Origin of the sequence: Mycobacterium sp. (assembly GCF_002863225.1) — a bacterium.
Taxonomy (GTDB): Bacteria; Actinomycetota; Actinomycetes; order Mycobacteriales; family Mycobacteriaceae; genus Mycobacterium.
This window is the reverse complement of sequence record NZ_PKEK01000049.1, coordinates 57,672-169,787: the sequence shown is the minus strand read 5'-3', so window position 1 is coordinate 169,787 and position 112,116 is coordinate 57,672. Positions and strand designations below refer to the sequence as shown.

Below are 112,116 nucleotides of genomic sequence, written 5' to 3'. Positions count from 1 at the left end.
TGAACCGACCCGAGGTCCTCAACGCGATCAACGACGAGATGATCGCCGAACTCGCCACGGTCTATGCCGAAATCGAGCGCGCACAGGAGATCTGGACGGTGATCATCACCGGCGCCGGCCGCGCGCTGTGCGTCGGAGCGGACGTCAACAAGGCGGCCGACCACGACATGGAGAACGCGGCAGGAATCGACAATCAGGGTGAACCCATCCTGAGTTCCATGCGGCAGTGGGACGCCCCCCAGGAGGCGACTCCGCCGTGGCTTCAGATGACGAAGCCGATCATCTGTGCCGTCAATGGAATCGCCTGCGGCGCCGGGATGGATCTGGTGACCACCGCGGACATCACGCTGGCATCCGAGCGCGCCACGCTGATGGATCCGCACGTCAGCATCGGGGTTGCGTCCGGGCGGGAAGCGGTCAGGCTCGCTCGCATCCTCCCGCTTCCGGTCGCGATGCGGTTGGTGCTGATGGGCCGGCACGAACGACTCGACGCCCAACGCGCCTACGAGTTGGGCGTATTCACCGAGGTCGTGTCCCACGATTCGTTGATGGACCGCGCGTGGGAGATCGCCGAGGTGGTGAACTCCAATGCCCCGCTGGCAGTTCGGGGTTCGCGGATGGCGGTGCGCAAAGGCATGACATTGCCCATCTACGAGGCCGAGCTGCTCGCCGAGAACTACCGTATGAAGGTGGCGTTGACCAAGGACGCCGTTGAGGGGCCACGTGCCTTCCTCGAGAAGCGCAAGCCGCAGTGGAAGGCGCTGTAGCGTTTACTATCGCTGGGTTGGCGCAGCCGCGGTGGCCGCACACCTGAGCTGCTCTGTCATTCGAGACCGAAGAAGGTCTTCGCGTTGGTAGACAGCACCTTTCGCTTGGTTTCTTCATCCAGGCCCTCAGTCGCCTTGTTGGCGACCTCGGTGCTGTGCGGCCAGTTGGTGTCGTTGTGAGGATAATCGGTCTCGAACATCAGCTGATCTTCACCGACCAGATCGAGGATGCGGAACGCGACCGGATCGCCGAAGGTGGAGAACCACACCCGTCCGGGTACCTGGCTGCTCGGTGGTTCGGTCAGCAGGGGATGAATGCCACCCCAGGCCCGGCGGTCTTCCCATACTTCGTCGACTCGCTGTAGGTAGTAAGGGATCCATCCCGCCTGCGCCTCGGCGAATGCAAGCTTCAGCCGTGGGAATTGTCTGAGCTTGCCGGAGAACAGCCAATCCACCATCGCGATAGTGCAATTGACCGCCATCAGTGCACTCGTCACGACGTGTGGCGAGTCGGGGGAGGACTTGGTGAGCGAGGAACTCGACCCGATGTGCAGCATGATTCCTACATCATTCTGCTCGCACGCAGCGAAGAACGGATCCCAGTAGCCGCTGTGAATGGACGGCAGGTCGAGGCGGGCGGGCAATTCGGAGAAGCACACCGAGTGCATGCCGCGGGCGGCGACCCGTTCGACTTCTTTCGCCGCGAGCTCGACGTCCCACAGTGGAATGATGCCAAGGGGTATCAGTCGACCATCCGAACTGCCACCCCATTCGTCGATCTGAAAGTCGTTGTACGCCTTGACGCACAACTCCGCGAGCTCTTTGTCCTTGCCGTAGAGAAAGCGCTGGCCGCAAAACCGCACGAGCGTGTTGGGAAAGCACGCCGAGGCTTCGATACCGGCAATGTCCATGTCGGCGAGCCGATCCGCTGGACGGTAGCAGCCCGGTCGCATCTCGTCGTAGGTGATCGGGTCGGTGGTGAGCTCATCGAGGTCGTAACCGGCGGCCGCGCTGATGAGCGGGATCGGGATCACCGCGTCTTCGTAGCGCCAGATGTCCGCGTCGCGGCCCTCGGCGTCCTCGACGAAGGCGACGTCGGACGTGACCGTCGGATCCATCCGCCCGCGAGTGCGGACGATCCGCGGTCCGATGTCTTTGTAGCGACCGGGAAGCCGGCTGGTCCACAGATCGGCCGGCTCGACCAGGTGATCGTCCGGCGACACGATTTTGATGTCCACGCTCAAGGCGCACTCCTTCAACATCGAACTGCGGCTTCATCTCGCGAAACGCTGATTCCGCTGAATGAGAATGGTCGTTTCCGAGCGTACCGCATGGCCTCGACGGCGTTGAAAGGGTCTGTTGCCGGTTGTGCACGAAGCGATGGAGCCGGTGGTGGTGGCTGGGCCCGGCCGGCGCACCGTGCGGTTTCGACAACCTCAGGCCTCGCGGAAATCGCTGATCGCGTATTCGATAATTGCGGTACACGTACGGGTAGATCGCAAATTCTCACTGTCGGGAGGTATTCTTGGGCGGTTATGAACGCCAGAAAGAGTCCCGCGCGGGAACCCGAAGCCGTCTTGGAACTTGTTGACGCCGAAGTCGAGCCGGCAACTACGTGGCAAGAGCGAACCATCGAGCGGCGACTGAGCTCGGCGAGAGCTCGTGCGCTGGCCCGCAGTTCGAGGTTCCTGGCGACCGCGCTCGAATTGGTCGAAGAATCCGGGCGCGCCGACTTCACGATCCAGACACTCATCGACCGCTCGAATCTCAGCCTGCGTGCCTTCTATCAGCATTTCGCGGGTAAGGAAGAACTGCTGTTGGCGCTCTACGAGAACGTCACCAGCCAGTTCACCGAAGGCATTCGCCAGGAGGTTTCGGCCGCCGACGGTCCGATGGAACAGCTGGAAGCATTCTGTCGCGGGTTCCTTTCTCGCGCTGAATCATCGCAAGCCCTCGGCGGCCGCGTGATGACGATTTACAACCTGAGCCTGGAGATCGAGCGGCCGGCGGACTTCGCCAAGATCTGGGAGCCGCAACAGAAGCTGCTGACCAAAATCCTCACGGCGTGCTCGCGTGCGGGGTTGGTACGCAAGGATTTGACGCCGACACAGTTGACCACGCTGCTGAACTCGACGCTGACCGCTCTCGCTCAGATCGGCGTTTTCCACCTCGGCGTCAAGGGTGCGGAGATGACCGAAGACCAACTGTGGGCCTGGTGCCGCGGTGCGCTGATGCCGCCTGCGGACGCCAAGCCGAAGGTGACTCGCGCTAAGGCGGCGCCACGCAGCGCTGCCCCGCGTCGGTCGCGAAAGCTAACGGGGTAGCCCGAGACCGCGCTGGGCGATGATCGTTCGCTGTACTTCACTGGTGCCGGCGTAGATCGTGGTTCCCAGCGCAAACCGCAGCAGGTGCTCGAACCGCCCCTGTTCGGGCGCCGTGGGTTCTAAATAGCTGCGCAGGCTGTCCGGGCCGACCAGCTCAGAGATGTCCTGGCTGGCGCGTTCCAGAGCTTCGGTGCTGAAGAGCTTGGACATCGGGCCTTCGGCGACCGGAATCTGGCCGTTCTCGGTCATCCAGACGCAGCGGCGCTGAAGCAGCATCGACACCTCGACTTCGACCGCGACTCGGGAAAGACGGCGCCGGACATCGGAATCGGTGACGCGGGGTGACCCGTGTGCATCAACTGTGTTCTGTGCCCAATGTTCGGCGTGGTGGAGTAGTCGGACGATGTGCGGGCCCCACCCGGAGGCGTGCTCGTCCTGCAGCGAAAGACCGAGCACCTGCCAGCCGGCGTCGACGTCGCCGATACGCCACTCGTCACCCACCCGGACGTCGGCGTAGAAGGTGATGTTCGTACGTTCCCCGGACAACGTCCAGACCGGTTGAGCCTCGAACCCGGCGCTCTGGGTGGGTACGAGAAACATCGTCAGCCCCTGGTGTTTTGGCTTCTCGGGGCTCGTGCGCGCCAGTAGGAAGATGTAGTCGGCAATGTGGCCGTTGGTGGTGAACATCTTCGAGCCGTTGATGATCCATTCGTTACCCTCGCGTACGGCTCGAGTGGCTGCCGCCGCTACATCGGATCCGCATTCGGGCTCGGTGAAGCCGAGCGCAATCGTGATGTCACCGTTCATCGCGCCGCTCACGATGCGTTCTCGCATCGCCGGGTTGCCGATGTTGCGGATGATCGACACCACCATGCGGGTTGTCTCGGACAGGTAGATCGGGGCGTCGAAACGCATCAACTCTTCGGCAAGCACCTGCTCGTCCCAGGCGGTCCGGTCCTGTCCGCCGAACTCAGCTGGCCAGCTGGGCGCGAAGTAACCCTGGTCGACAAGCCCCTTGGCGAAGCCGTCGTCGTGCGCGACACCGCTGCGATAGAGCCGCTCCTCGAACTCGGGAGTCATCGCCTCCCGGAGATGGCTGACCACGCCCTCGCGAAAGACATCGGTATCGGCGTCGAGATGAAAGTGCATGAACTCTGGACCAATCTGTCGTCGCTGAGGCCGCGGAACGGCGCAAACGGTAATGCTACTCTCAGATTTGAGAGCAGACATATCCGGTTGATGGGATTGACGAACGTGGACCTGAGCTTATCCAGCGAGCAACGGCAGCTCGTCGATTCGTTCGCCGCGTTGTATGCCAAGGAGTCGTCGCCAGAGCGGGTGCGAGCCGCGGAGCCGTCGGGATTCGACAGCCGGCTCTGGAAGTCGTTGCAGGATAACGGCGTGGTCCACATGGCGGTCGACGAGGCGGCCGGGGGTTGGGGCGCATCGGAGCTGGAACTCGCGCTGATCGCCGAGCCATACGGTGGTGCGGTTGCCTCCGCTCCGGTCATCGAGGCGCAAGTCGCCGCGCGTCTGCTGGCGCAGTGCGGCCAGTCGGGTGCGGAGTGGTTGGCGAAAGCACTCACCGCGGATGCGCTGGTGACTTTTCTGCCGCGACGTGGCACCGGGTCGCGGCTGGGCCTGGTGCCCGCAGCGGGGGTCGCAGACGCGGTGGTCGCCCTAGTAGACGAGCGGTTGCTGCTCGTGCCGCTGGACCACGGCAACCGGCGGAGCATCGAGAACCTCGCTTCAATGCCATTGGCGGACATCGAGATCCGGGATGACAGTGCCGTGCTGGCCGAAGGCGCCGAGGCTCTTGCCCTGTTCGGCGGCGCGCTCGACCTGTGGCTCGGCCTGACCGGCATGGCCCTCGTCGGTGCTGCGCAAAAGGCGGTCGAGCTCGGCGTTGACTATGCCAAGCAGCGCCACGCGTTCGGCACCGCCATCGGCACCTTCCAGGCGGTGTCGCATCCTCTGGCCGACAGCGCCACTGCGGCGGACGGCGCGCGGTTGCTTTGTCTCAAGGCGGCATGCTCGTTCGCCGACGATCCAGACCGCACAAGTGAACTCGCGGCAATGGCTTTCGCATTCGCCTACGAAACAGCGCGTGACGCAACCCGCCGAAGTCTGCACATCCATGGCGGATACGGGTTTGGGATGGAACAGGACATTCAGCTCTACTACCGGCGGGCCAGGGGATGGGCGATGGTGTTCGGTGAACCGGTCGCGGCGCTGGACCGAGTCGCCGAAAAGCGTTACGGGACAGTGGGGAACTAGGACGGCCGGGGCTCAGCGCCGCGACAGGACCGCGAAGCTCAGCGTCGCCCGCGCGGCAAGCCGGTCTCGGCCGACGTCGGTGACGTCAACCCCTACGACGATGATACGTTTGCCTGCGCGTACCAGAGTCGCGGTTGCCCGCGCGGGACCGTCGATGATCGGAGCTACGAAGTGAATCGAGATGTCAGCAGTGCTGGCTCCGTCCGCCTCGGCGGCGTGTTTGATGGCGAGCCGCCCCGCAGCGATGTCGATCAGCGTTGCGACGAGACCGCCTTGCAGAGCGCCGCGAATGTTCTGCAGATCGGCCCGATTGTGTAAATCGACGATCACGGTCTCGTCGGTGTCGAGGACATCGAAGAACGGTAGCTGGCCGAAAAGGTGCCCGGGAATCGTCACCTCCATCGGGTGCGGCACCGGCGTGTCCGACGACGACGCGTCAGTCACCTGTCGGCCCGAACTGTGTCCTTCTCGGCCAACACGACAGGCGGCGCGTCACGCCAATCGGGCACGCCCTGCTCGGGCCCGGCGGTGGCGCGTTTGTCGTCACGGACGCCCGCCCAGTGCGAGTGATTGAGCTGGTGCAGGGTGAAGCACGACTGCAGCGAGTTGTAGAAGCCCATGTTGTCGACCGTCTGGTTGACCGATTCCTTGATGAGTAGAGCCGCCATGGTGGGCACCTCGCTGATACGGCGGGCCATCTCCAAGGTGCGGTCTGCCAATTCAGCACGGGTGAACACCTTGCTGACCATGCCGAGGCGGTGAGCCTCGTGAATATCGATCGCGTCACCGGTCAGCATGAGCTCCTTGGCTTTTCGCGGACCGAACTCCCATGGGTGCCCGAAATACTCCATACCGCACATGCCCAGCCGGGTACCGACCACGTCGGCGAACCGTACGTCGTCACTGCCGACGATGAGGTCGCAGGACCACATCAGCATCAGGCCCCGCCGAGACCACGTCGCCGTGAACCTGGGCGATGGTGATCTTGCGCAGGTTGCGCCAGCGCAACGTGTTCTGGAAGAAGTAGTGCCACTCCTGCAGCATGATCTTTTCCGCACCCTCTCGGCTGCCGCCGTTGATCGATGCTGTCGGGTGCTGATCAGGACCCGGCAAATATTCCTTCATGGACTGTTTGGATCCGATGTCGTGACCCGAGGAGAACATCTTGCCCTCACCGGCGAGGATGACCACCCGTACGGAGTCGTCGGCTTCAGCCCGGCCGAACGCCTCATCGAGTTCGACCAGCATTCCCCGGTTCTGGGCGTTGCGCTGATCAGGCCGATTCAGCGAAATGCGCACAATCGCGCCGTCGTCGTAGGTCTCCCACTTGAGGAACTGGTAGCTCATCGTTCTCCTTCGACCAATCCGGCAATACTATTCTCGCTATTTGAGAAGCTATATTCTCACATGGGTTACGAGAGGACTTTCGCAGACATGAGCTCACCCGCAACGCGAATGCGACGCGTCCATGCCCGCTGAAGCCAAGCCGCGGGTGATCCTGTGGGGGCCGGGTCAGGTCGGTGTGGCGGCGTTGCGGGCCCTCATCGCGCACCCCGGCCTCGACCTGGTCGGCGTCGTGGTGCACTCAGAAGCCAAGGAGGGCAGGGACGCGGGCGATCTGTGCGGGATGCCCGAGACCGGAATCATCGCCAGCCGGGACGTCGAAACCTCGCTCGCGGTCGAGGCTGACGTGGTGGCCTACTTCGCTTCGGGGGATTACCGCTACCCCGAGGCGGCCCGTGACATCGCCCGATGTCTTCGAGCAGGCAAGAACGTCGTCTGTACCTCGTTGGTGCCGATGTGCTACCCGCCGGCCGCCGACCGCGAGACCGTCGAGCTGCTTGAAGCGGCATGCGCGGAGGGCCGCACCAGCTTGTTCAACAGTGGCGTCGACCCCGGGTGGGCCAACGACGTGATCGCTCTGACGATGACGGGCTTCAGTAGTCGCGTCGACCACATCACCATGCTCGAAATACTCGACTACGGGCCGATCAATCAGCCCGACATCATGTTCGACTTCATGGGTTTCGCTCACCCGCCCGACCATCCGGCTCCCCTCTTCGACACCGAGCGGCTCGCGGCTCTGTGGGCTCCGACGGTTCATCTGGTCGCCGATGGGGTCGGTCTGCCGCTTGACGGTGTGGACACGACGATCGAGAAGTGGCTCGCCACCGAACGTTACGAGGTCGCGTCGGGGTGGATCGAGCCGGGCACCATGGGCGGCATGCGTTTCAAACTCGCGGGAATGGTCGACGGCGAGGAGCGGGTCGTGCTCGAGCACATCACCCGCATGGGCGAAGGCTCGGCTCCCGATTGGCCCCGCCACCCGTCGCCGCTCGGTGGTTACCGGGTCATCGTCGACGGATTGCCCACCTACACGGTTGATATCGAAATGCACGGCCGGGGAAGCAATATGCGTGGGTTGACCTATGCGACCGTGATGCGGGAACTCAACGCCATACCCGCAGTGCTGGCCGCACCACCGGGGTTGTTGTCGACTCTGGATCTGCCGTTGGTCACCGGTCCGGTGCGGGGCGGGACGTGGCGTGGGGTGCTGCCGACGGCGGTCCGGTCATGACACGTGCTGCGGTGCAGCCTATCTCGACGGACCTGTGGGAAGTCATGCGTACCGCAACGACAGTGCGGCGATACCGCGACGAGCCGGTCGACGATGACGTCCTCGAACGATGCCTGCAAGCGGCGACATGGGCTCCGTCCGGCGGAAACCAGCAGCCGTGGCGATTCGTCGTGTTGCGTTCCGAGCAGGCCCGCGACGTCGTCACCAAAGCAGCGCAGCAGACGTGGAAGACGATGGCCGATTTCTACGGCTTCACCATCCCTCCAGATGATGCGGTCGACACCAAGTCCCGTGTCCTACGGGCAATGTGGGAACACATGCACGTCGGCGGCAACGCGCCCGAGTGTGTGCTGTTCTGCGTCCAGCCCCAGGCCGGCGCGAGCGAGCTGCAGAACGGCGGGTCGATCTTTCCCGCGGTACAGAATTTTCTGCTCGCTGCCCGTGCGCAGGGGTTGGGTGCCGCCATCACGCTGTGGCATGACCAGTGCGCGACCGAGCTACGAGCGCTGATCGGCATACCAGACGACTGGGTCATTGCGACTCTGTTGACGGTCGGCTGGCCGCAGGGCGGGCATCGACCGGTCAGGCGAAAGGCGCTGAGCGAGTTGGCCGTTGTCGACCGGTGGGACCGGTTCTGGGGCACTGCGTGACGGGGCTCCTGCCGGCGGGCTGAGGCTCGGGTCCTGCCACTGCGCCACAGATCAGACCTGCACCTGTCCGCCGTCGACGGCCAGCTCGGCACCGGTCATGAAGCTGCTCTGATCGGAGGCCAGGAACAACACCGCGGCGGCGATTTCCTCGGGACGCCCGACTCGCTTCAGCGGGACCTGAGCGGCCATGCCGTCCAGCAGATCCTGCTGTCCACCGGCCGGCGCCAAGCCGGTGAGGCCAGGCGTTTCGGTCGGTCCCGGAACGATCGTGTTGACCCGGATCTTGCGGTCGGCCAACTCCGCGGCCCAGGTGCGGCCGAGGGAGCGAATCGCCGCCTTCGATGCCGCGTACAGGCCGAAGGACGGCACGCCCTCGGAAGCGGCGGTGGAGCCGGCCAGAATGATCGAGGCACCCTCATTGAGCAGCGGCAGCGTCTTCTGCACGGTGAATACCGTGCCGGCGACGTTGCGGTCGAAGTTGGCGATGTAGTGCTGCGGAGTGACATCGGCGAGCGTGGCGAAGTCGCCACCTCCGGCATTGGCGAAGACCACGTCCAGACCCGTGCCATGATCGGCAATTTCGGCGGCCAGGCGGTCGAGTTCGTCCGGCTTGCTGACGTCGCCCTGAACGCCGTGGGCGCCGGTTGATTCGGCAGCCTCGTCGAGTCGGTTGCGATCTCGTCCGGTGATGAACACGAAGGCGCCTTCTTCGACCAGTCGCTTCGCCGTGGCGAGACCGATGCCTGAGGTTCCTCCGGTGATCAGTGCTGTCTTGCCTTCGAGCTGCCCCATGATCGGTCTCCGTTTCTCAGCGTGCGGTCGCTCGTTGAAACATAGGTGACACGTCACCTATTCCGATGTCATCACCGTCCACAATCGTGCAATCAGGTCATCGGCGATCTCGGCAACGTCGAATCCGGTTGCCACCGTGGCGTCGTCCGAGCTGCGCAGTTCCCACGCCAGGAAGCCCAGGCCGCGGGTCCGGTGCACCGGACTGGCCTTAGCGAAATGCAGCCCCGTCAGCTTGTCCAGTAACTCGGTAGCCTTAGCCTGGAGCGCTTCGCGACCGACAGTGGTGCCCTCGTCGTCGATCCACTCCACATCGGGCGAGTAGATCTTCGCGATGGTCTCGGCGCGACGTTGTGGGTCGCGTTCATCGAAAACGGCCAACAAGTTGGCCTCCATGAGCTTGCTTATGACGTCGCTCATTTCGCTCCTTTAGGTGATGTTTCACCAAACACTACGCCGGTGATGGCGGCAGTGTGCTGTTGTGGTTCAGGTTGACGTGGATGTGCTCGAGTGCGGCGGTGAAGGGGCCGAGCAGGTTGCCGGGAAGGGGATCGAAAAACAGGGTGCGCACGAGTTCGGCGTGACCGGGCGCGGCATCCTCGATAGCCCGTCGTCCACGGGGGGTGAGCACCACGTTGGCCGTGCGGCCGTCCTCAGTGCTGGGTCGGCGTTCGGTCAAACCGCGTTCGTCCATGCGGCGCAGCTGATGTGACAACCGGCTGCGTTCCCAGCCGATCTGTGCGGCCAGATCGCTGACGCGCATGCCTCGGTCTCGAGGGCCGCTGAGCGCTACCAGCACGTCGTAGTCGGACAGCGACAGTTCCGAGTCGGCCTGGAGCTGACGGTTGATCTCGTACTTCATTCGCAGCTGCACGCGCATATAGGCGACCCACGCTCGCTGCTGGGCCGGCGACAGCCATTTTGGTTTCGGTGATGTGTCACGTTTTCTGGGCACGCAATCAGTATGAACCCCCCGCCGCCGACCGCGTTGATCCGGCCGCCGCAGGTGCTGATTCAAATATGCTCGCCCGGGGAGGTGATCATCATCCGAGACATTTCGGCCGATTCGACGAGCTCACTAGTTTCTGCACTTGCCGCCGAGGTTGCAGGCCATGCCGGAGAACGGGTGTTGATCGGTTTGGCCGGACCGCCGGGATCCGGAAAGTCGACGTTGGCCAGGAATCTTGTGGACGAAATGAATGCACGCGGCACCTGCGCAGCGGCGATCATGCCGATGGATGGCTATCACCTGTCGACTTTTCAGCTCGACCGACAAGGCATCGCGTCGATCAGGGGCGCGCCCGAGACATTTGACGTCAACGGATTCGTCGCGGCCCTGGCCCGCCTGCGATCACCCGGTGTCGACACTGTCTACCTGCCGGATTACAGCCGAGTCATCGACGAGCCGATCGCGGCAAGCATCGCCATCGCGGCTGACACGAACGTCGTTGTGGTGGAGGGAAATTACCTCCTGTTGGGATCTGGCGAGTGGACCAAGGTCGAGACCTATCTGACGCACTCGTGGTTCCTCGACGTCGAATGGGAGGTCTGCCGACAACGCCTGATCACCCGACACACGAACACGGGCAAATCGCTTGCCGCCGCAACCGAGTGGGTCGATCGATCCGACAAAGCCAACTATGACCTGATCGTCGGCGGTTCGAGAACACCCGGCGTCCGGTTCATTCGACAAGGCCAAGCGCGAAAGTCTTAGCGCATTCCGGCGATCTTGTCGACGACGAAGCGCGCTATCGCGGTCGGATCGGGATCGGCGGAATCGGTCGCCTCCCCGATCCGGAACACCTCCACATCGACGAGGTAGCGCGACATCGCGGTCAAGGCCCGCCAATTCATGCCCGGCGAAATCAGGCGGTCATCCGTGCTGAGGCCAATCTTTGCGGCCAACGTCGAGTTCGAATCCGTCACCTGGTCGATGGTTTGAATGAAGGACAACCGTGTGATGCGCTCGGTCACGGTCATGCCTTGACACTTGTGCCACTGTTTGACGCTGTTGGCGTACCAGGACCGGGCGTTTCGAGTCGAATCCAGTTCGACGATCGCGACGGCCGCACTGAGATGTGCGCTGCTCCGGTACGGCGTCACCCACAGCCGGCGGCCGGTGTCACGGACCGACCCTCCCTCATATGACTGCCGGTAACCGGCATGGGTGATGCCGATGCATTGATGGGGCGACACAGTGTCTTTGGCGTCGCGCAGGGTTTCCAGCCCGCCCACCTGCGGTGCGGTGTCAGCTTCCACGGGGGAGGAGAGGATCCGCGCGATCTCGCCGGCCGTGGGGAGCGCGCGCTCTACCACGTTGACCGGTCTCGCCGGCCGGCCCGCAACGGAGTTCGTGCAGCCGCCGAGCAGACCGGCAATCGCGATCGCAGCGAACAACAGTGAGCGGCGCATCCCCGCCATGGTAGTTCGATCCTTGCCGCGCTGCCTGAGGGTCGACGACAAGCTCGGCAGCGGGGCAAAACGCGCAGCGTCCGCCACGCGACTTCGTGGTCGCGCTGTTGGGGCTACTCCGGCGGGCCGTCCGGACCCGGCTGACAGGTCGGACACCACCACGTGCGCCGACGCTCCGGATCGTTGGAGACTTCAGCGACCACGTGAACCGTTGTGCCGCAACGTAAACAAGGTCGATCGGCACGGCCGGCCACCCAGTGCTGTTCGTTCTTGCGCCGTACACCCGTCGTCACCTGCATCGCGCCCGGCACGGTGGCCGAATGGCGCAGCGCCCGCGCGCCGAGTTCGAGCAGCGCGGTCACGTCGATGGCCCCGACCTTTGTCCAAGGGTTGTGACCGCGCAGAAAACACAATTCGTTGACCCATAAATTGCCGAAACCCGCCACGCACCGCTGATCGAGCAATGCGGCCACCAGCGGGCGGTCCGGATCCTCGGCCAGCCGCCGAGCGGCCTCGCCGATGTCCCAGTCGGCGCGCAGCGGGTCCGGCCCCAGGTAGCCGACGACGTCGACCTCGTCGCGGGTCCGCAGCAGCTCGACGACCGGGATTTTGACGCCGTAGGCCGCCGGGCCATCCGTCCGCAGCACCACCCGGACGTCGAGCATCACGGGTTTCGGAAGCCAGCGTCCGGTGTCGGAGACGGTCCACGAGCCTGACATCAACAGATGGGTGTGCAGGGTCAGATCGTCGGACAACCGGGTCAGCAGGTGCTTGCCGTGCGTGACGTGCTCGAGCACCGTCAGCCCGGCCAGCTGTGCCGTCGCGTGGGCCGGCACCCTCAGCTCGGCGTGCGTCAGGACCCGACCTCGCAGTGCGCCATCGAGGCGGCGGGCCAGCGCGTAGACGGTGTCACCCTCCGGCATACCTTCCATCGTCCACCTGCGCCTGGTGGTGAAGCACAGGCCATGGCCGCCACCACGCGAATATTCGGTGCCCGGCGCTCCGATGGCTACTTCTCGGTGCGATTGGGTATCTAACTCTCGAGCGCGCCGCTCGGCCCGCGGCGCGAGTGCTCAACCAGGAGGCATTCATGACAGAGCGTTTTACGACCACCGACGGAGGCGCACCCGCGCCCAGCGACAAGCAGTCCCTTACAGTTGGGCCCGACGGCCCGATTCTGCTGCAGGACCACTACTTGATCGAGCAGATGGCCCAGTTCAACCGGGAGCGCATCCCGGAGCGCCAACCACACGCCAAAGGCGGCGGCGCCTTCGGTCATTTCGAGGTGACCCACGACGTCAGCAAGTTCACTAGGGCCGCGGTGTTCCAGCCCGGCACCAAGACCGACACCCTCATCCGGTTTTCCAGCGTCGCCGGTGAGCGTGGCAGCCCAGACACCTGGCGCGACCCGCGCGGCTTCTCGCTGAAGTTCTACACCTCAGAAGGCAACTTCGACATGGTCGGCAACAACACGCCGGTGTTCTTCATGCGCGACCCGATGAAATTCCAGCACTTCATCCGCTCCCAAAAGCGCATGCAGGCAACCAATCTGCGCGACAACAACATGCAATGGGACTTCTGGACCTTGACGCCCGAGTCCGCGCACCAGGTGACTTGGTTGATGGGGGACCGGGGCATCCCCAAGAGCTGGCGAGAGATGAATGGCTACTCCAGCCACACCTACAGCTGGATCAACGACGCCGACGAGATCTTCTGGGTGAAGTACCACTTCATCAGCGATCAGGGCATCGACTTCCTGACCCAGGAAGAGGGGGACCAGCTCGCCGGCGAGGACGGCGACTACCACCAGCGCGATCTGTACGACGCGATCGAGGGCGGCAACTTCCCGAGTTGGACGCTGAAGATGCAGATCATGCCGTTCGAAGAGGCAAAGACCTATCGGTACAACCCCTTCGACCTGACCAAGGTGTGGCCACACAGCGACTATCCGCTGATCGATGTCGGCAAGCTGACGCTGGACCGCAACGTCACCGACTACCACACCGAGATCGAGCAGGCCGCCTTCGAGCCGAACAACACCGTCCCGGGCACTGGTCTGAGCCCGGACAAGATGCTGTTGGCCCGTGGCTTCTCCTACTCCGATGCGCACCGCGCCCGGCTGGGCACCAATTACAAGCAGATCCCGGTCAATTCGCCGCACGTCGAGGTCAACAGCTACTCCAAGGACGGCGCGATGCGGATCAAGAACGTCACCGATCCGGTGTATGCCCCGAATTCCTACGGCGGTCCGCATGCGGATCCGGCCCGCGCCGCCGAAGTGCGCTGGCAGGCTGATGGCGAAATGATCCGCGCCGCATACACGTTGCGCCCGGAGGATGACGACTGGGGCCAAGCGGGAATACTGGTGCGCGAGGTTCTCGACGACGAAGCCCGAGACCGGTTGGTGCACAACATCGTCGGTCACCTGTCCAAGGGCGTCAAAGAGCCGGTTCTGTCGCGGGCCTTCGAATACTGGCGCAACGTGGACGCCGACCTCGGCAAGAAGGTCGAGGAGGAGTTCCGGGCCGGCTGAGCGGAGGGCTTCGAATAGCGCTGCAGTTCAACGCTGTTGACTGGTGGCTGCGGCCAGCTGCTGCGGAGTCGGACTCGGACGGTCGTAGGCGCTGTCGATCAGCGGGCGTTGCTGCGCGTCGAGTTCGTCGGCTGCCGAATCGGACCCCATCATTCGCTTCATCCGGTTGAGCGGCAGGTGTTGGGTCGGGATGAGGATCGCGGTGATGTTGCCGCGCTTCGTCACGACGTTGGCGGAATCTCCCAGACGGGCCTTGACGTAATCGTGGATGGTGGCCGCTCCCATTTGGGCGTTCTGCGTTGCCAGTTGATAGTTGGGCGAGTCCTTGAGGGTCGGTGAGTCGCTCCAACCGTCGTATTGACGCGCCACTAGCGTGACCGGGTTCGCGATGTTTGCCGGGATGCCCTCGCCCTTGGCGACCAGTTCGTCGTTACGCGCGAAAGTGTCACCCAGCAGCACGAACCGCACGCCGGGCGGCGGCGTGTTCTGCGCCAGGTACAGCGAGATGACCTGTGCACCAAGGCTGAATCCCATGACCGTGTCACCCGAATGTAGGGCGGTTCCGGCGATCGCCGAGACTCCCGCATCGTTGTGGAAGCCGTCGGCGGGGTAGGGAACTTTGACGCAGGGGCACATGCTGCCGCTCAACTGCTTCTGCGTGACCGACATCGTCATGGCGCCGATCGAGTCGTAGTCGAACGGCTCGACGGTGTAGGTCACCCCGTCGGCGTGGGCCACGGAGACGCTTGTCATCGCTGCCGCCACGACGCACGCGAGTGCCGCCGGCCGCGTGACTACGCCCCGCACCGGCCTCGACCTGCCCAGAGAAATCCGATCACTGTGCGGGCAAAATACCTTCGTCGCCCGGCGAGCGTGGTAACACGAAAGGACTCGGTCGCGACGTAGGAGGATTCATGGCAGCTCGGTTGGCGGGCAAGGTCGCCGTCGTCAGTGGTGGTGCGCGCGGGATGGGTGCCTCCCACGTCCGGGCGCTGGTCGACGAGGGCGCCAAGGTGGTCTTCGGCGACATCCTCGACGCCGACGGCGAAGCAGTCGCCAAAGACGTTGGCGGCGCGGCGGGTTACGTTCATCTCGACGTCACTCGACCCGACGATTGGCAGCGCGTGATCGCCGCTGCGGTCGAGGACTTCGGCGGTGTCGACATTCTGGTGAACAACGCCGGCATCATCAACGTGGGCATGATCGAAGACTACGAGCTCTCGGAGTGGCAGCGCATCCTCGACATCAACCTGACCGGTGTGTTTCTCGGCATCCAAGCTGTCGTCCCGACGATGAAGGCGGCCGCCCGGGGTTCGATCATCAACATCTCGTCGATCGAAGGGATGGCCGGCACCGTCGCCTGCCATGGCTATACCGCCACCAAATTCGCCGTGCGGGGGCTGACCAAGTCCACCGCAATGGAACTGGGGCCCAGTGGAATTCGGGTCAACTCGATCCATCCGGGGCTGATCAAGACGCCGATGACCGAATGGGTGCCGGAGGACATCTTCCAGACCGCGCTCGGCCGGGCCGCCGAGCCCAGAGAGGTTTCCAGCCTGGTGGTGTACCTGGCCAGCGACGAGTCGAGTTATTCGACAGGCTCGGAATTCGTCGTCGACGGCGGTTGTACGGCGGGCCTGGGGCACAAGGACTTCTCCACCGTCGACACCGAACAGCAGCCCGCCTGGGTCACCTAGGGCGCGACTGCTCCAAATAAGTTGCCAGCGCATTGGTCAACCCGCGGCGGGCCTCGTCGAGATCGGCGTAGGAGCCGAGTTGTCGCTCGGACACCAGGCCGCGCATCGCTCCCGGAATGAGTGCCGCCACCTCGCGGACGCGCTGCGGATCCACGCCGAGATCCGCGAACGCCCGCTGACAGGTTTCCTGCCAGCTCTTGCCCCACGAGAACAACTCGGCTGCGGTACGCGGAAAGAGCCGCTCCAGCTCGTCGGGCTCGCGGGGCAGCGCGGCTCGAAGACTCTCGATCGCGCGCGAATCCTCGGACGCCAGCCCGTGATACAGCGTGTCGATGATCGCCGCGACTCGCTCCTGCAGCGGCGCGTCGGGCTCGGCGCTGGTGAACGACGACATCGTTGCGTCCCGCCGCTCGGCGGTGCGATGCAGGACTGCGGCCCAGAACCCGTCGACGTCGCCGAACTGGTACTGCACCGCACCCCAGGTGGCGCCGCTCTCTTTGGCGATGCGACTGGCCGAGACGGCTCCTGGATCGCCGGAGGCCAGCGATCGAACGGCCGCGTCCAGCATCGTCTCGCGAGTCGCCAGGCCACGCCTGTTACTGCGCCGCTGCTGCACGTCCGCGGGGGCCACGCCTGAATAGTAACCGCTCCCGAACATTTTCATAGCACCCACTATGAATTCGTTACAAGAGTGGTTATAGTCTCCTGACATGGCCAAACCGCCACTGTCGATGAAGCCAACCGGCTGGTTTCAGGTTGCCTGGTCCGACGAGATCGAAGTAGGCGACGTCCACAAGATGACCTACTTCGGCCAGGAGATGGTCGCCTGGCGGGCCGAATCGGGCGCGCTCACCGTGATGAACGCCTACTGCGAACACCTCGGTGCGCACCTGGGTTTCGGCGGAACGGTGGTGGGCGAAATCCTGCAGTGCCCGTTTCACGGTTGGCAGTGGAATCAGCAGGGCCGCAACGTCTGCATTCCCTATCAGGATCGGCCCAACCGCGGACGGCGGATCAAGACCTATCCGGTCGTCGAACGCAACGAGTCGGTGTACATCTGGCACGACGTCGAAGGCCGCGAACCCTACTTCGACGCACCGGACATCTTCGCCGCCTTCAAGGACGGCAGCAGCGCGGCGGACTACTACCCGCAGCAGCGGTTGTACCGGCAACGCCTGGAGATGCATCCGCAGTACGTACTCGAAAACGGCGTCGACTTCGCGCATTTCAAATACGTGCACAAGACACCGATCGTTCCGGTGTTCACCCGCCACGACTTCACCGCACCGGTCTCGTTCGTCGATTTCACCATCACCTTCGAAGGCGACGACAACCAGAAGATCGAGGATGTCGAGAGCCGGGTGGAAGCCATCAACGGCGGATTGGGCATCGCGGTGACCAAGAGCTACGGCATGATCGACAACCGCACGATCTCGACGATCACCCCGGTGGACGACTCCACCTCCGACATCCGGTTCATGGTCCACATCGGCAGAACCCCGGGCAAGACGTCCGAGCGCGCCGAAACCAGGGCCCGCGAATTCGGCCAGGAAGTAATCCGGCAGTTCGAGCAGGACGTCGAAATCTGGCGGCATCAACGCTATTCGGATCCACCGGCGTTGGCGACCGCCGAGTACGAGGGGTTCACCGCGATCCGCGGCTGGGCCAAACAGTTCTATCCCGACGGCGTCGGCGGCAGCGCCGCCGAGGTCTACGCCGCATCCCAGAAAGGCTGAACCCCGAATGACTGCTCCGCTGCGCGTGTTCCAAGTGGCAACCGGCAACGTCGGTTCGGAGATGATCAGGCGAATCGCTTTGCGGCCGGATCTGGAACTGATTGGCGTGCACTGCTATTCGCCGGACAAGGTCGGTAAGGACGTCGGCGAGCTGGCCGGCATCGCCCCGAACGGTGTCAAGGCGACCGGCAGCATCGAGGAGATCATCGCGGCCAAGCCGGACGTTCTGACATTTCACGGCGTCTTCCCCGACGAGGATTTGTACGTCAAAGTCCTCGAGGCAGGTATCAATATCGTCACCACCGCTGACTGGATCACCGGCTGGCACCGCGACACAAACCACCCGCACCCCTCCGGCAAGCCGGTGAGCCGGCTGCTGGCCGAGGCCTGCGAGAAGGGCGGCTCCACGTTCTACGGCACCGGCATGAATCCCGGGCTGAATCAGATTCTGGGCGTGGTGTGTTCAGCCGACGTCGCCGAGATCGAGAATGTCACCACCATCGAGTCGGTGGACGTGTCCTGTCACCACTCCAAAGACACCTGGATCGAGGTCGGCTACGGCCTGCCCATAGAGGACCCGTCGATCCCGTCCAAATTGGAGAAATACACGCGGGTGTTCGCCGACAGCGTGCTGATGATGGCGGACTGCTTCGACCTGACTCTCGACGAAGTCAAGTTCAGTTACGAACTGGGCGCCTGCACCAAAGACGTGGACCTCGGCTGGTACACCTTGCCCAAGGGGTCGCTGGGCGGCAACTACATCAAGTACCAGGGCATGGTCGACGGCGTGCCTCGCGTCGAGACACACCTGGAATGGCAGATGACTCCGCACACCGACCCGAGTTGGCACATCAAGGGGTGCTACATCACCCAGATCATGGGTGACCCGTGTGTTTACAACAAGCACATGATCTTTCCCAAGCCCGGCGTCGACCTGTCCGATCCGGCGAACTTCGCGTCCATCGGCATGACCGTCACCGGGATGCCCGCACTGGCCGCCATCGCGGGTGTGGTCGCGGCGCCACCGGGTCTGATGACCAGCGCTGACCTGCCACTACGTGGGTTCGCCGGCCGGTTCACGTTGTAACCGATCGGCGGCGGTGCGCCGTCGGCCCTGAACATCGTTGCCGCCACGAGAGTTTGACAGCGACGTAACATCCCCGGAATCAATCGTCCCTAATGTCAGCCGCACATCAAGCTGACATACGTGGCGATAGGGAATCAATTTGAGCGGCAATGCTGTGCGCCTGCAGGCAATTACCAATGTCGAGGCGTACGTGCCTCCTGCGATCAGCTTCGACCCGGGTGAAGAACCCGGTGAGATCTTCGGGGCGAACGTCTTCACCAAGGCGGAGATGCAGGCGCGGCTGCCCAAGGCCACCTACAAGTCGGTGATCGCGACGATCGACAAGGGCGCCAAGCTCGACCCCGCGGTGGCCGACGCGGTCGCGGTGGCCATGAAGGACTGGGCCCTGGAAAAGGGTGCCACCCACTACGCGCACGTCTTCTACCCGATGACCGGTTTCACCGCCGAGAAGCACGACAGCTTCCTCGACCCGGTGGGCGACGGCACCACGCTCGCCGAGTTCGCCGGCAAGACCCTGATCCAGGGCGAGCCCGATGCGTCCAGCTTCCCGTCCGGCGGGCTGCGCAGCACCTTCGAGGCTCGCGGTTACACCGGTTGGGACGCCACCAGCCCGGCGTACATCCTGGAGAACCCGAACGGCAACACCCTTTGTATCCCAACGGTATTCGTCTCGATGACCGGTGAGGCGCTGGACTACAAGACGCCGCTGCTGCGCAGCCAGCAGGCGATGGGCGTACACGCCGAGCGCATCCTGAAGATGTTCGGGCACAAGGACCTCAACCACGTCGTGTCGTTCTGCGGACCCGAGCAGGAGTACTTCCTGGTCGATCGGCACTTCTTCCTCGCCCGCCCGGACCTCGTCAACGCGGGCCGCACCCTGTTCGGCGCCAAGCCGCCCAAGGGCCAGGAGTTCGACGACCACTACTTCGGCGCCGTGCCCGAGCGGGTGCTGGGCTTCATGATGGACACCGAGCGCGAGCTGTTCAAGCTCGGCATCCCGGCCAAGACCCGGCACAACGAGGTAGCCCCCGGTCAGTTCGAGATCGCGCCGATGTTCGAGCGGGCCAACATCGCCTCCGACCACCAGCAGCTGCTGATGACGGTGTTCAAGAACATCGCCAAGAAGCACGGTATGGAGTGTCTCTTCCACGAGAAGCCGTTCGCCGGTGTCAACGGCTCGGGCAAGCACGTCAACTTCTCGCTGGGCAACTCCGAGCTCGGTTCGTTGCTGGTGCCCGGGGACACCCCGCACGAGAACGCGCAGTTCCTGGTGTTCTGCGCGGCGGTGATTCGCGCCGTGCACAAGTTCGCCGGACTGCTGCGGGTGTCGGTCGCCTCGGCCACCAACGACCACCGGCTCGGCGCGAACGAGGCACCGCCCGCGATCATCTCGATCTTCCTCGGCGAACAACTCGCCGACGTCTTCGAGCAGATCGCCAAGGGCGCGGCGACGTCGTCAAAGGGCAAGGGCACCATGATCATCGGCGTCGACACCCTGCCTCCGCTGCCCACCGACCCGGGCGACCGCAACCGCACCAGCCCGTTTGCGTTCACCGGCAACAGGTTTGAGTTCCGCGCACCTGGCTCCGGTCAAACGGTCGCGGTGCCGCTGATCGTGCTCAACACGATCATGGCCGACTCGCTGGACTACCTCGCGACCGAGCTGGAGAAGGCCGTCGCGGACGGCACGGATTTCGACGCCGCTGTGCAGGCTTTGCTCACCGAGGTCATCACCGAGCACGGAGCGGTGGTGTTCAACGGCGACGGCTACTCGGACAACTGGCAGATCGAGGCGGCCGAGCGGGGACTGCCGAACCTCAAGACCACGTTGGATGCCATTCCCGAGTTGGTCAAGCCGGAGGCCGTCGAGCTGTTCGAGAAGTACGGCGTGTTCAACGACCGCGAGCTGCACAGCCGCTACGAGGTCCGACTGGAGCAGTACGCGCTGACCGTCGGGGTAGAGGCCAAGCTGGTGCTGGAGATGGGCTCAACGGTGATCCTGCCCGCGGCGATCCGCTACCAGACCGAACTCGCGCAGAACGTCGCGGCGTTGAAGGCGGTCGGCATCGAGCCGAGCACCGCTGCTCTGGAAGCCGTGACGGGACCGATCGGCGAGCTGGAGGTCGGCCTGTCGACGCTGAAGGCGGCGTTGGCCGACCACTCCGCGGAATCGGCACTCGACGAGGCCAAGCACGCGCAGGATCAGCTGCTGCCCGCCATGGCCGCGATCCGCACCGCTGCCGATGCGCTGGAAGCCGTTGTGGCCGACGACCTCTGGCCGTTGCCGACCTATCAGGAGATGTTGTACATCCTCTGAGGCAGAGAGAATCGGGTCGCCCTATACTCTGGACTCGAACTCTGTGCCCTGGTTGAGTCCGCAGCCGATGGCGTATTGCGAAAAATTTCGCGGGACATCGGTCGACGGCAGCCCCTTGTCTCGGCGCGCGAATGTTGCGACAAAGAAAGGGCGGTACAACCATGCCCTCATGGCAGGACCACAACGACAGCGGTGACTCGACGGCGACGACCGTCGCCAATCGTGAGGTCGGTGCGCAGATCGACGTCGAGGTCACTGCTCCCACGACGCTGGAATTCCAGGTGGCCGTCGCCCGGCTGCCGGGGCTCGATGTCCGCGAACAGCTCGTCATCACGTTCAACGGCAAGCAACTTCAGCCCCGCGAGATCATCGGGCCGCACGACACCCGGATCCATGCGATCGACGTCAGCGAGGGAACGGTCAGACTGTCGTATCAAGCGACAGTGTCCGGCGAAGCGGCACCCATCCCGGTTCGCGACATCGACGTGATCACCTATCTGCGGCCGAGCCGCTACGCCGAGGCCGACAAGTTCTACGGCTTCGCCGCCACCGAATTCGGGCAGTACACCGACTCGGCGACGCTGCTGGAGAAAGTCGCCGCCTGGGTTGGCGCGCGGCTGGATTACGTGCCGGGATCAAGTGATCCGATCGACGGCGCCGCCGACACGCTGCTCGCCGGTGCGGGAGTCTGCCGCGACTACGCCCATCTCGTGGTCGCGTTGCTGCGGGCGGTGAACGTGCCGGCCCGCCTGGTCGCGGTGTACGCGCCCGGATGCGATCCTATGGACTTCCACGCCGTGGCCGAAGCCCTGGTCGAAGGCGAGTGGCGGGTGGTCGACGCGACGTGCCTGGCCCCTCGACAGTCCATGGTGCGGATCGCGACCGGACGCGACGCCGCCGACACCGCGTTCCTGGACAATCACTCCGGCTCGATCAACTTGAGCAACATGATGGTTACCGCGTACGTCGACGGCGAACTGCCCATCGATTCGATCGACCATCTGGTGAGCCTGGGCTAGCCGAGGCCGAGCCTTTCGCGGATCGTGTCGGCCAGAAAGCGCTTTGCCGACACCGGCCGGAAGTTTCGGGCCGCATCGGTCAACGCCGCATTGGCGTCCGCGCTTAGCTCGATTTCCGCTGCAGCGACGTTGAATTCGAGCTGCTCCACGCTCGACGCTCCCGGAATCGCGACCACTCCGGGCAGATTGATCAACCAGGCCAGCGCCACCTGAGCCGGCTTGGCGTCGACCTCTTTGGCAACGTCGCGCAGCGTCTGCAGCAGCGGCTCGATGCGGCGCAGGTTCTCGGTGCCGAACAACCTGTTGGCCGCGCGCACGCCGCCGGGACGGTTGTGCACGCCGTACTTGCCGCCCAACAGTCCCTGCGCGAGCGGGCTGTAGGCGATCACGACGCGGTTCTCCTGCTGGGCGAACGGCACCAGACCCTCGAGTGCTTGCGGATGAGCCAACGAGAAGTGCACCTGGTTGCTGATCACCGGCCGGCCGAGCGCGGCGTCGGCCTGCTTCCACCGGGACAGCGAGTAGTTCGAGACACCGGCCGCGCCGATCGCGCCACTGTCCAGCAGGGCGCGCATGCCCGGCATGATCACCGAGTCGGGAACCACCGGATTGGGCTGGTGGATCTGATAGAGCGGGATGTGCTTCAACTGGAGTCGGCGGGCACTGGCGCGTTCGCGCTGCTTCACCACCGCGGGAAACGGCGCCACCGGGAAAATCTTGCTGGCCACCGCGACCTGATCGCGCTCGTCGCCGAGTGCCTCGCCGAGGATCCGCTCGCTTTTCCCGAGCCCGTACACCTCGGCGGTGTCGAAGAAGGTGACGCCCAGAGCCCTTGCGCGACGGACGATGTCGCCCGCCGGCCCGGAGGCGTAGCCGTCGCCGTAGCCCCACTCGCGGGAACCGAACTGCCAGGTTCCCAACCCGATCCGGCTGACTTTGCCGATGCCGTCGACGTCTAGGTACTTCACCTAACTCACGGTACTGACCGCAGCCAGCGGGCGCTCAGGCGACGGCGTGGTGCTTTTGCAGGACAGCCATGACGTCACTGCTGCGGACGACCTCGTCGTGCGCGCACAATTCGCGCAATTCGTCGACCACGGTCTGCAGGTCGTCGAGGCGCTCCGAGGCCTGCGACAACGTGGCAAGCCAGTTGTCGTAGTCGCGTTCGTCCCTGGTGATTTCGGAAACCGTCAAAGTGGTCATGTCGCTGACCTTCCCGCGTGCGCTCCAGGCGCCTCGCTAGTGATTGACTGCTGCTTAGCCCTACCCGAACGTGTCTAAACTCACAATCTACGCCCGTCCAACTATCCGGACGGCCGTGCCTCGGCCTCGAATTCGGCACGAATGCACAACGGTCAGGTGCCGGCCGATACGCTGTGGCAGCAGCGGGCACGTTACAAGAAAGGGCAAAAATGTCACGGACAGTGGTCGTCGGGGCGTCGAGCGGTCTCGGGCGGTGTATCGCGATCGGACTGGCTCAGCGCGGCGGGCAGATCGCGCTGCTGGCGCGACGCCGGGCGCGCATCGACACGGCGGCCGAGGAGGCGGGCTCGGGTGCGGTCGCCATCGAGTGCGACGTCACCGACGAGCAATCCTGCCGGTCGGCTTTCGACCAGGCGGCCGAGTCCATGGGCGGCATCGACAATCTCATCTACACACCGGCGATCAGCCCGCTCGTCCGCATGGTCGACACCGGGGCCGACACCTGGCGCCGCATTTTCGACACCAACGTCATCGGGGCGTCGCTGGCGACCGCGGCGGCGATCCCGCACCTGACCGCCTCGGCGGGCAAGGCGGTCTACCTGTCGTCGGACGCCGGCAGCTTCGGGCCGCCGTGGCCCGGGCTCGGCGCCTACGGCGTCAGCAAGGCCGCGCTGGAACGACTGGTCGAGGCGTGGCGGGCCGAACACCCGGACGTCGGCTTCACCTCGCTCATCGTCGGCGAGTGCGCCGGCGGCGAGGGCGACGCCGCGACCGGAATGAACGCCGGCTGGGACATGGACCTGGCGATGAAGGCCTATCCGCTGTGGGTGTCGGGTGGTTGCATGCCGGGCAAGTTGATGCCCGTCGAAGACCTCATCGAGGTGGTGCAGACCATCCTGCAGACGAACTCCTCGACGTCGATGCCGGTGGTGGTGGCGCGCGGGGCGCCGGCGGCCCAGGTGGCCTTCCCGGACACCAATTAGCCCAAGCCGCAATGCCAATCGGCACTGCTGCCATCGCGCGTCCTCTACAGTTGCGCTGACAATCACAAGCGAAGGAGACGCGGATGGCGTGGTACATGGCCCTCCAGGGCCCACACCACACGCCCCACCAGTCGTTGGTCTACGAACTCCAAGACGGGGTGGATGTGGACAAGATCGCCCAGGAACTGGTCAGCTCGGCGACTCTGGACCGGGTGGTGGCGGTGCCCGCGGTACTGACGGCGAACAAGCGCCGGCATCAGAAGGTGACCGTCTACGTCCGCCCCTCCGCATGGGGCCTGTGGTCCTTCTATGAGCTGTCCGAAGAGGACCGCCGCGAGCTGGCGAAGAACAACCCGGTGGTCAACGCCCTTGCGCAGGCGGCGCAGCAGCGTGCGGCGCAGGGGAAACAGGCGCCCGGCGGACCGATGACCGTCCAGGTCAACCCGCTGACCGGCCAGATCGGACCCACCACCTCGGGATAGCGGTCGTCAGGCGGTGTGCTGCGAGCCGCCGGGACCGTCGTCCACCGCGGGCGCCCCGAGCGTGCTCAGCATGCCGACCGCGGCCCGTTTCCAGGTGAACATCTCCGCACGCTGACGCGCGCAGGCGCGACGATGCCCCTCGGGGCGGCTGACCACCGCGGTGACCGCATCGGCGATGGCCGACGGATTGTTGTCCGCCAGTGCGCCGCTGTCGGCGGTGATGATTTCGCCCAGGGCCGACGTACGGGACACCACCGCCGGCGTCCCGCATGCCAACGACTCCAGGGCGGCCAGTCCGAACGTCTCGTGCGGCCCGGGCGCGAGCGCGACGTCGGCCGTCGCCAGTAGCTCGGCGACACTGCGCCGGTCGGAGACGAATCCGGTGAAATCGACCGGCAGCCTGGCGGCTTGGCGCTGCAGCCTAGCCCGCAGCGGTCCGTCGCCGACAACGACCAGTCGCGCCGCGACCCCGGCGTCACGCAGCGCAGCCACCGCGTCGATGCTGCGATCGGCCCGCTTTTCGACCGACAGCCGGCCGCAGTGCACCAGCAGGATTTCGCCGGGGGAGGCCCAACGTTGACGCATCAACGCCGAACGACGCGACGGGTGGAAGGTCTCGAGGTCGACGCCGAGCGGAATGGTGACGGTGTTCTTCGCCCCGATGCGGTCGAATTCCTCGCGGGCAAACCCGGTCGTGCACACAACGGTGTCGTAGTCGGCGGCCGTGCGCCGGTTGGCGAAGTCGGCGAACCGGCGTGCAGTGCGACGCGGAAGCACTTGTCCGGCAAGCCGATCCAGACGCTCGTGGGAGATCATCACGGTGGTGGCGTGGTGCTCGCGGCCCCACCGCCCCAGCGATCTCAGCGTGAGTCGGTCGGACACCTCCAACGTGTCCGGCCGCAGCGATTCGAGCAGGGTGCGTACCGGCCCGGGTAGCACCGCGCGGTACCCCCCGGTGAGCGGAATCAGCCTGGCGGGCACGGTGATTCGTTCGACACCCGTGGGCATGCGCGTGTGCTCGGCGTGACGGCCCGGGACGATCAGGACAACGTCGTGGCCGGCGGCGCAGTACTCCGCGCCCAGCCGATCGACAGCCGTACGCAGACCGCCGGAACGAGGCCCGTAGAAGTTGGCGACCTGAACGACACGCATGGCTCCCAGCACAACCGGCGCTTGTGTGCGGTCAACGATCTGACACTGACTTCTCGCTGAACAAGCCGTGAACACCGCAGTTCAGCTATCGAAGCGCCCTCAGACTGCGACGGGGAGAAGGCGGAAGATCCTGATCTCCCGGGGAGCGCAGCGGGCGCGGTAACGCTCATAACCGGCGTAGAAATCCGTCGCCGTGGCCCACGCCGACGCACGGTCGGCGCCGGTCAGCATCTCTGCTCGGTATTGCGCGGGCGCAGATTTGAATGTGACCGTGCATTCGGGGTGCGCCCGCAGGTTGGTGCTCCACGACGGGTGGGATGGCCGACCGTAATTCGACCCGATCGCGAGAAGTCCACCGCCGTCCTCGATCAGCACCAGCGGCTGAGTTCGCAGCAGACCGGATTTCGCGCCGGTCGTCGCGACCAGTCCAACGCGGTCGATTCCGGCCGAACTCAGCCGGCCGTTGGTCCGGGGGATCAGGACCTTGTCGATCCGCGGTGCGAGGTGCGCGATGAATTGATAGCCCACCGGGCTCATCAGGGCGCGCTCGAGCACCACCTCGTGCGGCCGCAACCGGCGCCCGCGGTAAGGGCTCTCGCGGCGTAATGCCATCGGTCGACCGTACTCAGGTCGAGCCGTGGCCGTCAGACTTTCGCGATAGGGCACTGATCGGGGGATTCCGCAAATCCTTCAGGGGGTATTGGGATTCACTGAACGGAGCCTAAAAATGGCCTATTTCCCTGGTATCACTGGCTACAACGCACGGTAGGGTTGTCGCGCGGGTTCTGACCGGCAACGCCCACCAGTGTCATACCGCGGGGCAGGTCGGGACTACGAGGGGATGGGAACAGAGCAGATGCGCCATTTGGCGGCCACGTTCGGTGTGGCCGGTGTCGGGGTGCTCGTCGCCGGGTGCGGCGGCAGTGAGCACGCCAGCCAGACGTCGACGACGATCACGTCATTGATTCCGCGGCCGGTGGTCGAGCGTGAACTCGAGTCGTTGCTGCTGACCCCCGCCCAGGTCAATCCGCTGATGGGCGCGACGGGGATGGCGGTGATCCGCAGGCACGACGCGATGTCCGACGACAGTGCCACGATGCGGCCCGCCGAGTGTCTGGCCATCGACGGTTCGGCGCAGGCACAGACCTATGCGAGCAGCGGATTCACCGGTTTGCGCGATGTGGAGCTCAACGACGGCGACAGCTTCACCCATTACGCCGAACAGGCGGTGGTGTTGTTCCCGACCGTCAAACAGGCACACGTGTTCTTCGTCGGCTCGGCGCTGCGGTGGCCGTCCTGCCATCACTACACACACACCCAGACCCGGACGCAGTGGGACGTCGGACCGATCTCCAACGACAACGACGTGCTGAGCGCGACTTCCACGCAGCAGGAAGCGAAAACCGGCGGGTGGGCCTGTGGCCGGGCGCTGGCGGTGCGGAACAACGTCGTCGTCGACGTCAACACCTGCAGCGCGAACCCGGCGGGCTCGGCTGTGGACATCGCCAATCAGATCGTCGCGAAAGTCGTTTCGCGATAACGGCGCCGGCTAGTCCGGACCGGAAGGTCCGAGGAGTCGCGCTTCTTCGAGGTCCATCGAGGCCTGCAGTTCGAGCAGGACGATGTCGTCGATGCGGCGCTGGTCGCGAAGCTCGGTGATGGCACGGCGTTTGTAGTCGAGAACGCCCAGGCGCACCTGCCGGATCAAGTCGCTTTTGGCTTCGGCGTCATCTCTTGTCGCGCCGTCATCGCTGGCCCGGACCAGCGCGGCGTGCTGTTCGAATTCGGCGTGCAGGCGGTCTTGCAGCGCGTCGCTGACCCCGAGTTCCTGGGCGACCAGTGGCAGCGCGTCGAGCGCGGCCTGCGCGCCGGCACACCGCGCCAGCCGCAGCTCGTCGGCGTGGGCGATGTCTTCGGGAATCCTGGCCCACCGCACGATCGCCGGCAGGGTGCTGCCCTGCACCAGCACGGTGGTCAGAATCACGAACGACACCACGAAGATGATCAGGCTGCGATCGGGGAAAGGCGAGCCGCTGTGGGTGGTCAGCGGGACGGCCAGCGCGGCGGCAAGGGAAACCGCCCCGCGGAACCCGGCCCAGCCGGACACCACCCGTTGTCGCCAATCGATCCGGCGCTCGCGTTGTACCTCGCGGCGGTCCACCGCCCGAATGAACACCGTCGTGGTTTCGCCCCAGATGATTCGGGTCGCGACGACGACCAGCGTCACGGCCGCGGCCATCACGACGGCGCGGTGGATACCGCCGTCGATGCGCGAGACACCGCGCACCGCACTGGGCAGCTGCACTCCGACGAAAACCCAGAGCGAGCCGTTGATCAGGAACGTCACGATGTCCCAGAACGCGAAGCTCACCAGTCGCGAGCGCGCCCGGATCACCCGCGGCGAGACGTACGCGAGCATCAGCGCGGACACCAGGACGGCGACCACACCGCTGCAGTCGAATGCGTTGGCGAGCAGGAACGCGGCGAACGGCGTCAGCAGGCTCAGCGCCGCCTCCTCCTGCGGCGCGTCAAGACGTTGCCGGGTGAGCGTCACCACGCCACCGACGACGAGGCCGGCCGCAATGCCGCCGAGATAAGACAGGATGAACCGAAGGGTCAGGTCCAGCGGACCGACGGGCGCACCACCCATCGCGACCGACACGGCGACTCCGAACAGCACGAGCGCCGTTCCGTCGTTGATGATGCTTTCGGCCCGCAACACCGTCAGCGTGCGGCGCGGCAGCCGCTTGGCCAAACCGGCGACGGCAGCGGCGTCAGTGGGGGAGAGCACCGCGCCGAGGACCGAGGCGGCGTGCGACTCCATCCCGAAGGCCCGTGCGGTCCATGCCACCACGATCGCGTTGGCGACCACCAGACCGACGCTGAGCAGGACGATGACGCGCATGTTCGCGCGTATTTCGCGGAAGCTGGTGTTCAGGCTTTCCCAGTACAAAATCGCAGGCAGGAACAGCAGAAGTACGATTTCGCCGTCCAGCCGGACGTGGCCGATCCGCGGAATCAGGCCCAGCAGCGCGCCGAGACCGATCAGCAACAGCGGAGGGCCCACCCGGTAGCGCCGGCCCAGCACCGTCCCGGCGATCACGGTGGCGAAGAGCGTCACGATGACGACGAGCCCGAACATCAGGACATGGTATTCGCCCGCGGGCGTCGAGCTGCCGAGCCGGGTGCGTGATCACCCGCCGCGACAAGCACATTCAGTCGCCACGCGCGACGAGCCGGGTCAGGTCGAGCAGACGGTGCGGGCCGGCGCTCCGTTGGCGGTGGCCTGGTTGACGACCTTGCCGTCGACGCGGATCGTGCAGGTGATCGAGCCGGGGCTTTGGGCGCTGATCACGAACACTCTGCTGCCGACGACGGAGAACTGGGTCTTCCACGGCAGCGGCACGTGCGTCTGCTGCGTCTGGCGGCTCTCGGTTTCGTAGGAGACATAGTCGGCGATCGGAGCGCTGCCGCTCAGCTCGTAGGTCACCTTGGTCGGCGGGTCGGCCTGCGCCGGAGCCCCGACGCCTACCGTGGCCGCGAACGCGGTCAGGGCCGCGACAAAGAACGCCTTGCTGGTCATTCCGGGATCGTGTCACTCGTGCCGATCGGATGGGTCGGTTTTCGGGGTTCTTTTCTCAAATGCCGACTTCCGATGTGCCGCCGTCGAACCGATGCCCAAGAATCGTCGTGAAGCTACCGGAGGGAGCGTGCAATGGCTCAATCACCCGCGCGGCGTGACGTACTGCGCGGCGCCGCCGCGGTCGGCGCGTTTCTGGCACTCGACCTCGCCGCGTTCCTGGCAGCCAACAACTGGCTGGGGCCGGCGCGGTTGAGTCCGCAGACATTTCTCGACGGATTCGCGAAAGTCTTCGGCCGCCAACCCGGTTTCCGGAAGAACCATGCCAAGGGCGTCAGCGTGACCGGATGGTTCGACAGCACCGGTGACGCAGGCGCGTTGTCCGTCGCGCCGGTCTTCGCGCCGGGCCGAACGCCGGTGGTGGGTCGTTTCTCGCTGGCCGGCGGAAATCCGCACATCGCCGACACAGCGGCGGCGGTCCGCGGCCTCGGACTGGCCTTCGGTTTCCCGGGCAGCCGGCAGTGGCGAATCGCGACCATCAATCTGCCTGTGTTCCTGGACAATTCGCCGCAGGGTTTTTACGACCGGCTGATCGCCTCGGCCACCGTGCCCGGTACCGGCAAGCCTGACCCGCAAACGATGTCGACGTTCCTCGCGGCTCATCCAGAAACCGTGCGGGCCATGGCGATTGTCCGGCAGCATCCTCCGACGGCCGGCTTCGCCGACAGCGTGTTCAACGGCCTCAATGCCTTCTACCTCGTCGACGACGCCGGCACGCGCCGACCGGTCCGGTGGTCGCTGACCCCGCTGCAATCCGCCCTGCCGCCGGCGTCCGGGCCGGACGCCGTCTTCGAACCTCTGACCCGGCAACTGCGTTCCGGACCGTTGCGCTGGCGGTTGATCCTCATCCTCGGCGCGCCCGACGATCCGACCCACGACGCGACCGTTGCGTGGCCCGCGGACCGGCGCACGGTCGATGCGGGAGTGCTGACGCTCGACTCGGTCCAACCCGAAGCCAGGGGCAACGCCCGCGACATCAACTTCGATCCGCTGGTGCTGCCGCCGGGCATCGAGGCGTCCGACGATCCGCTGCTGAGTGCACGTTCCGCGGTGTACGCCGCGTCCTACCGCCGCCGAACCGGGGAGAACACGCTGTGACCGAACCGAACCGATTCACCTGGCTGAGCCGGGTTCTGCACTGGCTGACCGCGGCTCTGGTTTTCGCCGCCCTGTTCATCGGCTTCGTGATGGTCAATTCGGTGGGCTCGCACGCCCAGTTGGTCCTGGTCCACAAGACGCTGGGCGCGCTGATCCTGGTGGTCATGGTCGCGCGGGTGATCAACCGGGTGACCCATCACCCGCCGGCCTGGCCGCCGACGATCGGAGCGTTGGAAGGCAGACTCGTGGGGCTCTCCGAAAAGCTGCTGTACGCGCTGCTGCTGCTCCAGCCCCTGGTCGGGTGGGCGATGGTCTCGGCAGCCGGGGGACCGGTCGCCGTCTTCGGCTCGCTGTACCTGCCCAGGATCGCACCGTTCGATGCGCAGGTGTATTGGTTTCTGCGCCAAGCACATTCGCTGATCGCGTACACGCTGACCGCGGTGATCGCCGCGCACATCTCCGCGGTGCTGCTGCACACGCTGACCCTGCGCGACCGACTGCTCGAGCGGATGACTTTCCGGTTTCGGAAGAAGGTCGACCGCAGCCGCGCCTAGGGTGAACCCGGGCTCGTCGATCGAAAGGTGACGCATGGCTAAGCGCGTGGTGGTGTGGGGTACCGGCTTCGTCGGCAAGATGGTGATCGCCGAAATCGTGAAACACCCCGAATTCGACCTCGTCGGTGTCGGCGTCAGCAGCCCGCAAAAGGTGGGCCACGACGTCGGCGATATCTGCGGCCTCCCCGGACCGATCGGGGTGACCGCCACCGACGATGTCGACGCGCTGATCGCACTCAAGCCTGACGCGCTGGTGCATTACGGCCCGACCGCCGCGCACGCCGACGCCAACATCGCGCTGATGACGCGGTTCCTGCGGGCCGGTATCGACGTCTGTTCGACGGCGATGACGCCGTGGGTGTGGCCGACGATGCATCTCAACCCGCCGAACTGGATCCAGCCGATCACCGAGGCGTGCGAGCTAGGCGAGTCGTCGTGCTTCACCACCGGCATCGACCCGGGGTTCGCCAACGACCTGTTCCCGATGACGCTGATGGGACTGTGTTCGGAGGTCCGGACGGTCCGAGCGTCCGAGCTGCTGGACTACACCAACTACGAGGGCGACTACGAAGTCGAGATGGGCATCGGTCGCGAACCCGAATTCCGCCCCATGCTGGAGAACCAGGAGGTGCTGATCTTCGCGTGGGGCGGAACCGTCCCGATGATCGCCCACGCCGCCGGGATCATGCTCGACGAGATCACCACGACCTGGGACAAGTGGGTGACTCCCGACGAGCGCAAGACGGCCAAGGGCGTCATACCGGCGGGCCACGTCGCCGCGGTGCGGTTCACCATCAACGGCGTGTACCAGGGTCAGACCCGGATTCAGCTCGAACACGTCAACCGCATCGGACTCGACGCGGCGCCGGATTGGCCGGCCGGCACCAAAGACGATGTCTACCGCGTCGACATCGACGGCACCCCGAGCATCTCGCAGGAAACCGCATTCCGGTTCACCGACGGATCCGGCCGAGATGCGGCTGCAGCCGGCTGCCTGGCCACCGGATTGCGGGCGCTCAACGCGGTTCCGGCCGTCAACGACCTCCCGCCGGGCTGGGTCACGGCGCTGGATCTGCCGCTGATCCCGGGTGTCGGCACCATCCGCTAGACGGCGGGGCTGCCGGGCCTTGCCGGGACAGCCGATAAGTTGGTGACTGATGCTTGCGAAGAGACGACATGGCTGACGGTGAACGTTCGGCCCTAGGCCTGTCGGTGGGGGCCACCAACCTGGCGGCGGTCACCGCCGACCGGGCCCTGACCCGCAGACCGGTGCTGACGCTGTACCGGCAGCGCCCGCCCGAGGTGGGTGTGCCATCGGAGAACCCGAAGCTCAACGAGCCCGGGCTGGTCATCACCGACTTCGTCGACCGGGTGGGTGATCCGGCCGGTATCGCCGCCGCCGACAACACCACCCATCGCAGTGAAACGTTGATCGCCGACGCCCTGCGCGCGTTGGCCAACACCGCCACCGACGGACGTCCCGCGCCGGACGCCGTCGCCGTCACCCACCCCGCGCACTGGGAGGCGGCCACGGTGAACGCGGTGCGAGTGGCGCTCAGTCGGGTTTCGGAGTGGTCGCGCGGCCGGCTCGTGGTGATGCCCGATTCCTCGGCCGCGTTGTTCGCGCTGCACGCCAACCCGGGAATCCCCAGCGGCGGGATCGTCGCGGTATGCGACTTCGGCGGCTCCGGCACCACGCTGAGCCTGCTGGAAGCCGCGGACGGCTACCAGGCCATAACGCCGGCTGTGCGCTACACCGAGTTCTCCGGGGACCGGCTGGACCAGGCCCTGCTGACCCACGTCATCGACGATCTCTCCGCCGCCGGCTCCTTCGACACGTCGGCCACCTCGGCGGTCGGTTCGCTGCAGCAGTTGCGGAGCGCATGCCGGTACGCCAAAGAGCAACTGTCCTCGGCGAATGACACCGAGTTGGACGCTGAGGTGCCCGGCTATCGAGGCGAAATCCGGCTGACCCGAACTGAACTCGAGGGCGCGATCCGGCAGCCGTTGGACGGCTTCATCGGCTTCTTCCACGAAGTCTTGGAGCGCAACGGAATTCGATTGGGTGAGCTGGCGGCGGTGGCGTCGGTGGGCGGCGGCGCCAACATTCCGTTGGTGACCAGGACGCTGTCGGAGCAGTCAGGTGCGTTGGTGATATCCGCACCGCGACCGCACCTGACCGCCGCGGTGGGCGCGGCACTGCGCGCGGCGCACGGCGGGGACGAGGAATCCACATCGCTGGCGCCGACGGCCCTGGGATCGGTCGGCGACGCCACGATGATCTCTGCGATGCCGGTGGAGCCTTCGGCCGCACCGGCACTGGCGTGGTCTGAGGCCGACGACGATTCCGGCATCATGCCGATTCGTCCCGGGGAATACGACGACGAGCCGCGCGACGACGGCCGAGCTTCGTTGCGCGCCCGAGCCAGGACGGCTCCGGCCGACGCCCCTGATGAGTACGACACGAGCCCCGTCGCCTGGTATCGACGTCCGCTGGTGGTGGCCATCGGCACCGCCCTGGCCGTGTTGGCCGTCGGGGCGGGAGTAATGATCACGCTGCGCCATACGTCCAACTCCCCGTCGACCCCGTCGACGAGCGTGAGTACGACGCCCGCTTCGTCGGTGCCGTCCCCGTCGCAGAGCGCTGTCACCGAGGAGCCGACGTCCGCCGCTCCGCCGCCGTCACAATCCGACACCAGTACATCGACATCGAGCCAACCGCCGACGACCACGACGGAGAGTTCGACGGCGACGACGACAACCACCACAACGACGACCACAACGCCGTCTCCGCCGGGCCCGGAGCGGCCGGATCGTCCTCGATTCCCGAGGCGTCCCGGCGACCGGCTTTTCCCGGAGCCCGGTCCAGGGCGCTAGCCCGCGTCGTCCTGCTTCTCGTCGGTGTCGCTGCCGGCGGTGTCCCCGTCAGCGTCCTTTTCGGAGTCTTTGTTCTCGTCCTTGCCGAACTTCGGGTTTCCGTCGTCGTCGAGCCATTCGTTGACCGCGACGCCGGTGATCGTGCCGTCGGTGCCGGGCAGCACGGCCGTCTCCCGGTCGTCGTTGTAGGCCTCTTGCATCTCCTCGACCTGTTTCTTGCCGTCGTCGCTCAAATCATCAGCACTGGGCGCCTTCTGCTGGTCGTCGGCAGAATCCTGCTCTTGGTCGTCGCTGGTTTCCTGATCTGTCTTTTCCGCGCTCATGACTCTCCGTCCTCGATGCGACCCTTACCGTGGTGCTTGGCGAGGGCTACCCGATGCGACGCTGCCCAAACTGCGCGTGGCCGCATCGGGCTCTGCCAGACTGCGTGAGTGAGCAGCAGGAGGGTCGCCAAGGTCTTGCTGGCTGCCGGCATCGCGCTGATGATCGCGTCGGGCATCGGCTTCATCGTGACCCTGGTCCTGGGCGCGTTCGTCCTGGACAAATACAACGCGTACGGCGAGGTGCCGATCCCGGGCACCGGCAAGGTGCATCTGCCCGCGGGTGAGGCCACCGTCAGCTTCCACACCGTGACACTCGGCAGTTCGTCCGGCGGTGGACTGCCGGTGCCGCACCTCATCCTGGACATCGACCCGCCCGCATCGGTCGCCGACCCGAAAGTCACCGAAAACGTCGGCGCCTCAACATCGGTCAACAACGACATCCACCGTCGGGTATGGGTGGTGCAGATTCCCGCCGACGGCGATTACATCGTCACGACCAGCGGAGACGTCAACGGATACATCAATCCGCGAATGGCTTTCGGACACGACAGCGATTCCGACGGGGCTTGGCTGGGTATTGCGGCCGGCGTGTTCGTCGTCGGACTGGCCGACACCGTCATGTCCTCGGTGTGGTTGTCGCGCGCCAAACGGGCCGATCCGACGCCCTGGCAGGTGATCGGGCCGGCTTCCGACGGGCCCGTCGTCGTTCCCTCCGATCAGGGCGTGAAGATCGAGCAGCTGAAAACGCTTGCCGCGCTTCGTGATTCCGGGGCGTTGACGGAGAAGGAATTCCAGGCCGAGAAGCGCCGGGTGCTCGACGGCTAGTGGCCGCGGGCCACCCATTCGTCGTAGTTCACGATTTCGTCGCCGATGTTGGTGGTGTCGCCGTGGCCGGTGTAGACGACGGTGTCGCCGGGCAGGCTGCCGAGTCGGCCGGAGATCGAGGCGAGGATCGTGGGGAAGTCGGAGAACGATCGTCCGGTGGCGCCGGGGCCGCCGGAGAACAGGGTGTCGCCGCTGAACACCGCGCCCAGTTCGGGGGCGTACCAGCAGACTGATCCGGGCGAGTGCCCCGGTGTGTGCAGCGCGTGTAGCTCGAGTCCGGCGACGGTGAGCCGCTCGTCGTCGGACACTGTGCGAAAGCTTTTGTCCGGGTGGGTCATCTGCCAGAGCACATCGTCGGCGGGGTGCAGCAGGACCGGCGCATCGAGGGCCTCACCGAGCTGCGGGGCGACTGTCACATGGTCGTTGTGGCCGTGCGTGCAGACGACCGCGACGACGTTACGGTTGCCGACCGCGTCGAGGATCGGCTGGGCGGTGTGTGCGGCGTCGAACACCACGACGTCGGAGTCGTCGCCGACCAGCCAGATGTTGTTGTCGACTTCCCAACTGCCACCGTCGAGTTCGAAGGTGCCGTGGGTGACGATGCGTTCGATGTTGCCCATTTAGAGGATCACCACCGAGCGCAGCACCGTGCCGGCGTGCATCTTGTGGAATGCCTCTTCGACGTCGTCGAGGCCGATGCGTTCGGAGACGAACTTCTCCAGCGGCAGGCGGCCCTGTAGGTAGAGGTCGACCAGGGTGGGGAAGTCGCGTTCGGGCAGGCAGTCGCCGTACCACGAGGACTTCAGCGAGCCGCCGTGGGAGAAGAAGTCGACCAGCGGCATTTCGAGTGTCATCTCCGGTGTCGGGACGCCGACCAGCACAACGGTTCCGGCCAGGTCGCGGGCGTAGAAGGCCTGCTTCCAGGTTTCCGGTCGACCGACGGCGTCGATCACCACGTTGGCGCCGAAGCCGTCGGTGAGGTCCTGAACGGTTTCGACGACGTCGACCTCTTTGGCGTTGATCGTGTGGGTGGCGCCGAATGTACGGGCCCACTCCAGCTTGGTGTCGTCGGTGTCGATCGCGATGATGCGCCGCGCGCCGACCAGCGCCGCTCCGGCGATCGCCGCGTCGCCGACCCCGCCGCAACCGATCACCGCCACGGTGTCGTCGCGGGTGAGCGCTGCGGTATTGATCGCCGCGCCCAGACCGGCCATCACGCCACACCCCAGCAGGCCGGCCACCGCAGGATCGGCATCAGGGTTGACCTTGGTGGCCTGTCCGGCAGCCACCAGCGTCTTGTCGGCGAACGCACCGATACCCAGTGCCGGGGTGAGTTCGGTGCCGTCGGTCAGCGTCATCTTCTGCTCGGCGTTGAAGGTGTCGAAGCACAAATGCGGGCGGCCGCGCTTGCACGCCCGGCATTGCCCGCAGACCGCGCGCCAGTTCAACACCACGAAATCGCCCGGCTCGACAGCGGTTACACCGTCGCCGACCGCTTCGACGGTGCCGCTGGCCTCGTGGCCGAGCAGGAACGGGAACTCGTCGTTGATGCCACCCTCGCGATAGGTCAGGTCGGTATGGCACACCCCGCACGCGGTGATGTCGACGACGACCTCACCCGGGCCGGGGTCGGGAACGACGATGTCGACCACTTCAACGGGCTCGCCCTTTTTCCGCGAGATCACTCCACGCACTGTCTGACTCATGGGCTTCAACCTAGCGCTTGGTCGGTAGCCGCATCGGGCTAGGCTCGGCGCGATGGCCGGACTTCCCGCACTCCATGCACTCGACGACTGGCCGGTGTCGAATGCGGCCGCCGCAGTGATCGGCCGGTCGGGGGTGCTGGCTACCTATGGCGACACCGCGCGGGAGTTCGTGCTCGCATCGGTGACCAAGCCGCTTGTCGCGCGCGCCGTCCAGGTCGCTGTCGAAGAAGGCGCGGTGGAGTTGGACACCGCGGCCGGGCCGCCCGGTTCGACTGTGCGACATTTGTTGGCCCATGCTTCCGGGCTGGCGATGCTCGACAACAAGACGCTCGCCCGGCCCGGCGCCCGCCGAATCTATTCCAACTATGGCTTCGCGGTGCTGGCCGACACCGTCGAGAATGCTTCGGGAATCGAGTTCGGCCGCTACCTGGCCGAGGCTGTACTGCAGCCGCTGGGAATGAGCGCCACCCGACTGCCCGGCGGCGCACAGACGGCCGGCTACGGCGCCACCTCGACGGTCGACGATCTCGCGGCCTTTGCCGCCGACCTGTTGTCACCCACGACGGTGTCGCCGGACATGCATGCGCAGGCGACCAGCGTGCAGTTTCCCGGTCTCGGCGGCGTTCTGCCCGGCTATGGAGTGCAGCGGCCCAACGATTGGGGGCTGGGCTTCGAGATCCGCGACGCGAAGTCGCCGCACTGGACCGGCACGCTCAACTCACCGGGAAGTTACGGCCATTTCGGCCAATCAGGCACCCTGATCTGGGCAGATCCCGTCGCGGAGTTGGCCCTGGTGGTGCTCACCGACCGTGATTTCGGCGATTGGGCGCTGCCGCTGTGGCCGGCCATTTCTGACAGTGTGCTGAGCACCTACAACTCGGACTAGCGCAACACAGGCCTCACGAGGCACAATAGACACGCAAGGCACATAAATCGTTATAACGCTCGTTCGGAATCACCAGGTCGTTGGGGAAGACGTCCCTCGTGGAGCCGAAGGAGCAACAAGATGCGTGCGTCGAACCAGTTCGCCGACGTGACCACAGGTGTGGTGTACGTCCACGCCTCGCCCGCCGCGGTGTGTCCGCATGTCGAGTGGGCGTTGTCGTCGACTCTGGGATCCAAAGCCAACCTCAAGTGGACGCCGCAGCCCGCGATGCCGGGACAACTGCGCGCGGTCACCAACTGGGTCGGGCCGGTGGGCACCGGCGCCCGGTTGGCCAGCGCCCTTCGGTCCTGGTCGGTGCTGCGCTTCGAGGTCACCGAGGATCCGAGTGCCGGTGTCGACGGGCATCGGTACTGCCACACCCCGCAGCTGGGTCTGTGGAACGGGCCGATGAGCGCTAACGGCGACGTGATGATCGGTGAGATGCGGTTGCGCTCGATGATGGCGGCCGGCGCCGACGCGCTCGCCGCCGAGTTGGATTCGGCGCTCGGCACTGCCTGGGACGAGGCGCTCGAGGCTTACCGCGACGGCGGCGACGGTGCCGAGGTGTCGTGGCTCAACCGCGGGGTCGGCTAGGCCGGCGCAAGATCTGCAGCGCGCCCGGATCCGCGGAGATCTGAGCAGGCAGCGCACACGCGTAATCGCCGTCGGCATAGGCGTTGATGCCCGGTGACTCGACGTCCACGGTGGTCACCCGTGCGGTGGTCACCTCGTCGAGATTGACATGGGTGCCTTTGTAGACGGTCGGGAAGAGTCGAATCAGCCTGGTCCGCGAGGCGGAATTGACCATGGTGATGTCGAGTAGCCCGTCGGCCGGATCGGCGTTGGGGCACACCAGCATTCCGCCGCCGTAGCTGCGGGTGTTGCCGAATGCGGCCAGCGTCAGATCGGTGGTGATCTCTTCGCGGCCGTCGAGGACCAGCCGGAACGGCAGCAGCCGCAACTGCGACAGTTCGGCGAGCATGGCGAGGTTGTAGCGCATCCTGCCGCGCGGCCACCGCATCCGGTTGGCCCGATCGGTGACCAGCGAATCGAATCCGGCCGCGGCCACCGTGCCGAAATACTTGGTGTGACCGCTTCGGTCTTGGATCTTGCCCAGGTCGGTGGTTTCGGTCCAGCCATCGGCGACGATGTCTGCGGCGGCCACCGGATCCTTTGTCGGCAAGCCGAATTCGCGGGCGTGGTCGTTGCCGGTGCCGGCCGGGACGATGCCCAGCGGAATGCCGGTGTGCGCGAGCACTTGCAGTGCGTCGGCGATCACCCCGTCGCCGCCGACGACCACCAGTGCGTCGGGCCCGTCGTCGACCGCGGTGCGCAACAGGCGGCGAGCGTGGTCGGCGTCGCTGCCCACGATGGCCACTACGTCGACGCCACGCTGTTGCAGTCGCGCGACGGCCTTTTCTGCGGCGTGCGGCGCATTGCCGTGGCCGGACGCCGGATTGGTCAGTACGGTCACCCGACCGATCTGGCGACGCTGCTTCTGACCGCGCCCTCGGTTGCGCTCTGCATCGTCACCGCCGGGTTGGTTGCGGCGCTCCTCCTCATCGCTGCGCTCTGCATCGTCGCCGCCGGGTTGGTTGCGGCGCTCCTCCTCATCGCTGAGCTCTGCATCGTCGCCGCCGGCACTCACGGGATCAGCTTGCCCGGGTTGAGGATTCCCGCGGGGTCGAGCGTCGCCTTGACCGCCCGCAACACCTGGACGCCGAGGTCGCCGACCTCGTCGGCCATCCAGGGACGGTGGTCGGCGCCGACAGCGTGATGGTGGGTGATCGTCGCGCCGGCTGCCACGATGGCGTTGCTCGCAGCCGTCTTGGCCGTCCGCCACTGCTCGATCGGGTTGCCGCGTTGCCCGGCCACAACGGTGAAGTACAGCGAGGCGCCGGTGGCATACACATGCGAAATGTGGCACAGCACCAACGCGGGGGTGCCGGTTTCGGCCAGTGCGGTCGTCAGCGCTTCGGTGACAGCGAATTTCAGGGTAGGCACGTTCGACCAGTCGGTGGCCGTCTCGAGGGTCTCGCAGAGTGCGCCGTTGGCCAACAGGGCGTCGCGCAGGTAGGGCGCGCCGAATCTTCCGCGCTCCCAGGCCCTGGCGGGCTCCTCGCCGAGCGAGGTGCCTCCCGCGGCGGCCATCAGGGCACGGGTTTCGGCGTGCCGGCTGTCGGCGTGCGCCTCGGTGCCTTCGAACACGGTGATCGCCAGGCAGCCGCCGGTGACCTGGGTGTCGCCGATGGCTTCGGTGGTGGCCAGGTTGACCCCGGTCTCCGCCTCGTCGGACAGCCGGATCACCGTGGGGCCGGCGCCGGTCTGCGTGACGGCGCGCAAAGCCGCAGTGCCAGTGGCGAAGTCGGGAAACGACCAGGCCTCGTAGCGGGTGGCCTGCGGTGCCGGATGGACGGCGACTCGCACCCGGGTGATGACCCCGAAGACGCCTTCCGAGCCGACGACCAGTTGCCGCAGATCCGGGCCCGCCGCCGACTGCGGAGCGCGTCCGAGGTCGAGAACTCCGGCGGGCGTGATCACCCGCAACCCGCGGATCATGTCGTCAAACCGGCCGTAGCCCGCCGAGTCCTGACCCGAGGAGCGGGTCGCGGCGAAGCCGCCGAGACTGGCGAATTCGAAGCTCTGCGGAAAATGTCCCAGCGAAAAGCCATGTGCGGCAAGCAGTTTCTCGGCCTGCGGCCCGGTGACGCCGGCACCGAACTCTGCCTCGCCGGATACGTCGTCGAAGGACACCAGTTGGTCGAAGCGCCGCAGATCCAGCGACAGCGCCGCGGCGAACTCACCACGGATCGGGTCGAGTCCACCGACCACGCTGGTTCCACCGCCGAACGGGACCACCGCGATGCCGTGCTGCGAGCAGTACCCCAGGATCGCGGCGACCTCGTCGTCGGAGCCGGGCAGCAGAACCGCATCGGGAGCGTCCTGGACGCCGGAGTCCTTGCGCCGCAACAAATCCAGCGTGGACTTTCCGCCCGCGCGAAGCAGGCGATCCCGGTCGCCGACGCGGCAGTGATCCGCACCGACGATCGCCGCCAGCGCCTCGCGGTGCTCAGGCGCCAACTCCGAGGGCCGCAGTTGCACCTGGTCGGCGTCGAGTTCTCCCTCCGACGAACCGGTTACGCCCAGTGCCTGGGCCAATAGCGTGCGGATTCCGTCCGACAACGGTTTGGCGTGGTCGGGATCGCCCCAGGCATTCCACTTCATCGGGGGTAGCAATTCGACTGACATGCGTTACAGTATTACACATGCTGTCAATCAGTAATGAGTCCGTCGACGATCGCATCTTGACGTCCGCCGCGAGCTGCGTCGTCGACTTCGGCGTCGAGCGCGTGACGCTGGCCGAGATCGCCCGCCGCGCCGGGGTGAGCCGCCCCACGGTGTATCGCCGGTGGCCGGACACCCGCTCCGTGCTGGCCGCCCTGCTGACCAGCCACATCACCGAGGCGGTCGCCGAGGTTACGGTGCGGGGCAGCGGACGCGAGGCGATCGTCGAGCGCGTAGTCGCGGTGGCCGAGCGACTGCGCGGTGACGAGCTGGTGATGGCGGTGCTGCGCTCGGAGTTGGCACTGGTCTACATCTCGCAGCGGCTGGGCAGCAGCCAGCACATGCTGATCGACGCACTGGCGAAGGATCTGCGGACGGCGCAGTCCGAAGGCGGTGTGCGGGCCGGTGATCCGCGTCGGATGGCTGCGATGGTTCTGCTGATCACCCAGTCCACCATCCAGTCGGCGCAGATCGTCAAGCCGATCCTGGACGCCGACGCGCTGGCCGCCGAACTCGCCCACTCGCTGAACGGATACCTGGCCTGATGTCGAGCGCCCTGAACGCCGCGCGACGCAGCGCCGACCTGTCCGCGCTCGCCGACGGCGCTCCCACAGACGTCGTCGTGATCGGCGGCGGAATCACCGGCGTCGGCATCGCGCTCGACGCGGCGTCGCGCGGCCTGCGGGTGACGCTGGTGGAAAAGCACGACCTGGCCTTCGGGACCAGCCGATGGAGTTCCAAGCTGGTACACGGTGGCCTGCGCTACCTGGCGACCGGGAATGTCGGCATCGCCCGGCGCAGCGCGGTCGAACGCGGAATCCTGATGACCCGCAACGCCCCTCATCTGGTTCGGGCGATGCCACAGCTGGTGCCGCTGCTGCCGTCGATGAGCCGGGCCAACCGGGCTCTGGTCCGGGTCGGATTCCTGGCCGGTGACGTGCTGCGCAGGACCGCGGGCACACCTGGATCCGTATTGCCGGGCTCGCAACGTGTTTCGCCGCAGCGGGCCATCGACCTGGCGCCGGCAGTTCGCCGCGACGGTCTGGACGGCGGCCTGCTGGCCTACGACGGCCAGCTGATCGACGACGCCCGTCTGGTGACCGCCGTCGCGCGAACCGCGGCGCAATTCGGTGCTCGAATCTTGACGTACGTCACGGCATCTCAGGCCACCGGCTCGTCGGTCCGCCTGACCGACGAGCGGACGGGCGAATCGTTCGACATCGCCGCGGGCGCCGTCATCAACGCCACCGGAGTGTGGGCGGGCGAGGTGGATGCGGCGCTCAAGCTGCGGCCGAGTCGCGGCACCCACCTCGTCTTCGACGCCGCGACGTTCGGAAATCCCGCCGCCGCACTCACCATTCCGATACCCGGCGAACTCAACCGATTCGTCTTCGCGATGCCCGAACAGCTCGGGCGGATCTACCTCGGCCTGACTGACGAGGAGTCGCCCGGACCCATTCCCGATGTGCCGCAACCGACCTCGGAGGAGATCAGCTTCCTACTGGACGTGGTGAACACCGCGCTGGACATCACGCTGACCACCGACGACGTCATCGGGTCCTACGCCGGTCTGCGGCCGCTGATCGACACGGGCACCGGCCACACCGCCGACGTGTCGCGTGACCATGCCGTCATCGAGTCGGCCTCCGGCGTGATCAGCGTGATCGGCGGCAAGCTCACCGAATACCGGCACATGGCCGAGGATGTGCTCGACCGCGCGATCGACCTGCGCAGTCTCGAGGCGGGTAAATGCCAGACCCGAGATCTGCCGTTGGTGGGCGCGCCGCGCAATCCTGGTTCCGAGACTGCGCCGATGGCCGGGCTGCCCGAGTCGCTGGTGCTGCGGTATGGCGCGGAGGCGGCGAACGTGATGGCCACCGCGACCTGCGAGCGGCCCGCCGATCCGGTTGCCGACGACATCGACGTGACACGAGCCGAATTCGATTACGCGATCACCCACGAGGGCGCGCTGACCGTCGACGACATCGTCGACCGTCGCACCCGGATCGGACTGGTGGCCGCCGATCGCGAGCGCGTGGTCGCCACGGCTGAAGAATTACTGCGAGCGTAACGCCACAGCGAAAATCCACGCGGAAAGTCGCCGTGGCGTTACGCTCGCGCGGAAATTCCGGACGCTCGCGGGGAAATAGCCGCCCGCGCGGAGGCTTACAGCGGGATGTTCTTGTGCCGTCCGCGCCGGGCCGGTGCTTCGGCCAGCGCCTCGGTGATCCGGCTGCGGGTGTGGGCGGGGTCGATCTTCTCGTCGACCACGCCGATCTCGATGGCGTTGTCCACCCCACCGGCGATCCGCTCGTGCTCGGCGGCCAGCTCCTCGTGCAGCGCGTCGCGCTCGTGATCGGCCACGGCGGCCAGCTTCTTCTTGTGCAGGATGCCGACGGCAGCCTTGGCGCCCATCACGGCGACTTCGGCGTCCGGCCAGGCGAACACTTTGGTGGCGCCCAGCGAGCGCGAGTTCATCGCGATGTATGCCCCGCCGTAGATCTTCCGGGTGACCAGCGTGACGCGGGGGACGGTGGCCTCACCGAACGCGTGCAGCAGCTTGGCGCCACGGCGGACGACGCCGCCCCATTCCTGATCCACGCCCGGCAGGTAACCCGGCACATCGACGATCACGATCAGCGGAATACCGAACGCATCGCACAGCCGCACGAAACGTGCTGCCTTCTCGGCGCTTTCGGAGTTCAGGCAGCCACCCAGCCGAAGCGGGTTGTTGGCCAACACACCGACCGAACGTCCGGACAGCCGGCCCAGGCCGACCACCATCGACGGCGCCCACTTGGCCTGAAACTCGTCAAACGGCGCGTCGTCGTCGAGCAATGCGTTGACCAGTGGGTGCACGTCGTAGGCGCGGCGCGGCGAATCCGGCAGCAGCGCGTGCAGGTCAGTCTCATTCGCCTCGGCCTTGCCGCGGTCGAAATGCCCTTGCTGGCAGAACAATCCGACCAGCCGGCGACCGCGCTCGTAGGCGTCGTCCTCGCCGTCGGCGACGATGTGGCACACGCCGGACTTCTTGTGGTGGGTGTCCGGCCCGCCGAGCGAAGCCATGTCGACGTCTTCACCGGTGACACTGCGGACCACGTCGGGTCCGGTGACGAACACCCGGCCCTCGGGCGCCATGATGACGACGTCGGTCAGGGCCGGCCCGTAGGCGGCGCCGCCGGCCGCGAAGCCGACCACGACCGAGATCTGCGGGACGTAGCCGGACGCGCGAATCATCGCTTCGAACACCAATCCGACTGCGTGCAGGGCTTTCACGCCCTCGGCAAGTCGCGCCCCGCCGGAGTGCCAGATGCCCACGATCGGGCTCTGTTCTTCGATCGCGGTGTCATAGGCGTTGACGATGTGGGTGCAGCCCTCGAGACCCATCGCGCCGCCCATCACGGTGCCGTCGGTGGCGAAGGCGATGGTGCGCACGCCGTTGACGGTTCCGCCCGCGGCGAGCACGCCGGAGCGGTCGCGCTCGTGCAGCAGTCGGATGCTGCCGTCGTCGAAGAACCTGCTCAGTCGCAGCAACGGGTCGCGTGGGTCGAGCGACTCGTCGATTGCCTCGGGGGCCAGGGTCGTCATCGCAGGTCTCCTCGTCTCATTGCTGTTCGCGGATCCGGGGTTAGTAGCGGCCAAAAGCCAACGCCACGTTGTGTCCGCCGAACCCGAACGAATTGTTGATCGCGTACTGGTAGTTGCCTTCTCGCGGCTTGCCCGCGACCACGTCCAGGTCGACCTCCGGATCGAGGTTCACCAGGTTGAGGGTGGGCGGGATGATCTGGTCGCGGAGCGCCATCACGGTCAGGATCGACTCCACGGCGCCGACCGCTCCGACGGAATGGCCGAGCGCGGACTTCGGCGCGTAGACCGCGGCGTTACCGCCGTGCTCGCCCAGCGCCCGGTTGATGGCCTTGCTCTCCGCCAGGTCGCCCACCGAGGTGCCGGTGGCGTGGGCATTCACGTGGCTGATGTCACCCGGCGTCAGGCCGGCCAGCTGGACCGCCCGCGTGATCGCATGCCCGGCGCGTTCGCCGTTGGGATCAGGGGCCACCATATGGAAGCCGTCGGAGGTGACGCTCGCCCCCATGATCCTGGCCAGGATGTTGGCGCCGCGCGCTTTTGCGTGCTCTTCGGTCTCGATCACCATCAACGCGCCGGCCTCGCCGAAGACGAAGCCGTTGCGGTCTTTGTCGAACGGTCGACAGGCTCCGGGCGGGTCGTCGTTGTTCTTCGACAACACGATGCGCATCGCGGCGAACGAGGCGATCGGCACCGCCTCGATCTTGGTCTCGACACCGCCGCAGACCGCGATGTCAGCCTCGCCGAGCACGATCTGCTGCCAGGCCCGCGCGATGCCCTCCGACCCGGAGGCGCAGGCCGAAACCGGTGTCATCACCCCGGCTTTGGCGTGGCGTTCCAGACCCACTGCCGCGGACGCGCCGTTGGGCATGTACATCTGCACGCCCAGCGGGTTGACCCCGCGCATGCCGCGCTCGCGCATACCGTCATATCCGAAGATCAGCTCCTCGCTCGAGCCCATCCCGGTGCCGATCGAGACCATCAGCCGGTCGGTGTCCACCTCGGGCGAACCGGCGTTCTCCCACACCCGGCGGTTCAGCACGGTGGCCATCCGCTGCAGATAACCGAGTCGTCGGTTTTCGATCCGGGTCAGCTGGCTGTCGAATTCCTCGACCAGGTGACCGCCGATGCGGACCGGCAGGTCGAATTGCTCCACGAACGGGTCGTCGAGCAAGCGGATCCCACTCTGCCCGTCCAGCAGCATCTTCCAGGTGGTCTCGGCGTCAGATGCGAGCGCAGTCGTCATGGCGAACCCGGTGACGACCACATTCGGGAAACCGTTCCCGGTGGACAAAGACGATGTTGTCATGCGAGCTACTTACGCATCCTTCCCTGCTGGTGCTGTGGTCCGGCACCGGCGCCAGACGTCGTGCTCAGTACCGCCCGAACGCCAAGGCGACGTTGTGTCCGCCGAAACCGAACGAGTTGTTGATGGCGTACTGGTACTCGCCATAACGGGGCTCGCCCGCGACGACGTCGAGGTCGATCTCTGGATCGGGCGTCGTGTAATTAAGTGTCGGCGGAATGACGCCGTCCCGCAGTGCAAGTACGGTGAGGATCGACTCGAGCGCTCCCACGGCACCGATGGAGTGACCCAACGCCCCCTTGGGTGCGTAGACCGCGGCTTCCGGGCATCCGGCGACCCGAATGGCGTTGGCCTCGGCGGTGTCACCGATCGGCGTGGCGGTGGCGTGCGCGTTGATGTGGTCGACGTCCTTGGGGGACAAGCCCGCCAACTCCAGCGACCGCGCCATCGCCCGTCCGGCGCGCACACCGTCGGCGGCCGGGGCCACCATGTGGAACGCGTCCGACGTGATGCCGGCACCCATCAAGCGGGCCAGCGGCTTGGCGCCGCGGGCCTTGGCGTGCTCTTCGGTTTCGATGATCATCATCGCGCCGGCCTCACCGAACACAAAGCCGTCGCGGTTCTTGTCGAACGGACGGGACGCTCCCTCGGGGTCGTCGTTCTTGGTCGACATCGCGCGCATCATCGAGAACGCCGCGATCGGCAGTGCCTCGATGTTGCCCTCGACGCCACCACAGACCGCGAAGTCCGCGTCGCCCATGACGATCTGCCGCCATGCGTGCGCAATGGCCTCCGAGCCCGACGAACAGGCCGACACCGGGGTCACCACTCCGGCGCGGGCGCCGAGCTGGAGACCGACGACAGCCGCAGCGCCGTTGGGCATGATCATCTGCACGGCGAGCGGGGATACCTTGCGGGGCCCGCCCTCGTTCATCAAGTCGTAGGTCTCGACGATCTTCTCGGCGCCACCCAGGCCGGTGCCGACCACGACCGCGAACCGGTCCGGGTCGACCTCGGGGCTGCCGGCCGACTCCCACAGCTGCCCGCTGAGGTGCTTGGCCAGCCGCTGGACGTACGACATCCGTCGCAGGTCCAGCCGGCCCATGTGGTCGTCGACGGCCTCTTTGAGGTGTCCACCGATCTTGACCGGCAGGTCCCACTTCGTGACGAAGTCGTCCTCGAGCACGCGGATGCCGGATTCCCCGGCCAACAATCCCTTCCACGTGCCTTCGATGTCTGGCGCGATTGAAGTCGTCGCCTCGACGGCGGTTACCACAACATTGGGGTAACCGCCGTTAGCAGTGGAAGGTTTCGTCACTTGCTCTCAGCCTCGGTCTCGAACTTGGCACGCAGCGCCTGCGCGGCTTCGGGGTTCTCTTCTTCCAGCTTCTGGATGTAGTTCACGACGTCACCGACGGTGCGCAGACCGGCGAGGTCCTCGTCGGGGATCTTCACGCCGTACTTGTCTTCGGTCTGCACGGCGATCTCCACCATCGACAGCGAGTCGATGTCCAGGTCGTCGACGAACGACTTCTCCGGGGTGATCTCCGAAGGCTCGATACCGGTGACCTCTTCGATGATCTCGGCGATACCGGCGATGATTTCTTCCTGGCTGACGGACACGTTGTGTTTCCCTTCGTAATGTGTTGTGTACTGCTGATTTACGTGATTCGTGCGGTTGTAGAAGCGAACAGATCCGGGGGGCTCAGAGTTCTGCCAAACCATCCAGGTCTGCGGGGGTCTTGACGGCGTGTATCGGCGTCCCGCGTAGTTCACGTTTGGCGATGCCGGACAGAGCCCCCGCCGGTGGGAACTCGACAATCGCCGTCACGCTGCGTTGACGCAACGTCTCGGAGCACAGATCCCAGCGCACCGGCCGGGTCAGTTGTGCGACAAGCTTTTCCATCGCGTCGGCGGCCGAGCTCACCGGCTGGCCGTCGCGGTTGGACAGCAGTACGGCCGTCGGCTCGGAGGTCACTTCGACCTGCCGCACCGCTTCGGCGTAGCCCTCGAGCGCCGAGGCCATGAACTCGGTGTGGAACGCCCCGGCAACGCCGAGGGCGCGGACCCGGGCCTTCTCCGGCGGGTCCTCGGCGAGCTTGTCCAGCGCGCTCAGCCGGCCGGCGGCCACGATCTGGCCGGCGGCGTTGCGGTTCGCCGCGACCAGGTCGAGTTGTTCGAGGCGGGCGAGCACAGCGGCTTCGTCACCGCCGAGCACCGCCGACATCCCGGTGGGCTCGTTGGCGCAGGCCTTGGCCATCTCGGCACCGCGGGTGGCGGCCAGCGCCACCGCGTCGTCCGCGGAGAGCACCCCGGCGATCGCGTAAGCGGCGATCTCGCCGACCGAGTGGCCGGCAACGACGAACTCCTGGTCCGCGAGCAGTCCGCGGCTGGTCAGCTCCTGGTGGGCGAGCAGCGTGGCCGCGACGATCAGCGGCTGCGCGATCGCGGTGTTGGTGATTTCTTCCGTCGAGGCGGTGGTGCCCAGGCGTGCCAGGTCCAGGCCGCTGGCCGTGGACCATGACGAGAGGCGGTCTGCGGCGCCGGGCAATTCCAGCCACGGCGACAGCATCCCCTCGGTCTGCGACCCTTGTCCGGGCGCCAGTAACGCGATCACGTTATTAAGGGAACACTGTGAAGACGACTTTGTGCCGTGTAAAGGATTATGAACCTTGTCTTATGTTTTTGTGGAAACCCGACAAAAACGCCCGTGATGCGACGTGTTCGATATCTGGCCGCAATCTGTCAGCCGGTGTTGACGCTGCTCGACGGCGCAACCAGGTCCTTCTCGATCGGCCGCGTGACGGGCGTCACGATGTTGCTCGAGGCGCTGGACTGCTGCGCCTGGTAGGCGAGGTGACCCACCGTCGCGGCCACCCGGAGCACATACGCGTCGCGCGGCAGGGTCGGATCACGGCCGGTGAAGTCGGCGATGCGGCGCAGCCGGTACCGAACGGTGTTTGGATGAACGAACAACTTGCGGGCGCAGGCCTCGATTGCGCCGCCGCAGTCCAGATAGGCGTCCAGGGTCTCGGTGAGGGTCGGACCGGCGTCGGCGAGCGGTCGCATCACGTCGGTGTGCAGCGCGGCGACGGCCGCCGCGTCGCCCATCAGCGCCCGCTCGGGCAGCAGTTCGCGGGCCAGCACGGGCCGCGGCGCACCCCGCCAGCCGGTCACCGCGTTCATGCCGGAGATGGCCTCACTGGCGCTGTGGTAGGCCGCCGTGAGCATCGGCGCCGTCGGCCCGATCACCACCGGGCCGTCGGAGAAGGCATCCAATAGGGCGCCGAAGACCTTTTCGGTCGGTGTCAGCTGGCCGGAGACGATCGCCACCAGATACGTGCCGTGCACGTCGGTGAGCGCGGCCCGGCCGTGACGTGCCGCGATGTCCCGAACGTCCTGGCTGGCGTGGTTTTCCCGGCCCGGTGCCGGTGTCCCCACCACCACGGTCGCGGGGGCGGTGGTGTCCCAGTTCAGCGTCGCGGCACGAGACAGCAATTCGGGTCCGGTGTCGCCGCGCACCACCGCGTCGACCACGGTGGCCTCCATCCGGCTGTCCCAGTTCCCGCGCGCCTCGGCCGCATCGGCGTAGGCGGTCGCGGCGCTGAAGGCGAGGTCGCGGCTGTATTTGAGGATCCCGACCGTCAACGCGGTCAGCTGTTCGTCGGACCGGGCCAGCAGCGGCGCGACCTCCTCGAAGAACTCCAGCGTTACCCGGATCATGTCCACCGAGTGGCGCAACGGCATTCGCTGGGTCAGATCCTGCGGCATCAGCTCGAAAGCCCGGGCGGTGTAGTTGACGTTGCTGCTCGGGTCGGTCATCCACTCGACGAAGTTCGCGACGGCGGTTTGCACGACCAGCGACAGGCTGGCCCGCTGGGAGGCTTCCAGCTCGGCGAAGAACGGCAACCGCTCCTGCATAGCGCTGACGGCTTCGGTGGAAAACCGGCCGGAATACTGCTTCAACCGGCGCAGTAGCGAGTCCGGGACGGTGTCGAGAAGGTCCAGCGTCGTCCGGGGCGTCGGGAACTGCTTGTCGGGCATTCCTAAAAGCTACCCCCGTTTTATGGAAGATCCCGCCAATTCAGCGGCCGACGAACGTGACGTCACCTTCACGTTCGCGGTTCAACGTGAGCCCAGCTTCACGTTCGAGCCGAAGCTGCTCAGGCGCCTGGGCCGGGGTCCGACGTCTGCGCCGGCGCGGCCTGGACGTCGTCGATTCGGTACTGACGCGCGGCTGCGACCGGCACCGATGGATCGATCTCGCCGTCGCGGGCGAGCGCCTCCAGCACCGCGACGACCTGGGACTCGGCGTCGGTGTTGAAGTACCGGCGGGCCGCCGGCCTGGTGTCGGAGAAGCCGAAGCCGTCGGTGCCCAGCGTGACGTAGGTTCCCGGAACCCACGGCCTGATCTGCTCGGGCACGGCGCGCATCCAGTCCGAGACAGCGATGAACGGTCCGGTCGCTTTGGCCAGCGCCCGGGTCACGTACGCCTCGCCGGCGGGCCGGTCCGGGTGCCGGAGTCGCTCCTTCTGGATCGCGACGCCGTCGCGATTGAGCTCACTCCAGCTGGTCACCGACCACACGTCCGCCGCCACATCCCAGTCGGCGGCCAGCAGCTCGGCGGCCCGCAGCGTCTCGGGCATTGCGACGCCCGAGGCCAGGATGTTGGCTGCGTTGGTCCGGCTTTCGGCGGCCGGCTGATACCGGTAGATGCCACGCAGCACCCCGTCGGGGTCGAAGTGCTCCGGCTCCGGCGGCTGCACGTAGGGCTCGTTGTAGATGGTCAGGTAATAGAAGACGTTCTCCGCGCGCTCGCCGTACATGCGGGCGAGCCCGCCCTCGATGATGTGCGCGATCTCGAAGGCGAATGCCGGGTCATACGACAGCACCGCGGGGTTGGTGGCGGCCAGCAGCAGCGACTGCCCGTCGGCATGCTGCAGGCCCTCGCCGGTCAGGGTGGTGCGGCCGGCGGTGGCGCCCAACAGGAATCCGCGGGTCATCTGGTCGGCGGCCGCCCACAGCCCGTCGCCGGTGCGCTGGAAACCGAACATCGAGTAGAAGATGTAGATCGGGATCATCGGCTCGTTGTGCGTCGCGTACGACGTGCCGGCGGCGGTGAACGACGCGACCGAGCCGGCTTCGTTGATGCCCTCGTGCAGGATCTGGCCTCGTTCACTTTCCTTGTAGGCCAGCATGAGTTCGGCGTCGACGGCGGTGTACAGCTGGCCGTTGCGGTTGTAGATCTTCAGCGACGGGAACCACGAGTCCATCCCGAACGTGCGGGCTTCGTCGGGGATGATCGGGACGATGCGCGGCCCGATCTCCTTGTCGCGCAACAGTTCTTTGAACGTACGGACCGTCGCCATGGTGGTGGCGACTTCCTGGTGGCCCGACCCCTTTTTCAGCGGTGCGTAGATGTCGCGTCCAGGCAGCCGCAGGGTCTTGGTCTTGGTGCGGCGCTCGGGCACGAAACCGCCCAGCGCGTGCCTGCGCTCGAGCAGGTAGCGGATCTCCGGGGCTTCGGCGCCGGGGTGGTAGTACGGCGGCAGGTAGGGGTCCTGATCGAGTTGCTCGTCGCTGATCGGGATGCGAATCGCGTCGCGAAAGTCCTTGAGGTCTTGCAGCGCAAGCTTTTTCATCTGGTGGGTGGCGTTGCGGCCCTGGAAGTGGGCGCCCAGCGAATAGCCCTTGATGGTCTTGGCCAGGATCACCGTCGGCTGGCCGTGGTGGTCGACGGCGGCCCGGTAGGCGGCGTAGACCTTGCGGTAGTCGTGGCCACCGCGTTTGAGGTTCCAGATTTCGGCGTCGGACATCGGTTCGACCAGCGCCTTGGTGCGTGGGTCACGGCCGAAGAAGTGGTCGCGGACGTAGGCGCCGTCGTTGGCCTTGTAGGTCTGGTAGTCACCGTCGGGCGTGGTGTTCATCAGGTTCACCAGCGCGCCGTCGCGGTCGGCGTGCAGCAGCGCATCCCACTCGCGGCCCCACACCACCTTGATGACGTTCCAGCCGGCGCCGCGGAAGAACGACTCCAGCTCCTGGATGATCTTGCCGTTGCCCCGCACCGGCCCGTCGAGCCGCTGCAGGTTGCAGTTGATCACGAAGGTCAGGTTGTCCAAAGCCTCGTTGGCGGCCACCTGGATCAGCCCGCGGCTCTCCGGCTCGTCCATCTCGCCATCGCCGAGGAACGCCCACACATGCTGATCGGAGGTGTCCTTGATGCCGCGGTCATGCAGGTAGTGGTTGAACCGGGCCTGATAGATGGCGTTCATCGGGCCCAGGCCCATCGACACCGTCGGGAACTCCCAGAAGTCGGGCATCAGGCGCGGGTGCGGATAGGACGGCAGCCCGCCGCCGGGATGACTGTGTTCCTGCCGGAAGCCGTCGAGCTGGTCGGCGCTGAGCCGGCCCTCGAGGAACGCCCGGGCGTAGATGCCGGGGGAGGCGTGACCCTGAATGAAGACCTGGTCGCCGCCACCGGGATGCGCCTTGCCCCGGAAGAAGTGGTTGAACCCGACCTCGTAGAGCGCCGCCGACGATGCGTACGTCGAAATATGGCCGCCCACACCGACTCCCGGACGCTGGGCGCGGTGCACCATGATCGCGGCGTTCCACCGGATCCAGGCCCGGAAGCGACGCTCGACGTCCTCGTCGCCCGGGAACCACGGTTCCAGCTCGGTCGGGATCGTGTTGACGTAATCGGTCGACGTCAGCGACGGCAGGGCCACCCGCTGCTCGCCGGCCCGCTCCAGCAGTCGCAGCATCAGGTAGCGCGCGCGTGCCGGGCCCTGGCGCTCCAACAGTGCGTCGAAGGATTCCAGCCACTCGCTGGTCTCCTCGGGATCGATGTCGGGCAGATACGACGCGACGCCCTCGCGGATCACCCGTACGCGATCGGGTTCGCTTGTGCCGGTTGGATTCTTCGCCAGATCGTGGCGGACGAACTCGGTGGTCAACGCACTACTCCTTTGTAGGCGGCTGACCGGCTTGTGGCTGATCGAGCCGTCGCGGATTGACGTCTTCGGTTGTGTCTGGGTGCTGCGACCCCTGTGGGGGTCACCACCTATCGTGCCGCACCCGGTGACGCGCCGCGCAGTGCCTGGCCAAGCGGGTACCGGACGCCCCGATGACGGCGGCAGACGACACCCGTCGACCGCACCCGGTAACGTCAGAACCTGTGCGGATCGGATGGCTCGGCTGGCCCGGATGGCCCGCTGCTGCGCGGGCGGCGGGATGTGTCGCCGCGGTCCTGATCGCCGTCGTCGGGTGCACCACCGTCACGGACGGCTCCCCGGGCGCGGACGTCGCGATCGCACCGGCTTACCGGGCATCGGTGTCGGCGTCGGTGTCGGCCTCAGCGGTCACCTCCAGCATCAGGGAGTCGCGGCATCAGCAGTCGCTGACCACCCAGGCCGTCGTCAAGGTGTGCGAGGGTTTCGTCACCAGTAGCAAAGAGGCTGTCGACCGGGTCAACGACTTCGTCGCGGCCTACAACCGCGGCGGGGATACCTCCGGTGCCGAGCAACCCGCGATCGACGCGCTGACGCGCAGCGCCGACACGGTCGAGGGCGACAGCAACGGTCCGCTGTCCCAGCAGCTTCGTGAGGCCCTGAACTCATACAACGACGCGGCCCGCGACGTCGCCAACGCGATCCGGTCGCATTTCGGGACCGACCAATTCAACCAGCGCGTCAATCGTCTCAACGACGCCAAGACCGCGGCGGTCAAGCGCTGCCGGGCGTCCCTTTGACTCGACTGATGTGCAACGCTTCGTGCTATGCGACGATAAATCGCATCGCGCGGCGTACTTTGACGCTCGCTCGAATTTGACAAGGAGGTCGCACGTTGGTGGCCGCGGATGACGCCCCGAGCTTTGCCAGCAAGCTGGGCATTCAATCAGGGCAGGCTGTCCAGGAGTGGGGTTGGGACGAGGACGTCGACGACGACATCCGCGCCGATGTCGAAGATGGCTGCGGCGGCGAGTTACTCGACGAGGACACCGATGAGGTTGTCGACGTCGTGTTGCTGTGGTGGCGCGACGACGACGGCGACCTGGTCGACACGTTGATGGACGCCATCGCCGCACTGGCCGACGACGGAGTGATCTGGGTGCTGACGCCCAAGACCGGCAAGCCCGGCCACGTGCAGCCCGCCGAAATCGCGGAGTCCGCCCCGACCGCCGGCCTGATGCCGACCTCGTCGGTCAACCTCGGCGACTGGGCCGCGAGCCGCTTGGTGCAACCGAAGTCGAAAGCAGCCGGGCGGCGCTGATGCTGGCGGCCGGCAGCACCGCGCCGGACTTCACGCTGCACGACCAGAACCGGCAGCCGGTCACGCTCAGCGACTTTCGCGGCGTCAAAGACGTGCTGCTGGTCTTTTTCCCGCTGGCCTTCACCGGCATCTGTCAAGGCGAACTCGACCAGATCCGCGATCATCTACCCGACTTCGAGAACGACGCCCGCGCTGTGCTGGCGATCTCGGTCGGTCCGGCGCCCACCCACAAGGTGTGGGCCAATCAGAGTGGCTTCCTGTTCCCGGTGCTGTCGGATTTCTGGCCGCACGGGGCGGTCAGTCAGGCCTACGGCGTCTTCAACGACGATGCCGGGGTGTCCAACCGCGGCACCTTCGTCATCGACCGGTCCGGGACGGTCCGGTTCGCCGAGATGAAGCAGCCCGGTGAGGCTCGTGACCAGCGGCTGTGGGTCGACGCGCTGGCGGCGCTGAACGCCTGAGCGTTTTTCCGGCGGTTTGGGCGCCAAGTGGTCAGAACGGTATCTTTGCCCGGCACGGGCGCGTAGCTCAGTGGTAGAGCTCTGGTTTTACACACCAGCGGTCGGCGGTTCGATACCGTCCGCGCCCACCAACGTGAGGAGAACGTCGTCATGCCTTCCCTCGCGCCGACCCCCTTCTTTACGTCCGACCACGACTCCTTCGTTCCCAACCCGATCGCCCACGGCGGGTGGGGCCCAACCCTGGGCGGGCATGTGGTGGGCGGGTTGTTGGCCAGAAGCGTCGAGTCCAAGCGAGCCGATCCGGACTTGGTGCCGGCCCGCTTCACCGTCGACATCCTGCGCCGGGTGGCCGCCGAGCCCGTCGAGGTCCGCTCGCACGTGCTCCGAACCGGTCGGCGAAATCAGTCGATCGACGCGACCATGACACAGCACGGAGAGGTGGTCGCCCGCGCCTCGACACTGTTCCTTCGCCGTAGTGCCCAGCCCGCGGTGCTCCCGTGGACGACGCAGATCACCATGCCGCCGGTGCCCGCGGAGCCCGCGGAATTCGACGATGCTGCACCGCTTTTCATCAAGCCGTATGGCCGCGACTCAGACGACAGCGCCAATCCCTGGCAGTGGATGGGCCCGCGCTACGCATGGATTCGGCACATCCATCCGTTGGTCGACGACGAGGAACCGTCGCCCTTCGTGGTGGTGGCGATGGCGGTCGACGTGACCGCATCCATGACCGGTTTCTCCGAGGCGGGGCTGGGATTCATCAACGCCGATTACACGTTGACGCTGTGCCGGCTGCCCGACGGCCCGTTCATCGGGCTGGCGGCGTTGACGCACTACAGCGACGCCGGAATCGCGACGGGCAGCGCCAGCCTGTTCGACGCCCGCGGGCCGATCGGCACCGGCGTGACGACGGCCGCGGCCAATCCGCACTTCCTCGGGGCGAGCGACTAACGCGGCGACGGGCGCTGCCAGCGCAGCCGGCTGTGCGTCGTCACGCCGGCGTCGTCGGTGCGGCTGGCCGACAGGGTGAGTCTGTCGCCGTCGACCTCGGCGTGGCGAAACTGCGGCTGCGCCAACAGCTCCGGCATCATCGAGATGGTGACTTCGTGATGCAGCGTCGAGGTCTCCTCGTCGACCGAGAATCGTCCACCGTAGGAGATGAAGCCGTTCATCTCCGAGTCGGCGAGCTGAGCCGACATATGACCGTCGGCGGTGTAGAGGATCAAGCCGCGCGGCGCGCTGCCGAGCGGTTGACGATCCTCTCCGGTGGCGGTGTTCCGGGCAACGAAGGACACCAATTCCCAGGCGCCGAGCACCGATTCTCGTAGCGTCACGATGTCCATCCTTGCCGTCGGCGGTGCCGGGCCGTCATTCGGGCGGGCCACGTGAACCCGAGATGGCCCCTGCGTGACGGTTCAGCGTGCGCCGGGGCCGGTGGGGTCGGCGCAGGCTATGAATCTACGGTGAGCAACCACCACGTGAATCTGACCCCGCAGGAAAGTTCTTTGATCGACGAGAGCCATCCCGACGCTCTCGACCGGATGGACGAACAGCAGCTGAAGGATTTGCAACACCGGCTCAGGACCGCGCGCGAGAAGAACTTCAGCCTGCTGCGGCGCCAAGGCGCGGTCCGCGTAGCGGCCGAGGGATCTCGCGGTGCGGCACAGCCGGCCAACGAGCGTCGCGGCGAGAAAGTCGAGGTCATCGACGAGGCACTGGCCCGGGTGGCCCAGCGCCTCGATTCTGAGTAGCGCGCCGGGGGATGGTGGCGTTCGCCGACGCCGGGTGACCAGCACGACCTAGAGTCGAACGGCGCACATTCGGTTGGCCGCCGAACCGTTCGAGGGAGAGCTGCTCATGAGTTCGTGGATGGTGAGCCATATCCCTTCCGGGGCATTGCTTGTCGGCCTCATCGTGGTCATCGCGGGCGGAGCGGCGTCGGTTCAGCGGTACGTCCGCCGGCGCTTCCCGTCGCTCAAGGGTGACGCGCACAACGAAGGAACCAAGTTCCTGTACGGCTTCATCGGGTTCTTCTACGCGTTCTTCATCGGATTCGTCGTCAACTCGCTGTGGGGACAGAACAACGTCGCAGATGGCTACGCACGCGCTGAAGGCGCTGCGGCAGTGCAAATGGCAAGGGACGCGGGCGTGTTCGATGCGCCCGACCGAGACCGCATCCGGCAGAGTCTGCTGGCCTACGAACGGGCCGCGATTGCCGAGTGGCCCCACGCCGAGAGTGGACGTTCGACGGACACCGACGCCGCCCTGACGCGTCTCGGCAAGGCCTACGACGGGATAGCCACGAAGACCGACGCCCAGAAGACCCTGCTCTCGACGTCGTTCTCCAACCTCGACAAGATCAGCCAGGCGCGCACCGTGCGACTGCTCACCGCCCGCGAAGACGCCGGAGTGCCGTGGTCGCTCTGGTTTGTCATCTTCCTGACAAGCACGATGGTCCTCGGCATCGCGATCGTCTACGGCGTCGAGAATCCGATCCTGCATTACCCGATGGTGGCGATCGTCGCCGTCATCGTCGCCACCAACCTCGCGCTGATCCTCCAACTGGCACAACCGTATGCGGGTGAAGTGTCAACGACCCCGGACCCGTTGCAGCAGGTGGTCGCCGTGCTGTCCCAGCCGGTTTCGTGACCCCAGGTTTCAGGGCACCAGGACGACCTTGCCGACGTTCTCGCGCGCGGTCAGGATGCGGTGTGCCTCAGGCGCATCGGCGAAGGGCACCGCAGCGTGCACGACCGGCGACGCGGTGCCGTCGGTCAGTGCCGCCGACAGCGGTCCGATCCAGGGTTCCAGCGTGCCGCGGTCGTCCCACAGCCGCAGCATGTTGATGCCGACGACGGTCTTGGAGTCGCTGATCTGTGAGATCAGGCTGAGCCCGCGCAACATCGCCAGCGCCTGCGGCGCCGCGCGCAGCAGCGAGCGTTTCTCGCCCTGCTGCAGCGCCGAAAGGCCGTACGCCACAAGGCGTCCACCCGGGCGCAGCAGCCCGAACGACCGCTTCAGCGACGTACCACCCAGCCCGTCGAGCACCATGTCGTACGGACCGAGGCCGTTCCACCAGCCGTCGCGGCGGTAGTCGATGGCTTTGTCGATGCCCAGGGCGGCCAGCTGCGCGTGTTTGCCGGGCGACGCGGTGCCGTGCACGATCGCACCGGAGGCCTTGGCCAGCTGGATCGCCGCGATGCCGACGCCGCCGGCGGCGGCGTGCACCAGCACCTGTTCACCGGCCCGCAGCGAGCCGTAGCCGAGCAGCGCCGCCCACGCGGTCGCGTAGTTGACCGGGACCGCGGCGCCCTGCTCGAAGCTCATCGAATCCGGCAGTGGGACAGTGTCTTTGGCGTCAGCATTGACAATTTCGGCGTATCCGCCGAAGCGGGTCCCGGCCAGCACCCGCCGGCCCACCCGCGCCGCGTCGACGCCGTCACCGACCGCCTCGATGGTCCCGGCAACCTCGTAGCCGACGACGCACGGCACCTTGGGCGCATCCGGATACAGGCCGACCCGCGCCAGGTGGTCGGCGAAGTTCACACCCGACGCGCGCACCGCGATCCGCACCTGACCGGCCGCGGGCGGCGGCGGATCCGGCCGGTCCTGCACCTGGAGCACCGACGGGGGACCGTGCTTGGTGATGACGACCGCGCGCACGTCACTCACCTTCCGGGAGTGCGAAGAACTCCAGCGCGATGCCGTCGGGATCGCGGAAGCTCAAGCCGGAACCGTAGGGGGCGTCGACGATTCCCCCGTGCTGGATGCGGAGTTCGCCGAGTCGGTCCATCCAGGTCTCGAGTTCGGCCCGGCTGGCGCAGCCGAAGCCGACATGGTCGAGTCCGAGGCGAAATTCGCTGAAGCGTCCGTCGGGCGCCGGGTGTTCGTGTTGGTGCAGCCCGAGCAAGGTGCCGCCGTCGAGCATCCACACCTGGTGCCGGAATCCGGCGGCCGTGTGTTCGTCGATCACCGGATCGGCGCCGAACAGTTGGCGGTACCAGGGACCGCTGACGGCCATGTCGCGGACGGTCAGCGCGATGTGGTTGAGTGCCGGGAAAGCCATCACGCGCTCCTTTCTGTCGAGGTTCTGTCCAGCCGTGATTCTGGGTGTGACGTAGGTCTCACCGTAAATCCCGGAGTGGCGAGCGCCACATTTACTTCGTCTGCCTAATTAGTCATGCTTGGTACATGACTTCGCAGCTGACTCCCGACCGGGCCGACTCGGACGTTCTGCCCAAGGATTTCGACGCCAACACCGGACCCGTCTGGTCGCAGCCGTGGTTCTGGTTGGCCATCGTGGGCCTCATCGGCATGGTGGCCCTCACCATCACCATCTAGGGCTCACACCACCCGCCAACCCAGGCGGGCGCGCAAGCGCATGTCCCACAGGTAGAGCCGATAGCCGATGATCCACGTCTGATGTGGAATCAGGCGGTCGGCCACCCGGAGGGCCGACAGCAACCATTCGAATCGTCGCTGCTGGGATTCTGACCACCCCAACCGCATCAAGGTGCGGAACTCCGGAGGCAGAAAACCCGTCGTCGCGAAGAGATTGAAGGGTCCGGCCAGCGTGGCCAGCGGCCAGGGCAGGAAAATCAACGCCGCGACCCCGTGCAGGTGGTCGCGAACCGGGGGATCGATGTTCAGGTCTTCCAACGATCGTTTCCAATAATCGGCGAACGCCACCCGGTCCGGCGGCCACATCGACTCGCGGACCTGCAACGTGGTGCCCAGCTTCTTGGCGTCCTGATACACCGCGTCCGCGGTCTCCTCGTCGAGCGGCCCGTGCAGGAACTCGTGCTGGTCGACGAAATAGCGATACAGGCAGGCGGCCACCCACAACTGCAATCCCGGGTCGAATGCGTTGTAGGACACCGGGCTTGACGCTGTCGAGCGAACCTGGCGGTGCGCGGTGTCGACGGCAGCGCGGATCAGTGCGCGGTCGGAGTCGGTGCCGATGGTCGCGACGGCCAGGTACGTCCCCGTGGTCCGGGCCCGCTTGAAGGGGTGCTTGTAGACGTTGCCGCTGTCGACGGGGCTTTCCAGGACGCCGTAGCCGACCCCGGGCAGCGACAGTTGCATGATCACGTTCGCGGCCGGCAGCAACGTGGCTGCGGGATTGAGCAGGTCGGCGACCCGGGTGACGTGGCGCTTCATCGAGCACGTTCCTTGCCGCGAGGCCGCATCAGCCGAGTAGACCACGTGTGAGACGCTGCCGGAGTGTTTGGCACCACGCGGCGTACCCGGGTCGCGGGAGTGCTGGTGGGGTATCTGGCCGACGCCCTGTTGGCCGATCCGCGGGTGGCTCACCCGGTGGCGGGATTCGGCACTGCGGCGGGATCGCTGGAGCGGATCACCTATCGCGACAGCCGGGTTGCGGGCAGCGTTCATGCCACCACGCTGATCGCCACGGTGGTCGTGGCCGGCGCCGCGTTGCAGCGGCGACTCGGCCGCGGTGGCGTCAGGGCGGTCGCGGCCACCGCGGTGGCGACCTGGGTGGCGCTGGGCGGAACCTCGCTGGCGCGCGTCGGATCGGCCATGGGCGCTGTGCTGCGCCGCGACGACCTCGACGGCGCCCGCCGGCTGCTGCCGTCGCTGTGCGGGCGGGATCCGGCAACGCTGGACGCTGCGGGCCTGGCCCGGGCGACGGTCGAGTCGGTGGCCGAGAACACCTCGGACGCACAGGTTGCGCCGCTGCTGTGGGCCGCCGTCGCCGGAGTGCCCGGGGTCCTGGGGTACCGGGCCGTCAACACCCTGGACGCGATGATCGGCCACCGCTCGCCGCGCTATGCCCGGTTCGGTTGGGCGGCAGCGCGAACCGATGATGCGGCCAACTACCCGGCCGCGCGTGCGACGGCGGCGCTGACGGTTTTGTGTGCGCCGCTCGTCGGCGGTTCGCCGTTGGGTGCGGTGACGGCGTGGCGCCGCGACGCGGGGCGCCATCCCAGCCCGAATGCCGGCGTGGTCGAGGCTGCGTTCGCCGGGGCGCTGGGCGTGCAGCTCGGGGGGCCCACGCAGTATCACTACCAGCTGCAGATTCGGCCCGCTCTCGGCGTGGGCCGGACGCCGACGGTCGTCGATGTGGAACGCGCCGTACGGCTTTCGCGTGCGGTGCAGACGGCCGCGTTGGTAGTGGCCTGCGTCGGCCTCAGCGTCGGCGGCCGTAGCGGTCGGTGAGTTTGTCCTCGACGGTCTGCGGTGCCGGCGTTTCGGTGGGCTGAGCGGTCCGCACCTTGTCGGCGCGGCGGGCCTGGACCTCGGCATAGACGAAGTAGCCCAGCAGGATCGGCGCGATGACGCCGAACGTGATCCACTGGATGCCGTAGGACAGGAACGGTCCCGAGTCCAGGTGGGGTAGGGCGACCACCCCGAGCCCGCCGGGCTGACCGTCGACGAGTTGCAGGTAGGGCCCGGCCAGTGGAGTGGCGACCAGCGTCGCGATCTCGCTGGTGTCGATCGAATACACCTGGCGCACACCGTCGCTGACGAAGGACTTCTTGTCCGCCAGCGGACCTTCGGAGTCGCGCAGGCGAGCCGTGATGCTCACCGTTCCGCGCGGTGGCGTGGCGACCGGCGGCACCCGCGAACCGGGTAGTGGCCGAACGTAACCGCGGTCGACCAGCACGGTGGGCCCGCCGTCGACGACGAACGGCAGCAGCACTTCCATCGCCTGATCGCCCTCGGCGACCCGCAGCCTGGCCACCACCTGCTTGTCCACCAGGTAATGTCCGGTCGCCGACACTCTGCGCCACTCACTGTCGGCGGCGGTCGAATCCTGTTGCGGCAGGATTGTTTTCAGTGGCACCGGGTCGGTCGCCAGCGAATGCTGGATCTGGTCGTTGGCCCGCGACGTCCTGGTGTTCTTGCCGAGCTGCCACGGCGCCAGCACGCTGAAGCACAGGTAGGTGAACGCGATCACCACGACGGCCAGCGCGATCCAGCCCGGCCGCAGCAGAAAGGCCAAGCGGCGCATCAGCCACCGCCGTCCGGGGCCAGTTGCTCGTCGACCCAGGTGTGCAGGCCGGGCAGCGCCGCCTCGATCGCTGCAAAGGTGATCTCGAAATCGCGGTTGTCGCCGTAGTAGGGGTCGTCGACGTCGAGAACGTAAGCGCCGGAGCGGGGATCGAACGACCGCAGCATCCGGATCCGGTCGGAGTCGACACCCAACTGCTGAAGCAGCGGGACGTGGTTACGTGCCAGCGCAATCACCAGGTCGGCGTTGATGTGCTCGTCGTCGACCTGCGCGGCGCTGTGATCTGTCGGGTAACCGTGCGCGCGCAGCACCCGATTGGCCCGGTCGTCGGCCGGGTTGCCGATGTGCCAGCCGGCCGTTCCGGCGCTGCTGACCCGCACCGCGTCGGCCAGACCGCGTTCGCTGATCTGATGGGCGAACATCTTCTCCGCCATCGGCGATCGGCAGATGTTGCCGGTGCAGACAAACGTGACGTGCAGCTGTTCAGACACCCAAGGCCCTCCGCAGTTCGTCGACCGTCTCGACATGGACGGCGCCGCTGGGGGCGTCGGCGAAGTCGGCCCGGCCGTACCCCCAGCCGACCACCACCGCGTCGATGCCGTGGGCGGCCGCGCCCTCGACGTCATGGCGACGGTCGCCGACCATCAAGACCCGTTCGGGCAGCGGACGCAGTTGCGCCAGCGCGTGCGCCAGCACATCCGCTTTGGCGGCTCGGGCGCCGTCGACGCTGGCGCCGGCGATGACGTCGAAGTGTCCGTCGAGGCCGAAGTGCTCCAGGATGCGTTTCGCGGTGGGCTCGGCCTTGGAGGTGGCCACCGCGAGGCGCACGCCGGCGGTGCGCAGATCAGCGAGCAGCGGTGCGATCCCCTCGAAGAGGCTGTTGATGGCCCAACCCCGGGTGGTGTAGTCGGCGCGGTACGCGGCGATGGCCGCGTCGGCGTGGCGGCCCAGGCCCATGGCTTCGAAGGTGTGGTGCATCGGCGGCCCGACGATCTTGCTGGCCAGATCGCCCTCGGGGACCTCGGCCCCGATCTCGCCGAGCGCGTGGCGGAAGCTGGAGACGATGCCGTCCGCGGAGTCCGTGAGGGTGCCGTCGAGATCGAAGATCACCAATGCCGCCGGGGCCGCGCCTGTCACGTTGCCATTGTCCTCGATGCCGGCGCGCACCGGCGATCGTGTCCGGATACCCGGCTGCGCGGCGCGGTCGTTACTGTTTCAGATGTGGCGAGTCTGGGTTCGAGCGCGTCGATTCCGCTCGCGGCGGCGCGCTATCACGGCGATCAGGCCGCCGAACCCGGCATGCTGGATTTCGCCGTCAACGTCCGCCACGCGCAACCGCCCGCCTGGCTGATGGACCGGTTGGCGGCTCGGCTTTGCGACCTGGGGCGATACCCAGCTGCCGACGACGAGCAGGCGGCGCGCGAGGCCGTCGCGGCCCGGCACGGCCGTCCCGTCGACGAGGTCGCGTTGCTTGCCGGCGCCGCCGAGGGATTCGCCCTGCTGGCGAACTTGCGCCCGGCGCTCGCCGCGCTGATCGCTCCGTCGTTCACCGAACCGGACGCAGCCCTGCAGGCGGCCGGGGTGCCGGTGCAGCACGTGGTGCTGGCTCCGCCGTTCAGGCTGGACGGCGCGCGGGTGCCCGACTCGGCCGATCTCGCGGTGGTTGGCAACCCGACCAACCCGACGTCGGTCCTGCACGGTCGCGAGCAGGTCCTCGCCCTTAGGCGGTCCGGTCGCATCGTGGTGGTGGACGAGGCGTTCGCCGACGCCGTCCCCGGCGAGCCGGAATCGCTGGCCGCCATGCGTCTGCCCGACGTCGTGGTGCTGCGCAGCCTGACCAAGACCTGGTCGCTGGCGGGGCTGCGGGTGGGTTACGCGCTGGGTGCGCCGGAGGTGCTGGCCCGGCTGACCGCCACCCGTCCGCACTGGCCGCTGGGAACGTTGCAGCTGACCGCCATCGCCGCGTGCTGCGCGCCTGCGGCGATCGCCGAAGCCGAAGCCGGCGCCCGCGAGCTGGCCGCGATGCGCGCCGAGATGGTGGCCGGCTTGCGATCCGTCGGGATCGACACCGTCGATGGCGACGCACCGTTCGTGATGTTCGCCGTCGACGACGCGGCGTTGCTGCGAAAACATCTGCACAGCAAAGGAATTGCAGTACGGCGTTGCGACACGTTCGTGGGTCTGGACGGACAGTATCTGCGCGCCGCGGTGCGGCCGGAGTGGCCGGTGCTGGTTGCTGCGATCGCCGAGAGCGGGTTGGGTCGATGACGGTTCGGTTGGGCACGGTCATCGAGGCGCTCGACGCGGCCTACCCGCCCGGGCTGGCGCAGTCGTGGGATTCGGTCGGCCTGGTCTGCGGCGATCCCGACGACGCACTGAGCTCGGTGACCATCGCGGTCGACGCGACCGCAGCGGTGGTCGACGCGGTTCCCGACGGCGGTCTGCTGCTGGCGCACCACCCGCTGCTGTTGCGCGGGGTCGACACCGTGGCCGCCGACACCGCCAAAGGGGCGCTGATCCACCGGCTGATCCGTACTGGGCGTTCGCTGTTCACCGCACACACCAACGCCGATTCGGCGTCACCGGGCGTCTCCGATGCGTTGGCGCACGCGCTCGGGTTGACCGTCGACGGTGTCCTGGAGCCCGCTCCGTCGCGGCAAGCTCTGGACAAGTGGGTCGTTTTCGTACCGCCGGAGCAGGCGGATGCGCTGCGCTCGGCGGTCTTTGCGGCCGGCGCCGGGCGCATCGGCAATTATTCGCACTGCGACTGGAGCGTGACCGGCACCGGTCAGTTCTTGCCCGAGAGCGGCGCCCAGCCGGCGGTCGGCAGCGTCGGCGCGGTGGAACGGGTGGTCGAGGACCGGGTCGAGTTCGTCGCGTCCACCGGGGTGCGGCAACAGGTGCTGGCGGCGATGCGTGCGGCACACCCGTATGAGGAGCCGGCGTTCGACGTTGTCGCACTGGAGCCGCTGCCCACCGGCGTCGGGCTGGGCCGGGTCGGTGCGCTGCCGCAGCCAGAACCGTTGAGCGCGTTCGTCGCCCGGGTCAGGAAGGGCTTACCGCAGACGTCGTGGGGAGTGCGTGCGGCGGGCGATCCGACGGCGATCGTCTCACGTGTCGCGGTGTGTGGCGGTGCCGGTGATTCACTGCTGGGTGCTGCGGCGGCCGCCGACGTGCAGGCCTATGTGACGGCGGACCTGCGTCACCACCCTGCCGACGAGCATCGCCGCGCCTCCGATGTCGCGCTGATCGACGTCGCGCACTGGGCCAGCGAATTCCCCTGGTGCGAACAGGCTGCCGATGTGCTGCGGTCGGCATTCGGCGCCGCGCTCGCTGTCGAAACATGCCCGATCCGCACCGACCCCTGGAACGTCGACCACGCTGACGGGCGAGAGGACGCATGAAAGCCGAAGTTGCACAGCAGCGCTCACTGCTCGAGGTCGTGGAGCTCGACGCGGAACTGGCCAAGATGAAACATCGCGCCGCTCACCTGCCCGAGCGCGCCGACATCGAGCGGATCCACGGCGAACAGATCGCCGCCGACGATCGGCTGGGGGCACTGCAGATTACGTTGGGAGACTTGGATATTCAGGTCTCGCGCTTCGAGTCGGAGATCGACGGGGTGCGCCAGCGCGAGGATCGGGACCGGTCGCTGCTGCAGACCGTGGCCGATTCCAAACAGCTCTCGGAACTACAGCACGAGTTGGAGACGCTGGAGCGCCGCCAATCCAGCCTGGAGGACTCCCTGATCGAGGTGATGGAACACCGCGAGCAGCTGCAGAACCAGCGGGACGCGGAGTTGGCCGTCATCGACGGGCTGAAGGCCGAATTGGCCGGCAAGCAGCAGGCGTTGGACACCACCATCGCCGACATCGACCACCATCGCCGGGTGCACGCCTCGCGGCGCGCGGAAATCACCGCCGAGCTGGCTCCGGACCTGCTGGCGCTCTACGAGCGGCAGCGCTCCGGCGGTGGCCCCGGGGCGGGGCTGCTGCAGGGCGGCCGCTGCGGGGCGTGCCGTATCGAGATCGACCGCGGCGAGCTGGCCCGGATCTCGGCCGCCGCTGACGACGAGGTGTTGCGCTGCCCGGAATGCGGCGCAATCCTGTTGCGGATCAAGGGCGTCAACCGGTGAAGGTCGTTGTCGAGGCCGACGGTGGATCGCGGGGCAACCCGGGGCCGGCCGGTTACGGGTCGGTGGTGTGGAGCGCTGACCGGTCGGTCGTGCTGGCCGAGAGCAAACAGGCGATCGGGGTGGCCACTAACAACGTCGCCGAATACCGCGGTCTGATAGCTGGTTTGGAAGAGGCCGCGAAGCTGAACGCCGGCGAGGTCGCGGTGGCAATGGACTCCAAGCTGGTGGTCGAGCAGATGTCCGGACGCTGGAAGGTCAAGCATCCCGACCTGGCCGAGCTGCACGCGCAGGCTCGCGGGCTGGCCTCGGCATTCGATCGCGTTACCTACCAGTGGATTCCGCGGGCCGAGAACGCGCACGCCGACCGGCTGGCGAACGAGGCGATGGATGCTGCGGCCGAACTCCCGTCACGATCGGACGCATCCGCGACGCCCGTCGCCGGCGAGACGGCCGCACCGCCCGGGTGGACCGGTGCGACCGGCGCGGCCACCCGGCTGCTGTTGCTCCGCCACGGCCAGACCGAATCGTCGGTGCAGCGACGCTATTCGGGCCGCGGCAATCCGCCACTGACCACGTTGGGCCGGCAGCAGGCCGAGGCGGCCGCCGCCTTCCTGGGCTCGCGCGGGGGAGTCGCGGCAGTGGTCAGCTCACCCCTGCAACGCTGCCAGGACACCGCGGCCGCGGCCGCCAAGCGGCTGGGTCTGGACGTGACGGTCGATGACGATCTGATCGAGACCGACTTCGGCGAGTGGGAAGGTCTGACGTTTTCGGAGGCGGCCGACCGTGATCCCGAGCTGCATCGCCGGTGGTTGCGCGACACCAGCACCAAACCCCCCGATGGCGAGAGCTTCGATGACGTCAATCGACGGGTCATGGGCGCACGGGACCGCATCGTCGGCGACCACGCCGGCAGCACGGTGTTGCTGGTTTCGCACGTGACACCGATCAAGATGCTGCTGCGCGAGGCACTCGACGCCGGACCGGGCATTCTCTACCGGCTGCATCTGGACCTGGCGTCGCTGAGCATCGCCGAGTTCTATCCCGACGGCGCGTCGTCGGTTCGGCTGGTCAACCAGACCGGGTATTTAGGTTGAGATCGCCGTCATCCGGGTAGTTGGCCAATCGTGCAGTGGTTAGCGTCGCACGTCCTGGCCATCGTATCCGCAATGCTGGCAGCGCTTTTCGCGGCAATCGGGATTGTCGTGCGGCAACGGGCCATCCAGATGGGAGCCGACGCCGAAGCGGCCGGGGGTCCGATCGTCACGTCGTGGGTGCGCCAGCCGGCGTGGTGGTTGGGAACCGTCGGCGCGATCGGCGGGTACGTGTTCCAGGCGGTGGCGTTGGCCCACGGCTCGCTGCTGCTGGTGCAGCCACTGCTGGTGTCGTCGCTGCTGTTCGTCTTGCCACTGAGCGCACGGTTCTCCAATCAACGTGTGCCGCTTCGTGATTGGGGCTGGGCGCTGCTGCTGACGGCAGCGCTCACGATTTTCGTTCTGGTGGGCCAGCCCCGCGAGGGCCACTACCGGGCACCGGTGCCGGCGTGGAGCGTGGCGCTCGGCACCTCGGTGCCGGTCGTGCTCGTCTGCGTGCTGGCCGCCCGCCGCGCGACCGGTCGGCGTCGCGCGATGTTGTTGGCCAGCGCCGTCGCGGTGCTGCTGGGCATGGTCGCGGTCTTGACGAAGGTCAGTACACACCGGCTCGCCGTGCACGGCTGGCACGGGTTGCTGACGGTGCCGGCGCCGTATCTGTTGGTGGCGCTTGCCGTGACGGTGACTGTCTTGCAGCAGTCGGCATTTCATGCCGGCGCACTGCAGGCATCGGTGCCGATCATGTTGGTCGGCGAGCCCGTCGTGGCGGTGTTGCTGGGTGTGGTGATCCTGGGCGAGCATCTGGTGGTGCGAGGTGCCGGTGCCGTTGTCCTGGCGGTCGCGGTCGCCGCCATGACCGCGGCGACGATCGCGCTCGGCCGCGACTCGGCTTCTCCCGGTGGGGCGGCCGACACGTCTGTTCCGTAAGCGAGAAATGCCCTTACGAGACCACAATCCATGGGTATGCTCAGGCCCCGGAGTCCTCCTTCGCGTCAGAAAGTGGCCAAGGATGATGTTGAGAAGTATGACCGAGGTGCGCCGCGGTGTCGTCGTTCTACGCCTGGCCGGGACGCTGAACGACCGGACCTATCAGCAGGTGCGGGACGCGGTGATCAACGTCGCCGTCGACGCAGCCGCGCCGGTGATCGTCGACGTCAACGGTCTCGACGGCGGCGATGACGGCGCCTGGGTGGTGTTCACCAGCGCCCGCTGGCACGTCAAGCAGTGGCCCGAAGTACCCATCGCCCTCGTCTCCGGTGACCGCCGTGCGCGCCCGACTGGCGGATCTTTCGGATTATGTCCCCGTCTACGCCGATGTTCCCGCAGCGGCCGCGGCAATCGGAGACGGAACGCGCCGCTACCGCCACCGCGTCCGCGAGTCGTTCGACGCCCACCCCGCCAGCGTGAACGCCGCCCTGATCTCCGTGCACGAGCACCTGGTGGCCTGGTCGATGCGCGACAAGATTCCGGTTGCCTGCACTGTGACAACCGTTTTCGCCGAGAACGCGCTGAGCCACACCGGCGGCGGATTCGACCTTCGGCTGGAAGGCGCCGGCAACGAACTGGTCGTCGCGGTCTCCGATTCCAGCCGTGCCTCGGCGGTTCGACGGGAACGCCCGGCCGGGCGCTGCCCCGGTGGTCTGGACATCGTCTCGTCGCTCTGTGGGCGCTGGGGCAATACGCCGGCACCCAGCGGCAAGACGGTGTGGGCGCGCATCGGGCCCGCGGACACCTTCGCCGGAAGCGGCGGGCGGTCTCGCCGGCCGGCGCCTCAGGCGGCGTCGTGGAAGATCAGCCCGAGCGCGTAACGCTCGCCGGATCGGACCACGGACAAGCCGTGCCGCACCGCCGCGGCCGACCATCCCCGCGCCGAGGGCACCGGCCGGTCCCGGGTGGTGAAGAGGTAACCGTGGCCCTGCGGCAACTGCGTTGCGGTGCCGCGTGACTGGGCCCGGGCCCGCTGCTCGACGAGCATGAACTCCCCACCGGTGAACTCGCTCCCAGGATCGCTGAGGTCGATCACCACTTGCAGCGGAAACACCAAGTCGCCGTAGAGGTCTCGGTGAAGTGCGTTCCAGTCACCGGTCTGGTATTTCAGCATCAGGGCCGTCGACCGGTTCTGGCCGGCGGCGTGACACAGCTGCAGCCACTCGTCGAGGGTGTCCGGCCACGGCGCTTCGCGGCCCAGCTTGCCCCACCAGTTCCGGGCGATCGGCAACAGTCGTGGATACAGCGCCTGCTTGAGCTGCTCGATCGGCTCCGGGTAGGGGGCATGGAAGTAGCGGTACCGACCGGAGCCGTAGCGGCGTGGACCCATGTCGACGGTGGACCGGAACAGCTCGTCGGAGTCGAATGTGGCGCGGATCCGGCGCGCCTCGGCGACGGTCAGCAGTCGCGGCAGCAACGCCCCGCCGAAGTCGTCGACGGATGCGGCGATCGCCTCCCAGTCGCCGCTTTCGACACGCTTCGACCATCGATCCGTCGGCATCAGCTGCGGCCCTCCTTCGCCCTCAACCTGTAGACGATAGGGACGGCCGGGATGTGAGGGCGGGTGAAAGCCGTTGGCCTGCGGATTCCGCAGCGAGTACGGTGTTAGCGCGGACGAGTTGGCCGGGCGGCCGCGGCTGGGGCTCATGCAGCTCCTGTCGAGGAAAGTCCGGACTTCGCAGAGCAGGGTGATTGCTAACGGCAATCCGAGGTGACTCGCGGGAAAGTGCCACAGAAAACAAACCGCCACTTATCAAGGTGGTAAGGGTGAAACGGTGCGGTAAGAGCGCACCAGCATTCCGGGCGACCGGAGTGGCTAGGCAAACCCCACCCGAAGCAAGGTCAAGAAGGCCGCACTACGGTGTGGTCGCGCAGGCGCCTGAGGGCTGCTCGCCCGAGCCTGCGGGTAGACCGCTCGAGGCACCCGGCAACGGTGTGTCCAGATGGATGGTCGCCGCCGTGTCATCGACACGGGACAGAATCCGGCTTACAGGCCAACTCGCCCGCCCTGTCAGCGCGACAGCTTGCGTACCGCTTTGAGGAGCTTGCTCAGCGTCGGCTCCAGCTGCCGCCGGCTCTCGGCCGCGACATCGCCCTCGCGCTGATAGAGCAATCCGTAGGTGAAGGTGTCCTCGCCGGCGGCGTGGGCGGTGTCGGCCTGTTCGCGGAGATGCTCACGGCTGACCACGCTGTCCTGATGATCCCCGAGCACTGACTGCAGCTTCTTGGCCCTGGCGGACACCTTGCCGTTGCCGGTGGCATCGGCGGTGTAGCGAAGCCGCTTGGCCCGCTTGCGGATTCGGTGGATGGCGTCGTCACGGTCGGCGCCACCGGGTGCCTGCCGGGCCGCTTTCGCGGCCTTGCGTACTTTCTTACCCGCACTGGCAACGGTCGCCGGCGCCGACTTCCGGCCGGCCGACGGAGGCTGCGCGATCAGCGCGTCGAGCGCATCGAGCAGCCGGAAATAGCGCGGTAAGCGCATGGCCGCCAACGCATGCCGCAGGCCGGTCCGGTAGCGCTGTTCCGCGCCGCCGACCAGCCGCTCGCGGATCGGCCCGCGGATCAGCTCCGGCGGCACGTCGTCGAGGGCGCTGCGATAACGATCGGCCAGTACCTCGGCGTCGCGGGCGACCCCCAGCACGTTGCCCAGCTCGCGCAGCTCGTCGATCACCGGCGCGTCTTTGGTGAGCCCGAACGACTCCGGCGAGGCCTGAAGCAGGCTGCGGATCTTGCGGGCCGTCACCCGCATCTGGTGGACGGCGTCGTCGGCATCCGCGCGTACCGCGCGGTCCCACGCCAGCAGCTCGTCGATCTGTTCGGCCAGCGCCCGGTGCAGGGGATCGGCCGGCAGCTTCGGCACAGCCGTCTCCAGCACCCGCGCGAGCTTCGAGCCGTGACCGGCCGGTTTCGCGCCCGCGTCGAACAGCCGCTCACCGACCCGTTCCAGCAGATCGGTGTCGGAGCCGTCGCCGACGAGCTCGACTTCCCATTCACGCCAGCGTTGTTGGGCGAGTTCACCATCGGGACCGCGCCCGGCGGTGACCCTGTCGTCGCAGAACTCGGCGACGACGGCGTCGTCGGTGCCGTGGAGCACGTGGACCTGACGGATGGTGCTGATCCGGGCCACCGGCTGCACCGGGCGATCGCGCACGACCGCCAGCACGACGTCCAGCAGTGCGCCCGGTGGTTGGTCACCGTCCAGCGGCGCCCGCACTTCGGTCCGGGCCCCGTCGCCCGCCGGCAGTTTCAGATGCCAGCCCGCGTCGGGACCGCCGGTACGGCGGCGCAGCGTGATCCGGTTGGACGCCAAGTCACGCCCAGCGGTGTCGAAGTAGACGGCATCCAGCGTTTGCGTCCCCGACCGTGCCACCCGGCCGACCCCGGCGAGCCCGTCGAAGGAGGGCGGCCGCGTCGAGGCGTCGACGTCATACTTGCGCTCGACTTCGAGGTGGCGAGACGGGCCTTCGGCGGACATTGCCGTCACTGTGCCACGCGGCGGCGTCCGCCAAACCGGCGGATCAGAAGCTGTGCTCGTCGTCGGGGAACTCCCCGGACGCCACCTCGTTGGCGTATTGCGTTGCCGCGCGCTGCAATTCGCCACCGACATCGCCGAACCGCTTGACGAACTTGGCAGTCTTGCCGCTGGTGAGCCCGGCCATGTCCTGCCACACCAGGACCTGGGCATCGCAGTTGCGGCCGGCGCCGATCCCGACGGTGGGGATGGTCAACTTGCCGGTGATCTGGGTGGCCAACTCGGCCGGCACCATCTCCATGACAACGGCGAACGCACCGGCCTCGGCGACCGCGATCGCGTCATGGATGGTCTGCTCGGCGGCGTCGCCGCGGCCCTGCACCCGGAAACCGCCCAGGGAGTTGACGCTCTGCGGGGTGAAGCCGATGTGGGCCATCACCGGAATGCCGGCCGCGGACAGCGCGGCGATCTGCGGGGCTACCCGCTCGCCGCCCTCCAGCTTGACCGCGTGCGCGCCGGCTTCCTTCATGAAGCGGATCGCGACGTCCAGCGCGGCGGCGGGGCCGGCTTCGTAGCTGCCGAACGGCAGATCCGCGACGACCAGCGCGTGCGGCGCCCCGCGGACAACCCCACGAACCAGCGGAATGAGTTCGTCGACCGACACCGGAACGGTCGTGTCGTAGCCGTAGACGACGTTGGCTGCAGAATCGCCGACCAGCAGCACCGGGATGCCGGCGTCGTCGAAGACGCGCGCGGTCGAGTAGTCGTAGGCCGTGAGCATGGCCCACTTGTGGCCTTCGGCCTTCATCTTCTGCAGGTGGTGGACGCGGGTCTTGGCCCGCGGAGCGGTGTTCGAGGAAGCGTGGGCGCCATAAACAGTCTGTTCAGACATCATTGTCCCTAGTGGTGGTCGTTTCGATCCTCGAGGCCCATCCGGGTCCCCGGGTTCGTCTGACCCGACCAGTGTGCCACTTCAGGCCCATCGGGTGGATAGCAGGCCCAGTGGATTTCCTCACACCACTGCCCATCGCGCGATTCCGGTGCCGCCCCTTGGCGGCGGACATACCATCGGCCCATGCAGCGCCTCAGCGGACTCGACGCCAGTTTCCTGTATCTCGAAACCCCTGCGCAGCCGTTGCACGTCTGCTCGATTCTGGAGGTCGACACCTCGACGATGCCGGGCGGATACACCTTCGACCGGTTACGTGACGAACTGGCGCTGCGGGTCAAGGCGATGCCGCAGTTCCGCGAGAAGCTGGCCGACAGCGTATTCAACCTGGACCACCCGGTCTGGGTGGACGACAACAACTTTGAAGTCGCCCGCCATCTGCACCGGATCGGCTTGCCGCCACCGGGTGGGCGCAACGAGCTGGCCGAGATCTGCGGCCACATCGCGTCACTGCCGCTGGACCGCACCCGTCCGCTCTGGGAGATGTGGGTCATCGAAGGCGTCGCGGGCACCGACGCTCAGCAGGGCGGTCGGCTGGCGGTCATGACCAAGGTGCACCACGCCGCGGTCGACGGCGTGACCGGCGCCAACCTGATGTCGCAGCTGTGCAGCACCGAGGCGGACGCGCCCGCGCCGGACCCGGTCGACGGTGTCGGGGGCGCCAACGACCTCGAGATCGCGGTGACCGGCGCGCTGAAATTCGCGGCCCGGCCGATCCGCCTCGCCAACGCGCTGTCCGACACCGCATCGACCGTGGTCAAGACGGTGTTGCGGGCGCGCAGCGGCCAGACGATGGCACCGCCGTTCGCGGCGCCGCGGACCGCGTTCAACGACAGCATCACCTCGAACCGCAACATCGCCTACGCGCAGCTCGACCTCGGGGACATCAAGAAGGTCAAGGACCACTTCAACGTCAAGGTCAATGACGTGGTGATGGCGCTGGTCTCCGGTGTGCTGCGCCAATTCCTAATGGACCGCGGCGAACTACCGGACTCGTCGCTGGTGGCGATGGTGCCGGTGTCCGTGCACGGCAAGTCGGATCGGCCTGGGCGCAACCAGGTTTCGGGCATGTTCTCCAGCCTGCAGACCCACATCGCCGACCCGGCCGAGCGGATCAGGGCCATCGCTGACGCCAATTCGGTTGCCAAGCAACATAGTTCGGCAATCAAAGCCTCGTTGCTGCAGGACTGGTCACAGTTCGCCGCGCCCGCGGTGTTCGGCGTGGCAATGCGGGCCTACGCGCGGACCAGCCTCACCAAGCGGATCCCGGTGCACAATCTGGTGGTGTCCAACGTGCCCGGGCCCCAGGTGCCGCTGTATTTCCTGGGCGGTGAGGTCAAGGCGATGTATCCGCTGGGGCCGATCTTCCAGGGCTCCGGGCTCAATATCACCGTGATGTCGCTGACCGGCAAACTCGACGTCGGGATCATCGCCTGCCCGGAGCTGTTGCCCGACCTGTGGGAGCTGGCCGACGATTTCGCCGTCGGCATGGAAGAACTGCTGCTCGCGACGCATTAGCCGCCCCAGTGCCCTGGGCGCCGCATCGGCGCATGGCAGCATGTGTGACATGGGGACCCCTCGCCGCGGCAAGTTCGCGCGCATGATGCTGCTCTGGACCGCGATCGCCGTCATCGCGGTGACAGCGTCCAGCTGCACACAGGTGGTCAAGGGTCGTGCGGTGATGTACGGCCCGAAGGTCGGGCAACCGGTGGAGTGGGGACCGTGCCGGCTCGCGGGAAGCGGCGGGCTGCCCGCCAAGCTGCCCAGCGGCGTGCAGTGCGGAAAGCTCGCGGTTCCCGTCGACTACCGGCACCGCAACGGCGACGCGACCACACTCGGGCTCGTTCGCTTTCCGGCGACCCGGGACAAGATCGGCTCGCTGGTCATCAACCCCGGCGGCCCGGGGGAGTCCGGCATCGAAGCCGCGGTCGGGCTGGTGCAGTCGTTGCCGCCGCAGATCCGGGAACGCTTCGACCTGGTCGGGTTCGACCCGCGCGGGGTGGCGTCGTCGCGGCCAGCGATCTGGTGCAACTCCGACGCCGACAACGACCGGCTGCGCACCGAGACACAGGTCGACTACAGCCCGGCGGGCATCGCGCACATCGAGCAGGAGACCAAGGAGTACATCGACCGCTGCGTCGCCAAGATGGGCAAGAAATTCCTGGCGAACGTCGGAACCGACAACGTCGCAAAGGATTTGGACGTCATCCGGGAAGCGCTGGGCGACAGCAAGCTGACGTTCCTGGGTTACTCCTACGGCACCCGGATGGGCGCCGCGTACGCCGAGGCGTTCCCCAAGAACATCCGGGCGATGATCCTCGACGGCGCCATCGACCCCAATGCCGACCCCGTCGAGTCAGATCTTCGGCAGGCCAAGGGTTTTCAGGACGCCTTCAACAACTTCGCGAAAGACTGCGCCAAGTCGCCCACCTGTCCGCTGGGTACCGACCCCGCCAAAGCGGTCGACGTCTACCACGATCTGGTCTATCCGCTGGTCGACAAGAACAACCCGATGCGCAGCATTCCGGCCCGCACCAAGGACCCCCGCGGGCTGAGCTACAGCGACGCCATCATCGGCACCATCATGGCGCTGTATTCGCCGACTTTCTGGCACCACCTGACGACCGCGCTGACCGAACTGTCGCGCCATCGCGGCGATGTGATGCTCGAACTGGCCGACCTCTACATGCGCCGCGACAAGCGCGGCCACTACAACAACTCCACCGATGCCCGCGTCGCGGTGAACTGCGTAGACCAGCCGCCGGTCAAAGACCGCGCCAGGGTCATCGACGAGGACCGGCGCTCGCGCGAGGTCGCGCCGTTCATGAATTACGGCAAGTTCACCGGCAACGCCCCGCTGGGAACGTGCGCGTTCTGGCCGGTGCCGCCCACCAGCAAGCCGCACTCCATCTCGGTGTCCAACCTGACGCCCACGCTGGTGGTCTCCACCACCCACGACCCGGCGACGCCGTATCAGGCCGGCGTCGACCTGTCGAAGCAACTCAAGGGCGGGCTGCTCACGTTCGACGGCACCCAGCACACGGTGGTGTTCCAGGGAAACAGCTGCATCGACGACTATGCGACCGCCTACCTCCTCAGCGGTACCGTGCCGTCCAACGGGGCCAAGTGCTAGCGCCGTCCGCGGACGGCTTCCAATACGGCGTTTCACGACCGCGCGCTCGATAACGAGACCAAGGTGTGACCAATGGGATCACGGCCCGTGGCCGACGCATGCCACGATTGACCACCATGTGGCGCATGAGACCGATGAGTTCAGCGCTGCTCTCCCTCCTGCTCTCCGCATCGGCCGCCGTCGTCGCAACACCGTGGTCCGGCGCCACGCCCGGATACGGCGCGGGCCCGACGCCCAGCCCGGCCGCGCCGCAGCCGTCCTCGGTGCAGCAACTGAACTGGGGGAGTTGCAGCCAGGTCGTCAAAGCCCCCGGTGACGTCCCCACCGCGCAGTGCGGGGTCGTCGAGGTACCGGTCGATTACGCGAATCCGACTGGCGCACAAGTGCAGATCGCCGTGATCCGGATTCCGGCGACCGGTCCGCGAATCGGTGCGCTGTTGGTCAACCCCGGCGGGCCGGGGGCGTCGGCGGTCGACATGGTGGCCGCGATGGGGCCCGCGCTCGCCGACTCCGAAGTGAGCCGGCACTTCGACCTGGTCGGGTTCGACCCGCGCGGCGTCGGCCATTCGACGCCGGGTGTGCGCTGCCAGACCGACGCCGACTTCGACGCCTTCCGTCGCGAACCGATGGTCGACTACAGCCCGCAGGGTGTGGCGCACATCGAGCAGATCTACCGGCAGATCGCGCAGCGGTGCGTCGCACGCAACGGGTCGGCCTTCCTGGCGAACGTCGGAACCGCGTCCGCCGCGCGCGATATGGACGCGGTGCGCCAGGCGCTCGGCGACGACGAGATCAACTACCTGGGCTACAGCTACGGCACCGAGCTCGGAACCGCCTACATCGAGCGCTTCGGCGACCACGTCCGGGCGATGGTGCTCGACGGCGCCATCGACCCGACCATCGGCCCGATCGACGAACTGGTCAACCAACAGGCTGGTTTCCAGACCGCGTTCAACGACTACGCCGCCGACTGCGCCCGCTCGACCGATTGCCCGCTGGGCACCGACCCCAACCAGTGGGTTGCGCGCTATCACCAGCTGATCGACCCGTTGGTGACCAAGCCCGCGGTGACCTCGGATCGGCGTCAGCTCGGCTACTCCGACGCCATCACCGGCACGATCAACGCGCTCTACACCCCGCAGTTCTGGAAGTACCTGACCAGCGGACTGCTCGGTCTGCGTCGCGGCGCCGACCCGGGTGACCTGCTGACGCTGGCCGACGAGTACTACGGGCGCGACGACAAGGGCCACTACAACAATTCCCAAGACGCGTTCAACGCGATCCGCTGCGTCGACGCGCCCGAGCCGACCGACCCGGCGGCCTGGGCCGACGCGGACCGGCGGATTCGTCAGGTCGCGCCGTTCTCGTCCTACGGCCAGTTCACCGGTCACGCGCCGCGCGACCTGTGCGCGTTGTGGCCGGAGCCGCCGACCTCCTCGCCGCATCCGGCAGCCCCGGTCGGGCCGGGCAAAACGGTCGTGGTGTCCACCACGCACGACCCGGCCACGCCCTACCAGGCGGGCGTGGACCTGGCCCGCCAGCTCGGCGCCAACCTGATCACGTTCGAAGGAACCCAACACACCGTGACGTTCAACGGGAACGAGTGCGTCGACTCGGCGGTGACCCGCTACTTGGTCGACGGCACCGCGCCGGGAAACTTACGGTGTTAGGCAGCGCTGGTAACACAAACTTAACGCTGAATGCATACTGTTCCAGGTATGGATCGACAAAAGGAATTCGTGCTCCGCACGCTGGAGGAACGAGACATCCGATTCGTCCGGTTGTGGTTCACCGACGTGCTCGGTTTCCTGAAGTCTGTCGCGATCGCGCCCGCTGAGCTCGAGGGCGCCTTCGAAGAAGGCATCGGCTTCGACGGATCGTCGATCGAAGGTTTCGCCCGCGTCTCCGAGAGCGACACCGTGGCGCACCCCGACCCGTCGACGTTCCAGGTGCTGCCCTGGACGACTCGGACGGGCCACCACCATTCGGCCCGGATGTTCTGCGACATCAAGATGCCCGACGGCTCGCCGTCGTGGGCCGACCCCCGCCATGTCCTGCGCCGTCAGCTAGGCAAAGCCAACGATCTGGGCTTCTCCTGCTACGTGCATCCCGAAATCGAATTCTTCCTCCTCGAATCGGGCCCAGAGGACGGTTCGGTGCCCGTTCCCGCCGACAACGCCGGCTACTTCGATCAAGCGGTGCACACCGCGTCGAACTTCCGCCGGCATGCCATCGATGCGCTCGAATCCATGGGTATTTCGGTGGAATTCAGCCACCACGAAGGCGCCCCGGGTCAGCAGGAGATCGACCTTCGCTTCGCCGACGCCCTCTCGATGGCCGACAACGTGATGACCTTCCGCTACCTCATCAAGGAGGTCGCGCTGAACGAGGGCTCGCGAGCGACGTTCATGCCCAAGCCGTTCGGCCAATACCCCGGCTCGGCGATGCACACCCACATGAGCCTGTTCGAGGGCGAGGTCAACGCGTTCCACAGCCCTGACGATCCGTTGCAACTCTCCGATGTCGCCAAGTCGTTCATCGCCGGAATCCTCGAGCACGCCAGCGAAATCAGTGCCGTCACAAACCAATGGGTCAACTCCTACAAGCGGCTGGTGCTCGGCGGCGAGGCCCCCACCGCGGCCTCCTGGGGCGCGGCGAACCGCTCGGCGCTGGTCCGCATCCCGATGTACAGCCCGCACAAGACCTCGTCGCGTCGCATCGAGGTGCGCAGCCCCGACTCGGCCTGCAACCCGTATCTGGCGTTCGCCGTGCTGCTCGCGGCCGGGCTTCGCGGCGTCGAGAAGGGTTACGTGCTGGGCCCGCAGGCCGAGGACAACGTCTGGGACCTCACCCCGACCGAGCGCCGAGCGATGGGCTACCGGGAACTGCCGTCCAGCCTCGACGAGGCGCTGCGGGCGATGGAGGGTTCGGAGTTGGTCGCAGAAGCGCTGGGGGAGCACGTCTTCGACTTCTTCCTGCGCAACAAGCGCACGGAGTGGGCGAACTACCGTCGCCATGTGACGCCGTACGAACTGAAGACATACATTTCGCTCTAGCCGTGGCGGTGATTAGGACGCATCCAGATCTAAAGCCATCTGCGCTACCGTCGAGGACGTGAACCAACCAGTGACGGCACGGTCGAAGGTGCCCGGCCTCGGCCGCCTCGGGTTGGTCGACGGCCGCGCCAGCGCCAATCTGGCTCAGCTGGGCTGGAATACCGAAGAGCGCGTCGAAGTGCTGTGGTCCTTGTCGCGGGCGCCCGACGCCGACGCGGCGCTGTCCGCGACGGTCCGGCTCGCCGAGGCGCTGGGTGACAAATGGGGAGAGCTCAACGAGGCGCTGCTGGCCGATCGTTGCCTGCGCGGACGGCTTTTCGGCGTGCTCGGGTCGTCGCTGGCGCTGGGCGATCATCTGGTTGCCAACCCGCAGGCCTGGCGTTTGTTGCAGGGCGACGTCCGGCTGCCGTCGGTGGAAAAGTTGCGAGCTGAGTTCGCCCAGTGTGTGGCCGAGCCCCCGACCGCCGCCGGGTCGGTGGTGTGGCGGCTGCGCGCGTTGTACCGCAACCGGCTACTGGTGCTGGCCGCGATGGACCTGGCGCCGGTCGTCGAAAACGAGCCGGTGCTGGAGTTCCGCGAGGTGGGCGCGCATCTGGCCGATCTCGCCGACGCCGCACTGGGTGCGGCGCTCTCCGTCGCGGAGGCCACCGTCTGCGGTGACGAGCCGGCCCCGCGGCTGGCGATCATCGCGATGGGCAAATGCGGTGCGCGCGAACTGAATTACGTCAGCGATGTCGACGTCATCTTCGTCGCCGAGGCGGTCGATCCGGTGTCGGCGCGCATCGCCGGGGAGCTGATGCGGCTGGCCTCGGAGGCCTTCTTCCAGGTGGACGCCGGGCTGCGTCCGGAAGGTCGCCACGGTGAATTGGTCCGCACCCTCGAGTCGCACATCGCGTACTACCAGCAGTGGGCCAAGACCTGGGAATTCCAGGCGCTGCTCAAGGCGCGCCCGGCCGCCGGCGATGCCGAGCTGGGTAAGCAGTACATCGACTCGCTGATGCCGATGGTGTGGAACGCCTGCGAGCGTGAGGATTTCGTGCGGGAAGTCCAGGCGATGCGCCGGCGGGTCGAACAGTTGGTGCCCGCTGATGTGCGCGCCCGCGAGCTCAAACTGGGCAGTGGTGGGCTGCGCGACGTCGAATTCGCGGTGCAGCTGCTGCAGCTCGTGCACGGCCGCAGCGACGAGTCGCTGCATGTGGCGTCGACGGTCGATGCGCTGGCCGCGCTGGGGGCCGGCGGCTACGTCGGTCGCGACGACTCGGCGAATCTGACCGCCTCCTACGAATTCCTCCGGCTGCTCGAGCACCGCCTGCAGTTGCAGCGGCTCAAACGCACCCACATGCTGCCGCCGCAGGACGACGACGAGGCGTTGCGCTGGCTCGCCCGGGCAGCCCATGTGCGGCCCGACGGCAGCCGCGACCGGCTGGGGGTGTTGCGTGACGAGCTCAAGCGGCACCACATGCGGGTGTCGAAGCTGCACGCCAAGCTGTTTTATCAGCCGTTGCTGGAATCCCTTGCGCCAGAAGGCCTGGAGTTCTCGCAGGGCATGACCCCGGCAGCTGCGGAGCGCCAGCTGGCCGCACTCGGCTACGAGGCGCCGCAGAGCGCGCTGACCCACCTGTCCGCGTTGATCAATCAGAGCGGCCGCCGGGGACGGGTGCAGTCGGTGTTGCTGCCGCGGCTGCTGGACTGGCTGTCCGACACCCCCGACCCCGATGGCGGGCTGCTGGCCTACCGCCGGCTCAGTGAGGTGATGGTCTCGCAGCGCTGGTATCTGTCGACGTTGCGTGACAAGCCTTCGGTGGCAAAGCGATTGATGCATGTGCTGGGCACCTCGGCCTACGTTCCGGAGCTGCTGATGCGCGCGCCGGAGGTGGTGCAGAACTACAGCGACGGGCCATCCGGGCCCAAGCTGCTCGACGTCGATCCCGACGCGGTCGCCGGTGCGCTGGTGGCTTCGGCCGGGCGGCAGAGCGATCCGGTGCGCGCGATCGCGATCGCGCGTTCGCTGCGCCGCCGCGAGTTGGCCCGCATTGCGTCGGCCGACCTGCTGGGCATGCTCGACGTCACCGACGTGTGCGCGGCGCTGACCGCGGTGTGGGTCGCGGTGCTGCAGGCCTCCCTGGACGCGGTGATCAAAGCCAACCTGCCCGACAGTGGTGAGGCCCCCGCCGCGATCGCGGTCATCGGGATGGGCCGGCTGGGCGGCCGCGAGCTCGGTTACGGATCCGACGCGGACGTGTTGTTCGTCTGCGAGCCGGCCGCTGGCGTCCAGGATTCGAACGCGGTGAAGTGGTCGGTGACGGTGGCCGAGCAGATCCGCGCGCTGCTGGGAACTCCCAGTGCCGACCCACCGCTGGAGGTCGACGCCAACCTGCGCCCCGAGGGACGCAGCGGCCCGCTGGTCCGCACGCTCGCGTCGTATGCGGCCTACTACGAGCAGTGGGCGCAGTCGTGGGAGATCCAGGCGCTGCTGCGCGCGGACGCGGTCGCCGGTGACGCGGAGCTGGGCCGGCGGTTCCTGCACATGGCGGACAAGACGCGCTACCCCGCCGGCGGGGTGTCCAACGAGACCGTCCACGAAATCCGGCGGATGAAGGCACGCGTCGACTCCGAGCGACTGCCGCGCGGCGCGGACCCGAAGACACACACCAAGTTGGGGCGCGGCGGTCTGGCCGACATCGAGTGGACCGTGCAGCTGCTGCAGCTGCGCTACGCCAGCGAGTTCCAGTCGCTGCACAACACCTCGACGCTGGCGAGTCTGGACGCCGCCGCAGATGCCGGGCTGATCAGCACCGAGGACGCCGACCTGCTGCGCGACGCCTGGCTGACCGCGACCCGGGCCCGCAACGCGCTGGTGCTGGTTCGCGGCAAGCCCACCGACCAGCTGCCCGGGCCCGGGCGCCTGCTCAACACGGTCGCGGTGGCCGCGGGCTGGGCCAAGAACGGCGACGGCGGCGAATTCCTGGACAACTACCTTCGCATCACCCGGCGCGCAAAAGCTGTCGTGCACAAAGTCTTTGACGAGTGAGTCCGCCCCGGTAGCGGGACGTCGAATGCCACGGTGTTAGTAAAGACATAACGGTCGGCTGCCGACGAGGCCCGCCACTGAGGTCAGGAGGCGGGGTTGGACGCGAAGATCCCTTACCAGGCGATGAGCGCCGAAGAACATGACCGGCTCGCTGCGCTCTACAGGCCGCTGACCGACGATGTCCGCGACCTGATCCAGGCCGTGCTGCGCACCGAGATCGAGCCGGATGCCATCGAGTCGGCGCGGACCGCGATCCGGTCGGCGACCGACGTGCTGCGCAGCAGACAACGCGACGAGACGCAGGTGGTGCGGTACGCGGTCGGGGGACGCCCGGTGGTGTGGGGCAACGCGGTGATCGGCCTGCGCAACGCGATCGCGCCTCCGCTGACCGTCCAGCGCAGCGACGACGCCTTGTCCTGTTGGAGCGAGTTCACCCTCAGCACGGCCTACGAAGGACCACCCGGTTGGGTGCACGGCGGGGTGTGCGCGCTGGTGCTCGACCACGTGCTCGGTGAGGCCGCCAGCGCGGGTCTGACCAAACCGCTGTTCACCGGCACCCTCACGCTGCGATTCGTACGGGGAACCCCACTGGGCAGGCTGCGCGCCGATGCCGCCGTCGAACGCAGCGAGGGCATCAAAACCTTTGTCTCCGGCAATCTTTCGGACTCCGAAGGGGTCACAGTGGAGGCCGAGGGGATTTTCATCACCCCGGCGTGGGCGCGGGCCGCCGAATGAAGTTCTACGTCAGCAGCGCGTTCCTGGACACCAAGGAGATCGTCGAGATCGCGAAGGTGGCCGACGATCTCGGCTACGACGGCATGGCGATCCCCGACCACATCGTCAACCTGGAGACGTTGAACACCCCGTACCCCTACACCAAAGACGGCCGGCGGCGCTGGCAACCGTTCACCGAGTGGCCCGACCCGTGGGTGCTGGTCGGCGCGCTCGCCCAGGTCACGACTCAGCTGCGATTCGTAACCACCGTCTACATCCCGGCGATGCGCAATCCATACTCGGTGGCCAAATCCATTGGCACCGCGGCATATCTGGCTGACGGACGGGTCGAGTTGGGCATCGGCGTCGGCTGGTGTGAAGAAGAGTTCGACCTGATGGAGCAGCCCTTCGCGAAGCGGGGCAAACGCACCGACGAGATGCTGGATCTGATGCGGACATTGTGGTCGCCGGACTGGACGGAATTCGACGGCGAGTTCTATCAGACGCCACGGCTGGAAATGCAGCCCACACCACCGCGAATCCCGATCTACGTCGGCGGGCTCAGCGACATCGCGCTGCGCCGCGCAGCCCGCTACGACGGCTGGATCGGCGACCTGATCGACACCGAGCAGGCCATCGGGGCGGCGAACCGAATTCGTCAGTTGCGGGCCGAAAACAACTTGGGGATGGACGATTTTACCATCCTGACGCCGCTGACCGACGCCTTCACGACCGCCCACTACCACCGGGCGGAAGACGCCGGCATCAGTGGGATCCTGACCATGCCGTGGATGTTCTACTCCGGGCCGGATGCCACGCTGACGCAGAAGATCGACGGCATGAGGAGGTTCCGCAAGGACCTCGCCCTCGACGCTTGAACGTCGGCCTGCATGATGAAGGCTATGTCGGAAATCAGGCCGTATCGCATCGATGTCCCCGCCGCCGTTCTCGACGACTTGCACGAGCGCCTGGCGCGCACCCGCTGGCCGGAGTCCGAGACCGTCGACGACTGGACGCAGGGCATCCCGCTCGCCTACACCCGTGAGTTGGCCGACTACTGGGCCGACGGTTACGACTGGCGCCCACGCGAAGCGGCCCTGAACAAGTTCGACCAGTACCTCACCGAAATCGACGGTCTGGACTTCCATTTCATCCATCAGCGGTCAGCGCACGACGACGCACTGCCACTGGTGTTGACGCACGGCTGGCCGGGTTCGGTGGTGGAGTTCCACAAGGTGATCGAGCCCCTGGTCAATCCGCCGTCAGGCCGCGCCGAGGACGCTTTCCACGTGATCTGCCCGTCGCTGCCCGGTTACGGGTTCTCCGGCAAGCCGACGGGGACCGGCTGGGGCGTGGAAAAGATCGCCGCGACATGGGAGACGTTGGTCGAACGGCTCGGCTACGACCGTTACGGCGCCCAGGGTGGCGACTGGGGTGCGGCGGTCACCACGCAGATCGGCCGCAACGGCGGCCGGTGTGCGGGCATTCACCTGAACATGCCCATCGCGAAACCCGCGGCCGGATCGGACGACTACTCCGAAGACGACCAGAAGGCGCTCGCCGCGTACGTCGAGCACCGCAAATGGGGGACCGGTTACTCCAAGCAGCAATCCACCCGGCCGCAGACGCTGGGCTACGGGCTGGTGGATTCGCCGGTGGGCCAGCTGGCGTGGGTCGTCGAGAAGTTCTGGGCGTGGGCGGATTGCGACGGCCATCCCGAAAAGGTCTTCAGCCGTGACGAATTGCTCGACAACGTGATGATGTACTGGGTCACCGGAAGCGGCGCCTCGTCGGCCCGGCTGTACTGGGAGAGCTTCAACCGGTTCGTCAGCGACGGACGGGTCGAATTGCCCACCGGCGTGGCGTCATTCCCGAAGGAGATCCTGCGCACCCCGCGAGCCTGGTGCGAGGCGGCGTACAACATCACCCGCTGGACGACGATGCCACGCGGTGGGCACTTCGCGGCCTTCGAGCAGCCGGAGTTGTTCGTCGACGACGTCCGGGCGTTCTTCGCGACGGTGCGTTAACCCTCAGCGCCGCAATCTGCCTCGCCGCCGTGCCTCCTCGAGGGCATAGGGACCGCCGCCGGCGAACACCAGCAGGAGGAACGCGAAGCAGTACATCACCGACTCCTCGCCCTGGTTGTTGATCGGGAAGAAGCCCTCCGGAAAGTGGACGCTGAAGTAGGCGAACGCCATTTCCCCGGACGCCAGGAACGCCGCGGGCCGGGTGAACAGTCCGAGCGTGATCAGTGCGCCGGTGATGAGTTCGATCCAGGCGGCGTAGAAGCCGGGCCACTCGCCAACCGACGCAACATGACCCGCGGCCGGCCAGCCGATCACCCCGGACAAGCCGTGGCAGAGGGACAGCAGTCCGAAGATCACCCGAAACACGGACAAGGCGATCGGCAGGTATGAGGTCAGCCGGGCCTCGACATTTTGCGCCATGCGCAGACGATACTTCCTAGAGCTGCATCCAGACCGACTTCGTCTTCATGTACATGTCGATGCCCTCTTTGCCGAACTCGTGGCCCCACCCGGACTGCTTGTGGCCGCCGAACGGCACGTCATGGTCAAAGACCAACTGGCAGTTGACCTGTACGCTGCCGGCCTGCATGCGCCGGACGAGCCGGTGCGCGCGGCCGAGGTTCTCGGTGTAGGCGGTGGCCGCCAGCCCGTAGGTGGTGTCGTTGGCCAGCGCGATGGCCTCGTCTTCGTCGTCGAACGGCAGGATGCTCACCACCGGGCCGAAGATCTCCTGCCGGTAGAGCCGCATCGAGGTGTCGACGTTGGTCAGGACGGTCGGGTGGACGAAGTAACCCTTGCGGTCCAGGCGGTGGCCACCGGTGACCACCTCGACACCCTCGGTCTTACCCTCGTCGATGAACCCCATGACGCGGGTCAGCTGCTTCTGGCTGATCAGCGGCCCGCTGACGCAGCCCTCCTCGCTGGGGCCGCCCAGCTTGAACGTGTTGGCCATCATCGAGATGCCCTCCACGACACGGTCATACACGCCGCGTTGGGCGAAGATCCGCGATCCGCACACACAGCCCTGACCGGAGTGCACGAAGATGCCCAGCGACGCCATCAGGATGGTCTTGTCCATGTCGGCGTCGTCGAAGATCAGCACTGGCGACTTGCCACCGAGTTCGAGAGTGACCTTCTTGAGGTTGTCGGCTGATGCGCGCACGATCTCTTTGCCGACCTCGGTCGAGCCGGTGAAGGCGACCTTCTCGACGTCCGGGTGCGCGGTGATCGCGGCGCCCGCGGTGTGGCCGTAGCCGGTCAGCAGATTCACGACGCCCTCGGGGACCCCGGCCTGATGGATCAGCCGGTCCAGCAGCAGAGCCGAAAGGGGCGTCTCCTCGGCCGGTTTGACGAGCAGGCTGCAGCCGGCGGCCAGCGCGGGGGCGAGCTTGGCGCTGGCGTTGAAGATCGGGCCGTTCCACGGGAAGATCAGGCCGACCACCCCGTAGGGCTCTTTGAGGGTGTAGGCGTGCATGTTGACGTAGGCATCGGTCGCAATGCCGTCGGTCCGCACGTCGTAGGCGACGCCGTTGAGCTTCGAACACCAGCCCGCGTAGTACCGGAAGAATTCCGCGCATGTCGACATCTGAAGGGTGGCCTGCAGCAGCGGCATGCCGGTGTTCAACGAGTCGAGTTGGGCGAATTCGTCGGCGTGCTCGTCGATCAGGTCGGCGATCTTCCACAGCACCTTGGCCCGCTCACGGCCGGGCAGTTGGGACCAGACGCCGGACTCGAAGCTGGCCTTCGCCCGTGCGACCGCTTCGTTGACCGCAGCTTCGCCGCAGTCGGTGAATTCGGTGATGGTCTCTTCGGTGGCGGGGTTGATGACGGCGATCACGTCACCCGAGCCGGGCCGCTTACGGATGTCGTCCAAAACTGTCTGCAGCGCCATCTGATCCCTTCCAACCGTGCACGTCGAATGCTGAGCACCTGCTTAGCACCGCTGACGATACCCGGTCAAGAAAGTCGGAAGCGACAGGCTCGGGCCCCGAGCGCTGTGGTGCAGCGCTTTCGGTCCCAGCCGCGCGCGGCCCTCCGGTCGGGAGTGTGTGTCGGTGCCGGATGGAGCTTCGCGACAGGCTGCGCTGATCGCGGCCTGGCACCGGGGGGCAACGCAAAAGGCGCGGACGCTCGAGTGAGCGCCCGCGCCTTCTGTCGAGGTTGATCTAGACGTCGTAGTAGAGAGCGAATTCGTACGGGTGCGGTCGGATCTGCACTGGCAGGATCTCGTTCTCGCGCTTGTAGCTGATCCACGTCTCGATCAAGTCGGGCGTGAAAACGCCTCCCTCGGTGAGGTATTCGTGGTCGTCCTCCAAGCGGTCGATCACAGCCGACAGCTGGGTGGGAGCCTGCGGGATGTTCGCAGCTTCCTCCGGCGGCAACTCGTAGAGGTCCTTGTCGACCGGCGTCTGCGGCTCGATCTTGTTCTTGATTCCGTCCAGGCCGGCCATCAGCATCGCCGCGAACGCCAGGTACGGGTTACCCGAGCTGTCCGGTGCGCGGAACTCGAGGCGCTTGGCCTTCGGGTTGGTGCCGGTGATCGGGATACGCACGGCCGCAGAGCGGTTGCGCTGGCTGTACACCAGGTTGATCGGGGCCTCGAACCCGGGAACCAGACGCTTGTAGGAGTTCACCGTCGGGTTGGTGAACGCCAGCAGCGACGGCGCGTGGTGCAGCAGGCCGCCGATGTAATGGCGGGCGGTGTCCGACAGCCCGGCGTAGCCGGTCTCGTCGTACATCAACGGGTTGCCGTCTTTCCACAGCGACTGGTGGGTGTGCATACCCGAGCCGTTGTCACCGAACAGCGGCTTGGGCATGAACGTGACAGTCTTGCCCTCCTGCCACGCGGTCTGCTTGACGATGTACTTGTACAGCTGCATGTCGTCGGCCGCGTGCAGCAGCGTGTTGAACTTGTAGTTGATCTCGGCCTGGCCACCGGTGCCCACCTCATGGTGGCCCTTCTCCAGGCTGAAACCCGCGGTGATCAGGTTCTGCAGCATCCTGGCGCGCAGGTCGACGTAGTGGTCGACGGGAGCGACGGGGAAGTAGCCACCCTTTTGGCGGACTTTGTAGCCGCGGTTCGGGCTGCCGTCGAGCTCGGTGGCCGCGCCGGTGTTCCACACGCCGGAGATCGCGTCGACCTCGTAGAACGTGCCGTTGATCTTCGAGTCGAAGCTGACCGAGTCGAAGATGTAGAACTCGGCCTCGGCGCCGAAGTACGCGGTGTCGGCGATGCCGGTGCTCTTCAGGTAGTTCTCCGCCTTGCGCGCGACGTTGCGCGGGTCACGCGAGTACGGCTCGAGGGTGAACGGGTCGTGCACGAAGAAGTTCAGGTTCAGCGTCTTGGCCCGGGTGAACAGGTCGATGTGTGCCGTGCCGGTGTCGGGGAGGAGCAGCATGTCGGACTCGTGGATGGACTGGAATCCACGAATCGAGGAGCCGTCGAATGCCAGGCCTTCCTCGAACACGCTCTCATCGAAGAACGAGATCGGAATTGTGAAGTGCTGCATGATGCCTGGCAGGTCACAGAACCGGACGTCGACGAACTCGACGTGCTCGTCCTTGGCCAGTTTGATGATGTCGTCGGCCGTTTTTTCGGACACCGAAGCGCTCTCCTTTGCTGCGTGCTTCGAACCATTGTGGTCGCTGATGAGCATTCCGTTACGTGGACGTAATTGAAAGCCCGGAACCAGACGCTATGGACGCGATGTTGCCTGCGTCAAACCCCGTGTTACATCCGTGTTACGTGATGCGACCGTCGCGTCCTGGGTCTGGCCAGATGTGACCCTAGAGTGGAGTGATGACCGGCAGCAACCAGCCCCCGCAAACCGGCGGCGCGGGGCCGTCGCAGGGCTATCCGGGACAGCCGCTCGGCCTGCCCGAACACGGTCCGGGCTCCCTGGTCGGCATGGGCCGCCGGTTGGGAGCGTTGATCCTCGACTGGCTGCTGGCGTACGGGCTTGCCGCGCTCGCCATGAAACTGGGGCTGATCACGCTGCAGGGGCTGTCGACGGCGGTGCTGGTGATCTGGCTGTTGCTCGGAATTGTTGCGGTGCGGTTATTTCAGTTCACCCCAGGTCAGTTTGCATTGGGGCTACGAGTCGCGTCGATCGACGAGCGGCAACTCGTCGGGCTGGGCCGGGCGGTTACGCGCGGGGTGTTGATCGCGGTCGTCGTGCCCGCGCTGTTCGTGGACTCAGACGGGCGCGGAATTCAGGACCGGGTGACCGGGACGGCCGTCGTCCGGCGCTAGCTTGGGGCGCCGCTCGTCAGCGACGCCGGGCGGCGCGCTGGACGCCCTTCATCTTCGCGCCCGCCGGCATCGGGCCCTTGGGCATCGCGGCCGTGCCGGCGCGTGAGCCCAAGGCGGCCAGCCGCGACTCCAATGCGTCCATCTGCTTGACGGTGATGTTGGCCGGCAGCTTGGTGAGGTGACGCTCCAGCTTGGACAGCGGAACCTCGCCGTCGCCGTTGCCGACGATGATGTCGTAGATCGGGACGTCGCCGACGAGTCGGGCGGTGCGCTTCTTCTCCTGCGCCAGCAAGGGTTTGACTCGCCCGGCCGAGCCTTCGCCGACCAGGATCACGCCCGGCCGGCCGAGTACCCGGTGGACGGCGTCGAGGTGCCCGGTCGCCGCGACGCCGGGAGTGACGCGCCACTTACCCCGAAGATTGTCCAGCGCCCAGGCGGCGGCACCGGCCTGACCCTCGGCCTTGCCGTACACCGACTTCTGCGCGCGACGACCGAAGATGATAAACGCCACCAGCGCGCCCAACACGACACCCAGCAAAGGCACCGAGATCATCGCGAACCCGCCCGACCACACGCCGATCGCCACGGCGATGCCGACGATCAGCACGAACGCGCCGATCATGTAGGGCAGCAGCCGCTTGTCCTCTTGGCGCTGGATGTTGAATGCCTGCCAGAGCTGGCTGCGGCGTTCTTTACTGGCGGCTTTGCGAGCGGCTTTCGCCTCTGCTCGGGCGGCCTTGCTCGGCTTGGCGGTACGGGTCTTGGCCATAATCGCCAAGAATACTGAAAAGCCCGCCTCAGCTTGGCTGCGCGGTGGGCGTCTGCTGCCGGCGTTGATTGGCCTGCTGGTAGAGCCGCCCCGCTCGATACGACGAACGCACCAGCGGACCGGCCAGCACTCCGGCGAACCCGAGTTGGTCGGCGTACTGCTCGTAGGAGACGAACTCGTCGGGGTGGACCCAGCGGTCGACCGGGTGATGCCGTGTCGTGGGGCGCAGGTACTGGGTGATGGTGACGATGTCACAGCCCGCGGCGTGCAGATCGTCGAGCGCGGCGCGCACCTCGTCGGGCGTCTCACCCATTCCCAGGATGAGGTTGCTCTTGGTGACCAGCCCAAAATCACGCGCGGCGGTCAGCACATCGAGGCTGCGCTGATACGTGAACGCCGGACGGATCCGCTTGAAGATGCGCGGCACGGTTTCGACGTTGTGCGCCAACACTTCTGGGCGGGCTTCGAACACCTCGCGCAGCTGCTCGGCGTTGCCGTTGAAGTCGGGGATCAACAATTCCACGCCGGTGGACGGGTTGAGCTGCTTGATGGCCCGCACGGTCTCGGCGTACAGCCACGCGCCGCCGTCGGGCAGGTCGTCGCGGGCCACCCCGGTCACCGTGGAGTAGCGCAGGCCCATTGCCTGGACGCTCTCGGCGACCCGGCGCGGTTCGTCGCGGTCCAGCGGGGCCGGCTTGCCGGTGTCGATCTGGCAGAAGTCGCAGCGGCGGCTGCAGACTTCACCGCCGATCAGGAACGTCGCCTCGCGGTCTTCCCAGCACTCGTAGATGTTGGGGCAGCCGGCCTCTTCGCACACCGTGTGCAAGCCCTCACGGCGGACCAGCTTCTTCAGCTCGGTGTACTCCGGCCCCATCCGCAGCCGGGTCTTGATCCACGGCGGCTTGCGCTCGATCGGGGTCTCTGCGTTACGCACTTCGAGGCGCAGCAGTTTGCGACCTTCGGGGGTAACGGTCATGAGTCGATTCTACGCGGGCGCCGGCGCGCTCAACTGTTCGGCGACGAGGCTCGCGCAGCGGTGGTCGCGGGAGCCGGACCGGACGTCAGGCGGACCGCCAGCCGTCCGTCGAGGGCGTCGCAGACCGCGTCGGCGAGGGTCTTCCGAACGTCGTCGACCCCCACCCGATGGCCCAATTCGGCCGAGATCGAGGTGACGCCGGCGTCGCTGATGCCGCACGGGACGATGGAGGTGAACGCGTCGAGGTCGCAGTCGCAGTTGAGCGCGAAGCCGTGCAGGGTGGTCGCTCGCGCCACCCGCACGCCGATCGCCCCGACTTTGCGTGCCGGCCGCCCGCCGCCGGGCGGCACCCATACTCCGGATCGCCCGTCGACGCGCTCGACCCGCAGGCCGATGTCGGTGCACACCTTGATCAGTGCTTCCTCGATCCGCCGGACGTAGTTGACCACGTCGAGTGGCTCGGCCAGCCCGATGATCGGATAGCCGACCAGTTGGCCCGGTCCGTGCCAGGTGATCTTGCCGCCGCGGTCGGTGTCGACGACCGGGGTGCCGTCGGTCGGTCGCTCTTCAGCGGTGGTGCGGCGCCCTGCGGTGTACACCGAGGGATGTTCGAGCAGCAGCAGTGTGTCGGGGCCTCCGTCGGCCCGGGCGCCGGCCAACTCCTGCTGCAAGTCCCAGGCGGCCCGATAGTCGACTCTCTGCATCTGCCGGATGTCGATTGCGGCGTCGCTGGAGCGGATCGAACTCACTCCGCCGACGCTACAACTCGAACCTGATCGCACCCTGACAGGTGCTAGGCGATGTCGCGGCCGGCGGTGGCGTAGCGCACCGCCTCGCCGACGGTGTTGTGGTGGAACTCGAAGCCGGCACCTTCCAGGACAGCCGGGATGGCCCGCTGACCGGTCAGCAACGCCTCGTCGGCCAACTCGCCGAGCGCGGCGCGCACCGCAAAGCCCGGCACCATCAACGGGGTGGCCCGGCCGAGCGCGCGGCCCAGCACCGCGGTGAATTCGGCGTTGGTGACCGGCGCGGGGCCGGTGAGATTCACCGCTCCGGAGAGCCGGGCGTCGGAAATCGCCAACTGCAGTGCCCGGACGGTGTCTTCCAGGCTGATCCACGACATGTATTGGCGTCCATTGCCCAGCCGGGCGCCCAGGCCGATCGAGAACAGCGGCCGAAGCTGGCGCAGCGCGCCGCCCGCCGCGGCGAGCACCACCCCGGTGCGGGCCAGCACCACCCGGGCCCCGGCATCTCGGGCCGGCGCGGTGACCGCCTCCCAGTCGGTGCACAGTTGCGCCAGGAAACCTGTTCCCGCCGAACTGGTTTCGTCGACCACACGGTCCTTGGTGTCGCCGTAGTAACCGACCGCGCTGGCGTTGACGAGCACGCCGACGCCGGCATCGGCGACGGCGGTGGACAACACTTCGGTCGGGGTGATCCGGCTGTCGCGCAGGGATTGTTTGAACGCCCCCGACCAGCGGCGGCTGCCGACGTTGACGCCGCACATGTTCACCACCGCGTCCACGCCGTTCAGGACGCCGGCGTCGAGTTCACCGCGTTCGGGATCCCAGTGCAGCTCGCCGGCGTTGGCCGGCGTCCGCCGCACGATGCGCAACACCTGGTAGTCGGCGGTGCGCAGGGCAGTGGCCAGAGCCGAGCCGAGCAGGCCGGACGATCCGGCGATCGCGACAGTGGCGGCCACGAGTCAAGCCCCCCTACAGACCCAGGTCGGCCTCGAACGCGCCTTCTTCGAGGCGGTGCCGGATGGTGGTGAGGAATCGCCCGGCGTCGGCACCGTCGATCAAGCGGTGGTCGTAGGTCAGCGGCAGGTACGAGATCGACCGCACGCCGATCGATTCGTTGCCGGTCTCGTCGACCACCACCCGGGGTCGCTTGACGATCGCGCCGGTGCCCAGCATCGCGGCCTGTGGCGGAACCAGGATCGGCGTGTCGAACAACGCGCCCTGGCTGCCGATGTTGGTGATGGTGAAGGTGCCGCCGGACAGTTCGTCGGGCCGGAGGTCGCCGGAGCGGGCGCGTGCGGCGATGTCGGCGATGGCGCGGGCCAGGCCGGCCAGCGACAGGTCGCCGGCGTTGTGCACGACGGGGGAGAGCAGGCCCTGCTCGGTGTCGACCGCGAAGCCGAGATGCTCGGCGTCGTAGTAGGTGATCTCTTTGCTGTCCTCGTTGTAGCTGGCGTTGATGTTCGGGTGCGCTTTGAGCGCGTCGATCGTGGCGCGGGCGATGAACGGAAGGAAGGTCAGGTTCACCCCTTCGCGCTCGGCGAACGCATTTTTCGCCCGGTTGCGCAGCGCGACGATGCGGGTCATGTCGACTTCGTGGGTCTGGGTGAGCTGCGCGGTCGCCTGCAGCGACTCCCGGGTCTTCTTGGCGGTGATCTGCCGGATCCGGCTGGCCTTCTGCGTGGTCCCGCGCAGGTGCGCCAGTGCCGGCGGGGCAGCCGGAGCGCTGGGCCTGGCGGCGGCCGGGGCGGTCGCGGGCGGTGCGGGTGCCGCGGCCTCCGGCGCCTTTTCGGTTTGGGCCTTCTTCTGTTCCGCAGCGGCCAGCACATCCTGCTTGCGGATGCGTCCGCCGACACCGGTTCCGTTCAGCGAGCCGAGGTCGATGTCGTTCTCCGCGGCCAGCTTTCGCACCAGGGGAGTGACGTAGGGGGCGCCGTCGCCGCCCGGTTGCGGCGCGGGCTCGGCGGCCGGCTGCGGCGCGGGCTCGGCCGGCTTGGGTGCGGGTTCGGCAGCCGGCTTCGCGGCGGGCGCGGGTGGCGGGGGCGGAGCCGGTGTGGCTTGTGGTGCGGGGGCGGCCTGCGGCGCCGGTGCCGGCGGTGCGGCCTGGGGGGCCGGTGCGGCGGCTTCGGGTGCGGGCGCGGCGGCGCCGGAGCCGATGCGGGCCAGCTCGCCGCCGACCTCCACCGTGACGTCTTCCTCGGCGGTGATGCTGATCAGCGTGCCCGCCACGGGCGACGGGATCTCGGTGTCGACTTTGTCGGTGGAAACCTCGACCAGCGGCTCGTCGACCTCGACGGTGTCGCCGACCTTCTTCAGCCAACGGGTCACGGTGCCCTCGGTGACGGACTCCCCGAGTTCGGGCATCAACACCGGCTGGGAGTCACCGCCCCCACTCTGGTCGGCTGCGGCCGCCGGGGCGGCCGGGGGCTCGGTGTCGGTCTGCGGCTCGGGCTCGGCGTTGTTCTGCGGCTCGGGCTCGGGTTCGGGCTGCGGTTCCGGCTGCGCTGCAGGCTGTTCGGCGGGCTGCTCGTCACCCTGCAAGGCTTCCGACGCGTCGCCGATCACGGCCAGTTCGCCGCCGACCTCGACGGTGTCGTCCTCGTGGGCGACGATCTTGGTCAGTACTCCCGCTGCGGGCGAAGGGATCTCGGTGTCGACCTTGTCGGTGGACACTTCCAGCAGCGGCTCGTCGCGCTCGACGGTGTCGCCTTCTTGCTTCAGCCAGCGGGTTACGGTTCCCTCGGTCACGCTCTCACCGAGTGCCGGCATCTGCACTGAGAAGGCCATGGACGTCGACTCCTCGATAGATCGGTCGGTGGGCGCGGGTCGACCTCCGGCTTACCACAGCGCGGTGTACCGAAGCTGCACCCGTGATTACCGAAACCATCCTGTCACTGCGGCGACGTCGGCACACAACCAGGGCACGCCGGTGGCACCGGAATTCGGCGGTTGCCGGAAGTGGTGAAATGCCGCCGTCGGTGCAATGTGAGCCACATCTCATTTGCAGGTTTGACGCCGATAATTCACTGCAATCCAGCCAGGCGAATGTCCAATTAATTGGACTTCAACGCCGCTCAGACGGACGGATGCCCTGTCAGAGGCCTGAAATAATCGGCTTTTAACGCAATTGGCATTCCTTTAAGCCGGGAACTTGGATATCTTGTTTCGCGTGTACCCCGATGACAGCGGCAAAGAACTGGCCACCGTGCTCTCCTATCTGGCAGGACGCTCCCTGAGCAGAGAAGAGATCTGGACCGCGATGGAACTCCCGCGGTCCACTTATTACGACCAGTTGGACAAAGGCACCTTGATCACGGCCGATAATTTGCGGGTCGCGGCCGCCAACCTCGGCATCAACCGGGCCGAGCTGTTGACGCGATACCGGTTCATCGAGCCCGACGAGGTCACTGCGCTGGCCGAGGAGATCCGCGGCAGCACGCAGGTCCACGCGGTCGCGGGCGGCGGGAACGTCAAGACGCTCCAGCAGCCGACCAAGATCGCGGAGTGGCGCCCCCGCTCTGACGCGCCTCCGCTGTAAGTCTCAATTTCGTACGAGGTTTTGCTGTGGCACTTACCGCTCTCATCATCATCACCCTGGCGTGCATCGGCTGGAGTCTCTGGATCCGCAGGGTCACCTGGCATTGCCGCTGGGAGGTAGCGGCAACGCTCAACATCGCGCTGCAAGGATTGACCGTCGCCCTGATGTCTCCCTTGGCCGCCGACACCCTCGGTGTGGTGTTACACGACCTCACCGGCGTGTGGAATCTACAGAACTACCTCGGGCACGACTGCTACGTCGTTGCGGCTTCGGCAATTGTGTACAACGCCCTGGGTCGTATCACTGACGATCACCTGCTGCAGAAAACCTTCAAGCAATATGTCGAGCGTCCCGCCACGCTCTGCATCCCGCTGTTGCTGGCGACCTTCACCCTCAGCCGCGGCAGCAAGACATACGCCCGAGACTTCTTCGCGTTGCCCACCGATTTCTGGCTGAGCGTCTACTGGATTTTGTTGTGCGGCACCCTGATCTACCTGCTCGGCTTCGGCTTCCGCGCCATGCTTGTCCTGCGCAAAGACCCTCGCTCGACGACCATCGCCACGCTGTATCTGCTGGCCTGCGGCAGCGGCATGATGGCCTGCTCGGTGCGCATCATCACCGCGCTGGTGCCGGCCATCCAGGGCCCGGTGGACGCGGCGTTGGTCTGGTTCTTCGCCTGCGGCTGCGGTGCCGGTTTCGCGGTCACCTCGGCCTACTCCTGGCAGCAGAAAGTCCGGTGGTTCAGCCGGCCGTCGGTCGGCGGCTAGCTAGCCGTTCGCTGCGATGTCTTCCAGCACCGCGAACATGGTGCGGGTCGGCACACCGGTACCTCCCTTGGGCGTGTAACCCCAAGGGCCGCCGGTGTTGTAGGCCGGCGCGGCCACGTCGATGTGCGCCCAGTTGACGCCGTCGGCGACGAACTCGCGCAGGAACACACCGGCCACCAGCATTCCGGCGAACCGCTGACCGCTGATGTTGGCCAGGTCGGCCACCGTCGACTTGAGGTCGTCTTTCAATTCGTCGGGCAGTGGCATCGGCCAGCCGTTCTCGCCGATTTGCTGGGAGATCGCGGCCACCCGGTCGCGGAACTCTTCGCTGCCCATCACCCCCGGCGTGCGCGCGCCGAGGGCGACCGTCTGCGCGCCGGTGAGTGTCGAGGTCTCGATCAGATAATCGGGATCGTCCTCGCAGGCCCGGACGATCGCGTCGGCCAGAATCAGCCGACCTTCGGCGTCGGTGTTGAGCACCTCGACGGTGATACCGCCGTACTGGGTCAGCACGTCGCCGGGACGCTGGGCGGTCGCCGACGGCATGTTCTCGGCCATCGGCACGGTGGCGATCACGTCGATCGGAAGATCCAGTTGCGCGGCCAGCGCCACGGTCGCGATCACCGCCGCCGCCCCGCCCATGTCGGACGTCATGTGATGCATCGAGGCGGCCGGCTTGATCGAGATGCCGCCGGTGTCGAACGTGACGCCCTTGCCGACCAGCGCGACCCGCTTGGCCTGCTTGGGCTTTTTGGCCAGCCGCGACCCGCGGTGCGACAGCCGCACCAAACGTGGCAGCCGCGACGAGCCCTGCCCGACGCCGACGATGCCGCCGTAGCCGTTCTTCTGCAGGGCTTTGTCGTCGAGGATCTCGACCTCCAGTCCGACTGATTCACCCAGAGCCTTTGCACGGCTGGCGAATTCGGCAGGAAAAAGGTGGCTGGGCGGGGTGTTGACGAAATCGCGCGCGGTGGCGACGGCGGTGGCGACCGCCGCGCCGTGTGCGGCCTGCGCCTTGGCGGCCTTGTCGGTGGACAGCGCCGTGATGCTGCGCAGGCCCGGGTCTTTCGGCGCCGTCTTGTCGGTGCGGAAGGCGGTGAAGCGGTAGCCGCCCAGCACCAACCCTTCGACCGCTGCCTCCAGCACACCGTCACCCGGCAGTGCGCCCAGCGTGGTGATCGCGGCTTCGGCGCCGCCCAACGCCCGGGCCGCTGACCCCGCCGCCCGCCGGATCAGTTCCGCCGAGAACTCGTCGCGCGGCTTGCCGAGTCCGACGGTGAGCACGCTCGCGACCGGCAACGACTTCACCACCAGGCGGTGCACCTGCTCGACGGCGCCGGTGGCGTTCAGTGCCCGCAGCCCGTCCGCGATTTCGGTGACCGCTTCTTTGGGCAGGAAGGGATCCGCGGCCGCAACCGCGGCGCCCGGCTCGTCGTTGACGTCCTCGGGACCCGACGACACCACCGGGATGACCAGCACCGCCGACTTTGCACCGCGGCGGGGCAGCGACGCAGCGACGGAGACAGCAGGGGCAAGGTAACCGGGTTGGGTGCTCACAAATGTCAACCCTAACGACCGTCGTATTCGGCCGCCCGCCGCCCGTGTTTCACCCCTGCTCAAGGCGTTGGTGCGACTACTATTTCGGCGATGCCGACGGGACAGATGGCCGATTCCTGCGTGCTGTGGACCGGCTTTGACATATCGATCGTGGCGCGCAACTACGCGCAGCTGGCCGGTGTCCTGGCCGGGTTCGCGTTCGTGGTCATCAACCTGGTGCTCGACCGCGGTTACCGGCGCCGCGGCGATGGCAAACCGCGCGGAACGCAGGAGGTCGAGCACGAGTCGCTGACCGGGGTCGCGCTGATGAGTGCTTTCCTCGGACTATTCCTGTCGGCGATCCAGTACAGCTTGCTGGCGGGCGAGAATGGCTGCTCGCTCACCGGCGGCCGGGCGTCGTCGGCGGAATTGCTGGGCGCCATATCGTTTGTCGCCTCGGTCTACATGCTGCTGTATGCGGTCGTGCAGTTCGTATCGGGTTCGGCGGAGACCCTGGCCAGACACTGCGTTTTCATTGTCGCAGTGCTGGTTCCACCGATCGCGGTGTTCTTCATCGAGGCGGCGCTGTCGGATCTGGCGCTGGCCCTGGCCGACAAGAAAACCCGGGAGCCTCTAGAGCCGTTGTGGAGTGACGCCAACAAACTCGGGTTGCCGATCGCGCTGACGGTGCTGGTGGTGTGCGCGACGATCTGGTGGATCGGACGTGCCAGGCGCGGCTCGGCGGCGGGGTCGAGTGCGCGGGTGCAGAAGTTCCGGACCGCTCTGCCGTACGTCACCGTCGCGGTGGTGGTCGGCGACGTGGTGTGCGCGTTGACGGCGCTACCGGCGCGAAATCCGTCCGCCCATCTCGCTCCCGCCCAAGCATGGCTGTGGGTAGGGATTTTCGCGGCCCTGCTGGTGGCTCAGAGCTCGGCTCTGTCTTTGCAGACCGGAGTCGAAGTCGCCTATGTGGAGCCTCAATCCGCGGAGCGACCCAGCTCGTAGGCAACGACGGGCGCGTCGAAACCCTTGAGCTGCAACGGCTCCTGCTCCACCACGGGCCAATCCGGGATGCGCTTGTAGACGTCCTCGGTGATGAGGATCTGTCCGGGCGCCGCGGCAGCGACGAGGCGCGCCGCCAAGTTGACCGCGTTGCCGAAGTAGTCGCCGCTCAATGTCAGGACCTCGCCGAAGCCGAGCCCGGCGCGAACCTGCAGGCCCTCTTCGCGGGCGCGCGGGTGGTCGACCAGGTCGAGCGCCGCACGCGCCAGCCGTTCCGGTTCCGCGCTGACCCACATCACCGCGTCGCCGATGAATTTCACGATCCGTCCGCCGTCCGCGTGCACGATGTCGCTGACCGTGGCGCCGAATTCGTTGAGCAGAGCCGATAATTCGGCGGGCGTGAGCGCCTGCGTCAGCGCGGTGAAGCCGGACAGGTCGGCAAACCCGACGCCGCATTCCAAACCGGCCGACGGGCCGCGAGCCATGCCTTCGATGAAGGTCCGGGTGCTCACCAGATGGTGGCGGTGGATCGCGTCGATCATCGCCCCGATGCGGGGGATGAACGCGGCGGCCTTGTGGTAGGCCTGCGCGGTGGCCAACTCGTCACCGGTGTAGCCGAGCCACATCTGCGGGGTGCTCGTCCGGATCATCGACGACGCCGCCTCGGCGAGTCGGGCGACTGACGCACCGAGCACCCGCAGGAAGCCGTCGGCGGCGTCGTCACCCATTTCGCTGCGCATCGCGACCCACGTCGCCAGGCCGTCGACGTCGGCCTGGCTCAAGATCGGCGCGTCCGCGTCGGCGACGGTCAGGCCGAGCATGGACCAGCCGTACTCGACGTCCTGCACGCTCACGCCGATCGACTCCGCGGCGCTACGCAGCGTGTGGGCCGGCGGACCGGACCGCAGCAACATGTCACCGGCCAGCCCGAACAGCCGCCCATTGCGTTCGGCCTCGGCCATTTCGTCCACCGAGTAACCGAGGCTTAGCAGGTACGCGAGCAGGCCGGCCCGCTCGCGTGGATCGGCGATCCCAGCGGCCTCGATGGCCTCGAAGTCCGGCGAATCGACCACCGGCCCAGTGTGCCAGCCCGCCGGCGACGCTGCCTTCCGATTGGCGGAGGGGGAGGAGGCGGGCAGCTAGACAGGACTCGCATAGGGTGAAATGTCGTGAGCGATCTGTTGCACGGACCACTGGCCGAGCGTCACCGCGAACACGGCGCGAGTTTCGCCGAATTCGGCGGATGGCTGATGCCGGTCTCCTATGCCGGCACCGTGGCCGAGCACACCGCCACCCGCAACGCCGTCGGGCTGTTCGACGTCAGCCACCTGGGCAAGGCATTGATCAAAGGCCCCGGCGCCGCCCGGTTCGCCAACGCCACGCTGACCAACGACCTCAATCGCATCGAGCCGGGCAAGGCGCAATACACGTTGTGCTGCAACGAATCCGGCGGTGTCATCGATGACCTGATCGCCTATTACGTCGACCCCGACGAAATCTTCCTGGTGCCCAACGCCGCCAACACCGCGGCCGTCGTCGCCGCATTGCAGAGTGCGGCGCCCGCAGAGGTGACCGTCACCGACGAGCATCGGTCGTTTGCCGTGCTGGCCGTGCAGGGGCCGCGCTCGTCGGAGGTGCTCGCAAGCCTGGGCCTGCCCACCGCGATGGACTACATGGGTTACGCCGACGCGAGCCTGGAGGGCGTGCCGGTGCGGGTGTGCCGCAGCGGCTACACCGGCGAATCCGGCTACGAGCTGCTGCCACCCTGGGACTCCGCCGAGGTGGTCTTCGACGCGTTGTTGCCCGCGGTGCAGCGGGCCGGCGGGCAGCTGGCCGGCCTCGGGGCGCGCGACACGCTGCGTACCGAGATGGGTTATCCGCTGCACGGTCACGAACTCTCGGCGGACATCTCGCCGCTGCAGGCCCGCTGCGGCTGGGCGATCGGCTGGAAGAAGGACGCCTTCTTCGGCCGGGACGCGCTGCTTGCCGAGAAGGAATCCGGCCCGCCGCGGCTGCTGCGCGGACTGCGCGCGGTCGGTCGCGGTGTGCTGCGACCCGACCTCAATGTCCTGAACGGCGACGCTGTCGTCGGCGTCACCACATCCGGCACGTTCTCCCCGACGTTGAAGATCGGTATCGCCCTGGCGCTCGTCGACGTCGACGCCGGGATCGAAGACGGCCAGCACGTCACGGTCGACGTTCGCGGGCGCGGGATCGAGTGCGAGGTCGTGAAGCCGCCCTTCGTCGAGGCGAAAACTCGTTAGCGCCCGGCTATACAATCACCTGATGACCAGCGCCGACGCAGATCGACAGGGCAGTGCGATCCGGAAAGGCCCGCAGGAGCGACGCCGATGAGCAGCGGAGTCCTCGAGTTCACGGTGTCTCCCGCCGCGAATCCGGCCACCGATGACGAGCGGCATGCGATCCTCGCCGACCCCGGATTCGGCAAGTTCCACACCGACCACATGGTCTCGCTCGACTACTCCGAGGACCGGGGCTGGCACGACGCGCGGGTAACGGCGTACGGGCCGATCGAACTGGACCCCTCGGCCATCGTGCTGCATTACGCGCAGGAAATCTTCGAGGGCCTCAAGGCCTATCGCTGGGCGGACGGGTCGATCGTCTCGTTTCGCGCCGAGGCCAACGCTGCGCGGCTGCGGACATCGGCGCAGCGGATCGCGATTCCCGAATTACCGGACGAGTTGTTCCTCGAATCGCTCCGGCAACTGATCGCCGTCGACCACGAGTGGGTTCCGCCGGCCGGCGGTGAGGAGTCGTTGTATCTGCGGCCGTTCGTGTTCGCCACCGAACCCGGCCTGGGTGTCCGCCCGGCAAAGCAGTATCGCTACATGGTGATCGGCTCACCGGCCGGGGCCTACTTCAAGAACGGCATCAAGCCGGTGACGGTTTGGGTCTCAGCGGATTACGTGCGGGCCAGCCCGGGTGGCACCGGTGCTGCGAAGTTCGGCGGTAACTACGCCGCCTCGTTGGTCGCTCAGGCCGAGGCCGCGGAAAAGGGCTGCGAGCAGGTGGTCTGGCTGGACGCCGTCGAGCGCCGCTACATCGAAGAGATGGGCGGCATGAATCTGTTCTTCGTGTTCGGCAGCGGTGGGTCGGCCCGCCTGGTCACACCGGAGCTTTCCGGCTCGCTTCTGCCGGGCATCACACGAGACTCGTTGCTGCAGTTGGCGACCGACGCGGGATTCGCCATCGAAGAGCGCAAGATCGACATGGAAGAGTGGCAGAAGAAGGCTGCCGACGGCGAGATCACCGAAGTGTTCGCCTGCGGCACCGCCGCGGTCATCACGCCGGTGGCGCAGGTGAAATACGGCGAGGACGAATTCACCATCGGCGACGGCGAATCGGGCGAGGTGACGATGGCACTGCGTGACACGCTCACCGGAATCCAGCGCGGCACCTTCGCCGACACCCACGGCTGGATGTCACGGCTGGGCTGACTCAGGCCCGGACCGCCAGCAGGATCGCAGCGACAGTCGTCGTCAATTCGATTGCGGCACCGAGCACGTCGCCGCTGACACCGCCGAAGCGTCGCGCACAGTGGCGGACCAGCAGCACGGACACCGTCAGCGCGACCAGCACGGCGATCGGCCCCTGCCACAGTGGGTGACCCGATGCCGCCGACGCCGCCAGCAACGCCGCGACCCAGGCCGCGACGACCGGTAGCGGTTGACTGCCGACAACGGCCGCGCCCAACGCGCTGCCGGGAGCGGCCGGTAACCCCCGGCGACAGGCCAGTACCGCCGCCACCCGGCCGGCGCAGACGGCCACGACGATACCGACTGGTGTCAGCGCCGAAAACGCCAGCGCCTGAACGACAATCACCACCACGACGGCGGCCACACCGAACGGCCCGGTCGACCCGTCACGCATCACCTCGCGCGCGCGCTCGGGCGGCCCGTAACACCCCAGCCCGTCGGCGGTGTCGGCCACCCCGTCGACGTGCAGGCCCCGGGTCAGCATCAGGACGGCGGCCACGCCGAGCAACCCGGACAGCGGACTGGCCGAGCCGAACGCCCACCAACCCACCCAGGTGATCGCCGCGGCCAGCGCTCCGAGCGTGGCGCCGACCACCGGCACGGCGGCCATGGCGCCGCGACCGAACGGTCGTCGGCCGGGCACCGGGATCACCGTCTCGAACGCGAAAGCCGCTGCCAGCGCACCGATCACGGCGGTGACGGGCGGTCTGTCACGTCGGCCTCGGAGAACGTCGCCATCGACGCCAGCGTGGCCACCGCGGCCCGCAGCACCGGCAGGGCCACCGCGGCGCCGCTGCCCTCGCCCAGCCGCATCTGGAGGTCGACAATCGGATCCAGGCCGAGGCGAGCCAACGCGAGTGCATGCGCGGGCTCGGTCGACCTGTGGCCGGCCTGCCACCACAGTCGGGCGCCCGGCGCGAGTTGCTCGGCGATCAGCGCGGCGGCCGTCACGACCATGCCGTCGAGCAACACCGGGGTGCGACGCACCGCGGCCTGCGCGCAGAACCCGGCGACGCCCGCCAAATCGGCTCCGCCGCAACACTGCAGGGTGGCGACCGGGCTGGCCAGCACGTGCTCGGCGCGGAACAACGCGTCGCGGACGGCGGCGGTCTTGCGGATCCATCCGGCGTCGTCGATCCCGGTCCCGTAACCGACCGCGACGACCGGCTCGACGCCCGTCAACGCCGCGACCAGAACCGTTGCCGCAGTAGTGTTTCCGATGCCCATATCGCCGGCGATCAGCAGGTCGGCGCCCGCGTCGACCTCTTGGTCGGCGATCTGCCGGCCGGCGTCGATCGCGGCGCGGGCCTCCTGCTCGGTGAGCGCGTCCTCGACGGCGATATCGCCGCTGCTGCGTCGTACCTTGTGCGCGCCGATCTGCGGCGACACCGGTTCGGCATCCACGGCGAGGTCGACGACGCGCACGGTGGCCCCGGCGATGCCGGCCAGCACGTTGATCGCAGCCCCGCCGGCGTCGATGTTGGCGACCATCTGGGCGGTGACCTCTGGGGGATAGGCCGACACCCCGGACCGCGCAACGCCGTGGTCGCCGGCAAACACCACGATCCGGGCGCGGTCGAATTGGGTTGGCGGACAATGCCCTTGGCACGACGACACCCAGACCGACAGATCCTCGAGTCGGCCGAGCGCGCCGCGGGGTTTGGCCAATTCGTCCTGGCGGGCCCGGGCGGCCGCCGCGGCGGTGGTGTCGGGTGGCGTGACCGGCGCGAACATCGTCATACCCCGGGCTGCTTGATCGCGATCGGCTGACCGGCCACCACCAGCACCACCCGGTCGCACAGCACGGCGAGGCGCTGGTTGAGGGCGCCGGTCTCGTCGATGAACCGGCGGGCGGACGCGGTGGCGGCGTGGACCGTCAGCCCGACCTCGGGGCTGACCAGCACCAGCGTCGCGCGGAAACCCGCCACCGAGGTCACCAACTCGTCGAGATCAGCGGAGATGGAACCACCTTCCCAGGCCCGGCGCCGATCCAGGGCCGCCGTCAACCAGCCGCCGATATCGTCGACCAGCGTCGGCGTGGTCGGCGATCGCCGCAATTGCTGTGCCACGTCGTCGGTTTCGACGGTGGACCAGTGCCGTGGCCGCCGGTCGCGGTGCTCGTCGACCCGGCGTCGCCAGGCCGGATCGGAGTCGGTGGAACTGCCGGTCGCCAGGTAGCGCACCTGCTGATCAGCCGGCGCGGACTCGGCGATCACTGCCTCCGCCCACCGCGACTTTCCCGACTTGACTCCGCCGAGCACCAGGGTCCGCACCGTGGATCAGTCGCCCCGCGGCGAGCGCATGGCCCGGCGTGGCCTAATCGACACGGGCGCCGTGCTTGACTTGAGGTCGCGGCGCCCGCATCCGGCGCAGCTGTGACGCTCGACTGGTTGCGTAAAGCGCCAGCTTCAAACGACTTTCGGTGTCTTCGGGGAATTTCTCGTCCACCCGCCGGGTGACTTTGCGGCCCAGCAGGAGTCCGTCAAGCGCCATCACGGCCATCAGCAACAGCATCGCCGGCGACACGTAGAACTGGAGTTGGGGGATGGCGAACATGAAGAACATCAAGCCCAGCGCGGACGGCATGAACAACCCGAGCACGTTGCGGCGGGCGTCGACGATATCGCGGACATAGCGTCGGACCGGTCCCTGATCGCGTGACAGCAGATACCGCTCGTCGCCGTTCATCATGCGCTCGCGTCGCTCGTTCGTCTGAGCGCGGCGCACAGCGCTCTGCGCCTTGCGTTCCTCGCGGCTGAGCTTGGGTCCCGCCAACGACTTCCGCCGGGCCCGCGCCTCCGACGAGGTCATCGGTGCCGGCGCGACCGGACCCCGGCGCCCGGCGTCGCGCCGTGGCGTGGGCCGGCCCTTGGGCGCGGTGGTCTGCGGGGCGCGGGCATCGGGCACCTCGACGGCAACCACCGGGGGCGACGCGTCGCCCGGTTCGTCATTGTTCTTCCGGCCCAGCAGTTTCACGACCGCTAGATTACTTCGCGGCCGATCGTCTGGAAAACGGCCGGGTTCAGGGCGCAATCGTCGAACCGCCCTAGTGTTGCTGAGATGAGTGGGCCGGCACACCCTGCGCCCGACCTGCGGCTGCTGATCGCTCCGGACAGTTTCGGTGACTCGTTGACCGCGGTGCAGGCGGCCGCCGCCATCGCGGCGGGCTGGAACCGGGTGCGTCCCGGTGACCGCATCGTCGTCGCGCCGCAGTCCGACGGCGGCCCGGGGTTTGCCGACGTCTTGGCCGGCCGATCGGGCGAACGGCGACACCTGCGTGTGCACGGCCCGTTGGGCGACGACGTGCTCGCGGACTGGGTGTGGGATGCGTCGTCGCGAACCGCTTGCCTTGAATGCGCGCAGGCCTGCGGGCTGGCGCTGCTCGACGGGCCGCCGACACCGCGGACCGCACTCGCGGCGCACAGCCGCGGCGTGGGCCAGCTCATCGCCGCCGCACTGGAAGCGGGCGCCGCGTGCATCGTGGTCGGATTGGGTGGCTCGGCCTGCACCGACGGCGGTCGTGGGCTGGTCGAGGAGCTCGGCGGCCTGTCGGCGGCCCGGCAGCGGCTGGCTGGGGTCGAGCTGACTGCGGCGTGTGACGTTGAATACCCGCTGCTGGGGCCGTGGGGCGCGGCCCGGGTGTTCGGTCCGCAGAAGGGTGCCGATCCAGCCACGGTGTCCGCCCTGGAAGAACGCCTCGAGCAGTGGGCCGGCGAGCTCGATGCTGCAGCCGGGCGGCTGGTCAGCGCAGAATCCGGGGCCGGGGCCGCCGGCGGGATCGGTGCGGCGCTGCTAGCGCTGGGTGGGCGAAGCGAGTCGGGCGCGGCGATCATCGCCGAGCGCACCGGCCTGGCCGCCGACCTCGCCGCCGTCGACCTGGTGATCACCGGGGAGGGCAAGTTCGACGAGCAGTCGCTGCGCGGAAAGGTGGTCGGCGCGCTCGCCGCAGCGGCACGGTCTGCGCAGGTACCGGTGGTGGTGCTGGCCGGTCAGGTGATGCTGGACGAGGCGACCTTCCAGTCCGCCGGCGTTCTGGGGGCCGCCTCGATTTCCGATCACGCCGGTTCGGTGCGGCTGGCGCTGGCCGATGCCGCCAACCAGCTGATCGGGCTGGCCTCCGAGGTCGCGGCACGACTCGGGAATAGCGGCGCGACAAGGTACCTTTGAGGAGGTGGGCCAACTCGCTACCGCGAGCCCACCCAGAGACCAGTACTTACAGGGAGAAGCAATGACTGTTCAGGACGAGTCAGCAACCGCCACCACCCACGGCGCGATCTTGACCGATGCTGCGGCAGCCAAGGCCAAGTCGCTGCTGGACCAGGAGGGCCGCGACGACCTGTCGCTGCGCATCGCCGTCCAGCCCGGCGGATGCGCCGGTCTGCGCTACAACCTGTTCTTCGACGACCGCACCCTCGACGGCGATCTCACCGTGGAGTTCGGCGGCGTGACGTTGACGGTCGACCGGATGAGTGCGCCCTACATCCAGGGCGCCTCGATCGACTTCGTCGACACCATCGAGAAGCAGGGTTTCACCATCGACAACCCGAACGCCACCGGTTCTTGCGCCTGCGGCGACTCGTTCAACTGACGCGCACCAGCGCCTCAGTCACCTAGCGCCTCAGTACAGACCGGCGGTCCGCAGTACATACGAGCACACCAGAACTTGGTTGTGCTGACTCAGTAGTTGCGCCACGCCCTGCACCTCCCTGCGTGCGCTGCTGCCGTTGGCTTCCTGGACGCGCATGCTGAACAGCACCTGGGCCTGATAGTTCGACCAGTAGACGATCTTGTCGATCGACGTCACCCGCGCATCGGAAAATTGCTTGCGGAACGCGTCGCTGCTCAGTTTGGCCACCGCCTGATCGGATCGGCGGTCGCGTACGGCGTCGTAGATGCCGCACAGCGCATGGCGGGAAATGGTCTCGGTGTCGCGTTGCTGCAGGGCGTCCAGATAGCCCTGGATGGCGGCCGTGGCCGTCGAATCGGAGAACGCACCGGCCGCTGCCGACGGAGGGCGGTGCGAGGCGTACAGGATCGCCGCGGTCGCTGCGGCGATCACCAGCAGTGCGACCGCGCTCCCGACCAGCAGCCGCCGACGACGGGGTTTCGGATAGGGCAGCGGCGGCGGCGCGGGCGGGTACACCGGGCCCGGCGGTGGTGGCGCGAACCCCGGCGGGGCCGGGATGGGTTGGCTGGGATGGGTGTCGGTGAGCGGTGATCCGTCGGCGCCCGCTCGGTGGTCCGACGGGTACGGACCAGGCATAAACGGGTCTCCTCGGATTGCAAGTCTGCGCGGCTCTGGATGAGTCAGGCCGCCGCGAGGTTGTCCTACGGAGGCTAGCGGCCCTTGGCCCGCGCTGCAGAGCCGACCATAGCCACCGGTAGGCTCAACTAGCCGAGCTTTGGACCTGAAGGGGTGGATTTCGTGACGATCGCGGTAACCGGTTCTATCGCCACTGACAACTTGATGCGGTTCCCGGGTCGGTTCTCCGAACACCTGCTGGCCGAGCACCTGGAGAAGGTGTCGCTGAGCTTCCTGGTGGATGACCTGGTGATCCACCGCGGTGGTGTCGCCGGAAACATCGCCTTCGCGATCGGCGTCCTCGGCGGCGACGTGGCCCTGGTCGGCGCCGCCGGTGACGACTTCGTCGGCGACTACGGCAAGTGGTTGCAGTCGCACGGTGTCAACACCGACCACGTGCTGATCTCGAAATCCGCTCACACTGCGCGTTTTGTCTGCACCACCGATGAGGACCTGGCCCAGATCGCCTCGTTCTACCCGGGCGCGATGTCGGAGGCAAGCAACATCAAGCTGGCCGACCTGGTGTCCTCGCTCGGCAAGCCCGACCTGGTGATCATCGGCGCCAACGACCCGGCCGCGATGGTGGTGCACACCGAGGAGTGCCGCGAGCTCGGCCTGCCGTTCGCCGCCGACCCGTCGCAGCAACTGCCTCGGTTGTCCGGCGAGGAGATCGACAAGCTCGTCGACGGCGCGGAGTACCTGTTCACCAACGACTACGAGTGGGAACTGCTGCAGTCCAAGACCGGCTGGACCGAAGCCGACGTGGCGAAGAAGGTCGGCTTGCGGGTCACCACGCTCGGCGCCAAGGGCGTCGACATCGTCGACAAAGACGGCAGCACCCTGCATGTCGACGTCATCCCCGACGCCAACCCGGTCGACCCCACCGGTGGCGGCGACGTCTTCCGGGCCGGCTTCCTCACCGGTCGCAGCGGCGGCCTGAGCCTGGAGCGCTCGGCGCAGCTGGGCTCGCTGGTCGCGGTGCTGGTGCTGGAGTCGACCGGCACCCAGGAATGGACCTGGGACGCCGCGGCAGCCAAGACCCGGCTGGCCAACGCCTACGGTGCCGACGCCGCCGACGAGATCGCCGCGATCCTGAAGTAACCCCTAGCGGGTCGCCGCCGAGCGCGGCGGAAGGCCGGGTGAAGCGGGTCGCCGCCGAGTACTAGCGGCGATCGCAAGCGCGGCGGAAGGCCGGGTGAAGCGGGTCGCCGCCGAGTACTAGAGCTCGACGGGGTATTGCGGCTCGCTGATCTGTGGCACCACCCGGTGCTCGACGAAGATCGCATGCCACAGCATGAAGATCAACACCGTCCACAACCTGCGGCTGTGATCTGATGTCCCGCAACGGTGTTCGTCGAGCATCCGCAGCACGGCCGCCCGGTCGATCAGGTAGTCGGTGGCCGATGCGTTGACCGTCTCGTGCGCCCACTCCAGCAGCGGGCCGGCCCGCAGCCAGTGCCGAATCGGCACCGGGAAACCGAGTTTGGGCCGGTTGAGCACATGTGCCGGGACGACCGACTCGAGCGCCCGGCGCAGGGCGTACTTGGTGGTAGTGCGGGTGATCTTGGCGTCCACCGGGAGTTTGGACGCGACGGCGAACACCTCGGGATCGAGAAACGGCACCCGTAGTTCCAGCGAGTTGGCCATCGTCATCTTGTCGGCTTTGACCAGGATGTCGCCGCGCAGCCAGGTGAACAGGTCGATGTGCTGCATGCGCGCGACCGGGTCCCAGGCGCCGGATTCGGCGTACACCGGCGCCGTGACGTCGATGTGGGTCCATTCCGGACGGAATGCCGTCAGCACGTCGCGCAGTTGCGCGTCGGAGAAGCTGCGCGCGTTGCCGTAGTACCGCTCTTCGAGCGTCAGCGATCCGCGGTGCAGCAGGCTCTTGCCGCGCATACCTTCCGGCAGCGGCTTGGACACCTTGCCCATCGAACGCCGAAGCGGCCGGGGCAGGTAATCGAAAGGCTTGAGCGACAACGGTTCCCGGTAGATCGTGTAACCGCCGAACAGCTCGTCGGCACCCTCGCCGGAGAGCACCACCTTGACGTGCTTGCGCGCTTCGCGGGCGACGAAGAACAGCGGGACCAGCGCCGGGTCGGCCACGGGTTCGTCGAGATACCAGACGATTTCGGGCAACGCCTCGACGAACTCCTCCGCGCTGACCACCTTGGCGATGTGGCGGGCTCCGATGGCCTCGGCCGACGCGACCGCGACGTCGACCTCCGAGAATCCCTCGCGCTCGAAGCCGGTGGTGAAGGTGATCAACCGCGGGTTGTGCCGGATGGCCAGCGCCGCGATCGCCGTCGAGTCGATCCCTCCGGACAGGAACGCGCCGACCGTGACGTCGGCCCGCATGTGCTTGGCCACCGAGTCCTCCAGGACCGCGGTGATCTCGTCGTAGCGGTGCTGTTCGGTGCCGCGCGACAGCGGAACCGACTGGAACCGCGGCACGAAGTAACGGGTGGTCGACGGCTCCTGGCCGGGTCGGATGCGGGCGTAACAGCCTGATTCCAGGCGGCGCACACCGCGGTGCAGAGTCTCGGGTTCGGGCACGTACTGCAGCACGGTGTAGTGCTGGACCGCGCGCTCGTCGATCCCAGCGTCGAACCCGATCAAATCGGCGAGGTCCAGCAGACATTTCTTCTCGCTGGCCACCGCGGTGCCCCCGGTGCCGGTCGCCATGAACAGCGGCTTGATGCCGAACGGGTCTCGGGCACAGAATAATTCGTCGGTCGAGGTGTCCCAGATCGCGAACGCGAACATGCCCCGCAGTCGCAGTAGCGCGTCCGGCCCCCAGTAATGGAACGCCGCGACGATCGCCTCGCCGTCGCCGTCGGTGGCGAAGACGGCGCCGTGCTGCTCGGCGAGCTCAGCGCGCAACTCCAGGTAGTTGTAGATCTCGCCGTTGAACACCAGCTCGTAGCGATCGGGGCTGTCCACCGGCCCCCAGCGCAGCGGCTGATGCGAGTGGGCGATGTCGATGATGGACAGCCGGTTGAAGCCGAAAACGACGGTTCCCCCGGGGCCGGCCCACGTCCCCGGCTCGTCGGGCCCGCGATGGCGCATCAGCTGCGATGCCCGCGCGATGGCCTCGGTCGCGGCGTCCGCGCCGCCGGACGGGTCGGCGCCGGCCGGGGCGGCCACAAAGGCCAGCAGTCCACACATCGCCGATCAGTATGCCGCACCGCGGCGACCGATCACGGATGCCGCAGGGCGACGGCCGAACATGGATTCCGGCCTGCTCGCTGACGCCGCGATCGGTCGACACGAAAAGCGGCGGGCCTGCACACAGGTCCGCTGCGTGGGTGGTCTACGCTGCGTAGTATTCGACGTGCGAGTCATCCGACAGTCCCGTGAGCTGGGATGCGGGGTCGGTTCAGCTTGTAATTCAGGGAGGCGCGACCGTGACATCTCGCGGGCCAGGCTGTTCGCAGGGCCGTACCTCAGCTTTGCGCCGGTTACGCCGGCCCGCTGTCGTCGGCATGCTCGGTGTGTTGGCGATGAGCCTGAGCGGCTGCAGTTGGTCGCAGGCCCTGGGCCTGGGCTGGCCGACCGGTATCACCGAGGAAGGCGCCTGGAACCGCCAGCTGTGGATCGGTTCGGTGATCGCCGCATTGGTGGTCGGCGCCGTCGTCTTCGCGCTGATGTTCTGGTCGTCGGTGTTCCACCGCAAGAAGGCCACCGACACCGAGTTGCCCCGGCAGTTCGGCTACAACATGCCGCTCGAGCTGGTGCTCACCGTGACGCCGTTCCTGATCATCTCGGTGCTGTTCTACTTCACCGTGGTGGTGCAGGAGAAGATGCTGCACCTGGAGGCTGACCCCGAGGTTGTCGTGGACGTCACCTCGTTCCAGTGGAACTGGAAGTTCGGCTACCAGAAGGTGCAGTTCAAAGACGGCACCTTCAAGTACGACGGCGCCGACGCGGCGAAGAAGGCCGCGATGGTGTCCAAGCCCGAGGGCAAGGACAAGCACGGCGAAGAACTGGTCGGCCCGGTGCGCGGACGCAATACCGAGGACCGCACCTACCTCAACTTCGACAAGGTCGAGACCATTGGCACCAGCACCGAGATTCCCGTGCTGGTGCTGCCCGCCGGCAAGCGAATCGAATTCACGCTGGCCTCAGCCGACGTGATCCACGGGTTCTGGGTGCCGGAGTTCCTGTTCAAGCGCGACGTGATGCCCGACCCGGCGGCCAACCACTCCGTCAACCGCTTCCAGGTGGCGAAGATCGACCGGACCGGTGCCTTCGTGGGTCGTTGCACCGAGATGTGCGGCACCTACCACTCGATGATGAACTTCGAAGTCCGGGTGGTTCAACCCAACGACTTCAAGGCCTACCTGCAGCAGCGGAGCACGGGCAAGACCAATGCCCAGGCGTTGCAGGCCATCGCGCAAAACCCGGTGGCGGTCACCACTCATCCGTTCGACACCCGCCGCGGCGAGATGGCGCCGCAGGCGAGCAAGTAGGGATAACCCATGCACATCGAAGCCCGGCTGTTCGAGTTCATCGCAGCGTTTTTCGTCTTCTGCACGGTGCTCTACGGCGTGCTGACCAGCCTGTTCGCCACCGGTGGCATCGAGTGGGCCGGGACCACGGCGCTGGCGCTGACCAGTGGACTGGCGCTGATCATCGCCACCTTCTTCCGCTTCGTCGCCCGTCGGCTCGACACTCGCCCCGAAGACTACGAAGGTGCTGAGATCAGTGACGGCGCAGGCGAACTGGGCTTCTTCAGCCCGCACAGCTGGTGGCCGATCCTGATCGCACTGTCCGGCTCAGTGGCAGCGGTCGGGATCGCGCTCTGGCTGCCGTGGCTGATCGGAGCCGGCGTGGTGTTCATTCTGAGCTCGGCCGCCGGACTTGTCTTCGAGTATTACGTAGGCCCGGAGAAGCACTGACCCGGCGTCGGTGAAGGTCACAATCCGGGCGTCAGTTCATCCGAGACCCGGTCGCCCGGAATGTCCTGCGGGATCTGGTTGGGTAGGGTTTCCCGAGGCACATTCGGGCAATATCGGAGCGCGCGCCCCACAACACCGTCACGGTGCTGCGTACGCCGATGAAGTAGTCGAACAGGACAGACGATCATGAGCGGGCCGAATCCACCAGGACCGGAGTCCGAAGAACTGGAACCCGGCATCGAGGCCACCCGTAGCGCAAACGAATTCGACGGTGGTGACAGCGATCTCGGTGTGGGCGCGGGGGACCCCGACGCCGAGATCCCGACTGGTCAAACCGACGTCTACTCGCGCGCCTACTCGGCTCCGGAGTCCGAACACATCAGCAGCGGGCCTTACGTGCCGG

At 67.0% G+C, this 112,116-nt stretch carries 113 protein-coding genes, 1 tRNA gene, 1 other RNA gene and 1 pseudogene (2 of these 116 running past the window's edge); 60 read left to right on the top strand and 56 right to left on the bottom strand.

The window, feature by feature from the left end; genetic code table 11:
* A protein-coding gene (locus CYU59_RS16055; protein WP_292991353.1) for an enoyl-CoA hydratase/isomerase family protein crosses the window boundary here: on the top strand, nt 1-767 show its 3' portion. 64 nt of this gene lie to the left of the window's left edge; 767 of the gene's 831 nt are visible here — the last part of the coding sequence; its start codon lies beyond the left edge, outside the window; its stop codon occupies nt 765-767.
* 56 nt (nt 768-823) lie between these two features.
* Here the strand turns inward: CYU59_RS16055 and CYU59_RS16050 are convergent, their stop codons facing one another.
* Nucleotides 824-2,011 (bottom strand): amidohydrolase family protein, encoded by a 1,188-nt coding sequence (locus tag CYU59_RS16050; protein WP_292991351.1) that lies wholly within the window; start codon nt 2,009-2,011, stop codon nt 824-826.
* Between the two features lie 291 nt (nt 2,012-2,302).
* On the opposite strand from CYU59_RS16050, the gene CYU59_RS16045 reads away from it, so the two are divergent.
* On the top strand, nt 2,303-3,091 hold the full coding sequence (locus CYU59_RS16045; RefSeq protein ID WP_292991349.1) for a TetR/AcrR family transcriptional regulator: 789 nt from the start codon (nt 2,303-2,305) through the stop codon (nt 3,089-3,091).
* On the opposite strand, the gene CYU59_RS16040 is transcribed toward CYU59_RS16045, so the two are convergent.
* Entirely contained in the window at nt 3,080-4,240 is a 1,161-nt protein-coding gene (locus CYU59_RS16040; protein ID WP_292991347.1) for an acyl-CoA dehydrogenase family protein, read from the bottom strand. The genes CYU59_RS16045 and CYU59_RS16040 overlap by 12 nt on opposite strands.
* A gap of 105 nt (nt 4,241-4,345) precedes the next feature.
* Between CYU59_RS16040 and CYU59_RS16035 the strand changes: the two genes are divergently transcribed.
* Entirely contained in the window at nt 4,346-5,368 is a 1,023-nt protein-coding gene (locus CYU59_RS16035; protein ID WP_292991345.1) for an acyl-CoA dehydrogenase, read from the top strand.
* Nucleotides 5,369-5,380: 12 nt separating this feature from the next.
* Here CYU59_RS16035 and CYU59_RS16030 read toward each other — a convergent pair whose 3' ends face one another.
* Together CYU59_RS16030 and CYU59_RS16025 are read right to left on the bottom strand one after the other, a co-directional pair.
* Nucleotides 5,381-5,770, bottom strand: a complete 390-nt coding sequence (locus CYU59_RS16030; RefSeq protein ID WP_292991395.1) for a PaaI family thioesterase — start codon at nt 5,768-5,770, stop codon at nt 5,381-5,383.
* A gap of 38 nt (nt 5,771-5,808) precedes the next feature.
* Nucleotides 5,809-6,715, bottom strand: a pseudogene (locus tag CYU59_RS16025) (enoyl-CoA hydratase).
* A gap of 145 nt (nt 6,716-6,860) precedes the next feature.
* Between CYU59_RS16025 and CYU59_RS16020 the strand changes: the two are divergent.
* The gene (locus tag CYU59_RS16020; RefSeq protein WP_292991393.1) at nt 6,861-7,946 is read left to right on the top strand and encodes a dihydrodipicolinate reductase; all 1,086 of its coding nucleotides are present in this window, start codon (nt 6,861-6,863) and stop codon (nt 7,944-7,946) included.
* The gene (locus CYU59_RS16015) at nt 7,943-8,596 is read left to right on the top strand and encodes a nitroreductase family protein (RefSeq protein ID WP_292991343.1); all 654 of its coding nucleotides are present in this window, start codon (nt 7,943-7,945) and stop codon (nt 8,594-8,596) included. Before CYU59_RS16020 ends, CYU59_RS16015 begins: the two co-directional genes overlap by 4 nt.
* A gap of 51 nt (nt 8,597-8,647) precedes the next feature.
* On the opposite strand, the gene CYU59_RS16010 is transcribed toward CYU59_RS16015, so the two are convergent.
* The 3 genes from CYU59_RS16010 to CYU59_RS16000 are packed head-to-tail and all read right to left on the bottom strand — an operon-like array spanning nt 8,648 to nt 10,265.
* Complete coding sequence (locus CYU59_RS16010) at nt 8,648-9,388, bottom strand: SDR family oxidoreductase (RefSeq protein ID WP_292991341.1); 741 nt, start codon at nt 9,386-9,388, stop codon at nt 8,648-8,650.
* Between the two features lie 57 nt (nt 9,389-9,445).
* Nucleotides 9,446-9,805, bottom strand: a complete 360-nt coding sequence (locus tag CYU59_RS16005; protein WP_292991339.1) for a nuclear transport factor 2 family protein — start codon at nt 9,803-9,805, stop codon at nt 9,446-9,448.
* A 31-nt stretch (nt 9,806-9,836) separates the two neighbouring features.
* Complete coding sequence (locus CYU59_RS16000) at nt 9,837-10,265, bottom strand: MarR family winged helix-turn-helix transcriptional regulator (protein ID WP_292991391.1); 429 nt, start codon at nt 10,263-10,265, stop codon at nt 9,837-9,839.
* An 84-nt stretch (nt 10,266-10,349) separates the two neighbouring features.
* Here CYU59_RS16000 and CYU59_RS15995 point away from each other — a divergent pair, with 84 nt between their 5' ends.
* On the top strand, nt 10,350-11,099 hold the full coding sequence (locus CYU59_RS15995) for a nucleoside/nucleotide kinase family protein (RefSeq protein WP_292991336.1): 750 nt from the start codon (nt 10,350-10,352) through the stop codon (nt 11,097-11,099).
* On the opposite strand, the gene CYU59_RS15990 is transcribed toward CYU59_RS15995, so the two are convergent.
* Nucleotides 11,096-11,884: a sensor domain-containing protein gene (locus tag CYU59_RS15990; protein ID WP_292991333.1), complete on the bottom strand. Its 789-nt coding sequence runs from the start codon at nt 11,882-11,884 to the stop codon at nt 11,096-11,098. The genes CYU59_RS15995 and CYU59_RS15990 overlap by 4 nt on opposite strands.
* Before the next feature lie 26 nt (nt 11,885-11,910).
* Complete coding sequence (locus tag CYU59_RS15985) at nt 11,911-12,720, bottom strand: DNA-formamidopyrimidine glycosylase family protein (RefSeq protein ID WP_292991330.1); 810 nt, start codon at nt 12,718-12,720, stop codon at nt 11,911-11,913.
* Nucleotides 12,721-12,887: 167 nt separating this feature from the next.
* Here CYU59_RS15985 and CYU59_RS15980 point away from each other — a divergent pair, with 167 nt between their 5' ends.
* On the top strand, nt 12,888-14,330 hold the full coding sequence (locus tag CYU59_RS15980) for a catalase (protein ID WP_292991327.1): 1,443 nt from the start codon (nt 12,888-12,890) through the stop codon (nt 14,328-14,330).
* Between the two features lie 27 nt (nt 14,331-14,357).
* Here the strand turns inward: CYU59_RS15980 and CYU59_RS15975 are convergent, their stop codons facing one another.
* Nucleotides 14,358-15,083: a PE-PPE domain-containing protein gene (locus CYU59_RS15975; protein ID WP_292991324.1), complete on the bottom strand. Its 726-nt coding sequence runs from the start codon at nt 15,081-15,083 to the stop codon at nt 14,358-14,360.
* Nucleotides 15,084-15,244: 161 nt separating this feature from the next.
* Here CYU59_RS15975 and CYU59_RS15970 point away from each other — a divergent pair, with 161 nt between their 5' ends.
* Nucleotides 15,245-16,027 (top strand): glucose 1-dehydrogenase, encoded by a 783-nt coding sequence (locus CYU59_RS15970; RefSeq protein WP_292991322.1) that lies wholly within the window; start codon nt 15,245-15,247, stop codon nt 16,025-16,027.
* Here CYU59_RS15970 and CYU59_RS15965 read toward each other — a convergent pair.
* A complete protein-coding gene (locus tag CYU59_RS15965; RefSeq protein ID WP_292991389.1) occupies nt 16,020-16,595 on the bottom strand; it encodes a TetR/AcrR family transcriptional regulator in 576 nt (191 codons plus the stop codon). The two genes, CYU59_RS15970 and CYU59_RS15965, sit on opposite strands and share 8 nt — an antisense overlap.
* A gap of 142 nt (nt 16,596-16,737) precedes the next feature.
* Between CYU59_RS15965 and CYU59_RS15960 the strand changes: the two genes are divergently transcribed.
* The 4 genes from CYU59_RS15960 to CYU59_RS15945 all read left to right on the top strand — a co-directional run bounded on the left by CYU59_RS15960 (nt 16,738) and on the right by CYU59_RS15945 (nt 22,186).
* Nucleotides 16,738-17,763, top strand: a complete 1,026-nt coding sequence (locus CYU59_RS15960; protein WP_292991320.1) for a Rieske 2Fe-2S domain-containing protein — start codon at nt 16,738-16,740, stop codon at nt 17,761-17,763.
* A gap of 7 nt (nt 17,764-17,770) precedes the next feature.
* Nucleotides 17,771-18,850: a dihydrodipicolinate reductase gene (locus tag CYU59_RS15955; RefSeq protein WP_292991317.1), complete on the top strand. Its 1,080-nt coding sequence runs from the start codon at nt 17,771-17,773 to the stop codon at nt 18,848-18,850.
* A gap of 139 nt (nt 18,851-18,989) precedes the next feature.
* Entirely contained in the window at nt 18,990-21,167 is a 2,178-nt protein-coding gene (locus tag CYU59_RS15950; RefSeq protein ID WP_292991314.1) for a glutamine synthetase III, read from the top strand.
* A gap of 161 nt (nt 21,168-21,328) precedes the next feature.
* Entirely contained in the window at nt 21,329-22,186 is an 858-nt protein-coding gene (locus CYU59_RS15945; protein ID WP_292991311.1) for a transglutaminase family protein, read from the top strand.
* On the opposite strand, the gene CYU59_RS15940 is transcribed toward CYU59_RS15945, so the two are convergent.
* Complete coding sequence (locus CYU59_RS15940; protein WP_292991309.1) at nt 22,183-23,154, bottom strand: aldo/keto reductase; 972 nt, start codon at nt 23,152-23,154, stop codon at nt 22,183-22,185. The two genes, CYU59_RS15945 and CYU59_RS15940, sit on opposite strands and share 4 nt — an antisense overlap.
* Nucleotides 23,155-23,188: 34 nt before the next feature.
* The gene (locus CYU59_RS15935) at nt 23,189-23,389 is read right to left on the bottom strand and encodes a hypothetical protein (RefSeq protein WP_292991307.1); all 201 of its coding nucleotides are present in this window, start codon (nt 23,387-23,389) and stop codon (nt 23,189-23,191) included.
* Between the two features lie 221 nt (nt 23,390-23,610).
* Here CYU59_RS15935 and CYU59_RS15930 point away from each other — a divergent pair, with 221 nt between their 5' ends.
* Together CYU59_RS15930 and CYU59_RS15925 are read left to right on the top strand one after the other, a co-directional pair.
* A complete protein-coding gene (locus CYU59_RS15930; RefSeq protein WP_292991387.1) occupies nt 23,611-24,372 on the top strand; it encodes an SDR family oxidoreductase in 762 nt (253 codons plus the stop codon).
* An 83-nt stretch (nt 24,373-24,455) separates the two neighbouring features.
* Entirely contained in the window at nt 24,456-24,854 is a 399-nt protein-coding gene (locus CYU59_RS15925; protein WP_292991305.1) for a hypothetical protein, read from the top strand.
* A 6-nt stretch (nt 24,855-24,860) separates the two neighbouring features.
* On the opposite strand, the gene CYU59_RS15920 is transcribed toward CYU59_RS15925, so the two are convergent.
* Both CYU59_RS15920 and CYU59_RS15915 read right to left on the bottom strand, forming a co-directional pair.
* Nucleotides 24,861-26,006 (bottom strand): glycosyltransferase, encoded by a 1,146-nt coding sequence (locus CYU59_RS15920; RefSeq protein WP_292991302.1) that lies wholly within the window; start codon nt 26,004-26,006, stop codon nt 24,861-24,863.
* Between the two features lie 99 nt (nt 26,007-26,105).
* Complete coding sequence (locus CYU59_RS15915; protein WP_292991299.1) at nt 26,106-26,618, bottom strand: nitroreductase family deazaflavin-dependent oxidoreductase; 513 nt, start codon at nt 26,616-26,618, stop codon at nt 26,106-26,108.
* Between the two features lie 229 nt (nt 26,619-26,847).
* Between CYU59_RS15915 and CYU59_RS15910 the strand changes: the two genes are divergently transcribed.
* Entirely contained in the window at nt 26,848-27,546 is a 699-nt protein-coding gene (locus CYU59_RS15910) for a sensor domain-containing protein (RefSeq protein WP_292991296.1), read from the top strand.
* A 9-nt stretch (nt 27,547-27,555) separates the two neighbouring features.
* Here CYU59_RS15910 and CYU59_RS15905 read toward each other — a convergent pair whose 3' ends face one another.
* Both CYU59_RS15905 and CYU59_RS15900 read right to left on the bottom strand, forming a co-directional pair.
* Entirely contained in the window at nt 27,556-29,148 is a 1,593-nt protein-coding gene (locus CYU59_RS15905) for a Na+/H+ antiporter (RefSeq protein WP_292991293.1), read from the bottom strand.
* Between the two features lie 99 nt (nt 29,149-29,247).
* Nucleotides 29,248-29,589 carry an MmpS family transport accessory protein gene (locus tag CYU59_RS15900; RefSeq protein ID WP_292991290.1) on the bottom strand — a complete coding sequence of 114 codons (342 nt, stop codon included), beginning with the start codon at nt 29,587-29,589 and terminating at the stop codon, nt 29,248-29,250.
* A gap of 132 nt (nt 29,590-29,721) precedes the next feature.
* Here CYU59_RS15900 and CYU59_RS15895 point away from each other — a divergent pair, with 132 nt between their 5' ends.
* The 4 genes from CYU59_RS15895 to CYU59_RS15880 all read left to right on the top strand — a co-directional run bounded on the left by CYU59_RS15895 (nt 29,722) and on the right by CYU59_RS15880 (nt 34,175).
* On the top strand, nt 29,722-30,744 hold the full coding sequence (locus CYU59_RS15895) for a catalase family peroxidase (RefSeq protein ID WP_292991287.1): 1,023 nt from the start codon (nt 29,722-29,724) through the stop codon (nt 30,742-30,744).
* Complete coding sequence (locus CYU59_RS15890; RefSeq protein ID WP_292991285.1) at nt 30,741-31,298, top strand: cytochrome b/b6 domain-containing protein; 558 nt, start codon at nt 30,741-30,743, stop codon at nt 31,296-31,298. Before CYU59_RS15895 ends, CYU59_RS15890 begins: the two co-directional genes overlap by 4 nt.
* A gap of 34 nt (nt 31,299-31,332) precedes the next feature.
* On the top strand, nt 31,333-32,406 hold the full coding sequence (locus CYU59_RS15885; RefSeq protein ID WP_292991283.1) for a dihydrodipicolinate reductase: 1,074 nt from the start codon (nt 31,333-31,335) through the stop codon (nt 32,404-32,406).
* A 68-nt stretch (nt 32,407-32,474) separates the two neighbouring features.
* Nucleotides 32,475-34,175 carry an Hsp70 family protein gene (locus CYU59_RS15880; protein ID WP_292991280.1) on the top strand — a complete coding sequence of 567 codons (1,701 nt, stop codon included), beginning with the start codon at nt 32,475-32,477 and terminating at the stop codon, nt 34,173-34,175.
* On the opposite strand, the gene CYU59_RS15875 is transcribed toward CYU59_RS15880, so the two are convergent.
* Nucleotides 34,172-34,498, bottom strand: a complete 327-nt coding sequence (locus CYU59_RS15875) for a hypothetical protein (protein WP_292991278.1) — start codon at nt 34,496-34,498, stop codon at nt 34,172-34,174. The two genes, CYU59_RS15880 and CYU59_RS15875, sit on opposite strands and share 4 nt — an antisense overlap.
* A gap of 108 nt (nt 34,499-34,606) precedes the next feature.
* Here CYU59_RS15875 and CYU59_RS15870 point away from each other — a divergent pair, with 108 nt between their 5' ends.
* Nucleotides 34,607-35,323, top strand: a complete 717-nt coding sequence (locus tag CYU59_RS15870) for an SHOCT domain-containing protein (protein WP_292991276.1) — start codon at nt 34,607-34,609, stop codon at nt 35,321-35,323.
* On the opposite strand, the gene CYU59_RS15865 is transcribed toward CYU59_RS15870, so the two are convergent.
* The gene (locus CYU59_RS15865) at nt 35,320-35,943 is read right to left on the bottom strand and encodes an MBL fold metallo-hydrolase (RefSeq protein ID WP_292991274.1); all 624 of its coding nucleotides are present in this window, start codon (nt 35,941-35,943) and stop codon (nt 35,320-35,322) included. The genes CYU59_RS15870 and CYU59_RS15865 overlap by 4 nt on opposite strands.
* Nucleotides 35,944-37,029, bottom strand: a complete 1,086-nt coding sequence (locus CYU59_RS15860; RefSeq protein ID WP_292991272.1) for an S-(hydroxymethyl)mycothiol dehydrogenase — start codon at nt 37,027-37,029, stop codon at nt 35,944-35,946.
* Between the two features lie 52 nt (nt 37,030-37,081).
* On the opposite strand from CYU59_RS15860, the gene CYU59_RS15855 reads away from it, so the two are divergent.
* Together CYU59_RS15855 and CYU59_RS15850 are read left to right on the top strand one after the other, a co-directional pair.
* Nucleotides 37,082-37,915, top strand: coding sequence for a serine hydrolase domain-containing protein (locus CYU59_RS15855; RefSeq protein ID WP_292991269.1), 834 nt, complete (start codon nt 37,082-37,084; stop codon nt 37,913-37,915).
* A gap of 120 nt (nt 37,916-38,035) precedes the next feature.
* Nucleotides 38,036-38,548, top strand: coding sequence for a DUF3145 domain-containing protein (locus tag CYU59_RS15850; RefSeq protein ID WP_292991267.1), 513 nt, complete (start codon nt 38,036-38,038; stop codon nt 38,546-38,548).
* On the opposite strand, the gene CYU59_RS15845 is transcribed toward CYU59_RS15850, so the two are convergent.
* Entirely contained in the window at nt 38,529-39,602 is a 1,074-nt protein-coding gene (locus tag CYU59_RS15845) for a diacylglycerol kinase (RefSeq protein ID WP_292991265.1), read from the bottom strand. The two genes, CYU59_RS15850 and CYU59_RS15845, sit on opposite strands and share 20 nt — an antisense overlap.
* Nucleotides 39,599-41,179: an FAD-binding oxidoreductase gene (locus CYU59_RS15840; protein ID WP_363114692.1), complete on the bottom strand. Its 1,581-nt coding sequence runs from the start codon at nt 41,177-41,179 to the stop codon at nt 39,599-39,601. The genes CYU59_RS15845 and CYU59_RS15840 overlap by 4 nt, the downstream gene beginning before the upstream one ends.
* Nucleotides 41,180-41,220: 41 nt before the next feature.
* Here CYU59_RS15840 and CYU59_RS15835 point away from each other — a divergent pair, with 41 nt between their 5' ends.
* Nucleotides 41,221-41,784, top strand: a complete 564-nt coding sequence (locus CYU59_RS15835) for a TetR/AcrR family transcriptional regulator (protein ID WP_292991261.1) — start codon at nt 41,221-41,223, stop codon at nt 41,782-41,784.
* The gene (locus CYU59_RS15830) at nt 41,784-43,310 is read left to right on the top strand and encodes a glycerol-3-phosphate dehydrogenase/oxidase (protein ID WP_292991259.1); all 1,527 of its coding nucleotides are present in this window, start codon (nt 41,784-41,786) and stop codon (nt 43,308-43,310) included. Before CYU59_RS15835 ends, CYU59_RS15830 begins: the two co-directional genes overlap by 1 nt.
* Before the next feature lie 95 nt (nt 43,311-43,405).
* On the opposite strand, the gene CYU59_RS15825 is transcribed toward CYU59_RS15830, so the two are convergent.
* The 7 genes from CYU59_RS15825 to aceE all read right to left on the bottom strand — a co-directional run bounded on the left by CYU59_RS15825 (nt 43,406) and on the right by aceE (nt 53,086).
* On the bottom strand, nt 43,406-44,827 hold the full coding sequence (locus tag CYU59_RS15825; RefSeq protein ID WP_292991257.1) for an acyl-CoA carboxylase subunit beta: 1,422 nt from the start codon (nt 44,825-44,827) through the stop codon (nt 43,406-43,408).
* A gap of 40 nt (nt 44,828-44,867) precedes the next feature.
* On the bottom strand, nt 44,868-46,133 hold the full coding sequence (gene kasB, locus CYU59_RS15820) for a 3-oxoacyl-ACP synthase KasB (RefSeq protein WP_292991255.1): 1,266 nt from the start codon (nt 46,131-46,133) through the stop codon (nt 44,868-44,870).
* A gap of 64 nt (nt 46,134-46,197) precedes the next feature.
* Nucleotides 46,198-47,448: a 3-oxoacyl-ACP synthase KasA gene (kasA, locus tag CYU59_RS15815; protein WP_292991253.1), complete on the bottom strand. Its 1,251-nt coding sequence runs from the start codon at nt 47,446-47,448 to the stop codon at nt 46,198-46,200.
* The gene (acpM, locus tag CYU59_RS15810; protein ID WP_292991251.1) at nt 47,445-47,753 is read right to left on the bottom strand and encodes a meromycolate extension acyl carrier protein AcpM; all 309 of its coding nucleotides are present in this window, start codon (nt 47,751-47,753) and stop codon (nt 47,445-47,447) included. The genes kasA and acpM overlap by 4 nt, the downstream gene beginning before the upstream one ends.
* A gap of 82 nt (nt 47,754-47,835) precedes the next feature.
* The gene (locus tag CYU59_RS15805; RefSeq protein WP_292991249.1) at nt 47,836-48,747 is read right to left on the bottom strand and encodes an ACP S-malonyltransferase; all 912 of its coding nucleotides are present in this window, start codon (nt 48,745-48,747) and stop codon (nt 47,836-47,838) included.
* Between the two features lie 128 nt (nt 48,748-48,875).
* Nucleotides 48,876-50,174 carry a PucR family transcriptional regulator gene (locus CYU59_RS15800; RefSeq protein ID WP_292991247.1) on the bottom strand — a complete coding sequence of 433 codons (1,299 nt, stop codon included), beginning with the start codon at nt 50,172-50,174 and terminating at the stop codon, nt 48,876-48,878.
* A 119-nt stretch (nt 50,175-50,293) separates the two neighbouring features.
* Nucleotides 50,294-53,086 (bottom strand): pyruvate dehydrogenase (acetyl-transferring), homodimeric type, encoded by a 2,793-nt coding sequence (aceE, locus tag CYU59_RS15795; RefSeq protein ID WP_292991245.1) that lies wholly within the window; start codon nt 53,084-53,086, stop codon nt 50,294-50,296.
* A 221-nt stretch (nt 53,087-53,307) separates the two neighbouring features.
* Between aceE and CYU59_RS15790 the strand changes: the two genes are divergently transcribed.
* From CYU59_RS15790 to CYU59_RS15770, 5 genes are all read left to right on the top strand, one after another.
* Nucleotides 53,308-53,880, top strand: a complete 573-nt coding sequence (locus CYU59_RS15790) for a hypothetical protein (protein ID WP_292991243.1) — start codon at nt 53,308-53,310, stop codon at nt 53,878-53,880.
* A gap of 95 nt (nt 53,881-53,975) precedes the next feature.
* Complete coding sequence (locus tag CYU59_RS15785) at nt 53,976-54,401, top strand: DUF3052 domain-containing protein (protein ID WP_292991241.1); 426 nt, start codon at nt 53,976-53,978, stop codon at nt 54,399-54,401.
* Nucleotides 54,401-54,862 (top strand): peroxiredoxin, encoded by a 462-nt coding sequence (locus tag CYU59_RS15780; RefSeq protein WP_292991239.1) that lies wholly within the window; start codon nt 54,401-54,403, stop codon nt 54,860-54,862. Before CYU59_RS15785 ends, CYU59_RS15780 begins: the two co-directional genes overlap by 1 nt.
* 56 nt (nt 54,863-54,918) lie before the next feature.
* Nucleotides 54,919-54,993 (top strand) — tRNA-Val (locus CYU59_RS15775).
* Between the two features lie 19 nt (nt 54,994-55,012).
* Nucleotides 55,013-55,813, top strand: a complete 801-nt coding sequence (locus CYU59_RS15770) for a thioesterase family protein (RefSeq protein WP_292991237.1) — start codon at nt 55,013-55,015, stop codon at nt 55,811-55,813.
* On the opposite strand, the gene CYU59_RS15765 is transcribed toward CYU59_RS15770, so the two are convergent.
* The gene (locus tag CYU59_RS15765; RefSeq protein ID WP_292991386.1) at nt 55,810-56,205 is read right to left on the bottom strand and encodes a lipocalin-like domain-containing protein; all 396 of its coding nucleotides are present in this window, start codon (nt 56,203-56,205) and stop codon (nt 55,810-55,812) included. The two genes, CYU59_RS15770 and CYU59_RS15765, sit on opposite strands and share 4 nt — an antisense overlap.
* A 120-nt stretch (nt 56,206-56,325) precedes the next feature.
* On the opposite strand from CYU59_RS15765, the gene CYU59_RS15760 reads away from it, so the two are divergent.
* Both CYU59_RS15760 and CYU59_RS15755 read left to right on the top strand, forming a co-directional pair.
* Nucleotides 56,326-56,613 carry a hypothetical protein gene (locus CYU59_RS15760; RefSeq protein WP_292991235.1) on the top strand — a complete coding sequence of 96 codons (288 nt, stop codon included), beginning with the start codon at nt 56,326-56,328 and terminating at the stop codon, nt 56,611-56,613.
* Nucleotides 56,614-56,719: 106 nt separating this feature from the next.
* Entirely contained in the window at nt 56,720-57,511 is a 792-nt protein-coding gene (locus CYU59_RS15755; RefSeq protein ID WP_292991233.1) for a hypothetical protein, read from the top strand.
* A gap of 9 nt (nt 57,512-57,520) precedes the next feature.
* Here the strand turns inward: CYU59_RS15755 and CYU59_RS15750 are convergent, their stop codons facing one another.
* Nucleotides 57,521-58,525, bottom strand: a complete 1,005-nt coding sequence (locus CYU59_RS15750; protein WP_292991231.1) for a zinc-binding dehydrogenase — start codon at nt 58,523-58,525, stop codon at nt 57,521-57,523.
* Nucleotide 58,526: 1 nt separating this feature from the next.
* Nucleotides 58,527-58,928, bottom strand: coding sequence for a VOC family protein (locus CYU59_RS15745; RefSeq protein ID WP_292991229.1), 402 nt, complete (start codon nt 58,926-58,928; stop codon nt 58,527-58,529).
* 125 nt (nt 58,929-59,053) lie between these two features.
* Here CYU59_RS15745 and CYU59_RS15740 point away from each other — a divergent pair, with 125 nt between their 5' ends.
* Nucleotides 59,054-59,203 (top strand): hypothetical protein, encoded by a 150-nt coding sequence (locus CYU59_RS15740; protein WP_292991227.1) that lies wholly within the window; start codon nt 59,054-59,056, stop codon nt 59,201-59,203.
* 3 nt (nt 59,204-59,206) lie between these two features.
* On the opposite strand, the gene CYU59_RS15735 is transcribed toward CYU59_RS15740, so the two are convergent.
* Nucleotides 59,207-60,022, bottom strand: coding sequence for an oxygenase MpaB family protein (locus CYU59_RS15735; protein WP_292991225.1), 816 nt, complete (start codon nt 60,020-60,022; stop codon nt 59,207-59,209).
* A gap of 63 nt (nt 60,023-60,085) precedes the next feature.
* Here CYU59_RS15735 and CYU59_RS15730 point away from each other — a divergent pair, with 63 nt between their 5' ends.
* Nucleotides 60,086-61,042: a cobalamin biosynthesis protein gene (locus CYU59_RS15730; protein WP_292991223.1), complete on the top strand. Its 957-nt coding sequence runs from the start codon at nt 60,086-60,088 to the stop codon at nt 61,040-61,042.
* Here the strand turns inward: CYU59_RS15730 and CYU59_RS15725 are convergent.
* From CYU59_RS15725 to CYU59_RS15715, 3 genes are read right to left on the bottom strand one after another with little or no spacing between them, the layout of a single operon-like run.
* Entirely contained in the window at nt 61,014-61,838 is an 825-nt protein-coding gene (locus CYU59_RS15725; RefSeq protein WP_292991221.1) for an SURF1 family protein, read from the bottom strand. The two genes, CYU59_RS15730 and CYU59_RS15725, sit on opposite strands and share 29 nt — an antisense overlap.
* On the bottom strand, nt 61,838-62,329 hold the full coding sequence (locus CYU59_RS15720; protein WP_292991219.1) for a low molecular weight protein-tyrosine-phosphatase: 492 nt from the start codon (nt 62,327-62,329) through the stop codon (nt 61,838-61,840). The genes CYU59_RS15725 and CYU59_RS15720 overlap by 1 nt, the downstream gene beginning before the upstream one ends.
* Nucleotides 62,322-62,975 carry an HAD-IA family hydrolase gene (locus CYU59_RS15715; RefSeq protein ID WP_363114671.1) on the bottom strand — a complete coding sequence of 218 codons (654 nt, stop codon included), beginning with the start codon at nt 62,973-62,975 and terminating at the stop codon, nt 62,322-62,324. Before CYU59_RS15715 ends, CYU59_RS15720 begins: the two co-directional genes overlap by 8 nt.
* Nucleotides 62,976-63,059: 84 nt before the next feature.
* Here CYU59_RS15715 and cobC point away from each other — a divergent pair, with 84 nt between their 5' ends.
* Genes cobC through CYU59_RS15690 form a run of 5 tightly spaced genes read left to right on the top strand, consistent with a single transcriptional unit; the run spans nt 63,060 to nt 67,988 of the window.
* The gene (gene cobC, locus CYU59_RS15710; RefSeq protein WP_292991217.1) at nt 63,060-64,106 is read left to right on the top strand and encodes an Rv2231c family pyridoxal phosphate-dependent protein CobC; all 1,047 of its coding nucleotides are present in this window, start codon (nt 63,060-63,062) and stop codon (nt 64,104-64,106) included.
* The gene (locus CYU59_RS15705) at nt 64,103-65,242 is read left to right on the top strand and encodes a Nif3-like dinuclear metal center hexameric protein (protein ID WP_292991215.1); all 1,140 of its coding nucleotides are present in this window, start codon (nt 64,103-64,105) and stop codon (nt 65,240-65,242) included. The genes cobC and CYU59_RS15705 overlap by 4 nt, the downstream gene beginning before the upstream one ends.
* Complete coding sequence (locus tag CYU59_RS15700) at nt 65,239-65,973, top strand: zinc ribbon domain-containing protein (protein ID WP_292991212.1); 735 nt, start codon at nt 65,239-65,241, stop codon at nt 65,971-65,973. Before CYU59_RS15705 ends, CYU59_RS15700 begins: the two co-directional genes overlap by 4 nt.
* The gene (locus tag CYU59_RS15695) at nt 65,970-67,067 is read left to right on the top strand and encodes a bifunctional RNase H/acid phosphatase (protein WP_292991209.1); all 1,098 of its coding nucleotides are present in this window, start codon (nt 65,970-65,972) and stop codon (nt 67,065-67,067) included. Before CYU59_RS15700 ends, CYU59_RS15695 begins: the two co-directional genes overlap by 4 nt.
* Before the next feature lie 30 nt (nt 67,068-67,097).
* On the top strand, nt 67,098-67,988 hold the full coding sequence (locus CYU59_RS15690; RefSeq protein WP_292991206.1) for a DMT family transporter: 891 nt from the start codon (nt 67,098-67,100) through the stop codon (nt 67,986-67,988).
* Between the two features lie 127 nt (nt 67,989-68,115).
* On the opposite strand, the gene CYU59_RS15685 is transcribed toward CYU59_RS15690, so the two are convergent.
* The gene (locus tag CYU59_RS15685) at nt 68,116-68,277 is read right to left on the bottom strand and encodes a hypothetical protein (protein ID WP_292991203.1); all 162 of its coding nucleotides are present in this window, start codon (nt 68,275-68,277) and stop codon (nt 68,116-68,118) included.
* 49 nt (nt 68,278-68,326) lie between these two features.
* On the opposite strand from CYU59_RS15685, the gene CYU59_RS15680 reads away from it, so the two are divergent.
* Complete coding sequence (locus tag CYU59_RS15680) at nt 68,327-68,869, top strand: ATP-binding protein (protein WP_292991201.1); 543 nt, start codon at nt 68,327-68,329, stop codon at nt 68,867-68,869.
* Here the strand turns inward: CYU59_RS15680 and CYU59_RS15675 are convergent.
* Entirely contained in the window at nt 68,833-69,549 is a 717-nt protein-coding gene (locus CYU59_RS15675) for a 2OG-Fe(II) oxygenase (protein ID WP_292991199.1), read from the bottom strand. The two genes, CYU59_RS15680 and CYU59_RS15675, sit on opposite strands and share 37 nt — an antisense overlap.
* 114 nt (nt 69,550-69,663) lie before the next feature.
* Between CYU59_RS15675 and rnpB the strand changes: the two genes are divergently transcribed.
* Nucleotides 69,664-70,054: RNase P RNA component class A (rnpB, locus tag CYU59_RS15670), an RNA gene on the top strand.
* 5 nt (nt 70,055-70,059) lie between these two features.
* On the opposite strand, the gene CYU59_RS15665 is transcribed toward rnpB, so the two are convergent.
* Nucleotides 70,060-71,523: a CYTH and CHAD domain-containing protein gene (locus CYU59_RS15665; RefSeq protein WP_292991197.1), complete on the bottom strand. Its 1,464-nt coding sequence runs from the start codon at nt 71,521-71,523 to the stop codon at nt 70,060-70,062.
* A 43-nt stretch (nt 71,524-71,566) separates the two neighbouring features.
* A complete protein-coding gene (gene panB, locus CYU59_RS15660) occupies nt 71,567-72,412 on the bottom strand; it encodes a 3-methyl-2-oxobutanoate hydroxymethyltransferase (protein ID WP_292991195.1) in 846 nt (281 codons plus the stop codon).
* A 183-nt stretch (nt 72,413-72,595) separates the two neighbouring features.
* Here panB and CYU59_RS15655 point away from each other — a divergent pair, with 183 nt between their 5' ends.
* From CYU59_RS15655 to CYU59_RS15620, 8 genes are all read left to right on the top strand, one after another.
* Nucleotides 72,596-73,987, top strand: a complete 1,392-nt coding sequence (locus CYU59_RS15655) for a wax ester/triacylglycerol synthase family O-acyltransferase (protein WP_292991193.1) — start codon at nt 72,596-72,598, stop codon at nt 73,985-73,987.
* 49 nt (nt 73,988-74,036) lie between these two features.
* On the top strand, nt 74,037-75,602 hold the full coding sequence (locus tag CYU59_RS15650) for an alpha/beta hydrolase (protein WP_292991192.1): 1,566 nt from the start codon (nt 74,037-74,039) through the stop codon (nt 75,600-75,602).
* Nucleotides 75,603-75,718: 116 nt separating this feature from the next.
* Nucleotides 75,719-77,272, top strand: coding sequence for an alpha/beta hydrolase (locus tag CYU59_RS15645; RefSeq protein ID WP_292991190.1), 1,554 nt, complete (start codon nt 75,719-75,721; stop codon nt 77,270-77,272).
* 48 nt (nt 77,273-77,320) lie between these two features.
* Entirely contained in the window at nt 77,321-78,658 is a 1,338-nt protein-coding gene (gene glnA, locus CYU59_RS15640) for a type I glutamate--ammonia ligase (RefSeq protein ID WP_292991188.1), read from the top strand.
* Nucleotides 78,659-78,716: 58 nt separating this feature from the next.
* Complete coding sequence (locus CYU59_RS15635) at nt 78,717-81,689, top strand: bifunctional [glutamine synthetase] adenylyltransferase/[glutamine synthetase]-adenylyl-L-tyrosine phosphorylase (protein ID WP_292991186.1); 2,973 nt, start codon at nt 78,717-78,719, stop codon at nt 81,687-81,689.
* Between the two features lie 123 nt (nt 81,690-81,812).
* Entirely contained in the window at nt 81,813-82,424 is a 612-nt protein-coding gene (locus CYU59_RS15630) for a PaaI family thioesterase (protein ID WP_292991382.1), read from the top strand.
* A complete protein-coding gene (locus CYU59_RS15625; protein WP_292991184.1) occupies nt 82,421-83,281 on the top strand; it encodes a TIGR03619 family F420-dependent LLM class oxidoreductase in 861 nt (286 codons plus the stop codon). The genes CYU59_RS15630 and CYU59_RS15625 overlap by 4 nt, the downstream gene beginning before the upstream one ends.
* Before the next feature lie 24 nt (nt 83,282-83,305).
* Nucleotides 83,306-84,430 (top strand): epoxide hydrolase, encoded by a 1,125-nt coding sequence (locus CYU59_RS15620; protein WP_292991183.1) that lies wholly within the window; start codon nt 83,306-83,308, stop codon nt 84,428-84,430.
* 3 nt (nt 84,431-84,433) lie between these two features.
* Here the strand turns inward: CYU59_RS15620 and CYU59_RS15615 are convergent, their stop codons facing one another.
* From CYU59_RS15615 to glnA (CYU59_RS15605), 3 genes are all read right to left on the bottom strand, one after another.
* Nucleotides 84,434-84,850 (bottom strand): DoxX family protein, encoded by a 417-nt coding sequence (locus CYU59_RS15615; protein ID WP_292991182.1) that lies wholly within the window; start codon nt 84,848-84,850, stop codon nt 84,434-84,436.
* A gap of 16 nt (nt 84,851-84,866) precedes the next feature.
* Complete coding sequence (locus CYU59_RS15610; protein WP_292991180.1) at nt 84,867-86,321, bottom strand: aldehyde dehydrogenase family protein; 1,455 nt, start codon at nt 86,319-86,321, stop codon at nt 84,867-84,869.
* 274 nt (nt 86,322-86,595) lie between these two features.
* Nucleotides 86,596-88,032 carry a type I glutamate--ammonia ligase gene (gene glnA, locus CYU59_RS15605; protein WP_292991177.1) on the bottom strand — a complete coding sequence of 479 codons (1,437 nt, stop codon included), beginning with the start codon at nt 88,030-88,032 and terminating at the stop codon, nt 86,596-86,598.
* Between the two features lie 197 nt (nt 88,033-88,229).
* On the opposite strand from glnA (CYU59_RS15605), the gene CYU59_RS15600 reads away from it, so the two are divergent.
* Nucleotides 88,230-88,682 carry an RDD family protein gene (locus tag CYU59_RS15600; RefSeq protein WP_292991174.1) on the top strand — a complete coding sequence of 151 codons (453 nt, stop codon included), beginning with the start codon at nt 88,230-88,232 and terminating at the stop codon, nt 88,680-88,682.
* A gap of 16 nt (nt 88,683-88,698) precedes the next feature.
* On the opposite strand, the gene CYU59_RS15595 is transcribed toward CYU59_RS15600, so the two are convergent.
* Genes CYU59_RS15595 through sucB form a run of 5 tightly spaced genes read right to left on the bottom strand, consistent with a single transcriptional unit; the run spans nt 88,699 to nt 93,957 of the window.
* Nucleotides 88,699-89,451 (bottom strand): DUF4191 domain-containing protein, encoded by a 753-nt coding sequence (locus CYU59_RS15595; protein WP_292991172.1) that lies wholly within the window; start codon nt 89,449-89,451, stop codon nt 88,699-88,701.
* Nucleotides 89,452-89,479: 28 nt separating this feature from the next.
* A complete protein-coding gene (lipA, locus tag CYU59_RS15590; RefSeq protein ID WP_292991170.1) occupies nt 89,480-90,427 on the bottom strand; it encodes a lipoyl synthase in 948 nt (315 codons plus the stop codon).
* Between the two features lie 29 nt (nt 90,428-90,456).
* Nucleotides 90,457-91,176 (bottom strand): lipoyl(octanoyl) transferase LipB, encoded by a 720-nt coding sequence (gene lipB / locus CYU59_RS15585; protein WP_292991168.1) that lies wholly within the window; start codon nt 91,174-91,176, stop codon nt 90,457-90,459.
* Nucleotides 91,177-91,220: 44 nt separating this feature from the next.
* Complete coding sequence (locus tag CYU59_RS15580) at nt 91,221-92,129, bottom strand: TIGR01777 family oxidoreductase (protein ID WP_292991166.1); 909 nt, start codon at nt 92,127-92,129, stop codon at nt 91,221-91,223.
* Between the two features lie 13 nt (nt 92,130-92,142).
* Complete coding sequence (gene sucB, locus CYU59_RS15575; protein ID WP_292991164.1) at nt 92,143-93,957, bottom strand: 2-oxoglutarate dehydrogenase, E2 component, dihydrolipoamide succinyltransferase; 1,815 nt, start codon at nt 93,955-93,957, stop codon at nt 92,143-92,145.
* A gap of 382 nt (nt 93,958-94,339) precedes the next feature.
* Here sucB and CYU59_RS15570 point away from each other — a divergent pair, with 382 nt between their 5' ends.
* Nucleotides 94,340-94,708 carry a hypothetical protein gene (locus tag CYU59_RS15570; protein WP_292991162.1) on the top strand — a complete coding sequence of 123 codons (369 nt, stop codon included), beginning with the start codon at nt 94,340-94,342 and terminating at the stop codon, nt 94,706-94,708.
* Nucleotides 94,709-94,734: 26 nt separating this feature from the next.
* Nucleotides 94,735-95,475, top strand: a complete 741-nt coding sequence (locus CYU59_RS15565; protein ID WP_292991160.1) for a hypothetical protein — start codon at nt 94,735-94,737, stop codon at nt 95,473-95,475.
* Here the strand turns inward: CYU59_RS15565 and CYU59_RS15560 are convergent, their stop codons facing one another.
* Nucleotides 95,476-97,032 (bottom strand): leucyl aminopeptidase, encoded by a 1,557-nt coding sequence (locus CYU59_RS15560; protein ID WP_292991158.1) that lies wholly within the window; start codon nt 97,030-97,032, stop codon nt 95,476-95,478.
* A gap of 90 nt (nt 97,033-97,122) precedes the next feature.
* Between CYU59_RS15560 and CYU59_RS15555 the strand changes: the two genes are divergently transcribed.
* Entirely contained in the window at nt 97,123-98,016 is an 894-nt protein-coding gene (locus CYU59_RS15555; protein ID WP_292991157.1) for a hypothetical protein, read from the top strand.
* Here CYU59_RS15555 and CYU59_RS15550 read toward each other — a convergent pair.
* The gene (locus CYU59_RS15550) at nt 97,989-99,086 is read right to left on the bottom strand and encodes an adenylate/guanylate cyclase domain-containing protein (RefSeq protein ID WP_292991155.1); all 1,098 of its coding nucleotides are present in this window, start codon (nt 99,084-99,086) and stop codon (nt 97,989-97,991) included. The genes CYU59_RS15555 and CYU59_RS15550 overlap by 28 nt on opposite strands.
* Before the next feature lie 96 nt (nt 99,087-99,182).
* Here CYU59_RS15550 and gcvT point away from each other — a divergent pair, with 96 nt between their 5' ends.
* Complete coding sequence (gene gcvT, locus CYU59_RS15545) at nt 99,183-100,277, top strand: glycine cleavage system aminomethyltransferase GcvT (RefSeq protein ID WP_292991153.1); 1,095 nt, start codon at nt 99,183-99,185, stop codon at nt 100,275-100,277.
* 87 nt (nt 100,278-100,364) lie between these two features.
* Nucleotides 100,365-101,471, top strand: coding sequence for a branched-chain amino acid aminotransferase (locus CYU59_RS15540; RefSeq protein WP_292991152.1), 1,107 nt, complete (start codon nt 100,365-100,367; stop codon nt 101,469-101,471).
* Between the two features lies 1 nt (nt 101,472).
* On the opposite strand, the gene CYU59_RS15535 is transcribed toward CYU59_RS15540, so the two are convergent.
* From CYU59_RS15535 to CYU59_RS15520, 4 genes are read right to left on the bottom strand one after another with little or no spacing between them, the layout of a single operon-like run.
* On the bottom strand, nt 101,473-102,201 hold the full coding sequence (locus tag CYU59_RS15535; RefSeq protein WP_292991150.1) for an adenosylcobinamide-GDP ribazoletransferase: 729 nt from the start codon (nt 102,199-102,201) through the stop codon (nt 101,473-101,475).
* A complete protein-coding gene (cobT, locus tag CYU59_RS15530) occupies nt 102,198-103,250 on the bottom strand; it encodes a nicotinate-nucleotide--dimethylbenzimidazole phosphoribosyltransferase (RefSeq protein ID WP_292991148.1) in 1,053 nt (350 codons plus the stop codon). The genes CYU59_RS15535 and cobT overlap by 4 nt, the downstream gene beginning before the upstream one ends.
* The gene (locus CYU59_RS15525; RefSeq protein ID WP_292991146.1) at nt 103,247-103,783 is read right to left on the bottom strand and encodes a bifunctional adenosylcobinamide kinase/adenosylcobinamide-phosphate guanylyltransferase; all 537 of its coding nucleotides are present in this window, start codon (nt 103,781-103,783) and stop codon (nt 103,247-103,249) included. Before CYU59_RS15525 ends, cobT begins: the two co-directional genes overlap by 4 nt.
* A gap of 43 nt (nt 103,784-103,826) precedes the next feature.
* Nucleotides 103,827-104,432 carry a DUF3043 domain-containing protein gene (locus CYU59_RS15520; protein WP_292991380.1) on the bottom strand — a complete coding sequence of 202 codons (606 nt, stop codon included), beginning with the start codon at nt 104,430-104,432 and terminating at the stop codon, nt 103,827-103,829.
* Between the two features lie 138 nt (nt 104,433-104,570).
* Between CYU59_RS15520 and CYU59_RS15515 the strand changes: the two genes are divergently transcribed.
* Nucleotides 104,571-105,677 carry a glycerate kinase gene (locus CYU59_RS15515; RefSeq protein WP_292991144.1) on the top strand — a complete coding sequence of 369 codons (1,107 nt, stop codon included), beginning with the start codon at nt 104,571-104,573 and terminating at the stop codon, nt 105,675-105,677.
* A gap of 61 nt (nt 105,678-105,738) precedes the next feature.
* On the top strand, nt 105,739-106,098 hold the full coding sequence (locus tag CYU59_RS15510) for an iron-sulfur cluster assembly accessory protein (RefSeq protein WP_292991143.1): 360 nt from the start codon (nt 105,739-105,741) through the stop codon (nt 106,096-106,098).
* Between the two features lie 30 nt (nt 106,099-106,128).
* Here CYU59_RS15510 and CYU59_RS15505 read toward each other — a convergent pair whose 3' ends face one another.
* A complete protein-coding gene (locus CYU59_RS15505; RefSeq protein ID WP_292991141.1) occupies nt 106,129-106,773 on the bottom strand; it encodes a hypothetical protein in 645 nt (214 codons plus the stop codon).
* Nucleotides 106,774-106,935: 162 nt separating this feature from the next.
* Between CYU59_RS15505 and CYU59_RS15500 the strand changes: the two genes are divergently transcribed.
* Nucleotides 106,936-107,913 carry a carbohydrate kinase family protein gene (locus CYU59_RS15500; RefSeq protein WP_292991138.1) on the top strand — a complete coding sequence of 326 codons (978 nt, stop codon included), beginning with the start codon at nt 106,936-106,938 and terminating at the stop codon, nt 107,911-107,913.
* Nucleotides 107,914-108,030: 117 nt separating this feature from the next.
* Here the strand turns inward: CYU59_RS15500 and asnB are convergent, their stop codons facing one another.
* On the bottom strand, nt 108,031-109,980 hold the full coding sequence (gene asnB / locus CYU59_RS15495) for an asparagine synthase (glutamine-hydrolyzing) (protein ID WP_292991135.1): 1,950 nt from the start codon (nt 109,978-109,980) through the stop codon (nt 108,031-108,033).
* Between the two features lie 317 nt (nt 109,981-110,297).
* Between asnB and CYU59_RS15490 the strand changes: the two genes are divergently transcribed.
* From CYU59_RS15490 to CYU59_RS15480, 3 genes are all read left to right on the top strand, one after another.
* Nucleotides 110,298-111,284, top strand: coding sequence for a cytochrome c oxidase subunit II (locus CYU59_RS15490; RefSeq protein ID WP_292991378.1), 987 nt, complete (start codon nt 110,298-110,300; stop codon nt 111,282-111,284).
* A gap of 9 nt (nt 111,285-111,293) precedes the next feature.
* Nucleotides 111,294-111,713 carry a cytochrome c oxidase subunit 4 gene (locus tag CYU59_RS15485; protein WP_292991134.1) on the top strand — a complete coding sequence of 140 codons (420 nt, stop codon included), beginning with the start codon at nt 111,294-111,296 and terminating at the stop codon, nt 111,711-111,713.
* A 186-nt stretch (nt 111,714-111,899) separates the two neighbouring features.
* Nucleotides 111,900-112,116, top strand: partial view of an MmpS family transport accessory protein gene (locus CYU59_RS15480; protein ID WP_292991132.1) — the start only. 692 nt of this gene lie beyond the right edge of the window; the window shows 217 of its 909 coding nt (coding positions 1-217); its start codon is at nt 111,900-111,902; the stop codon falls past the right edge of the window.

Excerpts from the sequence above, each read along its gene's own strand:
- CYU59_RS16045 (WP_292991349.1), top strand. The coding sequence starts at position 2,303 with ATGAACGCCAGAAAGAGTCCCGCGCGGGAACCCGAAGCCGTCTTGGAA.
- CYU59_RS16040 (WP_292991347.1), bottom strand. The coding sequence starts at position 4,240 with ATGCACTTTCATCTCGACGCCGATACCGATGTCTTTCGCGAGGGCGTG.
- CYU59_RS16030 (WP_292991395.1), bottom strand. The coding sequence starts at position 5,770 with ATGGAGGTGACGATTCCCGGGCACCTTTTCGGCCAGCTACCGTTCTTC.
- CYU59_RS16015 (WP_292991343.1), top strand. The coding sequence starts at position 7,943 with ATGACACGTGCTGCGGTGCAGCCTATCTCGACGGACCTGTGGGAAGTC.
- CYU59_RS16010 (WP_292991341.1), bottom strand. The coding sequence starts at position 9,388 with ATGGGGCAGCTCGAAGGCAAGACAGCACTGATCACCGGAGGAACCTCA.
- CYU59_RS16005 (WP_292991339.1), bottom strand. The coding sequence starts at position 9,805 with ATGAGCGACGTCATAAGCAAGCTCATGGAGGCCAACTTGTTGGCCGTT.
- CYU59_RS16000 (WP_292991391.1), bottom strand. The coding sequence starts at position 10,265 with ATGCGCGTGCAGCTGCGAATGAAGTACGAGATCAACCGTCAGCTCCAG.
- CYU59_RS15995 (WP_292991336.1), top strand. The coding sequence starts at position 10,350 with ATGAACCCCCCGCCGCCGACCGCGTTGATCCGGCCGCCGCAGGTGCTG.
- CYU59_RS15985 (WP_292991330.1), bottom strand. The coding sequence starts at position 12,720 with ATGCCGGAGGGTGACACCGTCTACGCGCTGGCCCGCCGCCTCGATGGC.
- CYU59_RS15980 (WP_292991327.1), top strand. The coding sequence starts at position 12,888 with ATGACAGAGCGTTTTACGACCACCGACGGAGGCGCACCCGCGCCCAGC.
- CYU59_RS15975 (WP_292991324.1), bottom strand. The coding sequence starts at position 15,083 with ATGACAAGCGTCTCCGTGGCCCACGCCGACGGGGTGACCTACACCGTC.
- CYU59_RS15970 (WP_292991322.1), top strand. The coding sequence starts at position 15,245 with ATGGCAGCTCGGTTGGCGGGCAAGGTCGCCGTCGTCAGTGGTGGTGCG.
- CYU59_RS15965 (WP_292991389.1), bottom strand. The coding sequence starts at position 16,595 with ATGCTGGACGCGGCCGTTCGATCGCTGGCCTCCGGCGATCCAGGAGCC.
- CYU59_RS15960 (WP_292991320.1), top strand. The coding sequence starts at position 16,738 with ATGGCCAAACCGCCACTGTCGATGAAGCCAACCGGCTGGTTTCAGGTT.
- CYU59_RS15955 (WP_292991317.1), top strand. The coding sequence starts at position 17,771 with ATGACTGCTCCGCTGCGCGTGTTCCAAGTGGCAACCGGCAACGTCGGT.
- CYU59_RS15945 (WP_292991311.1), top strand. The coding sequence starts at position 21,329 with ATGCCCTCATGGCAGGACCACAACGACAGCGGTGACTCGACGGCGACG.
- CYU59_RS15935 (WP_292991307.1), bottom strand. The coding sequence starts at position 23,389 with ATGACCACTTTGACGGTTTCCGAAATCACCAGGGACGAACGCGACTAC.
- CYU59_RS15925 (WP_292991305.1), top strand. The coding sequence starts at position 24,456 with ATGGCGTGGTACATGGCCCTCCAGGGCCCACACCACACGCCCCACCAG.
- CYU59_RS15920 (WP_292991302.1), bottom strand. The coding sequence starts at position 26,006 with ATGCGTGTCGTTCAGGTCGCCAACTTCTACGGGCCTCGTTCCGGCGGT.
- CYU59_RS15915 (WP_292991299.1), bottom strand. The coding sequence starts at position 26,618 with ATGGCATTACGCCGCGAGAGCCCTTACCGCGGGCGCCGGTTGCGGCCG.
- CYU59_RS15910 (WP_292991296.1), top strand. The coding sequence starts at position 26,848 with ATGGGAACAGAGCAGATGCGCCATTTGGCGGCCACGTTCGGTGTGGCC.
- CYU59_RS15905 (WP_292991293.1), bottom strand. The coding sequence starts at position 29,148 with ATGTTCGGGCTCGTCGTCATCGTGACGCTCTTCGCCACCGTGATCGCC.
- CYU59_RS15900 (WP_292991290.1), bottom strand. The coding sequence starts at position 29,589 with ATGACCAGCAAGGCGTTCTTTGTCGCGGCCCTGACCGCGTTCGCGGCC.
- CYU59_RS15895 (WP_292991287.1), top strand. The coding sequence starts at position 29,722 with ATGGCTCAATCACCCGCGCGGCGTGACGTACTGCGCGGCGCCGCCGCG.
- CYU59_RS15885 (WP_292991283.1), top strand. The coding sequence starts at position 31,333 with ATGGCTAAGCGCGTGGTGGTGTGGGGTACCGGCTTCGTCGGCAAGATG.
- CYU59_RS15880 (WP_292991280.1), top strand. The coding sequence starts at position 32,475 with ATGGCTGACGGTGAACGTTCGGCCCTAGGCCTGTCGGTGGGGGCCACC.
- CYU59_RS15875 (WP_292991278.1), bottom strand. The coding sequence starts at position 34,498 with ATGAGCGCGGAAAAGACAGATCAGGAAACCAGCGACGACCAAGAGCAG.
- CYU59_RS15865 (WP_292991274.1), bottom strand. The coding sequence starts at position 35,943 with ATGGGCAACATCGAACGCATCGTCACCCACGGCACCTTCGAACTCGAC.
- CYU59_RS15860 (WP_292991272.1), bottom strand. The coding sequence starts at position 37,029 with ATGAGTCAGACAGTGCGTGGAGTGATCTCGCGGAAAAAGGGCGAGCCC.
- CYU59_RS15855 (WP_292991269.1), top strand. The coding sequence starts at position 37,082 with ATGGCCGGACTTCCCGCACTCCATGCACTCGACGACTGGCCGGTGTCG.
- CYU59_RS15850 (WP_292991267.1), top strand. The coding sequence starts at position 38,036 with ATGCGTGCGTCGAACCAGTTCGCCGACGTGACCACAGGTGTGGTGTAC.
- CYU59_RS15840 (WP_363114692.1), bottom strand. The coding sequence starts at position 41,179 with ATGAAGTGGAATGCCTGGGGCGATCCCGACCACGCCAAACCGTTGTCG.
- CYU59_RS15835 (WP_292991261.1), top strand. The coding sequence starts at position 41,221 with ATGCTGTCAATCAGTAATGAGTCCGTCGACGATCGCATCTTGACGTCC.
- CYU59_RS15830 (WP_292991259.1), top strand. The coding sequence starts at position 41,784 with ATGTCGAGCGCCCTGAACGCCGCGCGACGCAGCGCCGACCTGTCCGCG.
- CYU59_RS15825 (WP_292991257.1), bottom strand. The coding sequence starts at position 44,827 with ATGACGACCCTGGCCCCCGAGGCAATCGACGAGTCGCTCGACCCACGC.
- kasB (WP_292991255.1), bottom strand. The coding sequence starts at position 46,133 with ATGACAACATCGTCTTTGTCCACCGGGAACGGTTTCCCGAATGTGGTC.
- CYU59_RS15800 (WP_292991247.1), bottom strand. The coding sequence starts at position 50,174 with ATGCCCGACAAGCAGTTCCCGACGCCCCGGACGACGCTGGACCTTCTC.
- CYU59_RS15780 (WP_292991239.1), top strand. The coding sequence starts at position 54,401 with ATGCTGGCGGCCGGCAGCACCGCGCCGGACTTCACGCTGCACGACCAG.
- CYU59_RS15770 (WP_292991237.1), top strand. The coding sequence starts at position 55,013 with ATGCCTTCCCTCGCGCCGACCCCCTTCTTTACGTCCGACCACGACTCC.
- CYU59_RS15765 (WP_292991386.1), bottom strand. The coding sequence starts at position 56,205 with ATGGACATCGTGACGCTACGAGAATCGGTGCTCGGCGCCTGGGAATTG.
- CYU59_RS15755 (WP_292991233.1), top strand. The coding sequence starts at position 56,720 with ATGAGTTCGTGGATGGTGAGCCATATCCCTTCCGGGGCATTGCTTGTC.
- CYU59_RS15745 (WP_292991229.1), bottom strand. The coding sequence starts at position 58,928 with ATGGCTTTCCCGGCACTCAACCACATCGCGCTGACCGTCCGCGACATG.
- CYU59_RS15740 (WP_292991227.1), top strand. The coding sequence starts at position 59,054 with ATGACTTCGCAGCTGACTCCCGACCGGGCCGACTCGGACGTTCTGCCC.
- CYU59_RS15735 (WP_292991225.1), bottom strand. The coding sequence starts at position 60,022 with ATGAAGCGCCACGTCACCCGGGTCGCCGACCTGCTCAATCCCGCAGCC.
- CYU59_RS15725 (WP_292991221.1), bottom strand. The coding sequence starts at position 61,838 with ATGCGCCGCTTGGCCTTTCTGCTGCGGCCGGGCTGGATCGCGCTGGCC.
- CYU59_RS15705 (WP_292991215.1), top strand. The coding sequence starts at position 64,103 with ATGACGGTTCGGTTGGGCACGGTCATCGAGGCGCTCGACGCGGCCTAC.
- CYU59_RS15700 (WP_292991212.1), top strand. The coding sequence starts at position 65,239 with ATGAAAGCCGAAGTTGCACAGCAGCGCTCACTGCTCGAGGTCGTGGAG.
- CYU59_RS15675 (WP_292991199.1), bottom strand. The coding sequence starts at position 69,549 with ATGCCGACGGATCGATGGTCGAAGCGTGTCGAAAGCGGCGACTGGGAG.
- CYU59_RS15665 (WP_292991197.1), bottom strand. The coding sequence starts at position 71,523 with ATGTCCGCCGAAGGCCCGTCTCGCCACCTCGAAGTCGAGCGCAAGTAT.
- panB (WP_292991195.1), bottom strand. The coding sequence starts at position 72,412 with ATGTCTGAACAGACTGTTTATGGCGCCCACGCTTCCTCGAACACCGCT.
- CYU59_RS15655 (WP_292991193.1), top strand. The coding sequence starts at position 72,596 with ATGCAGCGCCTCAGCGGACTCGACGCCAGTTTCCTGTATCTCGAAACC.
- CYU59_RS15650 (WP_292991192.1), top strand. The coding sequence starts at position 74,037 with ATGGGGACCCCTCGCCGCGGCAAGTTCGCGCGCATGATGCTGCTCTGG.
- CYU59_RS15645 (WP_292991190.1), top strand. The coding sequence starts at position 75,719 with ATGTGGCGCATGAGACCGATGAGTTCAGCGCTGCTCTCCCTCCTGCTC.
- glnA (WP_292991188.1), top strand. The coding sequence starts at position 77,321 with ATGGATCGACAAAAGGAATTCGTGCTCCGCACGCTGGAGGAACGAGAC.
- CYU59_RS15630 (WP_292991382.1), top strand. The coding sequence starts at position 81,813 with ATGAGCGCCGAAGAACATGACCGGCTCGCTGCGCTCTACAGGCCGCTG.
- CYU59_RS15625 (WP_292991184.1), top strand. The coding sequence starts at position 82,421 with ATGAAGTTCTACGTCAGCAGCGCGTTCCTGGACACCAAGGAGATCGTC.
- CYU59_RS15620 (WP_292991183.1), top strand. The coding sequence starts at position 83,306 with ATGTCGGAAATCAGGCCGTATCGCATCGATGTCCCCGCCGCCGTTCTC.
- CYU59_RS15615 (WP_292991182.1), bottom strand. The coding sequence starts at position 84,850 with ATGGCGCAAAATGTCGAGGCCCGGCTGACCTCATACCTGCCGATCGCC.
- CYU59_RS15610 (WP_292991180.1), bottom strand. The coding sequence starts at position 86,321 with ATGGCGCTGCAGACAGTTTTGGACGACATCCGTAAGCGGCCCGGCTCG.
- CYU59_RS15600 (WP_292991174.1), top strand. The coding sequence starts at position 88,230 with ATGACCGGCAGCAACCAGCCCCCGCAAACCGGCGGCGCGGGGCCGTCG.
- CYU59_RS15595 (WP_292991172.1), bottom strand. The coding sequence starts at position 89,451 with ATGGCCAAGACCCGTACCGCCAAGCCGAGCAAGGCCGCCCGAGCAGAG.
- lipA (WP_292991170.1), bottom strand. The coding sequence starts at position 90,427 with ATGACCGTTACCCCCGAAGGTCGCAAACTGCTGCGCCTCGAAGTGCGT.
- sucB (WP_292991164.1), bottom strand. The coding sequence starts at position 93,957 with ATGGCCTTCTCAGTGCAGATGCCGGCACTCGGTGAGAGCGTGACCGAG.
- CYU59_RS15555 (WP_292991157.1), top strand. The coding sequence starts at position 97,123 with ATGCCGACGGGACAGATGGCCGATTCCTGCGTGCTGTGGACCGGCTTT.
- CYU59_RS15540 (WP_292991152.1), top strand. The coding sequence starts at position 100,365 with ATGAGCAGCGGAGTCCTCGAGTTCACGGTGTCTCCCGCCGCGAATCCG.
- cobT (WP_292991148.1), bottom strand. The coding sequence starts at position 103,250 with ATGACGATGTTCGCGCCGGTCACGCCACCCGACACCACCGCCGCGGCG.
- CYU59_RS15515 (WP_292991144.1), top strand. The coding sequence starts at position 104,571 with ATGAGTGGGCCGGCACACCCTGCGCCCGACCTGCGGCTGCTGATCGCT.
- CYU59_RS15510 (WP_292991143.1), top strand. The coding sequence starts at position 105,739 with ATGACTGTTCAGGACGAGTCAGCAACCGCCACCACCCACGGCGCGATC.
- CYU59_RS15505 (WP_292991141.1), bottom strand. The coding sequence starts at position 106,773 with ATGCCTGGTCCGTACCCGTCGGACCACCGAGCGGGCGCCGACGGATCA.
- asnB (WP_292991135.1), bottom strand. The coding sequence starts at position 109,980 with ATGTGTGGACTGCTGGCCTTTGTGGCCGCCCCGGCCGGCGCCGACCCG.
- CYU59_RS15490 (WP_292991378.1), top strand. The coding sequence starts at position 110,298 with ATGCTCGGTGTGTTGGCGATGAGCCTGAGCGGCTGCAGTTGGTCGCAG.
- CYU59_RS15485 (WP_292991134.1), top strand. The coding sequence starts at position 111,294 with ATGCACATCGAAGCCCGGCTGTTCGAGTTCATCGCAGCGTTTTTCGTC.